At 72.1% G+C, this 114,593-nt stretch carries 103 protein-coding genes, 1 tRNA gene and 1 pseudogene (1 of these 105 running past the window's edge); 44 read left to right on the top strand and 61 right to left on the bottom strand.

Annotation, left to right across the window (positions count from 1 at the left end):
* Positions 1–134: 134 nt before the first annotated feature.
* Both ABIC52_RS07745 and ABIC52_RS07750 read right to left on the bottom strand, forming a co-directional pair.
* Positions 135–3,107 carry a rhamnosyltransferase WsaF family glycosyltransferase gene (locus ABIC52_RS07745; RefSeq protein WP_161972595.1) on the bottom strand — a complete coding sequence of 991 codons (2,973 nt, stop codon included), beginning with the start codon at positions 3,105–3,107 and terminating at the stop codon, positions 135–137.
* 101 nt (positions 3,108–3,208) lie between these two features.
* Complete coding sequence (locus ABIC52_RS07750) at positions 3,209–5,293, bottom strand: glycoside hydrolase family 99-like domain-containing protein (protein ID WP_354027051.1); 2,085 nt, start codon at positions 5,291–5,293, stop codon at positions 3,209–3,211.
* A gap of 100 nt (positions 5,294–5,393) precedes the next feature.
* Here ABIC52_RS07750 and ABIC52_RS07755 point away from each other — a divergent pair, with 100 nt between their 5' ends.
* From ABIC52_RS07755 to ABIC52_RS07765, 3 genes are read left to right on the top strand one after another with little or no spacing between them, the layout of a single operon-like run.
* Positions 5,394–6,305 carry an ABC transporter permease gene (locus ABIC52_RS07755; RefSeq protein WP_126890694.1) on the top strand — a complete coding sequence of 304 codons (912 nt, stop codon included), beginning with the start codon at positions 5,394–5,396 and terminating at the stop codon, positions 6,303–6,305.
* Between the two features lie 3 nt (positions 6,306–6,308).
* Complete coding sequence (locus ABIC52_RS07760; protein WP_126890693.1) at positions 6,309–7,523, top strand: ABC transporter ATP-binding protein; 1,215 nt, start codon at positions 6,309–6,311, stop codon at positions 7,521–7,523.
* A 5-nt stretch (positions 7,524–7,528) separates the two neighbouring features.
* Positions 7,529–8,470, top strand: coding sequence for a glycosyltransferase family 2 protein (locus ABIC52_RS07765; protein ID WP_202976522.1), 942 nt, complete (start codon positions 7,529–7,531; stop codon positions 8,468–8,470).
* A 95-nt stretch (positions 8,471–8,565) separates the two neighbouring features.
* Here the strand turns inward: ABIC52_RS07765 and ABIC52_RS07770 are convergent, their stop codons facing one another.
* Positions 8,566–9,957 (bottom strand): glycosyltransferase family 4 protein, encoded by a 1,392-nt coding sequence (locus ABIC52_RS07770; protein WP_209824128.1) that lies wholly within the window; start codon positions 9,955–9,957, stop codon positions 8,566–8,568.
* 76 nt (positions 9,958–10,033) lie between these two features.
* Here ABIC52_RS07770 and ABIC52_RS07775 point away from each other — a divergent pair, with 76 nt between their 5' ends.
* Positions 10,034–11,155 carry a glycosyltransferase family 4 protein gene (locus ABIC52_RS07775; protein WP_126890691.1) on the top strand — a complete coding sequence of 374 codons (1,122 nt, stop codon included), beginning with the start codon at positions 10,034–10,036 and terminating at the stop codon, positions 11,153–11,155.
* Positions 11,152–12,003, top strand: a complete 852-nt coding sequence (locus ABIC52_RS07780; protein WP_250367277.1) for a glycosyltransferase family 2 protein — start codon at positions 11,152–11,154, stop codon at positions 12,001–12,003. The genes ABIC52_RS07775 and ABIC52_RS07780 overlap by 4 nt, the downstream gene beginning before the upstream one ends.
* 121 nt (positions 12,004–12,124) lie before the next feature.
* Here the strand turns inward: ABIC52_RS07780 and rfbA are convergent, their stop codons facing one another.
* Together rfbA and ABIC52_RS07790 are read right to left on the bottom strand one after the other, a co-directional pair.
* On the bottom strand, positions 12,125–12,988 hold the full coding sequence (rfbA, locus tag ABIC52_RS07785; RefSeq protein WP_126890689.1) for a glucose-1-phosphate thymidylyltransferase RfbA: 864 nt from the start codon (positions 12,986–12,988) through the stop codon (positions 12,125–12,127).
* Complete coding sequence (locus tag ABIC52_RS07790; protein WP_126890688.1) at positions 12,985–13,602, bottom strand: dTDP-4-dehydrorhamnose 3,5-epimerase family protein; 618 nt, start codon at positions 13,600–13,602, stop codon at positions 12,985–12,987. Before ABIC52_RS07790 ends, rfbA begins: the two co-directional genes overlap by 4 nt.
* Before the next feature lie 117 nt (positions 13,603–13,719).
* Between ABIC52_RS07790 and ABIC52_RS07795 the strand changes: the two genes are divergently transcribed.
* The 8 genes from ABIC52_RS07795 to ABIC52_RS07830 all read left to right on the top strand — a co-directional run bounded on the left by ABIC52_RS07795 (position 13,720) and on the right by ABIC52_RS07830 (position 22,562).
* On the top strand, positions 13,720–14,661 hold the full coding sequence (locus ABIC52_RS07795; RefSeq protein ID WP_126890687.1) for a glycosyltransferase family 2 protein: 942 nt from the start codon (positions 13,720–13,722) through the stop codon (positions 14,659–14,661).
* A 4-nt stretch (positions 14,662–14,665) separates the two neighbouring features.
* Positions 14,666–16,195 (top strand): phospholipid carrier-dependent glycosyltransferase, encoded by a 1,530-nt coding sequence (locus tag ABIC52_RS07800; RefSeq protein WP_354027052.1) that lies wholly within the window; start codon positions 14,666–14,668, stop codon positions 16,193–16,195.
* Positions 16,192–17,790, top strand: a complete 1,599-nt coding sequence (locus ABIC52_RS07805) for a glycosyltransferase family 39 protein (protein ID WP_209678332.1) — start codon at positions 16,192–16,194, stop codon at positions 17,788–17,790. Before ABIC52_RS07800 ends, ABIC52_RS07805 begins: the two co-directional genes overlap by 4 nt.
* Positions 17,791–17,801: 11 nt before the next feature.
* Positions 17,802–18,788: a dTDP-glucose 4,6-dehydratase gene (rfbB, locus tag ABIC52_RS07810; protein WP_250367280.1), complete on the top strand. Its 987-nt coding sequence runs from the start codon at positions 17,802–17,804 to the stop codon at positions 18,786–18,788.
* The gene (gene rfbD / locus ABIC52_RS07815; protein WP_126890683.1) at positions 18,785–19,636 is read left to right on the top strand and encodes a dTDP-4-dehydrorhamnose reductase; all 852 of its coding nucleotides are present in this window, start codon (positions 18,785–18,787) and stop codon (positions 19,634–19,636) included. Before rfbB ends, rfbD begins: the two co-directional genes overlap by 4 nt.
* 49 nt (positions 19,637–19,685) lie before the next feature.
* Positions 19,686–20,624, top strand: coding sequence for a lysylphosphatidylglycerol synthase domain-containing protein (locus tag ABIC52_RS07820; RefSeq protein WP_354027053.1), 939 nt, complete (start codon positions 19,686–19,688; stop codon positions 20,622–20,624).
* A 55-nt stretch (positions 20,625–20,679) separates the two neighbouring features.
* On the top strand, positions 20,680–21,822 hold the full coding sequence (locus tag ABIC52_RS07825; RefSeq protein ID WP_354027054.1) for a glycosyltransferase family 4 protein: 1,143 nt from the start codon (positions 20,680–20,682) through the stop codon (positions 21,820–21,822).
* A 104-nt stretch (positions 21,823–21,926) separates the two neighbouring features.
* Positions 21,927–22,562: a hypothetical protein gene (locus ABIC52_RS07830; protein WP_126890680.1), complete on the top strand. Its 636-nt coding sequence runs from the start codon at positions 21,927–21,929 to the stop codon at positions 22,560–22,562.
* A 91-nt stretch (positions 22,563–22,653) separates the two neighbouring features.
* On the opposite strand, the gene purE is transcribed toward ABIC52_RS07830, so the two are convergent.
* Positions 22,654–23,163, bottom strand: coding sequence for a 5-(carboxyamino)imidazole ribonucleotide mutase (gene purE / locus ABIC52_RS07835; protein ID WP_354027055.1), 510 nt, complete (start codon positions 23,161–23,163; stop codon positions 22,654–22,656).
* 122 nt (positions 23,164–23,285) lie between these two features.
* Entirely contained in the window at positions 23,286–24,422 is a 1,137-nt protein-coding gene (locus ABIC52_RS07840; RefSeq protein WP_126890679.1) for a 5-(carboxyamino)imidazole ribonucleotide synthase, read from the bottom strand.
* Positions 24,423–24,555: 133 nt separating this feature from the next.
* Here ABIC52_RS07840 and ABIC52_RS07845 point away from each other — a divergent pair, with 133 nt between their 5' ends.
* Entirely contained in the window at positions 24,556–25,041 is a 486-nt protein-coding gene (locus tag ABIC52_RS07845; RefSeq protein ID WP_126890678.1) for a GtrA family protein, read from the top strand.
* Between the two features lie 51 nt (positions 25,042–25,092).
* Positions 25,093–26,346 (top strand): glycosyltransferase, encoded by a 1,254-nt coding sequence (locus ABIC52_RS07850; protein WP_354027056.1) that lies wholly within the window; start codon positions 25,093–25,095, stop codon positions 26,344–26,346.
* 36 nt (positions 26,347–26,382) lie between these two features.
* On the opposite strand, the gene ABIC52_RS07855 is transcribed toward ABIC52_RS07850, so the two are convergent.
* From ABIC52_RS07855 to ABIC52_RS07865, 3 genes are all read right to left on the bottom strand, one after another.
* Complete coding sequence (locus ABIC52_RS07855; RefSeq protein WP_126890676.1) at positions 26,383–27,690, bottom strand: UDP-glucose dehydrogenase family protein; 1,308 nt, start codon at positions 27,688–27,690, stop codon at positions 26,383–26,385.
* Positions 27,691–27,762: 72 nt separating this feature from the next.
* Positions 27,763–28,281 carry a PH domain-containing protein gene (locus ABIC52_RS07860; RefSeq protein ID WP_126890675.1) on the bottom strand — a complete coding sequence of 173 codons (519 nt, stop codon included), beginning with the start codon at positions 28,279–28,281 and terminating at the stop codon, positions 27,763–27,765.
* A gap of 4 nt (positions 28,282–28,285) precedes the next feature.
* On the bottom strand, positions 28,286–29,140 hold the full coding sequence (locus ABIC52_RS07865) for a biotin--[acetyl-CoA-carboxylase] ligase (RefSeq protein ID WP_126890674.1): 855 nt from the start codon (positions 29,138–29,140) through the stop codon (positions 28,286–28,288).
* A 74-nt stretch (positions 29,141–29,214) separates the two neighbouring features.
* Here ABIC52_RS07865 and ABIC52_RS07870 point away from each other — a divergent pair, with 74 nt between their 5' ends.
* Together ABIC52_RS07870 and ABIC52_RS07875 are read left to right on the top strand one after the other, a co-directional pair.
* Positions 29,215–30,810, top strand: coding sequence for an acyl-CoA carboxylase subunit beta (locus tag ABIC52_RS07870; RefSeq protein WP_126890673.1), 1,596 nt, complete (start codon positions 29,215–29,217; stop codon positions 30,808–30,810).
* Positions 30,810–31,085: an acyl-CoA carboxylase subunit epsilon gene (locus ABIC52_RS07875; protein ID WP_126890672.1), complete on the top strand. Its 276-nt coding sequence runs from the start codon at positions 30,810–30,812 to the stop codon at positions 31,083–31,085. The genes ABIC52_RS07870 and ABIC52_RS07875 overlap by 1 nt, the downstream gene beginning before the upstream one ends.
* Positions 31,086–31,580: 495 nt before the next feature.
* Here the strand turns inward: ABIC52_RS07875 and ABIC52_RS07880 are convergent, their stop codons facing one another.
* From ABIC52_RS07880 to ABIC52_RS07895, 4 genes are all read right to left on the bottom strand, one after another.
* Positions 31,581–32,627 (bottom strand): DUF8320 family protein, encoded by a 1,047-nt coding sequence (locus ABIC52_RS07880; RefSeq protein WP_354027057.1) that lies wholly within the window; start codon positions 32,625–32,627, stop codon positions 31,581–31,583.
* Positions 32,624–33,922, bottom strand: coding sequence for a sensor histidine kinase (locus ABIC52_RS07885; RefSeq protein WP_209824135.1), 1,299 nt, complete (start codon positions 33,920–33,922; stop codon positions 32,624–32,626). The genes ABIC52_RS07880 and ABIC52_RS07885 overlap by 4 nt, the downstream gene beginning before the upstream one ends.
* Before the next feature lie 5 nt (positions 33,923–33,927).
* On the bottom strand, positions 33,928–34,644 hold the full coding sequence (locus ABIC52_RS07890) for a response regulator transcription factor (protein ID WP_058728855.1): 717 nt from the start codon (positions 34,642–34,644) through the stop codon (positions 33,928–33,930).
* A gap of 122 nt (positions 34,645–34,766) precedes the next feature.
* Positions 34,767–36,026 (bottom strand): class I SAM-dependent RNA methyltransferase, encoded by a 1,260-nt coding sequence (locus ABIC52_RS07895; protein ID WP_126890669.1) that lies wholly within the window; start codon positions 36,024–36,026, stop codon positions 34,767–34,769.
* A gap of 14 nt (positions 36,027–36,040) precedes the next feature.
* On the opposite strand from ABIC52_RS07895, the gene ABIC52_RS07900 reads away from it, so the two are divergent.
* Positions 36,041–36,850, top strand: coding sequence for a Maf family protein (locus ABIC52_RS07900; RefSeq protein ID WP_354027058.1), 810 nt, complete (start codon positions 36,041–36,043; stop codon positions 36,848–36,850).
* A gap of 79 nt (positions 36,851–36,929) precedes the next feature.
* Positions 36,930–38,708 (top strand): acetyl/propionyl/methylcrotonyl-CoA carboxylase subunit alpha, encoded by a 1,779-nt coding sequence (locus ABIC52_RS07905; RefSeq protein WP_354027059.1) that lies wholly within the window; start codon positions 36,930–36,932, stop codon positions 38,706–38,708.
* A 75-nt stretch (positions 38,709–38,783) separates the two neighbouring features.
* Here ABIC52_RS07905 and ABIC52_RS07910 read toward each other — a convergent pair whose 3' ends face one another.
* The 17 genes from ABIC52_RS07910 to ABIC52_RS07990 form a co-directional block, all read right to left on the bottom strand.
* Complete coding sequence (locus ABIC52_RS07910; protein WP_126890994.1) at positions 38,784–39,716, bottom strand: hypothetical protein; 933 nt, start codon at positions 39,714–39,716, stop codon at positions 38,784–38,786.
* Between the two features lie 177 nt (positions 39,717–39,893).
* Positions 39,894–41,546 carry a phospho-sugar mutase gene (locus ABIC52_RS07915; RefSeq protein WP_354027119.1) on the bottom strand — a complete coding sequence of 551 codons (1,653 nt, stop codon included), beginning with the start codon at positions 41,544–41,546 and terminating at the stop codon, positions 39,894–39,896.
* 92 nt (positions 41,547–41,638) lie between these two features.
* Complete coding sequence (locus ABIC52_RS07920) at positions 41,639–42,466, bottom strand: purine-nucleoside phosphorylase (RefSeq protein WP_209678347.1); 828 nt, start codon at positions 42,464–42,466, stop codon at positions 41,639–41,641.
* Positions 42,467–42,498: 32 nt separating this feature from the next.
* Positions 42,499–42,777: a PTS sugar transporter subunit IIB gene (locus tag ABIC52_RS07925; protein WP_354027060.1), complete on the bottom strand. Its 279-nt coding sequence runs from the start codon at positions 42,775–42,777 to the stop codon at positions 42,499–42,501.
* The gene (locus tag ABIC52_RS07930; protein ID WP_126890997.1) at positions 42,774–43,220 is read right to left on the bottom strand and encodes a PTS sugar transporter subunit IIA; all 447 of its coding nucleotides are present in this window, start codon (positions 43,218–43,220) and stop codon (positions 42,774–42,776) included. Before ABIC52_RS07930 ends, ABIC52_RS07925 begins: the two co-directional genes overlap by 4 nt.
* A gap of 2 nt (positions 43,221–43,222) precedes the next feature.
* Positions 43,223–44,335 carry an adenosine deaminase gene (locus ABIC52_RS07935; RefSeq protein WP_126890998.1) on the bottom strand — a complete coding sequence of 371 codons (1,113 nt, stop codon included), beginning with the start codon at positions 44,333–44,335 and terminating at the stop codon, positions 43,223–43,225.
* A gap of 134 nt (positions 44,336–44,469) precedes the next feature.
* On the bottom strand, positions 44,470–45,759 hold the full coding sequence (locus ABIC52_RS07940; protein WP_209678353.1) for a thymidine phosphorylase: 1,290 nt from the start codon (positions 45,757–45,759) through the stop codon (positions 44,470–44,472).
* Positions 45,760–45,763: 4 nt separating this feature from the next.
* Positions 45,764–46,147, bottom strand: a complete 384-nt coding sequence (locus ABIC52_RS07945; RefSeq protein ID WP_126891024.1) for a cytidine deaminase — start codon at positions 46,145–46,147, stop codon at positions 45,764–45,766.
* Positions 46,148–46,310: 163 nt separating this feature from the next.
* Entirely contained in the window at positions 46,311–47,597 is a 1,287-nt protein-coding gene (locus tag ABIC52_RS07950; RefSeq protein ID WP_126891000.1) for an ABC transporter permease, read from the bottom strand.
* Positions 47,594–48,967: an ABC transporter permease gene (locus ABIC52_RS07955; RefSeq protein WP_435526072.1), complete on the bottom strand. Its 1,374-nt coding sequence runs from the start codon at positions 48,965–48,967 to the stop codon at positions 47,594–47,596. Before ABIC52_RS07955 ends, ABIC52_RS07950 begins: the two co-directional genes overlap by 4 nt.
* A complete protein-coding gene (locus tag ABIC52_RS07960; RefSeq protein WP_111227064.1) occupies positions 48,964–50,484 on the bottom strand; it encodes an ABC transporter ATP-binding protein in 1,521 nt (506 codons plus the stop codon). The genes ABIC52_RS07955 and ABIC52_RS07960 overlap by 4 nt, the downstream gene beginning before the upstream one ends.
* 95 nt (positions 50,485–50,579) lie before the next feature.
* A complete protein-coding gene (locus ABIC52_RS07965; protein ID WP_209824143.1) occupies positions 50,580–51,650 on the bottom strand; it encodes a BMP family lipoprotein in 1,071 nt (356 codons plus the stop codon).
* Positions 51,651–51,919: 269 nt separating this feature from the next.
* Entirely contained in the window at positions 51,920–52,450 is a 531-nt protein-coding gene (locus tag ABIC52_RS07970; RefSeq protein WP_209824144.1) for a hypothetical protein, read from the bottom strand.
* Between the two features lie 5 nt (positions 52,451–52,455).
* Entirely contained in the window at positions 52,456–52,935 is a 480-nt protein-coding gene (locus ABIC52_RS07975) for a hypothetical protein (RefSeq protein ID WP_209678361.1), read from the bottom strand.
* Between the two features lie 70 nt (positions 52,936–53,005).
* Positions 53,006–53,545, bottom strand: coding sequence for a hypothetical protein (locus ABIC52_RS07980; RefSeq protein WP_209678363.1), 540 nt, complete (start codon positions 53,543–53,545; stop codon positions 53,006–53,008).
* A 28-nt stretch (positions 53,546–53,573) separates the two neighbouring features.
* A complete protein-coding gene (locus tag ABIC52_RS07985) occupies positions 53,574–55,502 on the bottom strand; it encodes an alpha/beta hydrolase (RefSeq protein ID WP_354027062.1) in 1,929 nt (642 codons plus the stop codon).
* Positions 55,503–55,569: 67 nt separating this feature from the next.
* Positions 55,570–56,685 (bottom strand): mannose-1-phosphate guanylyltransferase, encoded by a 1,116-nt coding sequence (locus ABIC52_RS07990; protein WP_126891007.1) that lies wholly within the window; start codon positions 56,683–56,685, stop codon positions 55,570–55,572.
* 225 nt (positions 56,686–56,910) lie between these two features.
* On the opposite strand from ABIC52_RS07990, the gene ABIC52_RS07995 reads away from it, so the two are divergent.
* The 6 genes from ABIC52_RS07995 to ABIC52_RS08020 all read left to right on the top strand — a co-directional run bounded on the left by ABIC52_RS07995 (position 56,911) and on the right by ABIC52_RS08020 (position 62,523).
* Complete coding sequence (locus tag ABIC52_RS07995; RefSeq protein WP_354027063.1) at positions 56,911–58,149, top strand: glycosyltransferase family 4 protein; 1,239 nt, start codon at positions 56,911–56,913, stop codon at positions 58,147–58,149.
* Between the two features lie 78 nt (positions 58,150–58,227).
* Positions 58,228–58,677, top strand: a complete 450-nt coding sequence (gene sdhC / locus ABIC52_RS08000; protein WP_250367304.1) for a succinate dehydrogenase, cytochrome b556 subunit — start codon at positions 58,228–58,230, stop codon at positions 58,675–58,677.
* Positions 58,678–58,695: 18 nt separating this feature from the next.
* Complete coding sequence (gene sdhD, locus ABIC52_RS08005) at positions 58,696–59,142, top strand: succinate dehydrogenase, hydrophobic membrane anchor protein (RefSeq protein ID WP_126891009.1); 447 nt, start codon at positions 58,696–58,698, stop codon at positions 59,140–59,142.
* Positions 59,143–59,241: 99 nt separating this feature from the next.
* On the top strand, positions 59,242–61,035 hold the full coding sequence (gene sdhA / locus ABIC52_RS08010; protein WP_209824148.1) for a succinate dehydrogenase flavoprotein subunit: 1,794 nt from the start codon (positions 59,242–59,244) through the stop codon (positions 61,033–61,035).
* On the top strand, positions 61,035–61,808 hold the full coding sequence (locus ABIC52_RS08015) for a succinate dehydrogenase iron-sulfur subunit (RefSeq protein WP_066655113.1): 774 nt from the start codon (positions 61,035–61,037) through the stop codon (positions 61,806–61,808). Before sdhA ends, ABIC52_RS08015 begins: the two co-directional genes overlap by 1 nt.
* 70 nt (positions 61,809–61,878) lie before the next feature.
* Positions 61,879–62,523, top strand: coding sequence for a TNT domain-containing protein (locus ABIC52_RS08020; RefSeq protein ID WP_354027064.1), 645 nt, complete (start codon positions 61,879–61,881; stop codon positions 62,521–62,523).
* Positions 62,524–62,599: 76 nt separating this feature from the next.
* Here ABIC52_RS08020 and ABIC52_RS08025 read toward each other — a convergent pair whose 3' ends face one another.
* The 11 genes from ABIC52_RS08025 to ABIC52_RS08075 form a co-directional block, all read right to left on the bottom strand.
* Positions 62,600–63,268 (bottom strand): DUF805 domain-containing protein, encoded by a 669-nt coding sequence (locus ABIC52_RS08025; protein WP_209824150.1) that lies wholly within the window; start codon positions 63,266–63,268, stop codon positions 62,600–62,602.
* Positions 63,265–63,801: a DUF805 domain-containing protein gene (locus tag ABIC52_RS08030; RefSeq protein ID WP_354027065.1), complete on the bottom strand. Its 537-nt coding sequence runs from the start codon at positions 63,799–63,801 to the stop codon at positions 63,265–63,267. The genes ABIC52_RS08025 and ABIC52_RS08030 overlap by 4 nt, the downstream gene beginning before the upstream one ends.
* Positions 63,802–63,861: 60 nt before the next feature.
* Complete coding sequence (locus tag ABIC52_RS08035; protein WP_209824151.1) at positions 63,862–64,794, bottom strand: NADP-dependent oxidoreductase; 933 nt, start codon at positions 64,792–64,794, stop codon at positions 63,862–63,864.
* 19 nt (positions 64,795–64,813) lie between these two features.
* Positions 64,814–66,286 carry a hypothetical protein gene (locus ABIC52_RS08040; RefSeq protein ID WP_354027066.1) on the bottom strand — a complete coding sequence of 491 codons (1,473 nt, stop codon included), beginning with the start codon at positions 66,284–66,286 and terminating at the stop codon, positions 64,814–64,816.
* Positions 66,283–67,014, bottom strand: coding sequence for a hypothetical protein (locus ABIC52_RS08045; RefSeq protein WP_354027067.1), 732 nt, complete (start codon positions 67,012–67,014; stop codon positions 66,283–66,285). The genes ABIC52_RS08040 and ABIC52_RS08045 overlap by 4 nt, the downstream gene beginning before the upstream one ends.
* A 309-nt stretch (positions 67,015–67,323) precedes the next feature.
* Positions 67,324–67,869, bottom strand: a complete 546-nt coding sequence (locus tag ABIC52_RS08050; RefSeq protein ID WP_126891016.1) for a hypothetical protein — start codon at positions 67,867–67,869, stop codon at positions 67,324–67,326.
* Positions 67,870–68,033: 164 nt separating this feature from the next.
* Positions 68,034–68,759: a hypothetical protein gene (locus tag ABIC52_RS08055; RefSeq protein WP_354027068.1), complete on the bottom strand. Its 726-nt coding sequence runs from the start codon at positions 68,757–68,759 to the stop codon at positions 68,034–68,036.
* A 7-nt stretch (positions 68,760–68,766) separates the two neighbouring features.
* Entirely contained in the window at positions 68,767–70,926 is a 2,160-nt protein-coding gene (locus ABIC52_RS08060; RefSeq protein ID WP_354027069.1) for a Tox-REase-5 domain-containing protein, read from the bottom strand.
* A complete protein-coding gene (locus tag ABIC52_RS08065) occupies positions 70,923–71,306 on the bottom strand; it encodes a DUF6507 family protein (protein WP_111227081.1) in 384 nt (127 codons plus the stop codon). Before ABIC52_RS08065 ends, ABIC52_RS08060 begins: the two co-directional genes overlap by 4 nt.
* 1 nt (position 71,307) lies before the next feature.
* On the bottom strand, positions 71,308–71,625 hold the full coding sequence (locus ABIC52_RS08070) for a pore-forming ESAT-6 family protein (RefSeq protein ID WP_111227082.1): 318 nt from the start codon (positions 71,623–71,625) through the stop codon (positions 71,308–71,310).
* A gap of 28 nt (positions 71,626–71,653) precedes the next feature.
* On the bottom strand, positions 71,654–71,989 hold the full coding sequence (locus ABIC52_RS08075) for a WXG100 family type VII secretion target (protein ID WP_079236509.1): 336 nt from the start codon (positions 71,987–71,989) through the stop codon (positions 71,654–71,656).
* A 129-nt stretch (positions 71,990–72,118) separates the two neighbouring features.
* Here ABIC52_RS08075 and ABIC52_RS08080 point away from each other — a divergent pair, with 129 nt between their 5' ends.
* From ABIC52_RS08080 to ABIC52_RS08115, 8 genes are read left to right on the top strand one after another with little or no spacing between them, the layout of a single operon-like run.
* Positions 72,119–73,216 (top strand): FHA domain-containing protein, encoded by a 1,098-nt coding sequence (locus ABIC52_RS08080; protein WP_354027070.1) that lies wholly within the window; start codon positions 72,119–72,121, stop codon positions 73,214–73,216.
* On the top strand, positions 73,213–74,331 hold the full coding sequence (locus tag ABIC52_RS08085) for a DUF6177 family protein (RefSeq protein WP_126891021.1): 1,119 nt from the start codon (positions 73,213–73,215) through the stop codon (positions 74,329–74,331). Before ABIC52_RS08080 ends, ABIC52_RS08085 begins: the two co-directional genes overlap by 4 nt.
* Entirely contained in the window at positions 74,315–74,557 is a 243-nt protein-coding gene (locus ABIC52_RS08090; RefSeq protein ID WP_126891022.1) for a hypothetical protein, read from the top strand. Before ABIC52_RS08085 ends, ABIC52_RS08090 begins: the two co-directional genes overlap by 17 nt.
* Entirely contained in the window at positions 74,554–75,927 is a 1,374-nt protein-coding gene (locus ABIC52_RS08095) for an EsaB/YukD family protein (RefSeq protein WP_209824155.1), read from the top strand. Before ABIC52_RS08090 ends, ABIC52_RS08095 begins: the two co-directional genes overlap by 4 nt.
* A 2-nt stretch (positions 75,928–75,929) precedes the next feature.
* Positions 75,930–76,772, top strand: a complete 843-nt coding sequence (locus tag ABIC52_RS08100; protein WP_126892565.1) for a hypothetical protein — start codon at positions 75,930–75,932, stop codon at positions 76,770–76,772.
* Positions 76,769–80,815 carry a type VII secretion protein EccCa gene (gene eccCa, locus ABIC52_RS08105; RefSeq protein WP_126892566.1) on the top strand — a complete coding sequence of 1,349 codons (4,047 nt, stop codon included), beginning with the start codon at positions 76,769–76,771 and terminating at the stop codon, positions 80,813–80,815. The genes ABIC52_RS08100 and eccCa overlap by 4 nt, the downstream gene beginning before the upstream one ends.
* Positions 80,805–81,152: a hypothetical protein gene (locus tag ABIC52_RS08110; RefSeq protein ID WP_209678412.1), complete on the top strand. Its 348-nt coding sequence runs from the start codon at positions 80,805–80,807 to the stop codon at positions 81,150–81,152. Before eccCa ends, ABIC52_RS08110 begins: the two co-directional genes overlap by 11 nt.
* Positions 81,153–81,187: 35 nt before the next feature.
* Complete coding sequence (locus ABIC52_RS08115) at positions 81,188–81,757, top strand: hypothetical protein (protein ID WP_209678415.1); 570 nt, start codon at positions 81,188–81,190, stop codon at positions 81,755–81,757.
* A gap of 144 nt (positions 81,758–81,901) precedes the next feature.
* Here the strand turns inward: ABIC52_RS08115 and ABIC52_RS08120 are convergent, their stop codons facing one another.
* The 4 genes from ABIC52_RS08120 to ptsP all read right to left on the bottom strand — a co-directional run bounded on the left by ABIC52_RS08120 (position 81,902) and on the right by ptsP (position 86,872).
* Complete coding sequence (locus ABIC52_RS08120; protein WP_354027071.1) at positions 81,902–83,056, bottom strand: mannitol-1-phosphate 5-dehydrogenase; 1,155 nt, start codon at positions 83,054–83,056, stop codon at positions 81,902–81,904.
* On the bottom strand, positions 83,053–83,490 hold the full coding sequence (locus tag ABIC52_RS08125) for a PTS mannitol transporter subunit IIA (protein ID WP_022907882.1): 438 nt from the start codon (positions 83,488–83,490) through the stop codon (positions 83,053–83,055). Before ABIC52_RS08125 ends, ABIC52_RS08120 begins: the two co-directional genes overlap by 4 nt.
* A gap of 76 nt (positions 83,491–83,566) precedes the next feature.
* Positions 83,567–85,123 (bottom strand): PTS mannitol transporter subunit IIBC, encoded by a 1,557-nt coding sequence (locus ABIC52_RS08130; RefSeq protein ID WP_126891843.1) that lies wholly within the window; start codon positions 85,121–85,123, stop codon positions 83,567–83,569.
* Positions 85,124–85,216: 93 nt separating this feature from the next.
* The gene (gene ptsP, locus ABIC52_RS08135) at positions 85,217–86,872 is read right to left on the bottom strand and encodes a phosphoenolpyruvate--protein phosphotransferase (RefSeq protein WP_126891844.1); all 1,656 of its coding nucleotides are present in this window, start codon (positions 86,870–86,872) and stop codon (positions 85,217–85,219) included.
* 257 nt (positions 86,873–87,129) lie between these two features.
* Between ptsP and ABIC52_RS08140 the strand changes: the two genes are divergently transcribed.
* The 9 genes and pseudogenes from ABIC52_RS08140 (at position 87,130) to ABIC52_RS08180 (ending at position 96,546) form a co-directional block, all read left to right on the top strand.
* On the top strand, positions 87,130–87,900 hold the full coding sequence (locus ABIC52_RS08140; protein WP_058728882.1) for a DeoR/GlpR family DNA-binding transcription regulator: 771 nt from the start codon (positions 87,130–87,132) through the stop codon (positions 87,898–87,900).
* Between the two features lie 75 nt (positions 87,901–87,975).
* Positions 87,976–88,248 carry an HPr family phosphocarrier protein gene (locus tag ABIC52_RS08145; RefSeq protein ID WP_066655121.1) on the top strand — a complete coding sequence of 91 codons (273 nt, stop codon included), beginning with the start codon at positions 87,976–87,978 and terminating at the stop codon, positions 88,246–88,248.
* A gap of 206 nt (positions 88,249–88,454) precedes the next feature.
* Positions 88,455–89,297: an exodeoxyribonuclease III gene (locus ABIC52_RS08150; protein WP_126891845.1), complete on the top strand. Its 843-nt coding sequence runs from the start codon at positions 88,455–88,457 to the stop codon at positions 89,295–89,297.
* A 35-nt stretch (positions 89,298–89,332) separates the two neighbouring features.
* Positions 89,333–90,343: a tryptophan--tRNA ligase gene (gene trpS, locus ABIC52_RS08155; RefSeq protein ID WP_354027072.1), complete on the top strand. Its 1,011-nt coding sequence runs from the start codon at positions 89,333–89,335 to the stop codon at positions 90,341–90,343.
* 11 nt (positions 90,344–90,354) lie between these two features.
* Positions 90,355–90,951 carry a GNAT family N-acetyltransferase gene (locus tag ABIC52_RS08160; protein WP_209678428.1) on the top strand — a complete coding sequence of 199 codons (597 nt, stop codon included), beginning with the start codon at positions 90,355–90,357 and terminating at the stop codon, positions 90,949–90,951.
* A 12-nt stretch (positions 90,952–90,963) separates the two neighbouring features.
* Positions 90,964–92,091 carry a bifunctional diaminohydroxyphosphoribosylaminopyrimidine deaminase/5-amino-6-(5-phosphoribosylamino)uracil reductase RibD gene (gene ribD / locus ABIC52_RS08165; RefSeq protein WP_126891854.1) on the top strand — a complete coding sequence of 376 codons (1,128 nt, stop codon included), beginning with the start codon at positions 90,964–90,966 and terminating at the stop codon, positions 92,089–92,091.
* A gap of 11 nt (positions 92,092–92,102) precedes the next feature.
* Positions 92,103–92,744, top strand: a pseudogene (gene ribA, locus ABIC52_RS08170) (GTP cyclohydrolase II); the annotation flags it as partial.
* Positions 92,745–92,977: 233 nt separating this feature from the next.
* On the top strand, positions 92,978–94,399 hold the full coding sequence (locus ABIC52_RS08175; protein ID WP_126891849.1) for an MFS transporter: 1,422 nt from the start codon (positions 92,978–92,980) through the stop codon (positions 94,397–94,399).
* 281 nt (positions 94,400–94,680) lie between these two features.
* Positions 94,681–96,546, top strand: coding sequence for an ABC transporter ATP-binding protein (locus ABIC52_RS08180; protein WP_126891850.1), 1,866 nt, complete (start codon positions 94,681–94,683; stop codon positions 96,544–96,546).
* 52 nt (positions 96,547–96,598) lie between these two features.
* On the opposite strand, the gene ABIC52_RS08185 is transcribed toward ABIC52_RS08180, so the two are convergent.
* From ABIC52_RS08185 to ABIC52_RS08245, 13 genes are all read right to left on the bottom strand, one after another.
* Positions 96,599–98,107 (bottom strand): NAD-dependent succinate-semialdehyde dehydrogenase, encoded by a 1,509-nt coding sequence (locus ABIC52_RS08185; protein WP_435526073.1) that lies wholly within the window; start codon positions 98,105–98,107, stop codon positions 96,599–96,601.
* A complete protein-coding gene (locus ABIC52_RS08190; protein WP_354027073.1) occupies positions 98,104–98,724 on the bottom strand; it encodes an isochorismatase family protein in 621 nt (206 codons plus the stop codon). The genes ABIC52_RS08185 and ABIC52_RS08190 overlap by 4 nt, the downstream gene beginning before the upstream one ends.
* Positions 98,725–98,828: 104 nt before the next feature.
* Entirely contained in the window at positions 98,829–100,322 is a 1,494-nt protein-coding gene (gene dacB / locus ABIC52_RS08195; RefSeq protein WP_354027074.1) for a D-alanyl-D-alanine carboxypeptidase/D-alanyl-D-alanine endopeptidase, read from the bottom strand.
* An 11-nt stretch (positions 100,323–100,333) separates the two neighbouring features.
* Positions 100,334–101,359 carry a Gfo/Idh/MocA family protein gene (locus ABIC52_RS08200; RefSeq protein ID WP_126892482.1) on the bottom strand — a complete coding sequence of 342 codons (1,026 nt, stop codon included), beginning with the start codon at positions 101,357–101,359 and terminating at the stop codon, positions 100,334–100,336.
* A gap of 120 nt (positions 101,360–101,479) precedes the next feature.
* Positions 101,480–101,555, bottom strand: a tRNA-Thr gene (locus ABIC52_RS08205).
* Between the two features lie 44 nt (positions 101,556–101,599).
* Entirely contained in the window at positions 101,600–102,235 is a 636-nt protein-coding gene (locus ABIC52_RS08210; protein WP_209678444.1) for a TetR/AcrR family transcriptional regulator, read from the bottom strand.
* Positions 102,236–102,349: 114 nt separating this feature from the next.
* Positions 102,350–103,492, bottom strand: coding sequence for a DNA polymerase III subunit delta' (locus tag ABIC52_RS08215; protein WP_354027075.1), 1,143 nt, complete (start codon positions 103,490–103,492; stop codon positions 102,350–102,352).
* Between the two features lie 25 nt (positions 103,493–103,517).
* Positions 103,518–104,165: a dTMP kinase gene (tmk, locus tag ABIC52_RS08220; RefSeq protein ID WP_354027076.1), complete on the bottom strand. Its 648-nt coding sequence runs from the start codon at positions 104,163–104,165 to the stop codon at positions 103,518–103,520.
* Positions 104,162–106,969 (bottom strand): type I DNA topoisomerase, encoded by a 2,808-nt coding sequence (gene topA / locus ABIC52_RS08225; RefSeq protein ID WP_354027122.1) that lies wholly within the window; start codon positions 106,967–106,969, stop codon positions 104,162–104,164. Before topA ends, tmk begins: the two co-directional genes overlap by 4 nt.
* A 446-nt stretch (positions 106,970–107,415) precedes the next feature.
* Entirely contained in the window at positions 107,416–107,757 is a 342-nt protein-coding gene (locus ABIC52_RS08230) for a hypothetical protein (protein ID WP_209678448.1), read from the bottom strand.
* Positions 107,754–108,011 (bottom strand): DUF4244 domain-containing protein, encoded by a 258-nt coding sequence (locus tag ABIC52_RS08235; protein WP_274542780.1) that lies wholly within the window; start codon positions 108,009–108,011, stop codon positions 107,754–107,756. The genes ABIC52_RS08230 and ABIC52_RS08235 overlap by 4 nt, the downstream gene beginning before the upstream one ends.
* 82 nt (positions 108,012–108,093) lie before the next feature.
* Positions 108,094–108,897 (bottom strand): type II secretion system F family protein, encoded by an 804-nt coding sequence (locus ABIC52_RS08240; protein ID WP_354027077.1) that lies wholly within the window; start codon positions 108,895–108,897, stop codon positions 108,094–108,096.
* A gap of 77 nt (positions 108,898–108,974) precedes the next feature.
* Positions 108,975–110,033 carry a TadA family conjugal transfer-associated ATPase gene (locus ABIC52_RS08245; RefSeq protein ID WP_209678452.1) on the bottom strand — a complete coding sequence of 353 codons (1,059 nt, stop codon included), beginning with the start codon at positions 110,031–110,033 and terminating at the stop codon, positions 108,975–108,977.
* 542 nt (positions 110,034–110,575) lie between these two features.
* Between ABIC52_RS08245 and acs the strand changes: the two genes are divergently transcribed.
* Positions 110,576–112,528, top strand: a complete 1,953-nt coding sequence (acs, locus tag ABIC52_RS08250; protein ID WP_209824162.1) for an acetate--CoA ligase — start codon at positions 110,576–110,578, stop codon at positions 112,526–112,528.
* Between the two features lie 79 nt (positions 112,529–112,607).
* Here acs and ABIC52_RS08255 read toward each other — a convergent pair whose 3' ends face one another.
* Positions 112,608–113,069, bottom strand: coding sequence for a RidA family protein (locus ABIC52_RS08255; protein ID WP_126891666.1), 462 nt, complete (start codon positions 113,067–113,069; stop codon positions 112,608–112,610).
* Positions 113,066–113,224 (bottom strand): Sp36 family protein, encoded by a 159-nt coding sequence (sp36, locus tag ABIC52_RS08260; RefSeq protein WP_111227112.1) that lies wholly within the window; start codon positions 113,222–113,224, stop codon positions 113,066–113,068. The genes ABIC52_RS08255 and sp36 overlap by 4 nt, the downstream gene beginning before the upstream one ends.
* Positions 113,225–113,274: 50 nt before the next feature.
* On the opposite strand from sp36, the gene ABIC52_RS08265 reads away from it, so the two are divergent.
* A protein-coding gene (locus ABIC52_RS08265; RefSeq protein WP_126891665.1) for a transglycosylase domain-containing protein crosses the window boundary here: on the top strand, positions 113,275–114,593 show its 5' portion. It continues 1,243 nt past the right edge of the window; 1,319 of the gene's 2,562 nt are visible here — the first part of the coding sequence; its start codon is at positions 113,275–113,277; its stop codon lies off the right edge, out of view.

Genomic DNA, 114,593 nt, shown 5'->3' on the forward strand with positions numbered 1-114,593 from the left:
CGGCCACCCTACGCCCCCCCCCCCCTCACTTCCACCCTGGCCCGCCACCCCCCCCCCCGGCCCCCCCCGCCCGGGGGGGCGGGGGGGGGGCCCCCCCCCCCCCCCCCCCCCGCTGCGTGCGCTGGCGCCTGCCCTCAGTGCGCGGTGTCGGCCGCCTCGTCCGCGGTCTCCGGCTCGACCGTGGTCGCCGCAACGGCCGCCTCGGCGGCCGCGAGCGTGCCGGCCGGTGCCACGACCGGCTGCTGCCCGGCGAGCACCCCCTCCGGGTCGACGAGGAACGGGTAGATGTGCTCGAGCGCGTGGTCCCACGAGCTGTGGTTCGCGTCGATGGTCGCGAGCGCACCGGCGGACAGCTTCCGCCGCAGCTGCGCGTCGCGGATCAGCGAGTCGAGGTTCTCGACCATGTCGTCGAGCGATCGCATGGTGAGCTGCGAGTTCTCGTCGTCGCGGAACAGCCACGTGAACCACTCGCTGTCCGGCGCCACCATCGGGACACCGCTGGCCATGAGCTCGAGCGGCAGGTAGGACGGGTGCCGCGAGATCTGCATCGTCAGACCGATGTCCGTCTCGCGGTACATGCGCCCGGTCGCACGGTAGTCGAGCAGGCCCATGTCGATGAAGTCGGCGCTCTGTGGCAGGTACCGGGCGCCGGCGGCGAGGATCCGGACCCCGTCGCCGTGGCGACGCTTGATCTCGGTCAGGGCCTGGAAGACGAGCTCCCAGCAGTTCCGGAAGTGGTCGCGGGCGTACGCGAAGATCGTGACCGGCTCGTCCTCGCCCTTCTCGCGGCGACCGTCCGGGTGGTAGATGGACCGGTCGACGGCGGGCGTGAAGGGGATGGACTTGCCGCCGTACTCCCCCGAGTAGATGCGGTGCATGCTCTCGGTGTTGCAGATGCCGTACAGCCCGAGACGGTAGCTCTCCTCGGCCATCGCGAACATGCTCGACGCCGGGTAGAAGGCAGGCTCGTAGTCCTGCATCAGGTAGAACTTGCGCGGCGCGCTGTCCGAACGCGCGACGTGCATCGCGGTGAGCCAGAGCGTGGCGATGGCGGCGTCGGCCTTCGGGACGGCCGCGATCTGCTCGTCGGAGCCGTCGTAGAACATGACCTCCGACTCGGCCAGCGACGGGAACGCCGCGGCGATCGCCGACTTGATGTAGGCCTCGTTCGGCTGGGCGTAGGCGATGAACCGGTGGTGGACGCCGTGCTCACGGGTCAGCTTGTCCGCGAGGCGGAAGGCCGTGTTGAGACCGCCGAAGAACGGCATGTCGACGTCCGGGATGAACCAGTTGATGGTCCGGACCGGCCGGGGGCCGGTCGTCGCGGCGTGCACCGCGTGCACCCGCTCGACGGTCTCGTGGGTGATGGAGGCCACGCCGAGGAGCGACTTGGCCTCGTCGGAGATCGAGGAGCTCTGCGCGACCTTCGTGTAGGCGCGTCCGAGCACGGCGAACGCGAGCTGGACCGGCTTCGGGTCGCGCGTGCTCGCGAAGCGCGGGACGGCGGAGAGCCGGGACACGTTCGGCGACGAGTAGGGGTCGCCGTTCTGCAGCCACGGGTGGTACCGCCAGTAGCTGGCGTAGAAGTCCTCCATCGGGACCGAGGTCCCGCGGGTGATCGACTCGTAGTGGCGCACCATGTCGAAGGGGATGACGACGTTGCGACGGCCGGCGATGACCTGGTCGAGGCCGAGCACGACGTCGCTCCCGGTCAGGATGAACCGCTCGTCGAGGCCGCCCACCTCCTCGAAGTGCTTCCTGCTGATCGCGACGCACGCCCCGGTCACCGCGAGGGAGTCGCGGTACCAGCGGGTCGAGCCGAGCAGGGTCTCGGAACCGGGCTGCATCCCGGTGAACAGGTTGTCCGCGAAGCCGTTCGGGCCCACCATGACGCCACCGTGCTGGATCAGGCCGTCGCCCTGACGGTGCTGCATGCCCACCGTCGCGACGCCGTCCCGCTCGAGCATGCCGACCATGTCGCGCAGCCATGTCGGGTCGACGATCTCGGTGTCGTCGTTGAGCATCAGGACCACGTCGCCGTCGGTCGACCGGACGCCGACGTTGTTCACGCGCGAGTAGTTGAACGGGGTCTCGGTCCACCAGATGACCTTCGGCACGATGCCGTGCTCGCCCGAGGCGTACCAGGCGGCGCGCTCCTCGTCCTCGCCGCCGTTGTCGACGATCGTGACGTCGAACTCGGGGTAGTCCGTGCGGGCGAGGCTCGGGAGCAGGCGGTCGAGGTTCGACCGGTTGTGCCGGGTCGGGATGACGATCGACACCTTGGGCCAGGCCTCGGGCTCGAAGGACACCCGCACGACGCCGTCCTGGGGACGCGTCGTCACCGTGTGACCCTGGGCCTCGAGCACCTCGCGCACCATCGCCGCGTCGGCGGGGGTCGCCCGCCAGGCGGTCTCGTCGACGCGCTCCGAGAGCAGGACCCGGGAGACGTTGCCCACGGTCCGTTCCTCGAGGCGGGCGCTGAGCAGGAAGCGCCAGACACCGCGGTCGGACAGGTCGGCCTCGGGCACCCGGGACACGACGGCACGGCTCGCAGCGAAGGCCCGACCGATGTAGTTGGCCCCGAGGAGCATCTCCGGCGACCACATCGGACGGAAGCGCGGCGAGGTCCGACGCCCCCGACGGCCGATCCGGTCGGAGTCGAGGACGATCAGCCCGAGCGCCGGGTCGATGCGGTGCAGGCGCGCGATGTCGGTGAAGGCGTTCGACCGGAGGACGCTGCCGCCGCGGAGGAACAGGAAGAAGTCGGCGTCGACCTGCTCGGTGATCGCCGCGAAGGTCGTGCCGCGCGGCACGACGACCGCCTCGACCTCGCCGTCGCCGCGCTGGGCACGGACGCTGTCGAGCGTCACCTGGTCGGCCTGCGGGTCCGTCGACTCGACGACCACCGCGAAGCGGGTCTGGGAGACGCGGTCCAGCGGCGCGTGCGGGATGCGCCGCTGCTGCGCGAGGAAGTCGTGGTACGACTCGAAGCCGGCGGCGCGCTGCGGCACCTTGGCGAAGAGCTGCTTGGTGTCGGCGAGCCAGACCCGGGCGCCCTTGTAGGAGTGGAACCCCGCGATCGCGAGGCCCCGGCTCCTCGAGTTCATCGGGAGCGACTTCCGTGCGCTCGCGACGGCCCAGACCCTGAACTTGTGCAGCAAATTGCTCTCCCTGACGTGTCGATCGACTCGGGCAGTCTAGAGGGTGTTCACCGGCCGAGGACCGACGCGGTGGCGTCGAGGTACGTCGCCCCGAACCGCTCCGTCGGTTCCAGCACCGCCCCCTCGGCCCACTCGTTCCAGGCGTTGAGGAAGACGACCGGCGCATCCGGGGTGACCCGCTCCGCGGACCGGACGGCCTCCGCCAACCAGCGGCGGAACGTGAACGGGTTGGCGCCGTACCAGAGGTCCGGAGCGAGCTGTCGGCGCGCGGTGTTGTCGAAGCCGACCATCACCCCGGGAGCGACGTCGCCGAGCCCGCCGGGAGCACGGAGCCGGTCGATCGTCTCGTCCGCCATCGCACGGTACTCGAGGATGCGCCCGGCGAACGCCGGACGAACCTCGAGGGCGCCCTGTTCCTTCCACCGCCAGGGGTGGTTGTGCGGGGGGAACGCGAGCAACCCGTCGAGCCCGGAGTCCGCGAGCCCGTCCGCGCCCAGCCCGTCGAACACCGCTCCGACGTCGACGCCGAGCACGTGCAGCGGACCGACCCCGGCCTCCTCGGCCCGTCGACGCCACGCGGCGATGGTCGCGCGGTGGTCTGGCAGGTGCGCCGGCCGGTACACGGCGATGACCGCGGCACCGCGGATGCGGTACCAGCGCGGGTCCGCCAGGAGCGGGAGGAGGTGCTCGAGGAAGTCCTCGGCGGGGACGCGGTCGTAGTCCTGGGCGATCAGGACGGAGTCACCGCGTCCGTCCCAGGTCCGCGTCCAGTCCTCGTTCGCCCACATCACGCAGAACCGCTGGTCGAGGTCGCTCGCCGCGAGACGCTCGAGCGGCATGCTCATCAGCTGCTTGCCCGCGAACCAGTAGTGGTAGTACATGAAGACCCCGATGCCGGCGTCCTGCGCGAGTCGGGTCTGGGCCGCCCGGACCTCGTCCCGGTGCAGGTCGTAGAAGCCCAGCGTGCTCGGGAGCATCGGCTGCGCGTGCCCGAGGTGGTCCGGGACGGCGCGCGTGACGTTGGTCCACTCGGTGAAGCCGGTCCCCCACCAGGCGTCGTTCTCGGGGAAGGTGTGGAACTGCGGCAGGTAGAAGGGCACGACCTCGGCGGCCACCGGCGGTACCGGACGCCGCGGGGGCAGGGCGTCCACCGCCGAGACGGTCAGACCGCTCTCCACGGTGAGCACCCCGAGCAGCCGCTCGACGGCGTGCGCGGTCGTGCCGTCGATCTCGCCGCGTTCGTCCGGGAAGTCGTCGCGGTCCATCCGGAGGGCACGCAGCCCACGGAGCACGAACCCCTTCGTCCAGTAGACCGAGCCGCCCGGGAAGCGCAGGTCGATCGGCAGGTCCTCGAGCTCGATCCGGCGCAGCAGCGACCGGACACCGGGTTCGTCGGCGCCCCAGTGCTCGGCGCCCACGATCGAGGCGCCGGAGGTGACCATGCCGGCGTCGGAGTACCGGAGCGCGTCGAGCACCCGGGCGACCTGCTCCGGGCTGCCGAGCACCGCGTCGAGGAGCTCGTCACGCCACTCGGCGCCGCTGCCGGACAGCGTCGTGTGGCCGGCCCGCCAGGCCGACCGCTTGGTGTGCACCTTGAGGACCGCGTCGTACCCGTCGAGCAGGCCGGCGTTCACCACCGACACCAGCGGCAGCACGTCGCGCCCGCGGTTCTCGATCGGCAGGACGAGCACGCGGCGCACGAGGTCGAGGGCGCTCGTGTCGAGGTCGACCTCGACGCCGTCCGTCACGGTCACGACGAGGTCGAACGGCTCCGGGACGGCACGCAGGCGCTCGACCAGACCGGGGACGAGTTCCGGGTAGTGCACGTGCAGGACGACGGCGACCCGCGGTCGGTCCAGCGGCGTGGAGGTGGCCGGCACGGCGGCGTCCGCGGCGGCCACCAGCTCACGCCACTGCTCGGGGAACCCGACGAACCGACCACCGGAACGGCGTTCGACCCAGGTCCGGAAGTCGTGCGGCGGACGCGACCCGGCCTCGGCGACGGCAGCCTGGCGGATGAGGGCGCGTCCGAGACGGATGCGGTACCGACCGAGACGTCGCTTCGCCCCGGCGAGGGTCGGGATCCTGATGGTGGTGCCCCTTCCGGTCAGTCGGTGCGGGGTCTCGACCACCGCTCCAGCCGGTCTATCGTAGTATCTCCGCGGCGATCTCCCGGTCGCCGCCGGTCCTGCGCATCCGCGGGACCGAACCCTCGTGAGGAGACCGCACCCCATGCCTGACGCGAGTTCAATGGCCGTCCGACGGGCGGAACGGCTGGCGACCGAACCCTGGCAGCACGCAGGCGCCCGCGGCACCGGCCTGGCGGGGTTCGCCAACAGCGTGCGCGACATCTGGGCCCAGCGCGAGCTGCTCGGCATGCTCACGAAGCGCGAGCTCAAGGCCCGGTACAAGGACTCGTCGCTCGGCTTCCTGTGGAGCCTCGCACGGCCCCTCACCCAGCTCTTCATCTACTACGTCGTGCTCGGGACGTTCCTCGGCAACGCGAAGGCGATCGACAACTTCGCGATCTACATCTTCTCCGGGCTGACGATCTTCACGGTCTTCCAGGAGATCGTCGGCTCCGGCACCGCGTCGATCGTGGTGAACTCCGGCCTGGTGAAGAAGGTCTACCTGCCGCGTGAGATCTTCACGCTCTCGTCCGTCGGGTCGGCGCTGTTCAACTTCCTCATCCAGTTCGCCATCCTGCTCGTCGCCGCGCTCGCGCTCCAGACGATCGCGTTCGGCTGGGACCTGCTCTACGGCGTCGCCGCACTGGTGCTGACCATCGTCTACGCCGTCGCCCTGGCCCTCCTGCTCGGTGCCCTCAACGTGTACCTCCGCGACGTGCAGTACCTCGTCGAGGTCGTCCTCATGCTCGCGATGTGGGGCTCCCCCATCGTCTACTCGTGGACCCAGGTCGCCACGCGCGTCCCCGGGTGGCTCACCGAGCTGTACCTCAACAACCCGGTCACCCTCGCGGTGATCGGCTTCCAGCAGGCGATGTGGGGCGCGACCAGCCACGGCACGACGCCGGACCACCTCGCCACCCGCATGCTCGTCGCCCTCGTCGTGGGCTTCGTCCTGCTGTTCGTGTCACAGCGGGTCTTCGCCCGCCTGCAGGGCAACTTCGCCCAGGAGCTCTGATCGATGTCCACCGCCACCCCCATCGTCCGCGTCCAGGACGTCTCCAAGCGGTTCGTCCTGCACAAGGAGAAGAGCCTCAAGGAGCGCGTCCTCAGCGCCGGCCGCAACAACGCCTTCCGTGAGGACTTCTGGGCGCTCCGCAACATCGGCCTCGAGATCGACTCCGGTTCGACCGTCGGCCTCATCGGCCCGAACGGGTCCGGCAAGTCGACGCTGCTCAAGACCATCGGCGGCATCATCCAGCCGACGAGCGGATCCGTCGTCCGGCGTGGCCGGATGGCGGCGCTGCTCGAGCTCGGCGCCGGCTTCCACGCCGACCTCACGGGCCGCGAGAACGTCTACCTGAACGCGTCGATCCTCGGCCTCTCGCGGACGCAGACGGACCGCTACTTCGACGACATCGTCGAGTTCTCCGGCATCGCCGAGTTCATCGACACGCAGGTGAAGTTCTACTCGAGCGGCATGTACGTGCGACTCGCCTTCGCCGTCGCCGTGCACGTGGACCCGGACCTGCTGCTGGTCGACGAGGTCCTCGCCGTCGGTGACGAGGCCTTCCAGAAGAAGTGCCTCGACAAGATCGCCTCCTTCCAGAAGGAGGGCCGGACGATCGTGCTGGTCACGCACACGCTGAACCAGATCACCGACCTCTGCTCCCGCGCACTCGTGCTCGCCCGGGGCAGCGTCGTCTTCGACGGCGACCCGACCGACGCCGTGAGCGTCCTCCGCTCCGGGTTCCAGACCACGATCGCGGCCGACGAGGAGAGCGCGCGTCGCACCGAGCCGGAACCCGAGCCCGCCCCCTCGTTCGACATCGCCCGGGTCGAGTCGATCGTCGTCGCCGGTGACCGTGACGACAAGAGCGGCCAGGTCGTCGTCCAGCCCGACCGTCCCCTGACCATCGACGTGACCGTCGACGCGCGGACGCAGCTCGACGAGTGGGGCATCGGCGTGCACGTCGACAACCCGTTCGGCCAGGTCGTCGTGGGCACCCACAGCGACCTCGTGAAGACGCCGATCCCGTCCTTCGTCGGCAAGAAGACGGTCCGCTTCACGTTCTCGGACGTCCGCCTCGGCGGCGGGGAGTACCGGGTCACGAGCGCCGTCTTCGGCCGCAACAGCCAGGAGCTGCACCGCATCACGGACGGCGCGACCTTCACGGTCCGCCCGACCGCGACCTCCTACGGTCCGATCGGCGCCGCCGCCGCGATCCAGTTCTGACGCCGGTGCCCGGCCGGATCGAGGTCGTCGTCGTCAACTGGCGACGCGCCGACCTGACGATCGAGTGCGTCGAGTCGCTCCGGGGCCAGGCCGACGAGCTCGGCGCGGTCGTCACCGTCGTCGACAACGCCTCCGGTGACGGCTCGGCCGAGCGGCTCCGCGCTGCGCTCCCCGGCATCCGCGTGCTCGAGAGCCCGGACAACGGCGGGTTCGGCACCGGTGTGGACCTCGCGGCGGCGGCCTCGACGGCGGACGTCCTCGTGCTGCTCAACAACGACGCCGTCGCCGAGCCCGGGTTCCTGACCGCGCTCACCGCCCCGGTGCTCGACGGCTCGGTGACCGGTGCGACGACCGCGAGGATCCTGCTCCGGAGCGAACCGGGCGAGCGGGTGCTGACCAACTCGACCGGCAACGTCGTCGACCGCGCCGGGAACGGCGGCGACCGCGACTGGCTGGTCCCCCACCCCGCACCAGCGGAGCCGGCGGTGTTCGGCTTCTGCGGCGGTGCCTGCGCGATCGCGATGCCCGCGTTCCGGGCCGCCGGCGGCTTCGACGAGTCGCTCTTCATGTACTACGAGGACACCGATCTCAGCTGGCGACTCCGCCGGCTGGGCCACGACATCCGCTTCGTCGGCGACGCCGTCGCGGTGCACCGGCACGCCTCGTCGCTCGGCACCGAGTCCGAGGGGTTCGTGGTCGCGAACACGCGGAACCGCCTGGTCGTGGCGGTGAAGAACGCAGCGTGGCCGGTCGTCGCACGCGCGGCGGCACGTGCGGTCGTCCGGACCGTGCTCGACACCGTGGCCCGTGACCCGCGCAGTCGACGGCGCGCACGCTGGGAGCGGCGCGCGCTCGCCCAGGCCGCCACGCGCCTCCCGGCCGCCCTGCGGGAACGACGCACCATCGACCGGACGGCCACCGCACCGCGGCCGCGCACGACCACCTGAGCCGACGCCACCCGCGACCGCCAGGAGGCAGTCGCGGGCGGCCGTCGACCGCAGCCCTCAGCGTCGTCCGCAGCCCTCAGCGTCGTCCGGAGCCCTCAGCGGCGCCCGACGACCCGCAGGGCGTCGCGGCGCACCCGGTCCCGGATGCGCTCCGTCACGAGACGCGGGCCGCCCTCGCGGAGCAGCCTGGCGAACGTCACGAGGTCGTCGCGGCGGGTGCGGGCGGGGAGCGGCGGCGGGTCCTCGACCATGTTCCAGATCGGCACCTCGCTGCGGACCGGTGCGTCCAGGAACTCGAGGAACGGTGCGAGCACGCGGTCCCAGGTCATCTCCGCTGCGAGTTCCCGGGACGCCGCGGCCCACGCCTCGCGCCCGGACGAGTCGCGCGCGGCGCGCACGATCGCGGCGGCGAGGGCGTCGACGTCGCCCACGGGCACGGTCAGGCCGTTGCCACGACGTTCGACGAGGTCCGCGAACACGTCGCCCTCGCTCGTGATGATGGGCAGCCCCGCCCACAGGTAGTCGAGGTTGCGCGTGCGGAAGCTGAAGCGGGTCTCCAGACCGGCAGGGTGGGTGGTCACGCCGATGTCCGCCTCGGCGAGGTACCCGGCACGCTCGTCGTAGGGCACCCACTCCTCGTTGAACACGACGTGGGTGCCGAGGATCCCGAGCTCGCGCGCGAGGGCGACGGCCTGGTCGGGGACCGCGTGCCCGTCGAGCATCGCGTTCGGGTGCACCTTCGCCATGAAGAAGAGCCGGAGCTCGGGGACCTCGTGGCGGGCCACGTCGACCGCGCGGATCAGGGTCATCGGGTCGAACCAGTCGTAGATGCCGCCGCCCCAGACGAGCACGAAGTCGTCGGCGCCGATGCCCTCGACCTTGCCGCGGAGGGCACCGGGGGTCGGCTCGAAGGCCTGGCCGGTGACGCCGAACGGGGCGATCCGCACGAGGTCGTCGATGGTGCCGTCGTCCGTGCCGTTCTGCGGTCGGACACGACCGAGCGCGGCGAGCTGCCCGATCCACAGGTCACGCTGCCGGTCGTTGGCGCAGAGCACGAGGTCGGCGCGGGCGAGCTGCGCGTTGAGCTCCTTGGTGAGCTCGCTGACCACGCGCGTCTCCTGGTCGCGGTCGAACCCGTGCTGGCGGCCGAGGAACTCGAGGTGGAAGGGGTCGTAGAGGTCCATCACCTGGACCTGCGGACGGACCGCGAGCCACGGCACGGTGTTGTAGAACCCGCCCTGGAAGACGACGACGTCGCACTCGTCGACGAGCGCCTCCGCGTTGTCCGCGCGGAACTCGACGACCCGGAAGCCCTCGCCCTCCCGGGACACGGAGCGGGACGACGCGATCGTCACGTGGTGGTGGCGCGCGGTCAGGGCCCTGGCGATCTCCCACGCACGGATGGCCGGACCGGCGAGGCGTTCCGAGATGGGTTCGCCCACGATCAGGAGCACGCGCGCGCGAGCGGGGACACGGGTTGCAGTCACCCCAGCGAGCGTAGTGGCAACGGGGTTCCGTTATGCTTGACGCTGCCCTGCCGCCCGAGAGGAACCGCACAGCTCCATGACCGTTCCACTGCTCATCGACGGGACCGCGATCCCGGAACGGCTGGGCGGAGTGGGGCGCTACCTCGAGGGGCTGGTGTCCGGGCTCGACGAACTCGGCGCGTCGTTCGCACTCGTCCTGCGACGCGAGCACGTCGGCCACTTCCGGGCGCTCGCCCCGTCCGCGAAGATCACCGTCGCCCCGGACTGGATCCGCTCCCGGCCCCTGCGCTTCGTGTGGGAACAGGTCGGACTCCCGTGGCTCCGCCTCCGCGCCCGGGCGCGCGTGCTGCACTCGCCGCACTACACGTTCCCGCTGCTCGCGCACCGCAACGTCGTGACCCTGCACGATGCGACCTTCTTCAGCGACCCGCAAGCGCACAGCAGGATCAAGCGGACCTTCTTCCGCGCATGGATCCGGGCCGCACTCGTCGCCCGACGCGTCTGCATCGTGCCGAGCGCCGCCACCGCCGCCGCCCTGCGCGAGCACGTCGACGCGGTCCGCAGCGACGTCGTGGTCGCGCACCACGGCGTCGACCACACGGTCTTCCACGAACCGAGCGACGCCGAGGTGGACCGCGCCGCGGCGCACCTCGGACTCGACCGTGACCGCGGCTGGATCGCCTTCCTCGGCACCATCGAGCCCCGCAAGAACGTCGGACCGCTCGTCGAGGCGTTCCGGAGCCTGCGACGCTCGCGACCGGACGGGCCCGACCTGGTCGTGGCCGGTCAGCGCGGCTGGGACACGGTCGCCGCCGCCGCCCTGGACGCCGTCGGTCCGGCCGACGGCGTGCACGAGGCCGGGTACGTCCCGCTCGAGTCGCTCCCCGGTCTGCTCGGCGGCGCCACGGTGGTCGCCTACCCGAGCTCTGCCGAGGGCTTCGGCCTCCCCGTGCTCGAGGCGATGTCGACCGGGGCCTGCGTCCTCACCACGGACCGCACGGCCCTGCCGGAGGTCGGTGGTGACGCCGTCGCCTACACCGAGCCCGATGCGTCGAGCATCGCGGCCGCGCTCCTCGCCCTCGTGGACGCGCCGGAGCGCCGCGCCGGACTCGGGCGCGCCGCCGTGGACCGCGCGGCCACGTTCAGCTGGGCAGCCACCGCGAGCCGCCACCTCGAAGCGTTCCGGAGCGCGTCGTGAGTCGCGTCGCTGTCGTCACGGTCGCCTACGACTCCGCGGCTGCGCTCGAGGGGTTCCTCGGGAGCATCCGCGCCTCGGAGCACCACGGCGACGCCGACGTCGTCGTGGTCGACAACGCCTCGTCGGGGCAGGAGGCCGCCCGGACCGTCGCCGAGCGGCACGGCGCCCGGTTCCTCCCGCTGCCGGACAACCGCGGGTACGGCGGCGGGGTCGCGGCCGGGCTCGCACTGGTCCCCGACGACGCCGAGTACGTCCTGGTGTCGAACCCCGACGTCGAGGTCCGGCCCGACGCGATCGCCACGCTCGTGGCGGCCGCCGACCGCACGCCCCTCGGAGCCGTCTTCGGACCGCGCATCCTCGACGCGGACGGACAGGTGTACCCGTCCGCCAGGAACGTCCCGTCCCTCCGGACGGGGATCGGACACGCCGCCTTCGGTCGGATGTGGCCGAGCAACCCGTGGTCCCTCCGGTACAAGGCCGAGCGGGACACCGACCGGGAGCGCGACGCCGGATGGCTGTCCGGCGCGTGCCTGCTCGTCCGCCGTGACCGGTTCGTCGCCCTGGGCGGGTTCGACGAGAGCTACTTCATGTACTTCGAGGACGTCGACCTCGGTGCACGCGTGACCGCTGCCGGGTGGACCAACCGGTACGTCCCGGCCGCCGTCGTCACCCACACCGGTGCGCACTCGACCGCGCAGAACGTGCGGCGCATGGAGCAGGAGCACCACCGCAGCGCGTACCGGTTCCTGTCGCGCCGCTACCGCGCGTGGTGGCTCGCACCGCTGCGGCTGGTCCTCCGCGTGGGTCTGGCGGCGCGGGCGCGCTGGGTCACCCGCTCGCAGCGCTGACGCCGGACGCCCTGACGCCCTGACGCCGACGCGCTGACGTCGGACGCGCTGACATCGGACGCGCTGACATCGGACGCGACGACGCCCCGGTCTCGTCGAGACCGGGGCGTCGTCGTCCTGCCTACTTGCCGAGCAGGCGCCGCAGGTAGACGCCGTAGCCGCTCTTGACCAGCGGTCCGGCGAGCGCCTCCAGGGCCGTGTCGTCGATCCAGCCGTTCCGCCAGGCGATCTCCTCGATGCACCCGATCTTGCTGCCCTGTCGGTCCTCGATGACCTTGACGTACTCGGACGCCTGCATCATGGACTCGAACGTCCCGGTGTCGAGCCACGCGGTCCCCCGGTCGAGGACCTGCACGCTCAGGCTGCCGTCCTCGAGGTAGCGCTCGTTCACGGTGGAGATCTCGAGCTCACCGCGCGCACTCGGCTCGATGGTCTTCGCGATCTCGACGACGCGGTTGTCGTAGAAGTACAGACCCGGGACGGCGTAGTCCGACTTCGGGACCGCGGGCTTCTCCTCGATGGAGAGCGCCCGGAACTCGTCGTCGAACTCGACCACGCCGTACGCCTTGGGGTCGGCCACCTGGTAGGCGAAGATCGTCGCCCCGTCGACCGAGGTGTTCCGCTTCAGGCTCGAGCCGAGGCCGGTGCCGTGGAAGATGTTGTCGCCGAGGACCAGCGCGACGCTGTCGTCGCCGATGAAGTCCTCGCCGATCACGAAGGCCTGGGCAAGGCCGTCCGGACTCGGCTGCACGGCGTACTGGATGTCCATGCCGAGCGACGATCCGTCGCCGAGCAGCGCCCGGAACTGGTCGTTGTACTCGGGGGTCGTGATGACCAGGACCTCGCGGATGCCCGCCATCATCAGGGTCGACAGCGGGTAGTACACCATCGGCTTGTCGTAGATGGGCATGAGCTGCTTCGAGATGCCCTTGGTGATCGGCCAGAGGCGGGTACCGGACCCGCCGGCGAGGATGATGCCCTTCATCGTGCTCCCCCGTTCGTGCGCAGCGACTCCGTGTACGCGAGGCACTCGTCGAACGTCGGCAGCAGGCCGAGCTCGGCCGCCTGCTCGAGCGTCGGAGCGCTGGTGTCCTTCTCGGACAGCACCGGCTCACCGATGCCGTCCGGCAGCTCGAGACCGACGGTCGGGTCGAGGATGCTGATCCCCTTCTCCCGCTCGGGGTCGTAGTGGGCGCTCACCAGGTAGTTCACCGTGCTCTGGTCCTCGAGCGCGACGATCGCGTGACCCAGCCCCTCGGACAGGTACACGGCCCGACGGTCGACGTCGTCGATGCGGACCGAGTCCCACTGCCCGAACGTCGGCGACCCGACGCGGATGTCGACGATGTAGTCGATGAACGCCCCGCGGACCGCGGTGACGTACTTCGCCTGGCTCGGGGCGACGAGGGCGTAGTGGATGCCCCGCGCGACGCCGCGCGAGGAGATCGACATGTTCACCTGACGGAGGTCGAGCGGGTGCCCGACGGTCTCCTCGAGCACGTCGGCGCGGTACGCCTCGAGGAAGGCCCCCCGTGCGTCGCCGTGCTGGACGGGGGTGAACTCCCACGCGCCTTGGATCTTGAGTTCGCGGATCTGCACCGGGGAAGCCTAGCAAAGGGGTCCGCCGGACGGACCGGACCATGCTCCCACGTAGGCTGTGTCGGTCGTCCCGACCGTGCCCCTCGCCCTTCCGACCAGAGAGCGACCCCAGCCCGTATGAAGCTGTTCGTCCAGATCCCGTGTCTCAACGAGGAGACCACCCTGCCCGCGGTCCTCGAGTCGATCCCGACGTCCGTGCCCGGTGTCGACGAGATCGAGGTGCTCGTCATCGACGACGGCTCGACGGACCGGACCGTCGAGGTCGCCCGTGCCCACGGTGTGACCCACTTCGTGCGCCACACCACGAACATGGGCCTCGCGCGGTCCTTCCGTGACGGCGTCGACTACGCCCTGCTGCACGGGGCGGACATCGTCGTGAACACCGACGGCGACGACCAGTACCCGCAGGCCCGGATCGCGGACCTGGTGCAGCCCATCCTGCGCGGCGAGGCCGAGATCGTCATCGGTGACCGCCAGACGCGCACGATCGAGCACTTCTCGACCCTGAAGAAGGGCATGCAGCGACTCGGTTCGTGGGTCGCGAGCCGTGCCGCCGGGCTCGACCTGCCCGACGCCGCCAGCGGCTTCCGTGCGTACTCGAAGTACTCGCTGATCCGCCTGAACATCGTCACGCGGTTCAGCTACTGCATGGAGACGATCGTGCAGGCCGGCTACAAGCGGCTCGCGATCGCGAGCATCCCGATCACGACCAACCCGAAGACCCGCGAGTCCCGGCTGTTCCGCAACATGTGGCAGCACGTCTTCGCCTCGGGGTCCGCGATCGCCCGTGTGTACCTCATGTACCGCCCGATGGCGCTCTTCGCCTCTGTGAGCGCCGTGCTGCTCGTCGCCGGTCTGGTCCCGTTCGTGCGGTACCTGGTCCTGCTCACCAGCGGCTCCGGCGGCAACCACCTGCAGTCGCTCCTCATCGGCATCGTCCTCGTGATCACCGCGGTCCTGTCGATGACGATCGGTGTCGTGGCCGACCTGACCCGACTGAACCGGACCCTCGCCGAGGAGCAGCTCGACCTGCAGAAGCTCGCTCGGTACGGTGACTGACCCCGTGGCCGCGCCCAGCCGCGGCGAGCGCCTCGTCGTCCTCGTGGTCACCGCGACCTTCGGGGTGTTCCTCGTCCTCTGGGCGGCGCTCGTGCCGACGTTCGAGGCTCCCGACGAGCGGGCCCACTTCGACGCGGCGGTGCACGTCGCGATCGGCGACGGATGGCCCGACCCGGGTGACCTCCACCTGCTGCAGGCCGTCGACGGGGCCGGCGCCGGGACGACGGCGTCGATGGGGGCGCTGCTCGACGCCTCGGGTGCTGCCGAGGTCGACACCGTCGACCAGATGACGCAGCACCCGGCGACCTACTACGTGCTGGCCGCCGGGGTCCTGCACCTGATCGACTTCGAGGCGCACCGCCCGGCTGTCGACGTGCTCGCGCTGCGCCTGTTCAGCGCACTGTTCGTCCTCCCGCTGCCGGCACTGGCGTGGACCACGGTCCGACGGGTGACCCGGAGTCCGCGGGCGGCCGTGGTCGGCGCGTTCGCCGTGCTCGCGGTCCCCGAGCTCGCCTCGATCGGGGCGTCGGTGTCGAACGACCCGCCGGTGATGCTCTTCGGCGCCACCACGGTCTGGTTGGCCGCCCGGGTGCTGACCGGCGACGCCCGGACGAGGACCGCGGTCGCCCTCGCCCTGTCGCTCGGTGTCGCGATCCTCTGGAAGGGGACGGCACTGCCGCTGATCCCGTTCGTCGCGGTCGCCGCCGCCCTGTCCGTCGGAGCGGCGGGCCCGCGGGTCGTGCTCCGGCGACTGCTGCGGGCGCTCTGGGTCCTGGCCGTCGCCGCGGCGGTCGGCGCGTGGTGGTGGCTCCGGAACCTGCTCGTCTTCCACACGCTGCAGCCGGACGGCTTCGCGTCGCTGCGTCCGCCGCAGCCGTTCCCCGCCGGGACCGGTCCCGACCCCGTGACGTTCGTCAGCATCTCGTGGAGCACGATCGCCCGGACGTTCTGGGGCAGCTTCGGCGGTGGGGCGCAGTGGGTCGTCTCCCCCGTCGTCTACGAGACCGCCACCGTGCTCGGTCTGGGCGCGGTGCTCGTGTGGGGGTTCCGGCGGGGGCCCGGCCTCGGTCTCGCCGTCACGCTCGCCGTCCTGCCCCTGACCGTCTTCGTCTTCCAGACGGTGACGAACTGGAACAGCTACCTCGCCACGACCTTCGTCGGCGGGACGCAGGGGCGGTACTCCTTCCCCGCGATCACCGCGTTCGTCGCCCTGAGCGCGATCGCGTGGCGCCGTGCCCTCGGCACCCCCGCCGGCCGGCGCCGGTTCGCCACGGTCGTCAGCTGCATCGCCGCCGCGCTGGCCCTGTACGGCCCCGCGGTGGCCTACACGTCGTTCGCCGAGGTCGCCCGCGCGCGGGTCACGTCGGCCGGGCTCGCGACGCTCGCGGCGTCCACCCCGGTCCCGGTGGCGGCGGTCGTCGCCGCGTGGGTCCTCGCGCTCATGCTGGGCGTCGGTGCGGTCCTGCTGTCGCGCCGTGTGCCGAGCAGCTCCGCCACGCTCCCGTCGGTGACCGACCTCGGAGCCCGCCCGTGAGGGGCCGCCGCCGCGTGTGGCGAGCCTCGCACTCCGAGCTCCTGGCGGTCGCCGGGGTCAGCGCGACGTTCGTCCTGCTCCTCGCGACGTGGGCAGCCGTGAACCCTCCCCTGCAGGGTCCGGAGGAGGCCGCGAACGTCGACGCGGTCCTCCACCTGCTGGCGGGACAGCCGTGGCCGGCGACCGGTCACCTGCACTTCTTCCAGGGGCTGCTGGCCCAGGACGTCGCCGTCCGGTTGCCACCGGCGTCGGAGCGCGGCTCGATCGCCGCGATCGTCGGGGACGGCACCGAGAACGCGCTCCGGAACCCGATGTCGCAACACCCACCGACGTTCTTCGCGGTGCAGGCGGCCGTCGCGGTGGCGCTCGACGCCGGGTCCCGACGCTGGGACCACGTGGTGCTCGTGATGCGCCTGGTCGACGTCCTGGCGATGGCCCCGCTGCCGGCGCTCGTTTGGGCCTCGGTGCGTCGCGCCACCCGCTCGCCGCGACTCGCGGTCGCCGCCGCTGCGGTCCTGCTCGCCGTGCCGCAGATCGCGCAGGTCGGGACCTCCGTCTCGGTCTGGGTCCCGGTCATCGTCGCCGGCGCCCTCAGCACCTGGCTCGCGGTGCGCGTGCTCACCGGCGACCGGTCGTGGTGGACCCTGCTGGCGCTCGGTGGGTCGGTGGCGGTCGGGACCGCCGTGTCGGCCGCCGGGTTCCTGACGGTGCCGTTCGTCCTGGTCGCGGTGCTCGCCGGACGGCTCGGCAGCGCCGCGGCGCGGCGGCCCGGTCGCGACGTGCTCGTCCGCGACGTGCTCGTCCGCGTCGGCCGGTGCCTGGTGGTGCTCCTCGTCCCCGCGGTCACGACCGGGTGGTGGTACGCCCGGCAGTTCGTCCGGACCGGTTCTCCGCAGCCGGACCCGTACGCGCCGGTCCGGGACCCGTGGCCCGCGGGCCAGGGCCCGGACGTCGTGCAGTTCGTCGGGACGTTCTGGAACGGCATGTCGGACTCGTTCCTGGGGCTGCTCGGTCGGTACCAGTGGCCGCTCTCGCCCGTGATCGTCGACACCGCCACCGTGGTCGCGCTCGCCGCACTGGTGTGGGCCGCGGCGAGTCGCCGGGTCGACCGACGCTCGATGGCCGTCGTCGGCACGTTCCCGCTCACCGTCCTCGTCGTCGTCCTCGCCCGGGACTGGGCGACCTACGTCGGGCACGTCGGCATCACCGTGACCCAGGGCCGGTTCCTGTTCCCGGCGATCGCCGCCCTGCTGGTCGTGCAGGCGCTCGCCTGGCGAGGCCTGGTCGTACGGCGAGAGGTCCGGGTGCGGCTGGCCCGAGCCGTCCTGCTGGTCGCCCCGGTCGTGGCCGTCGCAGCGCTCGGCCTGCTCTACTCGGGGTCCTTCGAGGGTCTCCAGTTCCGGGTCTCCGCGGCGGGCCGACAGGCGCTCTGGACGTCGCTGCCGCCCGGCCGGGGTGCACTCGCGGCGCTCGTGGGCCTCCTGGCCGTCGTCGGGCTCGCCACCGCGGTCGCCCTGTGGCGCTGGTTCGGTCGCGACGACACCGCCGGGACCGCGCCCGCTAGACTGCCCGCCGACCGTCGAACCGATCACTGAAGGAACAACGCGTGAAGATCCTCGTCACCGGAGGAGCCGGCTTCATCGGCTCGAACTTCGTCCGCCGTACGCTGCAGGACGCCTACCCCGGTCTGGAGGGCGCCGACGTCGTGGTCTACGACGCGCTCACCTACTCGGGCAACCTCGAGAACCTCGCGCCCGTCGCGGACTCCCCCCGCTACTCCTTCGTGCAGGGCGACATCACCGACGCCGCGAAGCTCGACGAGGTCGTCCCCGGCGTCGACGCGATCGTGCACTTCGCCGCCGAGTCCCACGTCGACCGTTCGGTCCGCGACTCCGGCATCTTCGTCGAGACGAACGTCGTCGGGACGCAGCGCCTGCTGGACGCCGCGCTCCGCCACGGCACGGAGCGCTTCGTGCACGTGTCCACCGACGAGGTATACGGCTCCATCAGCGAGGGCTCGTGGGCCGAGGACCGCCCGCTCGAGCCGAACTCGCCGTACTCGGCGTCGAAGGCCGGCAGCGACCTGCTCGCGCGCAGCTACCACCGGACGCACGGGCTGAACCTCTCGATCACGCGCTGCTCGAACAACTACGGGCCGTACCACTTCCCCGAGAAGGTCATCCCGCTGTTCGTCACGAACCTGATCGACGACCGGCACGTCCCGCTGTACGGCGAGGGCAACAACATCCGCGACTGGCTGCACGTCGACGACCACACGCGCGGCATCGCGATGGTGCTCGTCGGGGGCCGCGCGGGCGAGATCTACAACATCGGCGGCGGCACCGAGCTCACGAATAAGGAGCTCACCGGCATGCTGCTCGAGGCCACCGGCAAGGACTGGTCGTACGTCGACCGCGTCCAGGACCGCCTCGGCCACGACCTGCGGTACTCCGTGGACATCTCGAAGATCCAGGCCGAGCTCGGCTACGAGCCGCAGGTCCCGTTCGAGCAGGGCCTGGCCGACGTCGTGCAGTGGTACCGCGACAACCGCGCCTGGTGGGAGCCCCTCAAGGAGCGCGCGGCCCTCGCATGACCCGCTACCTGATCACCGGCGCGGCCGGCATGCTCGGCCAGGACCTCCAGCAGGCCCTCGCCGGTCGTGACGTCACCGCGCTCTCCCGTGCCGAGCTGGACATCACCGACCCGGAGGCGGTCGCCGCGGCCGTCGCCGGTCACGACGTCGTCATCAACGCCGCCGCGTACACGAAGGTGGACGACGCCGAGTCCCACGAGGACGACGCGTACGCCGTGAACGCCCGCGGCCCCGAGGTGCTGGCCACCGCGGCCGTCGGCGCGGGCGCGAAGCTCGTGCACGTGTCGACCGACTACGTCTTCGACGGCAACGGCACCTCGCCGTACGCCGAGGACGAGCCGACCGACCCGATCGGGGCCTACGGTCGCACGAAGGCGGCCGGCGAGGACGCGGTCCGACGGATCGCGCCGGACTCGTCGTACATCGTGCGGGCCGCGTGGCTCTACGGCGCCGGTGGCCCCAACTTCGCGAAGACGATGATCCGGCTCGCCGGGTCGCACGACACCGTCAGCGTGGTCACGGACCAGGTCGGTCAGCCGACGTGGACGGGCGACCTCGCCCGACAGATCGTCGCGATGCTCGACGCCGACGCACCGGCCGGCACCTACCACGGCACGAACGCCGGGCAGGGGTCGTGGCTGGACTTCACGAAGGCGATCTACACCGAGGTCGGGCTCGACCCGGAGCGCGTCCTGCCGACGGACAGCTCGGCGTTCGTCCGTCCTGCTCCGCGTCCGGCGTACAGCGTGCTCGGGCATGACGCCTGGCTGCGCGCCGGCATCGCGCCGATGCGCGACTGGCGCGAAGCGCTCCACGCAGCGGCGGAGGCCGGTGTCCTCGACGCCTGACCCGACCGACGGTGGGACCCCCGGACGTCGCGGTCGGGTCCTCACGGCGGTGAAGTGGAGCGCGGCCGCACTCGCGGTCGCGCTCCTCGTCGTGGGGGTCGTGCAGCAGTGGGACGCGATCGTCCGTGACGTCGCCGCACTCTCGGCCGGGACCGTCGCGACCGGTCTCGTCGCGACCTTCGTCGCCCTGGTGGCGAACATGGCGTCGTGGCGGGCGATGACCGCGGCGACGGGGACACGTCTGCCCGTGTCGGCGGCGGCGTCGGTGTTCTTCGTCGGGCAGCTCGGCAAGTACCTGCCCGGCGGGGTGTGGTCGATCGCGGCGCAGGCGGAGCTGGGGCGCGCCCACGGCCTCCCCCGCGCCACGAGCGCGGTCGCCGCACTCGCGTCGATGCTCGTCAGCATGGTCACGGCCGCCCTGGTGGGCATCGGCGGTCTGCTCGTCGGGGCGCCGGACGGGCTCGCCACGTTCTGGTGGCTGGCACTCGTCGCGGCGGTCGGCCTCGTCACGGTGGCGCCGCCGGTGCTCGCGCGGCTGATCGTCCTCGCGATGCGCCTGCTCCGTCGTCCGCCGCAGGTCGTCGCACTCACCTGGAGCGGGACCCTCGCATCGGTGGGGTGGTCGGCGGCGATGTGGCTCGCCTACGGGGTGCAGGCGACGACTGTCCTGCGCGCGTTCGGGGCGCACGGACCGTCGGTGCCGCCGCTCGCGACCGGCGCCTACGCCGTCGCCTGGTTGGTCGGGTTCCTGGTCGTCGTCGCCCCGGCCGGCCTCGGGGCCCGGGAGGGCGTCCTCGTCCTGCTCCTCGGACCCGTCGCCGGCGTGCCCGGCGCCCTGGCCCTCGCGGTCGTCAGTCGCGCGATGATGACCCTCGGCGACGTCGTCCTCGCCGCCGTCGGAGCGGCGCTGGCGGTCCGACACCGTCGCCGCGGCGGTCGTCGCGGCGCACGCCGCGGCGCAGCGGGATCTCCCGAGCGCCCCTGGTAGTGTCGCGCCGGTACTGCGCGCAGTGCCGCCCCACCGACCCGAGGAGCCCCACCGCATGACCACTCTCCGCGTCGTCGTGGACCAGGTGATCGCGCCGGTCCCGGGTGGGATCGGCCGCTACGCGGAGGAGCTCACGCGGAAGCTCGTCGAGACGGCTCCCGCCGGCTGTGACGTCGAGGGCATCGTGTCCGCCGCCCCGCGCGCCGACGTCGACCGCCTGCGCACGCTCCTCCCGGGGCTCGCCGGCATCGAGCGGCTCGCCCTGCCCCGGCGCGAACTCGCCGTGGCCTGGCAGGGCGGCCTCGCCCACGGCGCCTCGCGCGGCATGGTGCACGCGCCGAGCGTGCTCGCGCCCCTCGTGAAGCACGACCGGTTCCAGGAGCCGGGCCGGCAGACGGTCGTCACGGTGCACGACACCGTCCCGTGGACCCACCCCGAGACCCTGACGCCGCGCGGCGTGCACTTCCACCGGGCGATGGTGAAGCGTGCGTGGAAGCACGCCGATGCCGTCGTCGTCCCCACGCACGCCGTCGCGGCGCAGCTCGACGAGATCCACCACTTCGGTGACCGGCTGCGGGTCATCGGCGGAGCCCCGACCGGACGTCTGCGCGTCCCCGTCGACGCCGACCTCCGTGCCGAGCGCCTGGGTCTCCCGACGCGCTACGTCCTCGCCGTCGGCACCCTCGAACCACGCAAGGGCCTCCGCCAGCTCATCGAGGCGATGGCGCACCCCGACGCGCCGCGTGACGTCCCGCTGGTCATCGCCGGGCCGGACGGCTGGGGGGACGTCGACGTCCACGCGATCGCTGAACGCGCCGGGCTCGCCGCCGACCGGGTCAAGGTGCTCGGTCGCGTCGACGACGCCGACCTCGCGGTCGTGTACGACCGGGCGACGGTGTTCGTCTTCCCGAGCCTCGCCGAGGGGTTCGGCCTGCCGGTGATCGAGGCGATGAGCTTCGGCACCCCCGTGATCCACTCGGACGACGCCGCGGTCAGCGAGGTCGCGGCGGACGCCGGTGTCGTCGTCGCCCGCGACCGACCGGAGTCGTACCCCGAGCGGCTCGCGCAGGCGATCTACCAGGTGACCGCGGACCCGCTGCTCGCGGGGCAGCTCGCCGTCGCCGGGCCCGACCGCGCCCGCATGTTCGACTGGCGCGACTCGGCGCTCGAGACCTGGCAGCTGCACGCCGACCTCTGAGCCACAGGAGCACCACCCACCCGGACGGTCACGGCTGGGCATCGATGCGCCGACCCACCGACGCGCGCGCGACGCGGCCCCGGCACGGCTGTCATCATCGAGCCATGTCTCGTCGTCCCGCTCCGGTCCTGACCGCCTCGATCGTCCTCGCCGTCGGCCTGGCGACCACCCTGGCGGCGTGCTCCGGCGACGATGCCGGCCCGGACTCCTCCCGTTCCCCGTCCGGAGCGTCGTCGAGCAGCAGCGCGAGCGGTGGCGACGGCGCCGCTCCGACGGACGACGGCACCGCGAGCGGCACCGGCAACGGCAGCGGCGTCGACCACCCGGACCACGTCGACTTCGACAAGGTCGCTGCGCAGGGCGTCGCGGCGGCCGGCGGTGGCACGGTCGTCTCGATCGCCGGGTCCGGCGACTCGTGGACCGTCGTCGTCGCCGGACCGGACGGCTCCCAGACGCAGTCCGTCGTCTCGGCGACACTCGACCGTGTGACCTCCGGCCCGTTCCCGAAGCAGGTGGACGCAGCGACCCAGGCCGCCACGACCGCGCGCGCTGCCGCGCTGCAGACCACCGCGGCGAGTGCCGTCGCCGCGGCGACGGCGGCGGTCGGCGGCGGGGAGCTCGCATCCCTCGTCCTCGACGGCACGGCCGCCGCACCGACGTGGGCCGCCACGGTCACGACCGCGGACGGCACGCGGTCCGTCTCGGTCGACGGGCTCACCGGCGTCGCGACCCCCGCCTGAGACGGACCGGGCCGGGCCCGACCCCCGGCCGACGCACGAGATTTCCCGAGCCTCGACCTCCGGCCCGGGCGCGCGGGCCCGGCGGTCGGCGTCAGACCTGCTCGCGGAGCGCCGCGGCCTTCCGCTCGACGACGCGCTCGAGTCCGGCGGCGTACTCCGCGAGGCGTGCGGCGACGTCCGGCTCCGACGAGCCGATGATCCGCGCCGCGAGCAGTCCTGCGTTCGCGGCCCCGTTGATCGCCATCGTCGCCACCGGGACACCCGCGGGCATCTGCACGATCGAGAGCAGCGAGTCGAGGCCGTCCAGTCGTGCGAGCTGCACGGGCACGCCGATGACGGGGAGGGTCGTCATCGAGGCGACCATGCCGGGCAGGTGTGCGGCTCCGCCGGCGCCGGCGATGACGACGCGGATCCCACGGCCGGCCGCACCGCGGGCGTAGCGCACCATCTTGTCCGGGGTGCGGTGCGCCGATACCACGTCGGCCTCGAACGGGACGGCGAGCTCGGCGAGGGTGTCCGCCGCTGCGCGCATGGTGGGCCAGTCGGAGTCCGACCCCATGATGATCGAGACGAGCGGGGAGGGCGCGGTGGTGTCGGTCACGACACGAGGCTAGCCGAGCCCAGCGGACGCGGTGCGTACGCACCGCGCGCCTCCGGACGGGAGGCTCGACCCGCTCCGACCGCGCAGGTCACCCCGCGCGGTCCCAGCGGTTCGTCCGGGCGTCAGTCGTCGAAGTGGGCGGCCGCTGCACGCGCCCGGTACACGACGTCGTCGACGTCGTCCCCGGTGACGGTCACGTGCCCGACCTTGCGACCGGGGCGTGGGGACTTGCCGTAGAAGTGCAGCTTCGCGTCGGGGAAGGCCGCGAGCGCACCGGGGTACCGGGCGGCGAGGTCGCCGTCGGCAGGTCCCCCGAGCACGTTCACCATCACCGCGACCGGGTCGTGCGACCCGGTCGCCCCGAGCGGCAGGTCGAGCACCGCCCGGAGGTGCTGCTCGAACTGGCTCGTCGTCGCGCCGTCGATCGTCCAGTGACCGGTGTTGTGCGGCCGCATCGCGAGCTCGTTCACGAGGATGCGCTCGTCGGCGGTCTGGAACAGCTCGACGGCGAGCACCCCGGTGACACCGAGCTCCTCCGCGATGCGCACCGCGAGCGACTCCGCCGCGTCGGCGAGCCGGCCGGCGCTCGCGGGCGCCGGCGCGATGACCTCGGCGCAGACGCCGTCGCGCTGGACGGTCTCGACGAGGGGCCAGGCGACGATCTCCCCGGAGGGGCGTCGCGCGACCGACTGGGCGAGCTCGCGGGTGAAGGGCACGAGCTCCTCGACGAGGAGCGCCTGGTCGGAGCCGGACTCGGCGATCGCCACGAACCAGTCGTCGACGTCCGAGGCGTCGGCGACCACTCGGACGCCCTTGCCGTCGTAGCCGCCGCGGGCGGTCTTGACGACGGCTCGCCCGCCGTGGTCGGTGAGGAAGGCGCGGAGTTCCTCCGCGTCGTGCACGGCGGCCCAGTCCGGCACCGGCAGGCCGAGGTCGCTGAGGCGCTGCCGCATGACGATCTTGTCCTGGGCGACCGCGAGCGCCTCGGGCCCCGGGTGCACGGCGATCCCGGCCTCGACGAGGCCCCGCAGGACGTCCTGCGGCACGTGCTCGTGGTCGAAGGTGACCGCATCCACCCCGCGGGCGAAGGCGAGGACCGTGTCGAGGTCGTGGTAGTCGCCCTCGGCGGTGGCGGCGATGGCCGCCGACATGCCCGGGCCCTCGGCGAGGACGCGGATGTCGAGACCGAGCTCGACAGCAGCGGGGACCATCATCCGGGCGAGCTGTCCGCCGCCGACGACTCCGACACGCAAGGCCATGCTGTGTGTTCCTTCCGCCGCTCCCACCGGTCGGTGAGAGCACGTTGTCTACAATGGAGGTTCTGCCGGTCGCCGACCGGCGCCTGCCGGGGTCCGCCCGGCCACCCACAACTCTACGGATCTTGGAGACGACGTGCGGCGACTCATCGCGCAGCTGGCCCGCTTCGGAGTCGTCGGAGCCGTCGGCTTCGTCGTCGACTTCAGCGTGTTCAACCTGCTGCGCGCCACCGTGCTGTCCCCCGACGAGGTGCACTCGGGGCCCTTCTGGGCGAAGGTGATCTCGACGGTGCTCGCCATCGCCGTGAACTGGTTGGGCAACCGGTACTGGACGTTCCGCCACCAGCGTCGGTCGGTCGCCGCGCGGGAGGGCGTGGAGTTCCTCGTCGTCTCGCTGGGTGGCATGGCCATCTCGCTCGGCTGCCTCGGGATCTCCCACTACGTGCTCGGCTTCACGTCGGCGTTCGCGGACAACGTGTCCGGCAACGTGATCGGGCTCCTGCTCGGCACCGCCTTCCGCTTCTGGCTCTACAAGGTGTGGGTGTACCACCCCGACCGGGTGCAGCAGGAGGCCGAGCGCACGGTCGTCACCGAGGACGCCCGGCTCCCGCACGAGGTCTGAACCGCCGCCGCGCAGGCCACCGGGGCACGATGTCGTCCGTAGGATGGCTCGATGCGCCTCCGACCGACCGCCGAGCCCGCTGAGGACCCCGCCGGAGGCGCCGCCCCCGGCCAGGACGGTGCGCCGCACCGGCGGTCGAGGCTCCTCGTCCTCGCATCGACCTTCCCCGCCCGGCCCGACGACGGCGTGCCCGCGTTCGTGCTCGACCTCGCGCGGCACGAAGCCGAGGAGTTCGACACCGTCGTCCTCACGCCCCGGGTGCCCGGTGCCGCCGCCGACGAGGTCGTCGACGGGGTCCGGGTGGTGCGCTACCCGTACTTCCCCCGACGGTTCGAGGACCTCGCCGACGGGGCGATCCTCGACAACCTCCGGGCCCGCCGCAGCCGCGTGCTGCAGGTCCCGGCCCTGCTCGTGGCGCAGTACCTGGCGGTCCGACGCGCGGTCCGGGCGGGTCGACCCGACGTCGTGCACGCCCACTGGGCCGTCCCGCAGGCCCTGGTCGCGACCCTCGCCGCGCCCCGGGTGCCGATGGTCGTCACCACGCACGGCGGCGACGTCTACGCCCTGCGCGCCGCACCCCTGGTACGCCTGAAGCGCTGGGTGCTGCGACGTGCGGCGCACGTGACGACGGTCAACGGCGAGATGCGCGAGCGGCTCACCCGGTGGGGTGTCCCCGAGGCCGGGACGAGCGTCGTGCCGATGGGCGTCGAGACCGGGCCGGCCGCAGCCGCCCGGGCACGGACCGCACGGGTGCCGGGACGGGTGGTGGCCGTCGGTCGGCTCGTCGAGAAGAAGGGCTTCGCGGTCCTCCTCGACGCGCTGCGACGCATCGACGACGTCGCGTGGGAGCTGGTCGTCGTCGGTGACGGCCCGCTCCGCGCCGGACTGGAGCGGCGGGCCGCAGGACTGCCGGTCACCTTCGTCGGTCAGCGCGGGAAGGACGAGGTCCTCGACGCGCTGGCGTCCGCCGAGGTGGTCGTGGTGCCGTCCGTCCCCGCGTCGAACGGCGACCAGGAGGGGCTCCCCGTGACGCTCCTCGAGGCCGCCGCCGTCGGGGCCGCCGTCGTCGCGAGCGACCTGCCGGGGATCCGTGACGTCGTGCAGGACGACGTCTCCGGTCTCCTCGTGCCGCCCGGCAACGTCGACGCGCTGGTCTCGGCGCTCCGGCGCGCCCTCACCGACCGGAACGGGCGGGAGCGGTGGCAGACCGGGGCCGGAGGGGTCGCGGGGTCCTACACCGGTGACCGCATCGGCGAACGGTACCGGGCGGTGCTGCGGGCCGCGGCTGGGCGGCGCACCGACTGACCGCGCGCGGGCACGGTCAGCGAGCGACCGCGCCGATCACCGCCCCATGCCGCGCACGGTGAACCCGGCGGCGGTCCACGCGTCGCGGTCGAGGCAGTTCCGGCCGTCGAGCACGACGGGTGCGGCGACGAGGTCGGCGACGACCCGCGGGTCGAGCTCGCGGAACTCGGCCCACTCGGTCAGCACGAGCACGAGGTCGGCGTCACGCAGCGCCTCGGCGGCGGAGTCGACGGTCTCGACCTCCGGGCGCACCCGGGCTGCGGTGTGGTTCGCGGCGGGGTCGTACGCCAGCACCGTCGCCCCGAGCTCGACGAGGCGTGCGGCGATGTCGAGCGCCGGCGAGTCGCGGACGTCGTCGGAGTTCGGCTTGAACGCGAGACCGAGCACGGCCACGCGGCGCCCCGCGACGGAGCCGCCGAGCAGCTCACCGGCGAGGGTCGCCACGTGGGCGCGACGCCGCAGGTTGATCGCGTCGACCTCGGCGAGGAACCCGAGCGACCGTCCGACGCCCAACTCGTCGGCACGCGCCTGGAACGCGCGGATGTCCTTGGGCAGGCACCCGCCGCCGAACCCGAGGCCGGCGTTCAGGAACTTCCGACCGATCCGGTCGTCGTACCCGATCGCGTCGGCGAGCGCCGTGACGTCCGCGCCGGCGACCTCGGCGATCTCCGCCATGGCGTTGATGAACGAGATCTTCGTCGCGAGGAACGCGTTCGCACTGATCTTGACGAGCTCGCTGGTCGGCAGGTCGACGACGAGCCGCGGGATGCCGGCGGCGAGGGCCTGCTCGTAGACCTCGTCGAGGACGGCGACGGCGCGCTCCCCGGCCGCGCCGTCGGGCACGCCGTAGACGAACCGGTCGGGCGAGACGGTGTCCTGCACGGCGAACCCCTCGCGCAGGAACTCGGGGTTCCAGACGAGGGTCGCCTCGGGCTGCGCCTCGCGCACGCGCTCGGCGAGCCGGGCGGCGGTGCCGACCGGGACGGTGGACTTGCCGACGACCAGGTCCCCCGGGGCCAGGTGCGGCAGCAGGTCCGTCACCGCGGTGTCGACGTAGGTCAGGTCGGCCGCTCCCGTCGGCCCCTGGGGCGTCCCGACGGCGAGGAAGTGCACTCGCGCTCCGGCGACCCGGGAGGAGTCGGTCGTGAACTCGATGCGCCCGGAGGCGAGCGCCTCGGCGAGGGTCTCGGGCAGTCCGGGCTCGAAGAACGGGGCCTCGCCCGCGGCGAGCCGCTCGATCTTGACCGGGTCGACGTCGACCGCGACGACCTCGTGTCCGAGCTTGGCCATGGAGGCGGCGTGCACGGCACCGAGGTACCCGCAGCCGATGACGGAGATGCGCACGGGACGACGCTACCCGACACCGTGGTCCGGCCCTGCCGGGACACGGTGATCATGAGGTGAACTCGGCTCCGGTCAGTACCCGCCGACGATCTCGTCCCAGTCCGGCTCCCGGTGCCGACGCCGGGCCTCGTGCGCCTCGACGAGGTCGTGGAGCACGGCCACCACGAGGTCCGCGTGCGGGACGTCCCCGAGCACGACGGGCGTCTCCTCGCCGGGGAAGACGAGCACGTCCCCGGACCGCCACACGCCCTGCAGCCCGCGCCGGCGCACCGTCACGTCGTACCCCCGCGAGTGCAGGAGCTCCCGGCGCGTGCGCGTCCCGAGACCGTGCACCACGACGAGCCGCCGGGTGGTCACGACGTACCGCTCCGACATCCAGCGCAGCAGCGGCACGAGCCCGCCGAGCACGACGAGCAGCACCGTCAGGCCGGCGACCACCGCGTTCAGCCAGGCGAGCTGCGCACGGAAGACACCGAAGCCGAACCCTCCGGCCAGGGCGACGAGCACCACGAAGACCGCGGGGCGGACGAGCCGGCGCGCGTGCGGTCGGAGCCGCGCGACGACGCGTTCGGGCGGCGGCTCGGCGGTCATGCCGTCATGCATACCGCAGGTGGGTGAGGTCCCCCACCGCGACGCCCCTAGATCGCCCGTCCCGATCCCGGATCGTGATCCGACCGTCGTCGTCGATGCCCGTGGCGTCGACGACGTCGACGGTGCCGTCGGGCAGCTCCAGACGGACGCGGCGACCGATCGTGCCGCAGGCCGCGCGGACGCGGGACCGGACCGCCCCGGCACCCGGACCTCCCGCGACCAACGCGCGCACCGCCTCCAGGACGGCCGCGGACCAGTCGGCCAGGACCGCGTCGGCCAGCGTGACGGCGTCGTCGCGTGCGCCCGCGACCGCGAGCGACGTGGACGTCGGCGTGGGCAGCGCGTCGGCCGGGATCGTCAGGTTGACGCCGGCGCCGACGACGACGCTGCCGTCCGCCGCCACCTGGCAGAGGATGCCGCACACCTTGCGCCCGTCGACCAGCACGTCGTTCGGCCACTTCACGAGGACGCGCGGCTCCGTCGGGGACGTCGCGTCGGCCTCCGGACGGGAGGCGCGACCCGGCTCGTCGACGTCCGCCAGCGCCGCGGACACCGCGTCGCGCATCGCGGTGCCGGCCACCAGGGGCAGCCACCCGCGGTCGCGGGCGTCCAGGTCGGCGCGCAGGAGCAGGCTCACCGCGAGGGTCTGCCCGGCGGGCGCGGTCCAGGACCGGTCGAGCCGCCCGCGCCCGGCCGTCTGGTCGAGCGTGGCCACGACGCTGCCGTGCGCCCGATCGGGCGCGGCGGCCAGCAGGTCGGCGTTCGTGGACCCGGTGCGCTCGACGTGGTCGAACAGCCCGCCCGCGGCCTCGACGACGGCACGGGCACGCGGCAGGACCGACGGGACGGGTGTGGACATGCACGCAAATCTACGGCCAGGAACCGTGGGGGTCCTCCAACCGGCCCCGTCCCGCCCGCCGGTAGGGTGAGCGGGTGACCACAGGAGACACCCCCGACCTCTCGACCACGGCCGGTCGCCTCGCGGACCTGCGCGACCGCTACCACGAGGCCGTGACCGCCGCGGGCGAGGCCGCCATCGCCAAGCAGCACGCGAAGGGCAAGGGCACCGCCCGCGAGCGCATCGAGCAGCTCCTCGACGAGAACTCCTTCGTCGAGTTCGACGAGTTCGTCCGCCACCGCACCACCTCGTTCGGCATGGACGCCAAGCGCCCCTACGGCGACGCCGTCGTGACCGGCGTCGGCACGATCCACGGCCGCAACGTCGCGGTCTACGCGCAGGACTTCACCGTCTTCGGCGGATCGCTCGGCGAGGTCGCCGGCGAGAAGATCGTCAAGGTCATGCAGCACGCGCTGAAGACCGGCGTCCCGATCATCGGCATCCTCGACTCCGGCGGCGCCCGCATCCAGGAGGGCGTCGTCGCCCTGGGCAAGTACGGCGAGATCTTCCGCCTCAACACGCAGGCGTCCGGGGTCATCCCGCAGATCTCCATCGTGATGGGTCCGGCTGCCGGCGGTGCGGTGTACTCCCCCGCCCTCACCGACTTCGTGATCATGGTCGACAAGACGAGCCACATGTTCGTCACCGGCCCGGACGTCATCAAGACCGTCACCGGCGAGGACGTCGGGTTCGAGGAGCTCGGCGGGGCCCAGACGCACAACGCCGTCTCGGGCGTGGCGCACTACCTGGCCGAGGACGAGACCGACGCGCTCGACTACGCACGATCGCTCGTCGGGTTCCTGCCGGACAACAACCTGTCCGACCCGCCCGCGTACGACGTCGCACCGGAGCTCGAGACGACCGACGCCGACCACGAGCTCGACGTCGTCATCCCCGACTCGACGAACCAGCCGTACGACGTCACCACGATCGTCGAGCACATCGTCGACGACGGCGAGTTCCTCGAGGTCCAGCCGCTCTTCGCGCCGAACATCATGATCGGCTTCGGCCGGGTCGAGGGCCGCACGGTCGGCATCATCGCGAACCAGCCGCAGGCGATGGCCGGGACGCTGAACATCGACGCCGGCGAGAAGGCCGCGCGCTTCGTCCGGTTCTGCGACGCGTTCGGCATCCCGATCCTGACGCTCGTGGACGTCCCCGGGTACCTGCCCGGCACCGACCAGGAGTGGACCGGCGTGATCCGCCGCGGTGCCAAGCTGCTGTACGCGTACGCCGAGGCGACCGTGCCGCTCGTCACCGTCATCACGCGGAAGGCCTACGGCGGCGCGTACATCGTGATGGGGTCGAAGCAGCTCGGCGCCGACATCAACCTGGCATGGCCGACCGCCGAGATCGCCGTCATGGGCGGTCAGGGTGCCGTCAACATCCTGTACCGCGCCGAGATCAAGCGCGCGGAGGAGGCGGGCGAGGACGTCGCTGCGGTCCGCACCCGGCTCGCGAACGAGTACACCTACAACGTGGCGTCGCCGTACCTGGCTGCCGAGCGCGGCGAGCTCGACGGCATCATCCAGCCGCACGCAACGCGCGTCTCCGTCATCAAGGCGCTGCGGGCGCTCCGGGGCAAGCGCGCCTCGCTGCCGCCGAAGAAGCACGGGAACATCCCGCTCTGATGGGCAGGCACGCAGCACACGTCCCCGCGGACGCCTCCGTCACCGAGGAGGCCACCGCCCCCGTCGCGGCCGACGTCCGCGTCGTCTCCGGCGACCCGTCGCCCGAGGAGCTCGCAGCCGTCGTCGCTGTCCTCCAGCGGCAGGCCGACGAGGCCGCCGCGCTCGGCCGGGCCGAGGTCACCGACTCGCCGCGTGCCGGGTGGGACACGTCCGCCCGCGGCCTCCGTCGTCCGCTCGACCACGGCCGTGGCGCCTGGAGCCGATCGCTGCGCTGACCACCCCGTGGTGTGCACGAACCGCACGCCGCACCCGAGACCCCCGCCGATCACCGGCGGGGGTCTCGTGCGTTCCGGGGAGTGGCGCGTTCTGGGTCTCGTGCGATCGGGGGTACCGCCGGCGCGATGTACCCCTGTCGCACCGCGCACCGCCGACCCTGCCGCCCGGTTGCGCGGTGCACTTCCCGGTCGGTCTCCCCTCCATCGGGGGACAAGGCCGGTGCGGAGCCGCCGGTCCTGCGTGATTTGTCCCCCATAATGACGACTGACACGGCTCCGCTCTGCGGGCATAGTTGTTCGTGTTCGGTGTCCTTCACAGAAGAACATCGTTGGTCGGTGGCCGACTAGGGTACGACGCCTCCGACCAGCTGCGAGCCAGGGCGACATTCGGGTTGTCGCTCAGGCTCGGGTCGTGAACGGGCCGGCCCCTCGGGACCGGCCCGTTCCCCGTTTCCGGACCGTCCGGTCTGGTGTGGCCTCGTCTCGCGAGCGTCCTCAGACCGCCGCGCGGCGCGGGATCTCGGTCCAGAGCACCACGGAGTCGTCCTCGTCGTCATCGTCGTCGGCACCGGCACCGAGTGCCGCGGACTCGCTCGCCGCGGTGTCCAGTCGCAGCCCGACGATCGTGACCGCCGCCTCCGACCCCTCGCCGACCGTGCGCACGATGACGTTGTCGGCACCCCGGGCACGGCGCAGCGCGTCCGCGACCTCGGCGTGCACGCGGCGGAGGTCGTCCATCTCGAGGTCGTCGAGACCGCCGTCGTCGTGCAGCTGCACCGTGGCGCCACGACGGCGCAGGCGCATGACCTCGTCGCGGACGTCGTCCGACAGCAGCGCCCGACCGCGGATCTCGTCGCGGATCGCCTGCTCGAGGTGCAGGCACTCCGCGCGCTCGGCGTCGGTCAGGTCCCCGTCCTGCTCGATCACCCGCTGCAGCATCGGCAGCGCCATCCTCGTGGTCTGGCTGAGGCGGAACTGCCGCTCGAACACGTGCGCGTCCTGGGCAGCCTGCCAGTCCGCGGTCTCCTGCTCGGCGCGGAGGAACTCCTGGGTGGTCCGGGTCGCCCGGGCCATCGCCACGGCGAACCCGGTGGCGACCGCGACCCACGTCAGGTTGCCGACGAGGCCGAGCTCCCCGAACGCCCCGGGTCCGCCCCAGGCCACGCCGAAGAGCGTGACGAAGACGACGCCGACCCATGCGAAGGCCCGGCGTCCGCGGACGACGAGCACGACCATGAGCGTGCCGATCGCGGCGATCCACCAGGTGGTCGAGTCGTTCTTGTCCGCGAGGTCGACCACGGGTGCGGCGATGACCGGCATGACGAGCGCGGTGGCGAGGCAGAAGCAGGCCGCCCAGACCGGCAGCGTGCGGCCGGGCAGGAAGATCGCCACGGCGCTGGCCGCTGCGTAGAGCGCCATGCACGTGAGCACGGGGCCGACCTCGCGGACCACCCCGAACGACGCCACGCCGAGCACGAGGTGGAAGAGCGAGAACAGCGCGGCGAGCCCGATCGCGATGCCGGCCGGCAGCGAGACCCTCATGCGCGCTCCTCCGGGTGCCACTCGAGCCGGATCCGCGTCCCCGCCCCCGGGTTGCTCGCGACCACCGCCGTCCCGCCCACGGCCTGCACGCGCTCGATGATCGACCGACGGACGCCGAGCCGTGCGGCCGGGACGGCGCCGAGGTCGAAACCGGCGCCGTCGTCGCCGACCTCGACGTGCACGGCGCCACCGCGCTGCTCGACCCGGACCCACCGGTCGACCTCCGGCCCTCCGGCGTGCTGCACGCTGTTGACCGAGGCCTGCAGCGCCGCCGAGGCCAGCGCGTCCGCCACCGTCGCGGGGAGCCGCATGCCCCCGACCGGCGCATCACGGAGGTGCACCGGGGCCGCGAGCGCGCCGACCGCCGCGGTGATCCGACCACGGAGGTCGTGCACCGTCACCGGCGGGGCCTCCCCCGGCAGGTCGGCCGCGGCGGCACCGAGGTGGTCGATGGCGTTGCGGGCCATGCGTGCGGCGAGGGCCTTCGCCTCGGGTGTCTCCGCCCGCGCGGCCGAGAGCAGCGTCGTCAGGACGCTGTCGTGCACGATCGCGTCCACCTGCACCCGCTCGACCTCGGTCGCGTGCTCACGGATCGCGAGCGAGTAGCGCCGGACCGCGGTGGCCTGTGCCGTGTCCACGGACGCGGCCGCCCGGCGGAGGAGCACCGCGATGACGAGGACCGCACCGCTGAGGATCGCCGTGTAGACGCCCTGGAGCACCGCGCTGGCCCCGGCGTCGCCACCGGCCGGGGTGAGTCGCACGACGGCGTACACGGCGGGCACGAGTGCGGTGTAGACGGTCGCGCGCCACGGGGCGAACCCCATCGCCGCCGCCGTCGACCCCACGGTGAGGAACCACCACGGCCAGGGGTACTGGTCGTCCGGGATGTCCTCGCGGACGGTGAGCGGCCAGGTGACGAGCACGACGAGGAGCAGCAACGCGCACACGATCTGGGCGACCTGCGCCCAGCGCTGCGCGAACGCGGACACCCCGACCGCGACGAACGAGGCGCCGAGGGCCACCGCCGCGACCGGTCCCCACACCGGGTCGAGGTACGGCAGCTGTCCGACGACCTGCGGTGCGTAGACGGCACCGTAGGCGACCGCGGCGATCGCGATGAGGATCGCGAACAGCCGCTCGACCGACGCCTGCGTGATCGTCGGACGCACCCCGCGCAGGGGGTCGGCGCCGAACGGTGCCGGCTCGGCCGGGATCGCGCCGTCCGCCGGTCGCGCCGCTCCGGCTGCTCCCGCCGGGGCCCCTGCCGACCGCGCCGGCCCGGCCGTGGTGGCCATACGGGTCAGCGGCCGTCGGTGTCGGGGTCGATGCCCGAGTCGAGCCCGGGCAGGATGCCGTCCTCGACCGCGCGGCGGAGCAGGTCGACCTTGGTCGGCGCGGGACGGCCCACCTCGACGTACTTCACGCGGATGCGGTCGAGGTACTCGCGCGCCGTCGAGTACCCGATGCCGAGCTGCTGGGCCGCGAGCTTGAGCGGCAGTCCCGAGGCGTACAGGTGCAGGATCTCGCGCTCACGGCGACCGAGCTGCGCCTTGGCGAAGTCCCGGTCGGCGTCGATCGCGCTCGCCCACTCGAGGTTGTTGAGGACGTCTCCGCGGGCGACGGTCGCGACGGCGGCCATGACGGTCTTCGTCGCCGACGACTTCGGGATGACCCCGGCCGCCCCTGCGGCCAGGGCCTCGCGCACGCTCGCGACGCGGTCGGCGATCGAGTGGACGAGCACCGCGGAACCGGTGCCCTGCACACCCTTCACGTTCGCGGTCACGGTCGAGCCGTCGCCGAGCGACAGGTCGAGCACGACGACGTCGACCTCACGCCCGCCGAGCTGCGCGACGTACTCGGGCACGCTCGCGGCGGTGAGCACCACCTCGAACCCCTCGTTCTGGCACGCCGCCTGGATGCCGAGCCGCACGGACTCGTGGTCGTCGACGATCGCGACGCGGACGGGCCTGGTGGCCAGTCCGGTCGCTCCGCTGCTGGTGTTCGTGTCTGCTGCCACGGTGGCCTCTCGTTCCGATGCACGCCCGGCCCCTGTCGCCGGGAGCGATCACCGACCAAGGATACCCAGGTCGGACCCAGACTCGGAGTTGTGGGACACCGCGTCACACTGCGGCCTCGGGGTCAGGCGATCGGCACCAGGCGCGCGACCGCCTCGAGGTGGTGGGTGTGCGGGAAGAGGTCGAACGCCCGCAGTGCCTCGAGCCGGTACCCGAGGTCGGCGAAGGTCGCCACGTCGCGCGCCAGGGCGACCGGGTCACACGCGACGTACACGACCTGGGCGGGCTGGAGCGCCGCGACCTGCACGACGACCTCGCGCCCGGCACCCGAGCGCGGCGGGTCGAGCACGATCGTTCCGGCGCGGAAGCGCTGCAGCTCGGGTCGCGACGCGTCCGCGGCCGTCCGCGCGAGCCAGCGGTCCACCCGGCCGGTCTCGGCGCGCGCGCCGATCCACTCCGCCAGGTTCTCCTGCGCGTGCTCGGTGGCCCGGGGCGCGCTCTCGACGCTGGTGATGCGGGCCTTCGGGCCGACGACGTCCCCGAGCGCGGCAGCAAGCAGTCCGACGCCGCCGTACAGGTCGAGGTGCTGCCCCTCCGGGTCGAGGCGGTCACGGTCGACCAGGTCCTGCACCGCCGCGGTGAGCACGGCCGGGGCCTGGCGGTGCACCTGCCAGAAGCCGTTGTCGTCGACGGTGAACGAGCGCTCCCCCACGAGCTCGGTCACGACGGTGGGCTTCTGCTCGTCGATCACGAGCCGGGCCCCTTCGGCGCCGCTCGGTGCGAGGACGTCGACGACCGACGCGCCGGGCATCGCACCGCGTCCGAGCGGCGCGCTCTCCTGCACGCGCGCGGCGGCGAGCGGGAGCGAGGTCACCGGCACGACCGTGTGGGAGCGCGAGGCGAACGGGCCCGCCGTGCCGTCCTCGTCGACGTGCAGCCGGACACGCGTGCGCCAACCGAGGCCGTTCGCCTCGTCGTCGCCGGGAGCGGCCTCGACCACGACGTCGTGCCCGAGGACCTCGGTCAGGTCGGTGCGGGCGAAGCGCGAGAACGCGTCGACCAGGACGTCGTGCTTGAGCGTGCGCTGGTGCGGCAGGGCGATGTGCCCGAACTCCGCCCCGCCGGCGCGCACCGCGGGGTCGCGGTCGAGGGCGGCCTCCGGCCAGACGTGGTCGACGCGGTGCTCGCTCGGGGTCACGACGGACACCGTGTCGGCGCGCCAGAACGACTTCTTCCGGTCCTCGGTCACGCGCGCCACGACGCGCTCGCCCGGCACCGCGTCCGAGACGAAGACCACGCGCCCCTCGTGCCGTGCCACCGAGATGCCGCCGTGGGCGATCCCGGTGACGTCGAGTTCGAGCAGCGTTCCGACGGATTCACCCATGGTTCGATGTTCCCATGCGTCTGTACCTCGCGAGTACCTCCCCCGCCCGCCGCGCCCTCCTCGCGCAGACCGGCATCGAGCCGGTGCTCGTCGCACCGGGGGTGGACGAGGACGCCGCGGTCGCGGCCGCGCGGGCCGAGCTCGGTCGCGACCTCACCGGCCCGGAGCTGGTCGGGCTCCTCGCGGTCGCCAAGGCGCACGCGGTCGCCGACGCCCGGGTCGCCGGCTCCGCCGTCGACGGCTTCGTGTTCGGCGGCGACTCCGCCTTCGAGGTCGACGGGGTCCTGCACGGCAAGCCGCACGACCCGGAGGTCGCGAAGGAGCGGTGGCGGCGGATGCTCGCCGCGGGCGGCGGCACCCTGTGGAGCGGCCACTGCGTCGTGGACCGGCGGCTGGACCGCGGACCGGCCGACGCCGTCGACGCGGGTGGGGACCGGCCGGGAGGCGCGGGGCGGACCGGCACCGTGCCTCCCGTCCGGCGGGTGGCCGCGTCGGGCGGTGGGCCGCTCGGCACCGCCGGCCACCTGGGCGACGTCGCGCCCGGCGGGTCCACGCTGGTCGCCGCCGGCGACCACGTCGTGGCGGTGGACAGCGCGGTGCTGACCTTCGCCGAGGACGTGTCCGCCGACGAGATCGACGCCTACGTGGCGACGGGCGAGCCGCTCGAGGTCGCCGGGGCCTTCACGATCGACGGGCGGGCCGCCGCCTACATCACCCGGATCGACGGCGCGCCGTCGGCCGTGGTCGGGCTGTCACTCCCGGTGCTGCGGTCGATGCTGCTCCGCGGCTTCGGTGTCGCCTGGCACGACCTGTGGGAACTGTAGACATCCACACTGCTCGGCGTGCTTTCTTTGTACGTGCCGGTCAAAACCGGCCGCCGCTGCACGAATACGCTGACGTACCATGCCCCGTATCAGCAAGGTCCTCATCGCGAACCGCGGCGAGATCGCCGTCCGCATCATCCGCGCGGCCCGCGACGCTGGCAAGGCCTCGGTCGCGGTGTACGCCGACCAGGACCGCGACGCCCTCCACGCCCGCCTCGCTGACGAGGCCTACGCGCTGAACGGCACCACGAGCGCCGACACCTACCTCGTGATCGACAAGATCATCTCGGTCGCCCGTCGCTCCGGCGCGGACGCCGTGCACCCCGGCTACGGGTTCCTCGCCGAGAACGCGGACTTCGCCCGTGCCGTCATCGACGCCGGGCTCACCTGGATCGGCCCCTCGCCGGAGTCGATCGAGCAGCTCGGGGACAAGGTCTCGGCGCGGCACGTGGCCGAGAAGGTCGGCGCGCCGCTCGCGCCGGGCACCATCGAGCCCGTCGCGGACGCCGCCGAGGTCATCGGGTTCGCGGACGAGGTCGGTCTGCCGGTCGCAATCAAGGCGGCCTTCGGCGGCGGCGGCCGTGGCCTGAAGGTCGCACGCACGCGCGACGAGGTCGCCTCGCAGTTCGAGTCGGCGACGCGCGAGGCGATCGCCGCGTTCGGTCGCGGTGAGTGCTTCGTCGAGAAGTACCTCGACAAGCCGCGCCACGTCGAGACCCAGTGCCTGGCCGACGAGCACGGCAACGTCGTCATCGTCTCCACCCGCGACTGCTCGCTGCAGCGTCGCCACCAGAAGCTCGTCGAGGAGGCCCCGGCGCCGTACCTGACGCCCGAGCAGCAGACGCGCCTGTACGAGTCGTCGAAGGCGATCCTCCGCGAGGTCGGCTACGTCGGCGCCGGCACGTGCGAGTTCCTCATCGGCGCGGACGGCACGGTCTCGTTCCTCGAGGTGAACACCCGCCTGCAGGTCGAGCACTGCGTCTCGGAAGAGGTGACGGGCATCGACCTCGTCCGCGAGCAGTTCCGGGTCGCCGAGGGCGGCACGCTCGACTACGAGGACCCCACCCCGCGCGGCCACTCGTTCGAGTTCCGCATCAACGGCGAGGACCCGGGCCGCAACTTCTTCCCGGCGCCCGGTCCGGTCCACGCCTTCACCGCTCCCTCGGGCCCCGGCGTCCGCGTCGACTCCGGTGTGGTCTCGGGCGACGTCGTCTCCGGCTCGTTCGACTCGATGCTCGCCAAGCTCGTCGTCACCGGTGCCACCCGCGAAGAGGCGCTCGAGCGTTCCCGTCGTGCCCTCGCCGAGTTCGAGGTCACCGGTCTGCCGACCGTGCTGCCCTTCCACCGCGCGGTCGTGTCGGACCCCGCGTTCGCGACGGACGACGAGACGCCGTTCAGCGTGTACACGCAGTGGATCGAGACCGACTTCCAGAACGACATCCCCGCCTGGAGCGGCTCTCCCGAGGAGCTCCCCGCACCGGCGGCGCGCGACAGCGTCGTCGTCGAGGTCCAGGGCAAGCGCATCGAGGTCACCATGCCCTCGATCGTCGGCGGTGGCGCCGCGGGTGCCGCGGGTCGTCGTCCGGCCGGCCCGTCCGCTCCCCCGAAGCGTCGTTCGTCGGGCGTCCGCGGTGGCCTGGCCTCGTCCGGCTCGGTGACCTCGCCGATGCAGGCCACGGTCGTGAAGCTCGCGGTCGCCGAGGGTGACACCGTGGTGAAGGGCGACCTGCTCGTCGTCCTCGAGGCCATGAAGATGGAGCAGCCCGTGCAGGCCCCGCGCGACGGTGTCGTGACCGGCCTGAACGCCCCCGTCGGCCAGACGATCTCGTCCGGCCACGTGCTGCTCGAGCTCGCGTAGCGCGGGGCCGCGCGGCGCGCACGACCGCGCCCCCTCACGAACATCGCACCCCGGTCCTCCGGGGTGCGATGTTCGTCAGAGGGCGCGTCGCGCAGCCAGCCGCCATGCGCTCGCCCAGTTCCACCCGAGCGGCAGACCCGCCTCGGAGAGCAGTCGAGGCAGCTGGCCGGCGGGCAGCGCATCCGTCCAGGTGACTCGAGCGAAGCCTTGGACCTCGTCGAGCCGACGGATCCGATCCTCGCGCCGCTTCTCGTCCCAGAGGGTCTCGCGTCCCGTCATGGTGTACTTCTGGCGACCGTCGAACTCGACCACGACACCGTGCTCCGGGTACCAGAGGTCGACGCGGTCACGGAGCACTCCCTGGTGACGGAACTCGTGCTGCAGGACGGGCGACGGTGCACCGAGTACGATGCCGCCCCACCGCGTGATGCTCTCACCCGGCGACTCGGCACTGCCGTCGGCCGCCTCGACGAGGGTCCTTGCCCGGCAGTGGTTCCTGGCCGACCGCGCGTCGAGGGCCGCACGCAGGTCGGCCTTCGAACAACCTCGTCGGAGGACGGCGTCGAGCACGACCACGGCGCGCCACGGATGTTCCGACAGCGCGACGTCGACCCCGGTCTCGGCGAGCGTCCCGACGAGCACACCATCGATCCGGACAGCATCGGGTCGCCGGCCGGCCCCACCCACCCGTTGGATCCGCGGCTTCACCTGCCCGCGGTCGCGGTCCGGATCGGTCACGACGACCCGGTCCCCGAAGGATCCCACCCACGGTAACCCGTGCATCGCGACCGCGGACCGGTGGCTCACGATCACCGCCGGTGCGTGCACCTCGACGAAACTCCTGACCAGGATGCGGTGCTGCTCTTGCGCGGAGGCCTCCGTCCAAGCAGCCCGCGGGACGTACGAGCCGCGGTGCAACCGTACGAGCTCGCCGTCCTCGGCAGCCCGTCGGACACCCGCTGCGACGCTGTCGGGGAGACCGGAAGTGTGGATCGGCTCGATGGTCATGCCGGCAGCGTGCACGACACGAGGTACCGGGAGCGCTCGGAACCCGCTCCCTGTGGAGAGCGCCATGCGATCGCGCCCCCGTACGAACGTCGCACCCGTGTGCTCAGGGATGCAACGTCTGTACGGGGGCGCGATCCCCGACCGGCGGCACGGCCACGGGCCGCCGCAGCCGCGCCGCTACGACACGAGGGGGCGCACGTCGGCGGCGAGGGCCTCGACGAGCGCCTGCGCCTCGGCAGGGGTGTCGGCCACGGTGTCGATGTAGACCTTCACCTTGGGCTCGGTGCCGCTCGGGCGGACGATGACCCGTGCGCCGCCGTCGAGGTCGTAGCGCAGGATGTCGGACGGCGGGAAGCCCGAGGCTCCGTCCGAGTAGTCCGTCACCGAGACCACGGCACGACCACCGAGCGACGAGGGCGCCGACGACCGCAGGGACGCCATGACCTCCCCGATGCGCGACAGGTCGTCCACGCGGGTCGACACCTGCCCGGAGGCGAACGCCCCGAACTCGGCAGCGAACGCGTCGAGCTGGTCAGCGACCGTCTTCCCGGAAGCGGCCAGCGAGACGGCGAGGTCGAGCAGTGCGAGCGCGGCCGAGATGCCGTCCTTGTCCCGGACGACCGTCGGGTCGACCAGGTAGCCGAGCGCCTCCTCGTAGCCGAACACCAGGTCGGGCACGCGGGAGACCCACTTGAAGCCGGTCAGCGTGTCCCGGTACTCGAGCCCGTACCGCTCGGCGACCCGGGCGAGCGCGGGCGAGGACACGATCGACGCCGCCAGCGCACCCGTCACGCCAGCACTCTGCGCGCGAGCAGCTGCCCGCCAACCGAGCAGCCAGCCGACCTCGTTGCCGGAGAGACGGCGGAACGACCCGGCGCCGTCGGGGATCGCGAGCGCGAGGCGGTCCGCGTCGGGGTCGTTGGCGATCACCAGGTCGGCGCCGACGGCGACACCGCGCGCGACCGACAGGTCCATCGCGCCCGGCTCCTCCGGGTTCGGGAAGGACACGGTGGGGAAGGCACCGTCCGGCTCGATCTGCTCGGGCACCACGGCGGGCTCCGCGAACCCCGCGGCGGCGAACACGGCGCGAGCGGTCTCCCACCCGACCCCGTGCATGGCCGTGTAGACGACCTTCGGCTGGGCGGCGACCGGGAGGGCCGGGGCCGGCACCGTCGCGGCCGTCGCCTCGACGTACGCCCGCGTCAGCTCCGGGCCAGCCACCGTGTAGTCCGTCGCGCGGACGAGGTCGCGCACGTCGCCCGCGGCGACCGCGTCGATCGCCGAGGCGATCTCGCCGTCGACCGGCGGGACGATCTGGGAGCCGTCGTCCTCGCCCCCGAGGTACACCTTGTAGCCGTTGTCCCGCGGCGGGTTGTGGCTCGCGGTCACCATCACGCCCGCCCCGACACCGAGGTGGCGCACCGCGAACGCGAGCACCGGCGTGGGCAGCGCCGACGGCAGCAAGGTGACCTCGAGCCCGAGGCCGCGCATGACCTCGGCCGAGTCGCGGGCGAAGACGTCCGAGTTGACCCGGCCGTCGTACCCGATCACGACGCTGCGGTCGCGTCCGGTGTCGATCAGGAAGCGCGCGAGACCGGCGGCGGCCTGTGTCACGACGACGCGGTTCATGCGCTGCGGGCCGGCGCCGAGCTCGGCGCGCAGCCCTGCCGTGCCGAAGGCGAGGCGTCCGGAGAAGCGTTCGCGCAGCGAGTCCGCCGCGGCGGCGTCCCCGGACGATGCGGACGCGACGAGCGCGTCCAGCTCGGCACGGGTCTCGTCGTCCGGGTCCTGCTCCGACCAGGACCTGGCGGCGGTGAGCACGGCCTCCAGACCGTCAGCAGCAGCGCGGTCCCGGACGGGCTCGGTCCCCTCGCCCAGGTCGCCGTCCGCGATCGCGCCGTCCGAGGCGCCGTCGTGCCGGGTCACAGCGCCGCCACCACGCGGGCGAGGAGGTCGGCGATGACCGGCTCGGCCTCGCGCCCGGCCTCGAGGACCTCCGCGTGCGAGAGCGGGGTCTTCTGGATGCCGGCGGCGAGGTTCGTGATGAGCGAGAAGCCGAGGACCTCCATGCCCGCCTGACGGGCGGCGATCGCCTCGAGCGCGGTCGACATGCCGACGATGTGACCGCCGATGGTCTTCGCCATCTGCACCTCGGCCGGGGTCTCGTAGTGCGGGCCGCGGAACTGCGTGTAGACGCCCTCGTCGAGGGTCGGGTCGATCGACTTCGCGACCTCGCGCAGCCGCGACGAGTACAGGTCGGTCAGGTCGACGAACGTGGCGCCCTCGAGCGGGCTGTCCGCCGTCAGGTTGATGTGGTCGCTGATCAGGACCGGCGTGCCCGGCTTCCAGTGCTCCTTGATGCCACCGGCACCGTTCGTGAGCACCATGACCGTCGCACCCGTGGCCGCAGCGGTGCGGACGCTGTGCACCACGCGACGGACGCCGTGGTTCTCGTAGTAGTGCGTCCGCGCACCGATGACGAGTGCGTGCCGACCGTCCTGCAGGCGGATCGACCGAACCGTGCCGGAGTGGCCGGGCACCGCCGAGGCACTGAAGCCGGGGACCTCGGCCGCGGGGATCTCGGACACCGTCTCGCCGATGATGTCGGCTGCCCTGCCCCAGCCCGAGCCCAGGGTCAGGGCGATGTCGTGCCGCTCGATGCCGGACCGGTCGGCGATGACGGCGGCGGCGTCGCGGGCGACCTCGAACGGGTCGGCGGCGGGGTCGTTCAGCGGGTTCTCCGTGCTCATGCCCCAACTCTAGAGGCAGCGTCGGGAGCCGCTCAGTGCTCCCCGAGCGCCCGGTCGACCGCGGCGGTGATCTCGCCCTGGTCGAAGTGGTTGCGGATCACGATGACCTCGGCGTAGGTGTCCCCGATCGCCTCGACGAACTCCTGGCTCGTCAGGATCACGTTGGCGTCCTCGGCCACCGCGCGCACGGAGACGACGTCCGCGGCCACGACCGACGCGGACAGCCCGAGCGTGCCGAGGGCCTTCTCGGCGTTCACCTTGAGGATGCCGCTGGAGCCGATCCCCGCACCGCAGATCGTCACGATCTTCACGCCGACACCCCCATGATCGCCCGGACCTCGTCGGCCGACGTCGCCGCCGCGAGCCGGGCGGTCACGGTGTCGTCGTTGAACGTGTTCGCGATGTCGCCGATCGACTCGAGGTGCGTGCCGACCTCGGCCACCGCGAGCCCGAGCACGACCGACACCGGATCGTTGTGCGGGTGGCCGAACGACACGGGTTCGCGCAGCGTCACGACGGCCAGTCCGTCCCGCAGCACCGCGGGCCCCGGCCGGGCGTGCGCGAACGCGAGCCCTGGCGAGATGACGATGTACGGCCCGTGCTCGTCGACCAGGTCGATCATGGCGTCGGTGTACGGCGGCGTCGCGGCGCCCGAGTCGACGAGCGCACCACCGGCGATCCGGAGCGCGTCGCGCCACGAGGACGCGGTCGCCCCGAGCACGACGGCGCCGTCCGGCAGCGGCGGGAGGGACATCGCTAGGCCTCCTGGTGTCCGGCCGTGATGGTCGCGATGATCTCCTCGCGGTCCTCGAGCGGCAGGAACGAGCCGAGGGCGGCGTTGATCTGGAACGCGGCGAGGTCGTCGAGGTCGTACCCGAAGGTGCCCGCCAGGAGCGCGAGTTCCTTCGACAGCGACGTGTCGCTCATCAGGCGGTTGTCGGTGTTCACCGTCACGCGGAAGCCGAGCTGGTACAGCACGTCGAAGGGGTGGTCGGCGAGGTCGTCGCCCCACGCGGCGATCGCGCCGGTCTGCAGGTTCGACTGCGGCGCGACCTCGAGCGGGATCTCGCGGTCGCGGACCCACGACGCGACCTCGCCGAGCGACGCGAGCGTCGAGCCGTCACCGGCGTCCGACAGCGTGATGTCCTCGAAGATCCGGACGCCGTGCCCGAGGCGCAGCGCACGGCCGTCCACGAGCGCCGAGCGGATCGACGCGAGCCCGTCGGCCTCGCCCGCGTGCACGGTCACCGGGAACAGCTCCGACGCCAGGTACTCGAACGCCGCACGGTGGTTCGCCGGCGGGAACCCGGCCTCGGCCCCGGCGATGTCGAAGCCGACCACACCGCGGTCACGGTGCCGGACCGCCAGCTCGGCGATCTCGAGGGACCGGTCGGCGTGGCGCATCGCGGTGACGAGCTGACCGATCCGGATCGCACCGCCGGCGGCGTCGACGGCCTCCTCGATGCCGGCCTGCACCGCCTCGACGGTCTGGTCGAGCGTCAGCCCGCCCCGCAGGTGCTGCTCCGGCGCCCAGCGGATCTCGCCGTAGACCACGCCGTCGGCCACGAGGTCCTCGACGAACTCCTTCGCGACGCGGTGCAGCTGCGGTGCGGTCTGCATGACCGAGGTCGTGACGTCGAAGGTCTTCAGGTACTCGACGAGCGAGCCGCTGTTCGACTGCTCGGCGAACCACGCCCCCAGGGCCGCGGGGTCCGTCACCGGCAGCTCGATGCCCGCCTGGTCCGCCAGGTCCACGATCGTCGCCGGGCGCAGTCCGCCGTCGAGGTGGTCGTGCAGCGAGACCTTGGGCAGGTCGTCGATGACCGCTCCGGCGTCGGGCAGGCGGTAGGTGGGGGCGTCGGCGCTCATGACTCCAGGCTATCGGTGGTCGCCGACGCCACGTCCGTCCCTGTGCACAACGGACGGCCGGACGGACTGGAGGCTCCCCACAGCCGTGTGGGGAGCCTCCGGTCGTCGGCGTGGCCGGGTCGCGGCCGTGGCGCTCAGCCCGTGATGCGCTCGCGCACGATCGGTCCGCGCTCGGGCGCGGAGGTCCCCACGGACCACGCGCCCTCGAGCGACTCCAGCGCCCGGTCGAACCGCGCCGGCTCGTCGGTGTGGAGCGTCCAGAGCGGCTGCCCGGCCGTGACGGTGTCGCCCGGCTTCACGTGCAGCTCGATGCCGGCGCCGGCCTGCACGGGGTCCTGGGCACGCGCACGCCCGGCACCGAGTCGCCACGCGGCGATGCCGAACGGCAGGGCGTCCTGCTGGACGAGCACGCCGGACTCGCTCGCCGTCACCACGTGCTGCTCGCGGGCGACCGGCAGGTCGGCGGCGGGATCGCCGCCCTGGGCCGAGATCATCCGGCGCCAGGTGTCCATCGCCCGGCCGTCCGCCAGCGCCGCCGCCGGGTCGGCGTCCGGCAGACCGGCGAGCCGGAGCATCTCCTCGGCGAGCGACACGGTCAGCGACACGACGTCGGCCGGTCCACCACCGGCGAGGACCTCGACCGACTCGCGGACCTCGAGCGCGTTGCCGATCGTCAGCCCGAGCGGGACCTCCATGTCGGTGAGCAGCGCCGACGTGGCGACGCCGGCGTCGTTCCCGAGGTCGACCATCGTCTGCGCGAGCTCCTTCGACGCCTCGTAGGTCGGCATGAAGGCGCCGGACCCGAACTTCACGTCGAGCACGAGCGCACCCGTGCCCTCGGCGATCTTCTTCGACATGATGCTCGACGCGATGAGCGGGATGCACTCGACGGTGCCGGTGATGTCACGGAGCGCGTAGAGCTTCTTGTCCGCCGGGGCCAGCCCGGAGCCGGCTGCGCAGATGACCGCACCGACGTCGGACAGCACCTGCATCATGCGGTCGTTCGAGATCGACGCCTGCCAGCCGGCGATCGACTCGAGCTTGTCGAGCGTGCCACCGGTGTGCCCGAGCCCGCGCCCGGACAGCTGCGGGACCGCCACGCCGAACGACGCCACGAGCGGCGCGAGCGGCAGCGTGATCTTGTCCCCGACGCCACCGGTCGAGTGCTTGTCCACGGTGGTCTTGCCGAGGGCGTCGAAGGACATCCGCTCCCCCGACGCGATCATCGCGAGCGTCAGGTCCTTGATCTCCCGACGCTCCATGCCGTTCAGGAAGATCGCCATCGCCAGCGCCGCCATCTGCGGGTCCTCGACGTACCCGCGGGTGTAGGCGTCGACCAGCCAGTCGATCTCGGCGGTGGCCAGGGCGTCGCCCGAGCGCTTGGTACGGATGAGGTCGACGGTGTCGAAGGGCTCGACGGCCATGCGATCAGTGCTCCTGCTGGTAGGTGGCGAGGGTCCGCGGCCCGAACGCGTCCGGGAGGACCTCGTCGATGGTGCGGATCCCGGAGACGGTCTCGAGGAGCATGCCCTCGGTCGAGTGCTCGAACAGCAGCTGCCGGCAGCGGCCGCACGGCATGAGCGTCGCGCCGTCGCCGTCCACGCAGGTGAACGCGACGAGCTTGCCGCCGCCGGTCATGTGCAGCTGCGACACGAGCGAGCACTCGGCGCACAGGGTCACCCCGTACGACGCGTTCTCGACGTTGCAGCCGGAGACGATCCGTCCGTCGTCGGTGAGCGCCGCGGCACCCACCGGGAACGACGAGTACGGCGCGTACGCCCGCCGCATCGCGGCGGTCGCAGCGTCCCGCAGGGCGCTCCAGTCGACGTCGACACTCGCGTCGAGGTCGGCTCCGGAGCCGGCCTGGAGGCTCGTGGCCGGGTCCGTCCAGGACGGGTCGCCGGTCGCGGGGTCGGTGGCGACCGCGTCGCCGTCCGCAGGATCGATGTGGGTCATGTGCCGCGCCTCCAGGCCGTCAGCTCTTGGTGTACGGCTTGCCGGCGGCCGCGGGTCCACGCGACTGCCCGACCAGGCCGGCGACCGCGAAGATCGTGACCACGTAGGGCAGCATGAGCAGGAACTCGCTCGGCACCGGCGAGTCGATCGCGCCGAGGATGTTCTGCAGGTTCGACGCGAAGCCGAACAGCAGCGCCGCGAGCGTCGCCCGGATCGGGTCCCAGCGTCCGAAGATGACGGCGGCCAGGGCGATGTAGCCCGCGCCGGCGGTCATGTCCTTCGTGAACGGGCCGACCGCGTCGAGCGTGAAGTACGCACCGCCCAGACCGGCGATCGCACCCGCGAGCGACACGTTCCAGAAGCGCGTCCGCGCGACGTTGATGCCGACGGTGTCCGCCGCCTGCGGGTGCTCGCCGACGGCGCGGAGGCGCAGACCCCAGCGGGTCTTGAACAGCGCGAAGGTGACCACCGCGACCGCGACGTAGGCGAGGTAGACGACGACCGTCTGCTCGAAGAACACCGGGCCGATCACCGGGATCTGGTGCAGGACCGGGATCTCGAGCTTCGGGAAGCGCACGCCGACGTTGAGCGTCTGCTCGTTCGGCGAGAGCACCTGCGAGTAGAGGAAGCCCGTCAGGCCGGAGATGAACGCGTTGATGACGACACCGACGATGACCTGGTCGACGAGGTACTTGATGCTGAACGCCGCGAGGACGAACGACACCAGCACGCCGGCGATCAGTGCGCCGACCAGGCCGACCCACGCCGAACCGGTGAGCGAGGCGATCATCGCCGAGGTGAACGCACCGGCGAGGAACTGGCCCTCGATCGCGATGTTCACGACACCGACGCGCTCGGAGATCACGCCGCCGAGGGCACCGAACACGAGCGGGACGCTCAGGCCGAGGGCACCGACGAGCAGGCCGGGGACGGGGATCGTGTCGCCCGCGGCCGACCACGTGAGGAAGCCGACGACGAAGACGACCGCGAACACCGCGGTGAGCCAGAGCGGGATCCGGCGGGACGCGCGGACCTCGACGACGGCGTACACGGTGGCCAGGGCCAGCAGGACGATGACGACGATGCCGGTGCCGGTCGCGGGGAGCGGGACGTTCGGCAGCGCGAAGAAGTCGCCGCCGTTCGCCAGCCGGAACGTGGTGTCGCCGGCGCGGTGCAGCACGCCGAAGAACAGCAGCGCGAGCAGGGTGAACACACCGAACCCGATCGGGGCCTTCCAGCTCCGGGTCGTCTCGATCGGGCGGTCGGACAGCGCCGGTGCGGGCGCCGCGGTGGTGGTGGTGCTCATGCGGCGACCGCCTTCCGGGAGTTCTTCGCGGCACGACCGCGACGACGCGCACCCGGCTGCGGGATGCGGAAGATCGCGCGGACGAGCGGCGGTGCGGCGATGAACAGGACGATGAGCGCCTGGATCACGCCGACGATGTCGATCGGGATGTCGTTCGCGGCTTGCATGGCGTAGCCGCCGTTCTTCAGCACGCCGAACAGGATCGCGGCCCAGAAGACGCCCCACGGCTTCGAGCGACCGAGGAGGGCGACCGTGATCGCGTCGAAGCCGATGCCGGCGTCGATGCCCGAGGTGAAGCCCGACGTCACGGCGCCCTGCACCTGGTAGGCGCCGGCGATGCCGACGAGCGCACCCGAGATGACCATCACCCAGATGGTGAGCGCCGGGACGCTCATGCCGGCGACGCGGGCGGCGCGGGGGTTCTCACCGATCGTGCGGAAGCGGAAGCCGAGCGACGACTTGTTGACGAGCCACCACACCACGACCACGGCGACGAGCGCGACGACGAAGCCGAGGTCGATGCCGTACCGGGGACCGAACAGCGCGGGGAAGACCGCGCTCTCCTTCGTGGCGGGCGAGATCGGGTTCGAGCTGCCCGGTGCCTGCAGCAGCCCCGGCGTGCGGAGCAGGTAGCTGACGAGGTAGAGCGCGACGTAGTTGAGCATGATCGTCAGGACGACCTCGTTGGCGCCGGTGCGGGCCTTGAGGAGCCCGACCAGGCCACCCCAGACCGCACCGCCGACGATGCCGGCGACGACGGTGAGCGGGATGTGGATCGCGGCGGGGCCGTCGAAGGAGAAACCGACCCACCCCGCGGCCGCGGCGCCGACGAGGATCTGGCCCTGGCCGCCGATGTTGAACAGGCCGGCGCGGAAGGACAGGGCGATGCCGAGGCCGGCGGCGATCAGCGGCACGGCGTAGTCGACCGAGCGGGTGATCGGGGCGATGGCCTGCGCGAACGAGCTCGCGCCGAAGTTGACGACGGACCCCTGGAAGAGCGACTTGTAGGCACCACCGACCGCGGTCCCGACGGCCTGGAAGGTGTCGGTGGGGCGGGCGAAGAAGTAGCCCGCTGCTGCGCGCACGTTCTCGTCGGTGACGGCGATCAGGATGCCGCAGGCGACGAGGGCGAGGACGACGGCGAGGACCGTGACGAGCACGGAGCCGTTGACGATGCTCTGCAGCGCGGTGCTCCAGCGGTCACCGCCGGCGGCCCGGCGCTCGGTGTCGTCCGCCGAGTCCGTCATCAGGTGCGGGGTGCCCTCGACGTCCTGCAGGCGGTCGTCGGTGGGTGCCTCGGTCGGGGTCGCCGACGTGCGGTCGTGCTCGGCCGGGGTGGCCGGCTGCGTGTTGTCTGGCGTGTTGCTCACGCTGCCAGCTCCGTTCCTTCAGGGAGTTCCCCCGCCATCATGAGGCCGAGGACGTCGCGCGGGGTGTCCGCGGGGACGATGCCGACGATGCCGCCGCGGTACATGACCGCGATCCGGTCGGCGAGCGCCACGACCTCGTCGAGCTCCGTGGAGACGACGATGACCGGGACACCGGTGTCGCGGGTCGCGACGATGCGCTTGTGCACGAACTCGATCGAGCCGACGTCGATGCCGCGCGTGGGCTGCGCGGCGACGAACAGCCGCAGCTCGCGGCTCAGCTCGCGGGCGAGGACGATCTTCTGCTGGTTGCCGCCCGACAGCCGACCGGCCGCGGTGGTGCGCGACGGCGTGCGGATGTCGAACTCGGCGATCTTCTCGTCGGCGAACGCGTCGCGCTCGGCGGAGCGGATCGTGCCGGCCCGCACGAACTCGTCGTGGTCGGCACGGTCGAGCATGAGGTTCTCCGCGATCGTGAACTCGCCGACCAGGCCGTCCTCCTTGCGGTCCTCGGGCACGAAGCCCACCCCCGCGTCGAGGACCTGCTTCACCGTGCGGCCGGTGAGTTCCTTGCCGTCGAGCGTGATCCGGCCCGCGTGCACGGGCTCGAGGCCGATGATCGCCTCGGTCAGCTCGGTCTGTCCGTTGCCCTGCACGCCGGCGATCGCGAGGACCTCGCCCCGCCGGACGGTGAACGAGACGTCGTCGACGAGCACGACGCCCGACGGGTCGGTGACGGTGACGCCCTCGACGACGAGGGCGTCCTCGCCGCCGGACGCGGGCGTCTTGTCGACGACGAGCGAGACGGCGCGGCCGACCATGAGGGCGGCCAGCTCGTTGTTCGTCGCGGTCGGCGAGGCCTCGCCGACGACCTTGCCGAGGCGGATGACCGTGATCCGGTCGGCGACCTCGCGCACCTCGCGCAGCTTGTGCGTGATGAAGACGATCGCGGTGCCGGCCTCGCGGAGCTGACGCATGATGCCCATCAGCTCGTCGGTCTCCTGCGGCGTCAGGACGGCGGTCGGCTCGTCGAACACGAGCACCTTCGCGTCCCGGGACAGCGCCTTGATGATCTCGACGCGCTGCTGCACGCCGACGGGCAGGTCCTCGATGCGGGCGTCCGGGTCGACGTCGAACCCGAAGCGGTCGCTGATCTCGCGGACGCGCTTGCGGGCGCCGGCCAGGTCGAGTCGTCCGCCGAAGGTCGTCTGCTCCTGACCGAGCATGACGTTCTCGGCGACGGTGAACACCGGCACGAGCATGAAGTGCTGGTGCACCATGCCGATGCCGGAGCGCATCGCGTCGCCGGGGCCGTCGAAGTCCTGGACGACGTCGTCCAGGAGGATCTCGCCCTCGTCGGCCTGGTACAGGCCGTAGAGCACGTTCATCAGGGTGGACTTGCCCGCACCGTTCTCGCCCAGGAGGCAGTGCACCTCACCGGGTTCGACCGTGAGGGAGATGTGGTCGTTCGCGACCAGGGGGCCGAACCGCTTCGTGATCCCGCGGAGCTCGAGCTTCATGTTGTCTACTGCGTTCCTGTTGGTCAGCACGCCACCCGTCGGTGGACGCGCGGAAACGCGGGCGGAGGATCGATCCCCCGCCCGCGTTCACCCGACTACTTGTCCGACTGCGTCTCGACCTTGATCGAGCCGTCGATGATGCCCGACTTGATCTTGTCGAGCTCGCCCTGCAGACCCGAGTCGACCTTCGACTCGTAGTCGTGGAACGGCGCGATGCCGACGCCGTCGTTCTTCAGGGTGCCGACGTACGGCTCCTTCGAGAACTTGTCGTCAGCCGCCTGCTCGACGACGTCCTTGACCGCCGGGCGCATGCCCTTCATCACCGAGGTGAAGGCGATGTCCTTGTAGCGGGGGTCGGCCTCGTACAGGTCGCTGTCCGCACCGATGAGGACGGAGCCGTTGTTCGCGTCCTTGATCGCCTCGGCCGCCGACTGGTAGATCGGGCCACCGACGGGCAGGATCACGTCGGCGTCCTGGTCGAGCAGGGTCTGCGCGACCGACTTGGCCTGCGTGCCCGCCTCGAAGCCGCCGGTGAAGGAGCCCTTGCCGGTCTCGACGTTCCAGCCGACGACCTTGACGTCCTTCTTCTTCTGCTCGTTGTAGTACTTCACGCCGTCCGCGAAGCCGTCCATGAAGATGGTGACGGTCGGGATCTGCATGCCACCGAAGGTGCCGACGACGCCGGTCTTCGAGTACGACGCGGCCGCGTAGCCGGCCAGGAAGGCAGCCTGCGAGGTGTCGAACGTGATCGGCTTGACGTTCTTCGCGTCGATCGAGTTGTCGTCGATGATCGCGAACTCGGTGTCGGGGTTCGCAGCGGCCTGCTTCTTGGTGGCGTCTGCCAGGTTGAAGCCGACCGTGATGATCATGTTGCAGTTCTGGTTGACGAGCTGCTCGATGTTCGAGTCGTAGACCGTGGCGTCCTTGGACTCGGCCTTGTTCGTCTCGGCGCCGAGGTCCTTCGCCGCGTCGAGCATGCCCTCGTAGCCGAGCTGGTTGAACGACTTGTCGTCGAAGCCACCGGCGTCGGAGACCATGCAGGGGCGGAAGTCGGTCTTCTTCGCCGAGGCGCTGTCGGACGGGGCTGCCGAGCAGCCGGCCAGGACGGCCATGGTGCCGACGAGCGCGAGGCCGCTGAGCACGACCTGACGGGTACGAGATGTCACGGGTTGGTTCCTCCGGGGGGCGGTGCCCGGACCACGTGCGTTCCGGGCGATCGTGGCGACAGTACACGACCGTCGGGTCGGTACAGAACGCCCTTGAGGGACTCCTGGTATCAGTTACCCGATCGCGACCCCGACGAAACGCGCCCGTAACGCCGACGTCCCCCGTCGCCGCCCGTCCGGGGGACGATGCGGGGATTTCGTGGTGGAGCGCTACAGCGGGCGACACCTGCCGTCGATCGTGCACGGAAGCACCAGTCGACGGTCGCGCATCACTCGTCGGCCTGCTGCTCCGCGATGCGGTCGGCGTCGCCGGGGAAGCACAGCGAGACAGCCTGGACCGTGTAGTTGCCGGAGACCGCGGAGAAGCTGCTGGACGCGATGTCCCCGCCTCCCCCGCCGAAGACCACCGGACCGGTGCTCGTGTCGCGCGCGGTCACGCGCATGCCCCGCGCACGCCAGTGGTCGGTCAGCGCCGTGCCGTCTCCCGCCGGCCGTCCCTCGATCGCGCTCCCCGTCAGGTACCGCCAGTGCGCTCCGCGTTCCCCGTCGGGCAGCCTGCACCGCTCCGCTGCATCCGGTCCGGTCCGCGCTGTCCACTCTCCACCGAGGAGCCCGGTGACGTCGTCCACAGCAGCGATCATCTGTTGCTTCGCGGTTCCGGCGTCAGCAGCGGGATCTGTCGGTCGGTCCGTGTCCGTGTCGACCGCGTGGGACGCGCAACCGGTGAGCAGTGCCGTCAGCGGGACGATGACGCCCGAGCGCGCGACCTTCCGCCCCGTGATCTGCCGTGGGGAGAACATGACGGTCATCCGTCGGCCTGCTGCTCCTCGATCTCGTCTGCGTCGCCAGCGATGCACAACGAGAGCGCCTGGATGCTGTCGTTGCCGGGAAAGGCGAAGAAACGGATCGTGTCGACGCGATCGCCGCCGCGAGCGACCATCGCTGGCCCCTTGGCGTCAACAAGTCGGTCGACCCTCATGCCGTCGGACCTCCAGATGCCGGAGGCAGCAACAGCATCGGCCTCCGCGTCACCCGACTCTGATCGCGCAACTCGGTACACCCACCGGGCTCCTTCTCCGTTGCTCGACAGCTGACAGCTCTCGACGTAGTCGGGAGACGTCCGCGTTTCCCATTCGCCGCCGAGCGCAGCGGTCGCCTGATCGACGACGTCGATCATGGTGCGCTGAGCCGTGTCCGCGTCCACAGGCGTGGTCCTCTCGGTCGATGGGGCTGCACCGCGCTGACCGGCACAGCCGACGGTCGTGACCGCAGACAGCAGCAGCATCGTCGTGACCGTGGTGATGCGACAGGCAGGACGTCTCGCGGGCATGTGCCTCAGCATCCGTCGGGCCAGCTCAGGACCCGCTGCCCTGCTCCTCTTCGATCTCATCGGCACTCCCCGGGAAGCAGAGCGATTCGGCCTCCAAGGTGTACTTGCCGGGGAACGCGTACAGATCGATCAACGCGGTCGACGCTCCACCTCGTCCGACGACGACCGGGCCGTCAGGATCCGCGACTCGTTCGACGGTCATGCCCGCGGACTGCCAGGTACTCGTGACCGTCGCAGCGTCGTCGTCCGGACTGCCACCTGCGTCCGTCCTGGTGATCAGGTAGACCCAGTTGGCTCCTTCTCCACCGTCGGGGAGCGTGCAGCTGTCGACGTAATCCGGACCCTGCGTGGTGACCCACTCGCCCCCGAGCTGCGACGCGGTCCTGTCGACGAGCTCGGTCATCTTCCGCTGAGCAGTCTCGGGGTCCATCTGGGCCGTCCTTCCCTCTTCGGATGGCGTCTCGCCTACCGAAGGGTGTCGAGTGCAACCGCTGATGAAGATCAGCAGTGCAAGGGGTGTGAGGGCAACGCTCGTCAGGCGCCGCACGGTCAGCTGGGCAGACATTCGTCTCCTCTCGAGGCTCTCCGGCCTCTCATCCTGATGACGCCGGTGTGAGCTCGGCATCGCGGCCCGTGGTCGCGAGTCCCACGTTGCGCAGGCTCTCGGTACCACGGTCGAGGTACCCCCGAAGGTCACTCCTCAAGGGATCGTGATGGAGAACCGGTTCGAGGTCCGTCCCGTCCGCAGCCGTCGCGCCGTCCACTCCGAACACGTTCACGCCGAAGATGTCGCGTGTCGGGTCCACGTGGTGCGCGTAACTCTGTTCACGGCCGAACTCGGCCCATTCGTCCCCCAGACCTTCCTTGCCGGTCGGCGCGTCCTTCGCCCGTGCTGCGTACACGTGGTCCGCGTGGATGTCGGTGATCGAGCGCATGTGATCCGGAAGCCCGGCCGAGCCCAGAGCGACGAAGCGATCGACGTGGACACCCTGCTCTGCGAGGGCGACGGCCGCGGTCGTCGTACCGTACGAGTGCGCCACGACGTTCGTCTCAGGCATCTGACCCGCACGGACCGCGTCGAGTCCCCGGAGCGCGTCAGCCAACTGTCTGCCGCCCTTCTTCGCCTTGCCCATGAACAGCACGTCCTTCTCGTCGGGGGTCTCGTAGCCGATCCACGCGACGACCGCGTGCGACGGAGATCCCGGGCGACGGGCTTGCTCCTGGTAGATGTTCTGAGCGCCTCTCGACCACATCGTCATGTCCGCGGACGTCGTGTTCATGCCCGGGACAGCCCAGGTCACCGAATCCGCACGATCGAGATCGCCGATCGAGACAGCAGCGAGCGGCGGTCGATCGTCGGTGAGTGCGATGAGGAAGCGCTTGCCGTCGGAACCCTTCTTCGTCAACGCAGCATTGACGTTCCGGAGGGCCTTGCGGTCCGCGTACAGCGCCGTGAGTTCCCGCGCCAACACCCGTGAGCCGTCACCCGCCGATGCGACCGTCCGCTCCAGCTGCTGGATCTGGCGCTCCACGTCGACCAGTCGCTGGTTCAGCACGAGGGCGTTCGCCGTACTCCGCGCCCAGTACGGGACACCCTCGAGGTTCCCGAGTCGCGCGAGCACGTCCGTCGGGAAACCGTCGAACACGCTGGCGTCGGCCGTCGTCAGCCCGAGCGCAGCCCAGCGCTCCGCGACCTCCGTCGGCGTCAGGTGCTCCGCGAACAGCCGTTGGAGGGCAGGCGCCGCCTGTCCGGTCGCCGCGATGTCGAGAGCCGCGTTCGACAGCGACCCACTGCCGCCGGCGGCCTCGAAGGCGTCGGCGATCCTGCCGATCCAGCTCCGGTCCTCGTCGTTCTCGCGCACGTAACGCGCGAAGCCCGCCGGCATGCTCGCGCGGTCGACCGTGACCCAGGCGCAGGAGGCCCGGAAGGAGGACCACGCCGATCGCACGCGCTCGGATTCGGCCGACGCGGTCGTGTCCAGTCCCGAGGTCGTCGTGACGAACGCCCGGAGCGCGCTCGGATCGGCAGAACTCCTGCCACGGCTCGCCCCGTCGCCGTAGCGCGCACGCTCCCGACCGCGGAACTCGGCGTCGACCTCCGGCCTCGGCTCGGGTTCGGTCGCCGGCTCGGGATCGGTGAAGCGCTCCAGTGCGTCGACGACCGATCGTCCTGCGGATCCGGCGAAGGCCTCGGCCACGGACGCCGCCCGCTTCCGGTCGGCGTCACGTGCCTTCCACTCGGCGTGGTCACGCTGGCGCTTCCGTTCGCGCTCCGCAGCAGCGACCGCGGCGTCGATCTGGTCGGCGAGGTCGACCAGCACGCCCGCCAGCCGCGCACGGTCCTCGGCCTCGACCACGGCCGCCTCACGGAACCGCTCAGCGTACGAGCCAGCAGCGTCGTCGAGCGCGGATGCGACGACGTTCGCCCGCTGACCGGCCTGCCCCCGCAACGTCTCAGCTGTTCGTCGCGCGACGCGTGCGAGCGCACGTGCATCAGCAGCGTCGAACTGGATGTCCCCCATCAGCACTCCCCCGAGTCAGCCCGGTCCCCGCGACCGGAACATCACCGTACACCAGGGCGGCAGGACCTCAGAGCACGTCCCCGCGCCCGCTGACCTTGAGCGCGTCCACCACGCCCTTGACCCGCTGCGCGTTCGCGCTCGTGGTGACGAGCAGGGCGTCCGGGGTGTCGACGACGACGATGTCCTCGACCCCGATGAGCGAGATGAGCCGCTGGCTGTGCGCCACGACGATGCCGCTCGACGAGTCGGCGAGGATGCGCGCCCCGTCGCCGAGCACGGCGAGGTTGTTCGCCCGGCCGCCGGACTGCAGCTTCGCGAGCGAGGCGAAGTCGCCCACGTCGTCCCAGTCGAAGTCACCGGGCACGACGGCCATCCGACCGGCGGCGGCGGCGGGCTCGGCGACGGTGTAGTCGATCGCGATCTTCTCGAGCCCGGGCCACACGGCGTCCACGACGGCGCCGCGCGACGAGGTGTCCCACGCCGCGGCGAGCTCCTCGATGCCGGCGAGCAGCTCGGGCTTGGTCCGGCCGATCTCGGCGAGCAGCACGTCGGCCCGGGCGATGAACATGCCGGCGTTCCAGAGGTACGAACCGTCCTCCAGGTAGCCCCGCGCGGTGTCCAGGTCGGGCTTCTCGACGAAGGACTTCACCGCGTGCACGGTCGAGGCGCCCTCGACGTCGAGCGCCGCGGCGTCGGCGTGGATGTACCCGAAGCCGATCGCCGGCTCGGTCGGGGTGATGCCGATGGTCGTCACGTAGCCCGCGCGGGCGGCGGCGACGGCCTCCCGCACCGAGCGGCGGAACCCGCGCGCGTCACCGATGACGTGGTCGGCGGCGAACGAGCCGATCACCACGTCGGGTTCGCGACGACGGAGGATCGCCGCGGCGAGGCCGATCGCGGCCGTGGAGTCCTTCGGCTCGCTCTCGAGCACGACGTTGTGGTCGGCGACGCCGGGCAGCTGCGACTCGACGGCGGCCCGGTGCGCGCGACCCGTCACGACCATGATCCGCTGGTCCCCGGCGAGCGGTGCGAGCCGGTCCCACGTCTGCCGCAGGAGCGAGGCGCCGGAACCGGTCAGGTCGTGCAGGAACTTGGGCGCGTCGGCGCGCGAGAGCGGCCAGAGCCGGGAGCCGATGCCGCCGGCCGGGATGATCGCGTAGAAGTCCTCGAGTGCGTCTGCCACCCGCTCACCGTACCGGTGCGCCCGCACGTGACCTGGACGCCACCCGCACGGTCCCCGCACGCGACCTGCCGGGGCCGGCGGACGCTCCGGCGCGCTCCTTGGCGGACCGCACGCGACCGCGGGGGCCGCACCGTGCCTCCCGGCCGCCTGTTCACCGCCTGCGCGCCGCCCGTTCACCCGGAGCGCCCCGAGCGGTCACGACCCGCGCGGAGCATGGGACGCACCATGAGCGCACGCAGCGTGGAGCGCGGCACGTCCCAGCGGACCGTCGCCGTCGTGACCGAGAGCTTCCTGCCCACCCTCAACGGCGTGACCACCAGCGTCCTGGCGGTCCTCGACCACCTGGAGCGCCGTGGCCACCGCGCGGTCGTCATCGCGCCGGACACCCCGGGGCTCGCGCAGTTCCGCTCGCGGACGCAGGTCGAGCGGTACCGGTCCTTCGACGTGCACCGGGTGCCCGCGGTGGCGTACCGCCGGTTCCCGGTCGCGCTCCCCCACCCGGTGCTCGACACGATCCTGGCCGCCTCCGGCGCCGACGTCCTGCACGCGGCGAGCCCGTTCCTGCTCGGCGGGCGCGCGATCACCGCGGCCGGGAGGCTCGGCATCCCCTCCGTCGCCGTCTTCCAGACCGACGTGGCCGGGTTCGCCCGCCGCAACGGCCTGACCGCGACCGTCCCGCTGGTACGGCGGATCCTCGGGCGCATCCACGCGGGGGCGTCGCTGACGCTCGCCCCGTCGTCCGCGACCGCCGCGATGCTCGCCGAGGAGGGCGTGCCCCGGGTGGTCCGGTGGGGTCGCGGCGTCGACACCGCGCTCTTCCACCCGGACCGCCGGCGTTCCGCACACGTCCGCGCGGCCCGCCGTCGGATCGCACCGGGTGGCGAGACGATCGTCGGCTACGTCGGACGGCTGGCGCCCGAGAAGGAGGTCGAGCGGCTCGCCGAGCTCGGCGGCGTGCCGGGGATCCGGGTGGCCGTCGCCGGCGGCGGTCCGTCGCGGGCGGTGCTCGAGCGCCGGCTGCGGCACCTCGACGTCACGTTTACCGGTCCCCTGCGCGGCGATGCCCTGGCCGACGCCTACGCGATGCTCGACGTCTTCGTGCACACGGGACCCGCGGAGACCTTCGGGCAGACGCTGCAGGAGGCCCACGCGAGCGGCCTGCCGGTGGTCGCCCCGGCGTCCGGTGGTCCGATCGACCTGGTCGCGCCCGGCCTGGACGGCGAGCTGTACGACCCGGACGCCCCGCAGGCGCTCCGTCGCGCCGTCCTCGGCCTGGTGACCGACCCGGCAGCTGCCGCTCGCATGGGGTCGGCCGGCCGGCTCCGCGTCGAGGGCACCACGTGGGAGGCCGTCGGCGACCAGCTCCTCGCGCACCACGACACGGCCCGGACGATCGGCGCACCGCCGGCCTCGTCGCGCGCGCTGCGTGTCGGGTGGGACGAGAGTGTCAGCGCACGCGCATAGGATGGGTCGTGTTCCACACGAACACGAACGGCAAGGGCTCGCCGATCGGGCGAGCCCGTCCTACGGGAGGACTCGCTCATGGCCGAGCAGACCGCAGGCGGGACGACACTGGTCGAACCGCGCGCGACGATCGATGCGCCGCGCACATCGCGCAGGCTCGAGGGGACGCTGTACCGCGGCTCCACGGGCATGTGGTCGTGGGTGTTGCACCGCATCACCGGTGTCGCGATCTACTTCTTCCTGCTCGTGCACATCCTCGACACCGCGCTCGTCCGGCTGTCGCCCGAGGCGTACAACGCCGTGATCGGCACCTACAAGACACCGATCATGAACATCGGTGAGATCGCGCTCGTGATGGCGATCGTCTTCCACGCACTCAACGGGCTGCGCATCATCCTGGTCGACTTCTGGTCGAAGGGCCCGAAGTACCAGCGCGCCATGTTCTGGGTCGTCCTGGTCGTGTGGGCCGTCCTGATCGCGGGCTTCCTGCCCCGGCAGCTGATGAACCTCGTCGCGGACTTCCAGTAGGCGAAGGGACCCACGGACATGACCACGCAGATCGTCGAGCCGCCTCGTTCGGCCGCAGCCGCCCGCCGCACCACCAACTGGGAGAAGTGGGGGTGGATCTACATGCGCGCCTCGGGCGTCCTGCTCGTCGTGCTGATCTTCGGCCACCTCTTCGTCAACATGGTCGCCGGTGAGGGTGTGAAGCAGATCGACTTCGCCTTCGTCGCCGGCAAGTGGGCCAACCCCTTCTGGCAGGTCTGGGACTCCCTGATGCTCGTCCTCGCCCTCGTGCACGGCTCGAACGGCATGCGGACGATCATCAACGACTACGTCGCGAAGCCCGGCGTCCGGAAGACCCTGCTGCTCGCGGTGCTCATCGCCTGCGTCGCGCTGATCGTGCTCGGTCTGCTCGTCTGCTGGACGTTCGACCCGTGCCCGGCCGGCGCCGCCGCAGCCGACCTGCCGTCGTTCTGCCCCGCGCAGTAGCAGCCGGCACGGCCCGGGCGCCACGAGCCCCGCGCATCGAGACCCACGCGCACGCCGCGACCACCCCGTCGGCGCGCTGACCCACCCTGAAAGGCCCCAGTGAGCGAGACCACCGTCCACCACCACCAGCACGACATCGTCATCATCGGCGCAGGCGGTGCCGGCATGCGTGCCGCCATCGAAGCCGGCCCGAAGGCGAAGACGGCCGTCATCTCGAAGCTCTACCCGACGCGCTCCCACACCGGTGCGGCCCAGGGCGGCATGGCCGCCGCCCTGGCGAACGTGGAGGAGGACTCGTGGGAGTGGCACACCTTCGACACGATCAAGGGCGGTGACTACCTGGTCGACCAGGACGCCGCCGAGATCCTGGCGAAGGAGGCGATCGACGCCGTCATCGACCTCGAGAACATGGGGCTGCCGTTCAACCGCACGCCCGAGGGCAAGATCGACCAGCGCCGCTTCGGCGGGCACACGCGCGACCACGGCAAGGCGCCCGTCCGCCGGGCCTGCTACGCGGCGGACCGCACGGGCCACATGATCCTGCAGACGCTGTTCCAGAACTGCGTGAAGCTCGGCGTCGAGTTCCACAACGAGTTCTACGCGCTCGACCTCGTCATGGTGGACGTCGTCGGTGACGACGGCGTCACCCGCCAGCAGCCCGCCGGTGTCGTCGCCTTCGAGCTCGCGACCGGTGAGTTGCACGTCTTCCACGCGAAGGCCGTGATCTTCGCGACCGGCGGCTTCGGCAAGATGTACAAGACGACGTCGAACGCCCACACCCTGACCGGTGACGGTGTCGGCATCGTGTGGCGCCAGGGCCTGCCGCTCGAGGACATGGAGTTCTTCCAGTTCCACCCGACCGGTCTCGCCGGCCTCGGCATCCTGCTCACCGAGGGTGCCCGCGGCGAGGGCGCGATCCTCCGCAACGCCTCGGGTGAGCGCTTCATGGAGCGGTACGCACCGACCATCAAGGACCTCGCCCCGCGCGACATCGTCGCCCGCTGCATGGTGCAGGAAGTGGCCGAGGGCCGTGGTGCCGGTCCGAACAAGGACTACGTGCTCCTCGACTGCACGCACCTCGGTGCCGAGGTCCTCGAGACGAAGCTCCCGGACATCACCGAGTTCGCCCGCACCTACCTCGGTGTCGACCCGGTCGTCGAGCCGGTGCCCGTGATGCCGACCGCGCACTACGCGATGGGCGGCATCCCGACCAACACCAACGCCGAGGTCCTGTACGACAACACCACGGTGGTGCCCGGCCTGTACGCCGCCGGCGAGTGCGCCTGCGTCTCCGTGCACGGCTCGAACCGCCTCGGCACGAACTCGCTGCTCGACATCAACGTCTTCGGCAAGCGCTCCGGCAACAACGCCGCCGAGTGGGTGCAGACCGCCGAGTTCCTCCCCCTGCCCGAGGACCCGGCCGCCGGGGTCCGCGGCATGCTCGAGCAGCTCCGCGCCTCGACCGGCACCGAGCGCATCGCGGTGCTCCGCAAGGAGCTGCAGGACGAGATGGACAAGAACGCGCAGGTGTTCCGCACCGACGAGTCGCTCGCGAAGATGACCGAGACGATCCACCAGCTGCGCGACCGGTACCTGAACATCGCCGTGCAGGACAAGGGCAAGCGCTTCAACACCGACCTGCTCGAGGCGGTCGAGCTCGGGTTCCTCCTCGACCTGGCCGAGGTGGTCGTGTTCTCCGCGCGGAACCGCAAGGAGAGCCGCGGCGGCCACATGCGCGACGACTACCCGAAGCGCGACGACGAGAACTACATGCAGCACACCATGGCGTACCTGACGGGCGACCCGCACTCGTCACTCGCCGACGACCACATCACGCTCGACTGGAAGCCCGTCGTCGTGACGCGGTACGAGCCGATGGAGAGGAAGTACTGATGACCGACACCCTGGTCTCCGACAGCCCGCGCACCGACACCGTGCAGAGCGCTCCTCCCGGATCGTTCCCCGTCACGATCATCGTCCGCCGGTTCGACCCGGACGTCGACGACGAGCCGCGCTGGCAGGACTTCGACGTGATGATGCTCCCGACCGACCGCATCCTCGACGCCCTGCACCAGATCAAGTGGGAGCAGGACGGCTCGCTGACGTTCCGCCGCTCCTGCGCGCACGGCGTCTGCGGCTCGGACGCGATGCGCATCAACGGCCGCAACCGGCTCGCCTGCAAGACCCTGATCAAGGACCTCGACGTGTCGAAGCCGATCTACGTCGAGGCGATCAAGGGCCTGCCGCTCGAGAAGGACCTGGTCGTGGACATGGAGCCGTTCTTCCAGTCCTACCGCGAGGTCCAGCCGTTCCTGCAGGCGTCGAGCAAGCCGGAGAAGGGCAAGGAGCGCGTGCAGTCCGTCGCCGACCGCGCCCGCTTCGACGACACCACCAAGTGCATCCTGTGCGCCGCGTGCACCTCGTCGTGCCCGGTGTTCTGGACGGACGGGCAGTACTTCGGCCCGGCGGCGATCGTCAACGCGCACCGCTTCATCTTCGACTCGCGCGACGACTCGGCGAACGTGCGCCTCGACATCCTCAACGACAAGGAGGGCGTGTGGCGCTGCCGCACGACCTTCAACTGCACCGACGCCTGCCCGCGCGGCATCCAGGTGACGAAGGCGATCTCCGAGGTCAAGCAGGCGATCATGCGCGGCGGCGTGTGACGCATCGTCGCACCGGTGGCACGGCGGTGTCTCGGCGAACGGCATGCATGCGGCCGGTAGGCTCGCGCGCATGACGTTCGCGGAGACCCGCCCCATCCTCGACCAGCTCGGCTACACGATCCGGTACGTGCAGCTCCCCGGAGAGTCGCTCACCGAGCCCCCTGTCGAGGGCGCACTGCGTGTCGTCCCGACCGAGACGCACGACGACCTCGCGCTCGAGGTCGTCGACTACGGCACCGCGCGCCGACTCGCCACCGCCCGTGGCGAGCAGGACGCGGTCGAGATGCTGCGCCGCTTCCTGAACCGCGCCTTCCCCGCGCCACGGGACATCCCCCGCCACGAGCTCGACGGGCTCCGCGACCGCGCGGCGTCGACGTACCCCCAGCTCGCCCAGCAGGTCCGCCAGGCCGGCCCGCAGGGGCTCACCATCCAGGTGCCTGCCGGTGTCCCCGTCGACCGCGTCGGCGGCCCCGACGGCTACCTGCTCCACCCGCTCGACACACCGCTCCCCCAGCGGTCGCTGCCGCCGCACGTCGCGGCGGCCCCCGAGGTGCACCGCTACGTCGTCGACCGGCCCTTCATGGTGACGGTCACGTTCGTGCAGCCCTGGTTCGACCAGCCGGGAGGCGCGCTCCGGTTCGCGACGGCCGACCCGTCGGTCACGGTGCGCGACCTCGTCGTGGACGGTTCGCTGGTCCGCCTCCGGGTGGTCTGAGCCTCCACCCGGTCCCCTGGGACGACGAAGCGGCCCACCCCTGACGGGGTGGGCCGCTTCGTCGTGACGGGGCCGATCAGGCCTGCGGGCGGGGTGCGTCCGGCTGGTCGTACTGCGCGCCGTTGGGGTTCGACTCCAGGCACCCGAAGACGATCCCGGCGACCCCTGCCAAGAAGGAGATCAGCCAGAAGGGACCGGCGAGCCCGGCGTCGTGCACACGACGCCACCCGAGTGCGAGCGAGGGGATGAACGTCGCGAGTCCCCAGAGGCCGAGCAGGCCGACGAACAGGAGCGCGCCCCCGGGGAAGCCGCCGGTCGTGGTCGTCGTGCCGTACTCGTCCGTCGTGGTCGCACCGGCTGCCCAGACGAGGATCGCGGCGATGTAGCCGCCGAACAGGATCGTCACGACGATCGCGTTCGCCAGGTACCACCACCAGAACTCGCTGCGGCTCGCGCGTCCGTCGAAGCGGGCGTACTTCTTCCAGAACCGGACGAAGGCGTCGAGGAACCCGGCGCCGTACCAGGGTGCCCAGAGCGGCGGGGCGCCACTGGCGTCCGTCGGGATTGGCGCCTGCTGCCGGTACTGCGGGTACGGCTGGCCGTACGGCTGCTGCGGCTGCTGCCCGTACGGCTGCTGCGGCTGCTGGCCGTAGGGCTGCTGCGGCTGCTGCTGTCCGTACGGCTGCTGCGGTTGCTGCGGCTGCTGGCCGTACGGCTGCTGTCCGTGCTGCTGGTCGTCGCTCATCGAGTGCCCTCCGGTCGGTCGTAGCGTGCGCCCTGCGGGTTCGACGGCAGGAGCCCGAAGACGATGCCGGCGATGCCGACGAACACCGCGATGATCCACAGTGCCCCGGGCAGGTTCGCGTCGTGCAGCCGGCGCCACCCGAGCGCCAGCGACGGGACGATCGTCGCGAGCCACCAGATCGCCGGCAGCACCAGCAGCGCCCAGAACAGCGGCGACGGCGGGTTCGTCACCCGGTACTCGACGCCGCTCAGGTCGACGGTCGTGTACTCGATCGTGGCGAAGCGGTACACGAAGGGGATGGTGGCGAGCGCCAGTCCCACGACGGTGACGACGAGGTAGGCCCACCAGAACTCACTGCGGCTCGCCCTCCCGGAGAAGGTCGCGTACTTCGCGAAGAAGCGGCCGAGCGCCTGCCCGAAGGAGGCGCCGTAGCGCGGGGCCCACCGCGGCGGTTCTCCGCCCGCTGTCGGGTACGGCTGCTGCGGCGGCGGCGCGCTCGGGTACGGCTGGTCGGACGTCATGTGGTCGCTCACGTGTTCCCCCTCGTGGTGTCGGTCGTGCGACGTACCCCACGAGTCAACCAGAAGTGGCCGTCACGGCACGAGCGCGAGCTTCCCACCGGGGTGCTGCGACTCGAGCAGCTCCGCCGCGGCCTTCGCCTCGGCCAGGGGGAACGTCCGGGCCACCGGCACCTCGAGCTCGCCCGCCGCCGCGAGGTCGACCAGCCGCTGCCGGACGGATTCGCGGAACGCCTGGCTCTCGGGCTGGCTGCCACCGACGGCGGGGAAGCCGTCCTGCTGCGCGCGGCCGAAGGCCGCGATGGTCACGATACGCGACCGGTCGGCCACGAGTGCCAGCGAGACGTCGACCGCCTCGTCCGTCCCGACGCAGTCCAGTGCCACGTCGATGCCGGAGGGTGCGAGGTCACGGATGCGCGCCTCCAGGCCGTCGCCGTACGCGACCCACTCGCCACCGAAGCGGCGGACGGTGTCGGCGTTCCGCTCGGAGGCGGTGCCGATCACGCGGGTGCCGAGCGGGCGGAGCAGCTGCAGGACAGCCACACCCACCGCGCCGGACGCACCGTGCACCAGCACGGTGTCGCGTCCCTCGGCGCGGGTGACGCGGATCATGTCGGCCGCGGTCGTCCCGGCCAGCAGCAGGTTCGCCGCCTGGGGGTGGTCGAGGGACGCGGGCTTGGCGAAGACGTCGGCGGCTGGGACGGTGATGCGTTCTGCCCAGCCGCCAGCCACGCGGAAGGCGAGGACCTCGTCGCCGACCGCTCCCCCACCGGAGGCGATCTCGGTGTCGGGGCCGATCGCGCTGATCACCCCGGAGACCTCGTAGCCGACCGGGATCGGCAGGTCGGACGGGTCCCCCTGCCGGGTGTGCTTCGTGTCGGCGGGGTTCATGCCCGCCGCGCGGACGTCGATGGTGACCTCGCCGGTGCCGGGGGCGGCCACCTCGGTGTCGACGTACTCGAGGACCTCGCTGCCGCCGAACTCGGGGGCGACCCAGTGCTTCGTCATGGAGTGGACGGTACGCCGCTCAGTCGAGGTCGCTCCAGGAGTGCACGCCGGCGAACCGGACGGCCTCGCTGCGGGTCATCTGGTGGCCGAACTCGGCACCCGGGCGGACGCTCCAGCCAGCTCCGTCCCACACCTCCGTCACCACGTCGTTCTCCACGGGGAAGCGGCGGGCGACGCGAGGGCCTGCGGGCACCACGGTCAGGCCGTACTCGACAGCAGCCAGGGCGACCTCGACGTCGACGGAGGCGACCGTCTCGTCGGACAGTCTCGGGGCCGGTCCTTCGAAGAGCGGCCAGAGGGCCTCGTACCGGTTGTCGACGCGCAGCCCGGACGACCAGCTGTCCATGTGCGTCCCGTACACGGCACTCCGGACCGGCTCCCAGCACGCCTCGGGCAGGTCGCCCTGCCGGACCAGTCGACGGAACTCGGAGCAGACGACGGCGCTCTGGGCGTCGTCTCGGAAGCCCCCGCGGCCGCGAGAGAAGGCGCGGATCAACGCCGCCGTCCCCAGCGTCACGCCGACCGATCCTCCGACGGCGAACGCTCCGTCGCGCCCGCGAAGCGTGTCGGCGAGGACGTTCACCGGGACGTCGCGCAACCAGGTGAGTCGGACGAGGGAGGAGAAGTCGGAAGATCGACCTGGTGCGCGAGCGACAGAACGCACGGAGTGAGAGGCTCCGTCCGCATCGGACCGCCACTCGAACTCGGTGACGAGACCTCGAGAGCGATCCAGTACGCCTCGTGGCAGGGGGACGGCGGACAGCTGGTGCGGCCCGGGGATCCTGATGCCGGACGAGCGCTCGAGGACGACGACGAGCCGCTCCGCATCCTCGACGTGCGACGTGGAAGCGATCAGGTGCTCGGAGGCGCGTTGACGGCAGATGACACCGAACGAGTCGCCCCGCTGGACGATCCGGCTGGCGGTCTCGTGGTCGCCGTACTCGAACAGTGTTCCGTGGGCCCTGCGGATGCCGTCGAGGGTGGCCGGCGCATCGGGCCGGTTGCCGACGAGCCGCCCGAGCGCGACGGCGTGCGGCACATCGTCCTCCGCGGATCCGACGTCCCCTGCAGCCAGGTCGAGCGCTTGCACGGGGTCTGGCTGCAGCGAACACCAGGGGATGGCGTCGAGTTCGACTCGTGCCGCCCTCGCGAAGGCCAGGGAGCGCCGAGCGTCATCGACTCGAGGGAGACCTGCCTGGGTGCGGATCTCGAACGCGAGCTGCAGGGCCACCCAGCGCGCCGCGTCCTCCGGATCGTCGAAGGTCGTGCCCGTGAAGCTGACCTCACCTCGAGAGAACCGTCGTTCGCTGACTCCCTGCGGCGAGACGTCGTACCGGAAGCGGATCTCGAGGTCCCCGTACTCGAAGCGGTCGGATCGTGCTGTCGTGTCGGAGTACCCAGCGCGTTCAGCAAGGCGTCGAAGGACGACGAGGCTGCGCTGATCGAAACCGGGGCGGGGGCAGATGCCGTCCTCGGACACCGGGGTGTTCACGCTGTTCGACCCTCGCTCGGCAGATCGGGGACGCTGACTCCTGCGAGGACCGCCCGAACCTCGGCCACTGCGGTCGAAGCATCGAGCGCGTCATCCGCCGCGAGCAACGTGCCACGATGCAGCGACGACCTGGTCACTCCCGAGTTCGTCGCGGGCACGACTCCGAGCCGCTCCGAGACCCAGGTCCGCTGCCCGAGCACGGCACCGAACCGGCCCGCGTCCTCCACCGCCCGTGCAGCAGCTCGATCGAAGGCTCCAGCGGAGTCCGGGTCCCACGCACGCACGATCGTCGCCAGCACCTCCTCGACGAGTTCGACGTCCGGCGCTCTCCGCTCGCCCCCCGCGACGGGCCCGACGACGCTCACCGACACGGCGTTCACCGGTCGGCGACGCCGCGGGACGGATGCTCCGACCTTCAGGCGCAGCGAGACGAAGCCGCGCTCCGCTCGGCGGTTCATGATCACGTTGTAACCGTGGTCCGGCCACGCGGTTCCGTCGTCCCCGCGTTCGACACCCTGCTCGAGCAGTTCCTGCACGACGGCCGGGTCGTACTCGCGGATCGTGCCGACGCCGTCCACCTCCCAGGGCTCCCCAGCGCCGAGGACAGCGTCGACTCCCCGCAGCTGGGCCAGCAGCGAGTTGCTCAGATCGTCCGAGGACGAGGGTCGGCCGTCCCACTCTGCGCGGAGCAGTACGCGCTCTCCACAGACCCACTTCGGATACCGCATCGACTCGACCCCACTCCGGTGCTCTCCAGTACACAACTCGGAGGATCACGACGTTGCACACTCGGACAGCAGCATCGCACAGGTGTTCGCGCAGCGGGGGTGGCGGCGACACGCGTCGGTTGGGTGTGCGGATCCCCACACCCCTGGACCGTCCCGTTCCCGGCCCGATGGAGATGGCTCAGCCCGAGGTGGACGCGATCCGATCCGGGCTCGCTCCGTACTGCCCGGAACTGGCTGAAGCTGACCGCCATCGCCGATCCCCCGGGCACACGCCGAAGGCATCTCGGGTTGCACGAACGCCGAACCGGTTCAGCTCGCCTCTCCCCGAACGGAGTCGAGCCACGCACTGCTCACCCGCCGTCCCGGATCGACGGAGTCGACCACCGCCAGGACTTCAGGCAGGGAACGACTCCGCACCCATGCAAGCTGACAGACGAGCGTTGAGCTCTCGTCGGAGAGCGCCCGGGCAACGTGATCTTCGCCCCCGGCGTCCCAGCGCAGCACCTTCCCGGGGTGGTCCTCGAGGACGACCACCCCATCGGGAACAGTCGGCAGACCGCCGGACCACGGGGCGGGATCACGCCGTGCCCCTTCCCACAGCAGTACGAATCGCTCCGCATCGTCGAGCCGACTGAACTCGGCAAGCGCCCAGGAGCTGCCCTTGTCGCGGGTTTCGAAGGCAAATCCCGAACCGGTGACTGCAATACGAAAGGTCGTCTCCAGCGTGCCGTACTCGAAGAGGATGGAGTTCCCTCGTCTCACACCCGGAGCGGAGGACAAGTCGGGCGGTTCGTTGCCCACGAACCCGCCGAGGAGGTCGGCATCCTCTTGGGCAAGGTCGTCGTGATCAGTCAAGAGTGATCGCCGCTCTCTGCACCTTCGGCAAGACACCGGCCCGATGGTTGCCCATGAGCCTCGAGTCGGCCCCGAGCCCGGTGATCAGAGCCATCGCGCGCTCGTCACACGGTCGGGGATCCCTCCGAACCGTACCGGCAAGGGTTCCGAACGAGTGTGTCCGATCACGCAGCGCGGACGATCTCGGTGACCTCGTTGGCCTGGAGAGTCGCCCACACCTCACGCACAGCTGACTCGGAGTCCAGGGCGTCGTCCGCTGTCAGGTAGCTGCCTCCGTCCGCCCGCTCGACGTGCACTCCAGACGTGGACGTCTCGACCACACCGAGCCGATCCGAGACCCAGGTGCGCTGCCCGATCACCGGTGCGAACTTGCCTCGTCCTTCGGCGGCGATCGCTCCAGCATCGTCGTACACCGCTGCGGAGTCGGGGTTCCAAGCTCGAACGAGTCCACGGAGGACACCCTCGGCCAGATCAGCGTCGATCGACAGGCGGTTCGCTTCTCTCAGCGGCCCAGCGATGGTGACCTGGACCCCGTTCGCCGGCATGCGACGGACGATCTTCGCGGCCCCGACCCGGAAGCGGATCGAGATGAACCCCGCGCTCCCTTCTCGCGCGAGACCGAGCACGTAGCCGCGCGGTGGGAACTCGATTCCCTCGGCGTCCCGGAAGACGTGCGCGGACACGATGGGCGTGAGTGCCGAAGGGTCGGTGGACACGACGCGGTCGTCTTCCTCGACGAGCGCCCACTGGGCACCCGCTCCGAGCAGTTCGTCGTAGGCAGCGAGCTGGACAGCGATGCGCTCTGCCAGCGCTTCGGGCTCCTCTCCACGCGCATCCCACGCGGCTCGAGCCGTCACCTGCGTCGTCCGTAACCAAGTCGGGAAGGGCATGGACCGGCTACTCCGTTCTCATCGGCGTGAAGATGACCGTCAGATCATCCCCGTCGATTCCGCCTCCGCGAAGCAGGCGACGGACTGCGTCCGCGGCGTACGGATCAGACACGTGCCATTCTAGACGAGCACCGTCCGGAAGCGCAGCGAGCTGGTCTTCAGCCTGCTCGATCATCTTCGGGATGCGCTTGCTCCAGTAGGGACCGGCCGGGTCCGCGAACGCGATCCCTCGGCTGAAGGCCTTGGCATCGAGAAAGACCTCCTGCGGCGGGTGACCTCGCTCGGTCATGCCGTCGAAGTCCACCGTCGTGCCGTCTTCGGCGAACAGACGGTACTCCGGCAGTTTGCCGTCCACCGTCCGCTCGACGCCCGCGATCTGCGCCTGGTAGTCGGCCCAGGGACGGTCCGCTCGCCCGAAGTACTTCCATCCGGATTGGTGCGTCGCTTGGTCGTACGTCTCGCGCGGGACGTGAGGGGTCGGTTCACCGGGCCGCAGCGGATCGCCCGAGGCGTACTGGTCACCTCGGGTCGGATCGAAGGTGTCCGGCCGTGGAACCGGTCGGGTCTCGGGCGGAGGATTGTCACCGCCGCCGGCAGGCGGAGCGGGTCGGTCGCCTCCGTGAGAACCGTCGTGCTGCCCCTCGCTCCCGTCGCCACCGGTCGTCGGACCGTCTCCACCGCGGTGCCCCGGGTCGCCTTCCACACCGGCGCCGTGCCCGGAGCCACCGCTCGACCCCGCGTCGGAGCCACCCCCGTGCACCGTGGCGCTCTCCCCGTGCCCGCCACCGACCAACGCCGGCTCACGCTCGGGCGTCGGCACGTTCGACTCCGCGTCCTCCGAGTGCGCGTGGGCGTTCGCGTTCGCCTGCGCGTGCGTGTCGGCCGCCGCGTCCGCCGCCGCCTCGCTCCTCGCCGCCGGCCCGTCGACCGCACCGTCCGCATCGGCGTGCGTCCCGTGCCGCCACTCGTCCAGGTCGACCCTGAACTCGGCGATCCTCGTCCTGAAGCCGTCGGGCACGTGCTCGAACCCGTCCGTCAGCACACCCTTGAGGTCGCCGAGCTTCGGCAGGACCTTGGTCAGGCCCCTCGACGCCCAGGCTCCGGCGTCCACGAGGTCCAGGACCTTCCCCGCCTTGCTGATCGCCGACGCGACCTCGCCGGCCCGTCCGACCGCACCCACCTTGCTCGCGACGCCGACGAACGGGATGACGAGCGACGCGATGTTCCAGGCGCTCTCACCGAACGCCGTTCCGGGGTCGTCGGCCCACTTGTCCCACGCCACGGTGCCCTTGAGCAGCCCGCCCCACCCGGCCTTCGCAGCGTCACCGTCGAACCACTCGTTCGATTCCTTGTCGTACCCGATCAGGGAGCCGAGACTCTTCCAGGTGTCGACGAAGTTGTCGCCGCTCCACTTCCAGCCGCGGAAGCCGACGAGCTCGCCGAGGCCCCCGATGGTCCCGACGATGACGCCGTCCCAGACGACACCCTTCACCATCTTCGGCACGAACCACGTCGTATTCTCCGCGCAGGACTCGTTGCGCGACTCGGCAGTGCCCCACGGCAGCTTGGTCCCCATCGGGAGTTCGTCGTACCCGTAGCCGAGGGCGTCGTCGCCGGACCCGCTGATGGCGTGCAGCGCCGGCAGGCCGCTCAGGGAACGGATCGCGTTCGCGCACTTCCGTTCGGCGGCCTGGTACTCGACGACGCGGTTCGCGACGCCGTTGATGATGTCGTTGTTCTCGCCGTTGAGCGTCTCGTCCTGGTCCCAGCTCTCGGTCTGCGTGACCGGGCCGTCCATCGTCTGGATGGTCTGCGGCTGGAACGCGGCGACGTCCCGCTGCAGCTGCTCGGCCCGCGTGACGTAGGCCTTGAGGGCAGCGACGATCGGGGTGGCTTCCTCGACGAAGGCGTCGAGTGCCTTCGCGGCGGAGTCGAGGTCGTCGCCGAACGTCGTGCCCTGCGGCCCGATCGGCGTCATGACGTCGAAGAGCTCCTGGTCGCTCGGCCCCTCGTACGAGCCGGAGATCGCGCTCCACGCGGTGACGATGTCAGCGGTGCCGTCCCGGACCGCGGACGCGACCGACCGCAGCGAGGTCGCACCGGCGGTGATCCCCTCGAGCTGCACGTCGGTGTACGGGATCTCCCCGCTCTTGACGACGGCGTTCACCGGTCGAACATCCCGTCGAACGCGGTGAAGTTCCCGTCCTTCGACGCGGCGATCGCGTTCGCCTGAGCGGTCGAAGCCCCCATCTCGTCATCCCCCTCGACGATGGCGCGGGTCGCGCCCGCGGCGCCGTACAGCGACGCCTGGATCCGGTCCTGGATCCCCGTCAGCATGTCCTGCCGGTGTTCGAAGAACCCGGCGAGCGCCTCACCGATGACCTGGGACTGCGCAGCGGTCGCCGCGTCCTGCACGACGGTGGCGACGCCCTGGACGGACCCGTCCTCGGATCCGCCCAGGGCGTCGTTCATCGTCGTGGTCCGGGACGCGACGTCCTGCAGCACGGCCTCGACCCCCGCGGGATCGACCCGCCAGCCGTCGACCACGTCAGCCGATGTTGCCGACGGCCGACTTCGCCTTGCTGATCGCTGCCTGCGCCGACTCGTCGTTCGACTGCAGCGAGGAGCGCAGCGTGGCGATGATCTGCTTGACCTCGCCCGCGACGGTGTTCCACCGCTGCTCCTTGGCGTGGTACTCGTCCGAGACGCCGTCGGCCTGGTAGTCGGCCATCGCTGCCTTGACGTCGGAGTCACGCTGCGCGATGAGCGCCTCGAGCTGCGCCGCAACGGCGTTGAAGTTGTCCTGCGCGTTCTGCGATGCCGCGACGTCGTAGTCGCGACGGTCTGCCTGGTTGCCACCGCTCATGTGTGTGCTCCCTCTCCCCGGAGTTCCGTCAGGCGCGGCCGCTGAAGCGGGCCGCGTCGAAGTTCGAGCTGCCCTCGAGCGAGCTCGTGGACTGCGCCATGTCCTGGTCGCCCTCCTGGAACGAGCGGTCCATGCCCGAGATGCCCTGGAGCACGCTGGCGAGCGCGCCGTTCAGCTCGTTGGCGATGGTGTCCGTCTCGGACTTGAAGCGGTCGAACGCGGCACGTCCGGCACCGTTGAACCGTCCCTGGAGCGGCTCGGCCGAGTCGGCCAGCTTGCGGACCAGGGTCCCCAGGTCACCGGAAGCGCCGGACGTCTGCTTGGTCAGGTTGGTGAGGACCTGTGCCCCCATTGCGAACTTCATCGCTCATCCTCTCTGTCCTTCCCCCCACCCCTGTACGGGTGACAGCGAACGTGTGCAGCCTAGACCACCGCGCGCGACCCGTCACGTCCCCTGTCTGACATGATCGGTGGTGCCGACGGGAGGTGAGGCATGTCGTCGATCGTGGTCGAGACCGTGGTCCCCGTGATGACCTGTGGTCGCTGCGGGGCGCCGTCGACGCAGGGGCAGCGGTTCTGCACGGACTGCGGCACGCTGCTCGGCCGTACCGTCGCCGCGTCGGAGTACGACGCCCTGCGCGACGTCGCCGTCGCCCGTGCGGGCACCGTCGCGGTCGCACGTCTGGTCGACGTCGTCGTCTGCATGCTCGGTGGTGCCGCGGGCGGCGCCCTCCTCTTCCTCGCCCACACAGCGGTCCCGTCGTCCGACGCGGTCGGCACCACGATCGCCGGAACGCTGCTCGGCGTCGTCGTGACGGCCGCGATCGTGGTGGTCCGCGCCTCCAGGACGGGTCGTGGTCCCGGCGGCGTCCTCCTCGCCACCCGCGTCGTCGACGTGGACGACGCGCTGCCCGCCGGGCCGTTCCGCCAGCTGACCCGCATCGGTCGCGGCGCACGCCGCGCGTCCGGCTCCGGCCCCTGGGCCGCCGCGACCGGCACGCTCACCGCCGCCCTCCGGCTCGGCCGCGAGCCGCTCTCGCCGGCACTGCCGCCCCTCGGGACGGCGTTCGGCCCGGCAGCGTCCGCGGGCGTGCGTCCGGGCTCCGCACCGGCGCGCGACCAGCCTGGAGGCCCGGTGCCGGTCGGCCTCGACGCCACCCGACGGTCGGTGGGCGCGTCCACCGCCCTCGCCGGCTTCGACGCGGTGCCCGCACCGGCTGCACCGGCCGCGCTGCCCCTCGACGAGTCGATCCCGGCGGACGCCGTCGTGCTCCGCTCCGAGCAGGGCGCCGTCCACTGGTTCCACGGGACCTGCGTCGTCGGCCGCAACCCCGAGGCGGAACCCGGCGTCGCGACCGTCGCGGTACCCGACCTGTCCCGGACGCTGTCGAAGACCCACGTCGCGCTCGTGCAGGCCGGCGGCGCGGTCGTGCTCCGCGACCTCGGTTCGACGAACGGCACCACCGTGGTGCGTCCCGACGGCTCGTTCGAGGTCCTCGTCGCCGGCGTGGACGTCGTGGTGGACGGCGGCTCGACCGTCCGCATCGGCGACCACGCCTTCTCGGTCGTCCGCACCGGAGCGGCGTCGTGAGCCCGTTCGGTGCGGGCCGGCGGACGGACCAGACGGATGACCGCCCGCCGGCACGGCACCCGCTCCTCGACTCCGTCGGTGACGGCAGCGTGCGCATCGAGAGCCGGGCCGCCGTCGTGCGGCTCGGGCGGGCGCAGGCCGACCTGCTCGGACGCGCCGCGGACGTCGGAGCGCGGCCGATCCTCGTGACCGACGGCCTGTCCGTCGTGACCGAGGCCTTCCGGCAGGCGCTGCTCGACGCGGGCGGCGCGTGGGTCGTCCGCGGTGACGACGGCCTGCGGAACGGGCTCGACGGCCGTCGACTCGACGCGTTCCCGGACGCCGTGCGGACCGGGCCACCGCGATCGGTCGACGAGGTCGCGGTCAGCTTCCTCCGCCCGGTCGCGCCGACCGCCGACCAGCTCGTGGTCTCGGTGTCGGTGCGGCACCGTGCCGCCGCCGAGACCGTGCTCGGCACGACGTCCGAGCTGCTCGCGACCGAGCTCGCCGGCGCCGCGCCCACGGGCTGGGGCACGCACGAACCCGCCGGACGCCCGTGGGACCGTCGCACGCTGACCGAGGCCGCGCGGGACCGCATGCCGGACCCGACCCGGTTCGTCGTCGTGGGATCGGCGGCGGCTCCCGTCGCGTTCACCGTGACCGCCCAGCGCACCGACCAGGGGGTCGAGGAACTCACCACGGGTCTGCTCTCGGCGGGCGCGCCGGGGGACGCGGCCGCCACCGCCCGGGTCGAGGCCGTCCCGCAGGTGCTCGGACGGCTCGCCGCCACCCAGCTCCCGCTCTTCGCGCTCGTCCTGCGTCGCCCGGGTCGCGCCGACCTCGCGCAGGCGCCGCGCATGCCGTTCCCGCCGGTCCCGGTGGCCGTGCTCCTCGGGGCGCCCGCCGTCCGGCAGCTCGGGCTGGACCCCGCGGTGATGCGCGACCGCTTCGGCGCCGTCGTCGCGGGGAAGCCACGGATCCCGGCGCTCGTGCTGCCGTTCGGTCGACACCGCGACCGCAGCCCGGTCGAGGAGCTCCGCGACCTGGTCGAGCACGTCGGGCAGGACCGGGTGGCGGAAGCGGCGGGCATGGACGAGTCGACGAGGGAACAGGTGCGACGTGCCACGGAACAGTGACTCGGTCCTGCTCGAGAGCGTCGCGACGCACCGTCGACGGCTCCGACAGGCGTTCGTCCTCGGGCGCCTGGCCGACCGGCGGCTCGTGAACGACAACGTCAAGCGCCTCATCGGCAGCGTCGTGCTCGCGGCGGTCGTCGGGGTGGGCTGCCTCGGGTACTCGTTCGTCACGAACGCCCTCGCCCAGCAGGCCGCGCAGCAACAGCAGCAACAGGAGACGAAGTGACCGACTTCACCCGTGTGACGGTGGTCGGCGCCGGCCGTCGCGCCGACGTCGTCGTGGCGTCCGACGAGCCGTTCGCCGGGCTCCTCCCCCGGTTCGTCGACATCCTCGACGAGCCGATCGCCGACTCCGCGCACCCGATCGCCCTCGTGCGGGTCACCGGAGAAGCGGTCTCGCTGGCGGACGACGCAGCGACGCAGGAGATCGGCGACGGCGAGGTCCTGCACCTCGTCCGACGCGCGGACGCTCCGCCGCCGCCCGAGGTCTCCGACGTGACCGACGCCGTGGCCGACACCCTCGGCAGGCGGCACGACGGCTGGGGCACGGCCGCGCGCCAGGCCGTCGCCGCCGCGGCCGTCGGGACGACCGCGGCCGTCACGGGGACGCTCGTGGTGGCGGCGTCCGCCGTGGCCTCGGTCCGCGCTGCCTTCACGGGCGACGTCGGGACGCTCCACCCTGCCCTCGTGCCGGCCGTGCTGGTCGGCACCGGGGTCGTCCTCGCCGTGGCCGCGCTCGTCGCCGGTCGCGCCGGTGCCCGGTGGACCGGCATCGTCCTCACGGCAGCGGCGACCGGACTCGCCCTGCCGATCGGTCTCGCGCTCGGGCCCCTCCTCGCCGCCGGGGGTCCCGCTGCCGCCGTGACCGCCGCGGTGGTGCTCGTCTGGGCGTGGATCGCACTCGGCCTCGGGCTCGGCGTCGGCGGGCGGACTCGGACGGTCGGCGTGGCCGCCGTCGTCGGCGTCGTGCTGCCCCTGCTCGGCATGGTGACGTGGGCCACCCCCGCGCCGACCGCCGCCGGGTGGGGCGTGGTGGCGGTGGCCTCGATCGCCGTGTGCGGTCTCCTGCCGTCCGTCGCGATGTCGACCGCGGGCCTCACCGGCCTGGACGACCAGGTCAGCGGCGGCGAGCCCGTCGCGCGCGGACGAGTCCTCACCGCTCTCGACGACGCGTACCGGGCACTCGACTGGACGACCGCGGCGGTCGCGGCCCCGATCGCCCTCGCCGGGGCCGCCCTCGTCGCCGACGACGACCCCTGGGCGATCGGCCTCGGTGCCGCGACGGTCGTGGTCGCGGCGCTCCGCACCCGCGCCTTCCCGCTGGCGGTGCAGGGCGTCCTGCTCTGGTCGGCCGTGGTGGTCGCCGCGGTGCTCGGTCTGGTCGGACACGCCGCCACGGCTCCCGCCACGGTGCTCGGCGCGACGGCGGGCACGGGCGTCCTCGCGGCCCTGCTGGCCGGGGTGCGTCCGGCGGCACACGGGCGTGCCCGCCTCCGCTCGCTCGGCAACGTGCTCGAGACCGTCTCGGTGGTCGTGATGCTCCCGCTGCTGCTCGGTACCTTCGGCCTCTTCGCCGCGCTCCTGGAGACCTTCTGACCATGCGACTCCTCGACGACGTGGTCCCCGCGATCGGACGGGCGTTCTTCGGCAGCGTGGTGAGCGGTGCCCGCGAGCTCGACGACGCGCACCGGGCGATCCGGCAGGGCGTCCCGACGAGTCGGCGGATCGCGTTCGCGTCGCTCCGGGGCGGGACCGGCTGCTCGACCACGGCCGCCGCGGTCGCCACGGTCCTCGCCAGACGGCGGAGCGGACGGGTCCTCGGGGTCGACGGTGCCGCCGGTCCCCGGTCGTTCGCCGCGCTGGCGGGGGCCGGGCTCGGCGGTCCGACGGCTCCGTCCGACCGCCGTGCGGCCTCCCGGACCTCGTGGGACGCCACGGACGGGCTGGCCGAGGCCGCGTCGGGCCTGCACGTGCTCAGGATCGGGGACCCTCGATTCCCCTCGCGTCAGGCCGCGCCCGACGAGTGGACCGCAGCGGTCGACCCGATCGCCCGGTTCTTCGACGTCGTCGTCGGCGACTGGGGCGCCCGCAGCCCCTTCGTCGACCTCGGCGCCGTCGGCGCGGACGCACACGTCGTCGCCCTCGTCACCGGGGCCGACCGACCCGGGGTGGAGGAGGGCATCGCGCATGCCGACGCCCTCCGTCGCCACGCGCCCGACACGCGGGTCGTCGTCGTCCCGGTCGACACCGTCGGCGTCGGGCTGCGCGCCGCCCGGGCCGCCGCGGACTGGCCGGACCACGTCGTCCTCCCGGTGCCGCACGACCCGACGACGACGGTGCCCGGGGTCCGCCCGACCGCGTCCCGCACCGCCCTCGTCCACCTGACCGCCGCACTGGTCGACGCCGCCGTCGGCCGACGATCGACGGAGGCCACTCGGTGAACCGCATCGTGCACCGTCCCGCGCGGGTCTCCACCCCGCTCGTCCGTCCGGACGCCGAACAGCTCGCACCGCCGCCGCAGCTCCCCGAGGGCCCGAGCGGCGGGATCCCGCTGCAGTCGCTCCTGCCGGTGATCGGGGCGGTGTCGTCGGTCGTGATGATGGTCGTGCTGCGCGGGAACAACCCGGTGCTCATGGTCGTCGCGGCCCTGGTGTTCGTGGTCGCCCTGGTCGGCGGGCTCGGCATGGCGTTCACGCAGCGGGGCAACGCCGTCCGCAACCGCCGGACCCAGCGGGAGCGGTACCTCGACTACCTCGAGGAACTCCGCGGCGAGCTGCGTGCCCGGACGACCGCGATCCGTGAGCGGGCCGAGCACGTCGACCCGTCCCCGGACACGCTCCCCCGGCTGGTCGGCGATCCCGCACGGCTCTGGGAGCGCCGCCGGTCGCACGGGGACTTCCTCCGGGTGCGCGTCGGTGCGGGCGACGTGGACTGGCTCGACCTCACCGTGCCGCCGGACCAGAACCCGGTCCAGCCGCTCGACCCCCTGATGCTCGCCGAGCTCGAGCAGGTCGCGGAGCACTACGGCACGGTCGACGCGATGCCGATCTCGATCCGGCTCGACGACGCCGGCGACGTCTCGGTCGTCGGGGACCGCGACGCCGTGCTCGCGGTCGCCCGGGCGCTCGTCGCCCAGCTCGCCGCGCTCCACGCCCCCGAGGACCTGCAGCTCGCGGCGGCGTTCCCCGCCGACCGGGCCGCCGACTGGGAGTGGTTCGACCTGCTGCCCCACGTGCGGATGGACCGGACCTTCGACGGCCCGCTCCGGGCACGCCGCGTCGCCGAGGACGTCCCGACGCTGGCCCGGACCCTCGCCGCCGAGCTCGGCGAGCGTGCCCGGACCGCTGCGACCTGGCGACGCTCCGGCGACTCCGGGAGGCGGAGCGACCTCGCTCGACTGGTCGTCCTCGCCGACGAGCACGGCGGTGTCGCGGTCCCGCTCGCGCTGCCCGAGGGCGAGACCCGCCCGGAGGACCTCCGCGTCACGGTCGTGCACCTGGTGGCGGACCGTCTGCACGAGCCGTCCGACGTGCGGGTCCGCGTCACGGCACGGACCGTGACGACCGACGACCCCGGGGTGCCCCCGAGGACCGCGCTCGAGATCGTCGATGCCCGCGACGTCGAGGAGGGCGAGCCCGCACCCGTGCAGACGGCGGTGTGCGACCCGGTCGCGCCGACGCTCGTCACGGCGGTCGCCCGGGCGCTCGCGCCGCTCCGGCTGTCCGCGGACGCCGAGGAGCGCACCGAGTCGTCGACCGCGATCGGCGTCACCGACCTCCTCGGGGTCGACGACGTCACGACGATCGATCCGGACCGGACGTGGCGACCGCGGGCGCCCCGGGACTTCCTCCGCGTGCCGATCGGGGTCGACGACTTCGGCGCTCCCCTGTTGCTCGACCTCAAGGAGTCCGCGCAGCTCGGCATGGGTCCGCACGGCATCTGCATCGGTGCGACCGGTTCCGGCAAGAGCGAGATGCTGCGCACGCTCGTCCTCGGGCTCGCGGTCTCGCACCCGCCCGAGGACCTCGCGATGATCCTCGTCGACTACAAGGGCGGTGCGGCGTTCGCCCCGTTCGCGCGCCTGCCGCACGTCGCCGGGCTCATCGACAACCTCGCGGACGACCCGCAGCTCACCCGACGTGCCCGTGCCTCCATCGCCGGTGAGGTCCGTCGCCGACAGGAGATGCTCCGCGACGCCGGGGCGGCACCGTCGATCACGCACTACCGCGAGCTGCGGACGCACCGACCGGAACTACCGCCGATGCCGCACCTCGTGCTGGTCATCGACGAGTTCGGCGAGCTCCTGACGGCCGAACCCGAGTTCGTCGACCTGCTCCTCATGATCGGCCGGATCGGACGGTCGATCGGCGTGCACCTGCTGCTCTCCAGCCAGCGCATCGAGGCCGGCAAGCTCCGCGGTCTGGACACCTACCTGTCGTACCGGCTCGGCCTCCGCACCTTCTCGGAGGCCGAGAGCCAGGTCGTCCTCGACACCGGCGATGCGTTCCACCTGCCGGCGGTCCCGGGCTACGGGTACCTCAAGGTCGACACGAGCGTGTACACCCGGTTCCGTTCCGGCTACGTGTCGGGCCCGGTGGAGGACGCCACCCCGGCGGCCGTCGCCGCCACTGCGAGCACGGACACGGCGCCGGAGCCGTTCGAGCTCCCGGTGTACAACACGCTCGCGACCGAGGACGACGACCCGGGCGAGGCCCAGCTCGCGACGCCCGACGTCGGGCGGAGCGTCGTCGACGAGGCCGTCGAACGGCTCGGCCGTGGCGACCGGGCGACCACGCCGGTCTGGCTGCCGCCGCTCCCGACGCGTCTGGCGCTCGGCGCGGTGCTCGACCCCGACCGGACGCCGGACCCCGCGGGCATCACCGTGCCGATCGGGCTGCTCGACGACCCGGCCCGCCAGCGCCAGCGCCCCTGGTCGCTCGACCTCACGCAGGGCGGTGGACACGTGGCCGTCATCGGCGCCCCCGGGTCCGGCCGCACGACGTTCCTGCGCACCGTCGCCGCATCGATCGCGCTCACGACGACCCCGCGGCAGGTCAGCGTCTACGGCATGGACCTCGCCGGCGGTGGCCTCGGCCGGATCGAGGGCTTCCCGCACGTCGGCGGCGTCGCGACCCGCGCCGACCGGAACCGCCTGCTGCGCCTCGTCGAGGAGCTCCAGGCGATGATCCGGCTGCGCGAGCGGGTGTTCCGCGACCACGGCATCGACTCGCTCGCGATGCTCCGCAGCCGTCACTCCGCGGGGCGCGTCCCGGAGCTCGGCTCGGCGGACGTCGTGCTGCTCGTGGACGGCTTCGGCGTCATGCGCACCGAGTTCGAGGAGCTCGAGGAGGCCTTCGGCGACCTGCTCCAGCGCGGCGGCAGCTTCGGCATCCACGTGGTGGTGGCGCTGACCCGGTGGAACGAGCTCCGCCTCGCGAACCAGCCGCTCATCGGCCAGCGCTTCGAGCTGCGCCTCAACGACCCGGCCGACTCGACCATCGCCCGTGCGGCGGCGGCGACGCTGAAGTCCGGGGAGCCCGGCCGCGTCCTGACCGGGGACGAACTGTTCGGCCAGGTCGCGCTGCCCGTCCTCGACGACGTGGACGACGGCGCCGTCGGCGACGAGCTGGCCGCGCTCGCACAGCGGGTCGCGGACAGCTGGGGCGGTCCCGCCGCGGCGCCGATCCGGTTGCTGCCCGAGTCGTTCGACCCGGCCGAACTGCCGGACGCGCTCGCGATGCCCACCACCGTGCCCTTCGCACTCCGCCAGGACACGATGGACTTCGTGGCGTTCGACCCCGCCGTCGACCAGCACCTGCTCGTGTTCGGCGACACGGCGAGCGGGAAGACCGCGCTGCTGCGCGGCCTGGCGGCCGGGTTCGTGGAGCGCTCGACGCCCGACGAACTCGTCCTGGCCTTCATGGACGTCCGCGGTGGTGCGGCGGCCGGCACCCCGGACGAGTTCCTCGGCGGGCACGCCGCGAACGGCCGCGACGCCCGTGGCCTGGCGGCGGCGATCGCGGCCGAGCTCGAGCAGCGCGCGTCCGGCACCTCGACCGGCCCCCGCCCGCGCATCGTCGTGCTCGTCGACGACTACGACATCGTCGCCTCGGCGGGGACGGACCCGCTCGCTCCGCTCGTGCCGTACCTGCCGTCGGCCCGCGACCTCGGCCTCCACGTGGTCCTCACCCGACCCGTCGCCGGTGCCGCGCGGGCGATGTACGACACCGTGGTCCAGTCCGTCCGCGACTCGGGCGCGACCGGACTGGTGCTGAGCGGTGAACGATCCGAGGGCCAGGTCTTCCCGAAGGTGTACGCCGAGCAGTTCCCGCCCGGACGCGGCCGTCTGGTGCGCCGCGGCAGTCCGCCGCGCATCGTGCAGGTCGCCCACTTCCCGGCCGCGCACGTCCCCGCTCCGGCGCAGGCGGACCCCGCCGGCCAGACGACCGTCCTCGACCCGAAGGGAGCCGTCGATGCCCCGTGAACTGGTGATCCTCTCGCGGACCGCCCCGGAGCTCGCTGTCTTCGTCGGGGCCGGTGCCGACGTCGCCCCCGACCTGCGGGTGCGGACGCTCGACGGCGGCGCGGTGACCGAGATCGTGGACCGCCGCGGCCTGGCGGTCCTCAGCGTCCAGGTCCCGGAACTCGTCGAGAACCCCGCCGAGGTCGCACGACTCGCGCCCTGGGCGTCCCTGTCGGCGCCCGTGTGGTGGACCGACGCGTGGGCTCCGTGGGGCGAGCAGGGTGACGTCGGGGTCGCCGTCGCACGGGCCTGGGCCTCGGCCGGCGGAGCCGAGATCCGTGTGGAGGACGGCTCGTGAGCTCCCTCCCACCGAGCTCCGCACCCCTCCCCCCGATGCCGGGCCCGCGTCGGTCCGCGGCGCAGCGCGCGCGGACCGTCCTCGTCGCCGGGGTCGCCGGTGGCACCGGGACGACCACGGTCGCGGCGCTGCTCGCCGATGCGGTCGGCGGTCGGCTCGGCGTCGTGGTGCAGGCGACGGACCACTCCGGCGGCGAGCTCGCCGCCCGGCTGCCGTCGCTCGGGCCGGCCACCTCGCGCGTGACGGTGCACGACGCCGGGGCGCACGTGCGTCCGGCCGCTGTGCTCGCGGCGACGCCGGAGAACTCCCTGGTGGTCGTCGGACGTGCCACCCCGGACGGCGTGGCCGACGTCCGGTCGGCACTCGCGGCGATGTCGGACGAGCCGGACCCGACGCTGCTCGGACGCTCGGTGGTGGTGCTCGTCGACCGGGCTCCGAGGCCCGCGACGATCGACGTGGGACCGGTGCGCGACACGGGGGTCGCCGCGGTGCTCGTGCTCCGCGCAGACCGCGCGCTCGCCCGACCGGGCCGCATCGACACCACCCGACTGGGCCGACCCACCGTCGCGACGGTGTCGGAGCTCCTGTCCGCCCTCCGCTGGTAGCGACCGGTCGCGCCGTCCCGCAGCCGCGACGGGCGACCGCGACCCCGGCGGCAGGGCGCGACCCCGGCGGGAGACCGCGACCCCGGACGGACGGGAGGCGCGGTGCCAGCCGGCACCGCGCCTCCAGGACGTCGTGTGGTCGCGTCAGCCGCGCGCGGACCGCACCCGGTCGACGAACGCCGCGTGCAGCGGGTGCTCGGCCTCGAGCCCGGTGATCTCGGTCGCCACGTCGGCGTCCGACCGGTCCGAGCGCAGCAGCTGCTGCAGCTCGACGCTCTGCTCGTCGTCGGCGACGTCGAACCGGAGGGCGGCACCCATCGCGTCGAGCAGCGCGGTCGGCTCGGTGCCGTCCTCGGCGAGGGCGGCGGCGGGCGACACGAAGCGCTCGTCCCGCGACAGCTTGCGGAGCGGCTGTCGGCCGACGCGGGTGACCGTGTCGGGCAGGTGCGGGTTCTCGAAGCGACCGATGATCGCCTGCACGTAGGAGCGGTGCACCTCGGGGTCGAGCTCGTGACGACGCACCAGCAGGTCGCTGGTCTCGGCGAGCACCGACTCGAGTTCGGAGCGCACGGCCGGGATCGCGATGGCGTCCGAGATCTTGTCGGCGCCGGCGAGGAACCCGTGGTACGCGACGGTGGCGTGCCCCGTGTTCACCGTGAAGAGCTTGCGCTCGATCGAGGCAGCGAGCCCGTCGACGTAGTGCGCGCCGGGGATCTCCGGCTCGTTCCCGCCGAACGGGGTGCGGTCGATGGCCCACTCGTAGTAGGTCTCCACCGTCACGTCGAGGCCCGCGCCCTCGGGCTGGGCCGGGACGATCCGGTCGACCGCGGTGTTCGCGAACACCGCCTTCGCCAGGGCCTCGTCGCGCGACTCGGCCGGGAGCGCCTCGACGATGAACTCCCGAAGACGGTCGGTCGCGTTGATCGCGTTCTCGCACGCCATCACCGCGAGCGGCGCGGCGTCGGCGGCGCGCTGCTGGAGCGCCTTCGCGATGACCGGGGCGATGAACTTCAGGACGGTCGGTCCGACCGCACAGGTGACGACGTCGGCGGCGGCGACCTCTGCGATCGCACCGGCCTCGTCCTGCGCGCTGTTCACGGCACGGAAGCCGGTGACCTCGTGGTCCTGCGCGCCCTGCCCGACCTCGTGCACGGTGTACGAGTCGGCGGCGGCGAGTGCGTCGATGAGCGGCGCGGCGACGTCGGCGAAGACGACCTCGTAGCCGGCTTCGTGGAGCAGGAGCCCCACGAAGCCGCGGCCGATGTTGCCGGCGCCGAAGTGGACGGCGGTCCCGGTCACTCGTTGACCTCGCCGAGGATCGACAGGATCGCGGCGGTGTCCGGCGCGTCGGTGAGCTTCTGGACCTCGTCCTCGTCGGAGAACACGATCGCGATCTTCGACAGGATGTCGAGGTGCTCGTTGTTCACACCGGCGATGCCGACGACGAAGCGCACGGGGTTGCCGTCCCAGTCGATCGGGGTGGCGTAGCGGATGAACGACAGCGCGGACGACTTGATGGCGTCCTTCGCATCGTTGGTGCCGTGCGGGATGGCGAGGAAGTTCCCCATGTAGGTCGAGACGCTCTTCTCGCGCTCGAGCATGGCCGGGTAGTAGTCCGCCGTGACCGCGCCTGCAGCCTCGAGGATCTCGGCCGCCTCCTTCATCGCCTCCGACTTGGTCGGGGCGGTGTCCTCGGTGTGGATGCGGATCTGGCTCTCCTGCAGGACGGGCATCGGGGGTTCTCCTTGCTGATCGAGGACGTGGTGGAGGGGGCGGACCGTGGTCCGCCCCCTCCGATACTGCACTTCGTTACTGGTTCTTGAGCTGGTCGACGACCTGGTCGTACTGCGGCGCGTTCATGAAGTTGCCGACCGACACGTGCTGCGCGTTCGGGTTCTTCTGCTTGGCGCGGTCCGTCAGCTCCTCCTGCGTGATGATCAGGTCCTCGGTGCCGTCGAGGTTCGCGATCGCCTTGTTGACGACCGTGACGCCCTCGATGCCCGCCTTCTTGACCTTGTTGCGCAGGACGCTGGCACCCATGGCGCTCGAGCCCATGCCAGCGTCGCAGGCGAACACGACGCTCTCGACGCGGGTGGCCGTCGCGGTGGACGCCGATCCGACACCACCGAGCGAGGCCTCGGCCTCCTCCTCGTTGGCCGGGGAGTTGTTGCCGAGCAGGCCCGAGGTCGCGGCGTTGACGTCGCGGCCCTTGTTGGCCTGGAGCTTCGCCATCGCGGCGCTCATGTCGCCGCCGCCGTTCGCCAGGTCACGCTTGCGGCTGGCGAGCAGGAAGAAGGACGCCACCGCGAACGAGACCGCTGCGGACAGGACGACCGACAGGATGACGCCGACGTAGCTGTCCTTCGCCGTGGCGGTGAGGACGGCGATGATCGACCCCGGCGAGGCCGGGGCGACGAGGCCGGACTGGAAGGCGACGTTGGTCGCGACCCCGGTCGCGCCACCGAGGATGACGGCGAGGAAGAGCACCGGCTTCTGCAGCACGTACGGGAAGTAGATCTCGTGGATGCCGCCGAAGAACTGGATGAGGATCGCGCCGGGAGCGGTCGAACGGGCGATGCCGACACCGAAGAAGGTGAAGGCGAGCAGGATGCCGAGACCGGGGCCGGGGTTCGCCTCGAGCAGGAACAGGATGCTCTTGCCGGACTCCTGGACCTGCTGCGCGCCGAGCTGGTCGAGCACGCCGTGGTTGATCGCGTTGTTGAGGAAGAAGACCTTGGCGGGCTCGATGATGACGCTCGCGAGCGGCAGGAGCGAGCTGTCGACGAGGAACTTCACCGCGGCTCCGAGGCCCTCGGCGATGAGCTTGAACAGCGGCGCCAGCCAGAAGAAGCCGACGAGCGCGAGCACGAAGCCGAGGATGCCGGCCGCGTAGTTGTTCACGAGCATCTCGAAGCCGGGCTTGATCTTGCCGTCCCAGATCTTGTCGATCTGCTTGATGAGCCAGGCGCCGAGCGGGCCGCAGATCATCGCGCCCAGGATCATGATCGTGCCGTTGGCGCCGATGATGACGCCCATCGCCATGATCGAGCCGACGACCGCGCCGCGGGTCTCGTAGATCATCCGGCCGCCCTGGAAGGCGATCGCGAGCGGGATGAGGTAGGTCAGGATCGGGCCGACGAGACCGATGTTGGCCACGCCGTCGGTCTCACCGAAGCCGCCGAGGACGCCCACGGGCGTCCAGCCGGTCTCGATGAAGAACGCGGTGATGAGGCCCCATGCGATGAAGATCGCGATGTTCGGCATCACCATGCCGGAGAGGAACGTGCCGAACTTCTGGACGGCGACGCGTGCGCCGCCCCGCGACTTCGCGGGTGCGTCGGGCGCTGCAACGGACGACGTTGTCATGTGCCTGGCTTTCTGTGATGGGTGCTGCTGCGGTGTGAAGGGGTACTGCGGTGGTGCGGGTACTGCGGTGCTGCGTGGGTGGAGCTGGTCGGGTCAGACGGCGTGCGCGGCAGCCGCGGCGGACCTGGCAGCCGCCGCGGTGCTCGCGGCGAGTGCCGCCGTCGCCATCTCGCGGGCCTGCTCGAGCGAGTGCTTGCCGAGTTCGGCGCGCACGTCGGCCAGGGCCGCGGGGGTCATGGACAGGGTGGTGGCGCCGAGGCCGACGAGCACGACGGCGAGCAGCGGGTCGGCTGCGGCCTCACCGCAGATGCCGACGGCCTTGCCCGCGTCGGCACCGGCCGCGCCGAGCTGTGCGACGAGGCGCAGCACGGCGGGGTGCCACGGGTCCTGGTAGGACGCGACGGTGCCGAGCATGCGGTCGGCGGCCATCGTGTACTGCGTCAGGTCGTTCGTGCCGATCGACACGAAGTCGGCGTTCGCGAAGACCTGCTCGGCCATGAGCGCGAGCGAGGGCACCTCGGCCATGACGCCGGCGGTGCGGATACCGAGCTCGCGTGCCAGGTCGACGAAGTACTCGGTCTCCTCGGCGTCGGCGACCATCGGGGCCATCACCCAGAGGTCGGCCTCGGTCGCGGCGTCGGCCTGTGCGAGGGCGGTGAGCTGGTCGCGGAGGACCTCCTCGTGGTTCCGCAGCGCACGCAGACCACGGCGGCCGAGCGCCGGGTTCTCCTCGTCCTTGTCGGTGAGGAACGGCAGGGGCTTGTCGGCGCCGGCGTCGAGCGCGCGGACGACGACCTTCTTGCCGGGGAACGCCTCGAGCAGCTGGCGGTACGACTCGGTCTGCTGCTCCACGGTCGGCGCCTTCGGCGAGTCGAGGAAGAGGAACTCGGTGCGGAAGAGCCCCACGCCCTCCGCACCGAGAGCAACGGCGCCCGCGGCGTCGGCGGGGCTGCCGAGGTTCGCGAGCAGCGGGACGGTGTGGCCGTCGGCGAGCGCACCGGCGGTGAGCGGTGCGGCGGCGGCGGCGAGGCGGTCCGCGATGCGCTGGTCGACCTCGGCCACGAGCTCCGCCGACGGGTCGGTGACGACGGTGCCGGCCGCGGCGTCGACGACGACGTGGGTGCCGTCGACCAGGTCGTCGGCGCCGGTGACGCCGACGATCGCGGTGATGCCCTTGGCGCGGGCGAGGATCGCGGTGTGCGAGGTCGGACCGCCGTCACGGGTGACGAGGGCGAGCACCTTGTCGAGGTCGAGGAGCGCGGTGTCGGCGGGCGCGAGGTCACGGGCGACGAGCACGAAGGGGGTGTCGGACTCGGGGACGCCCGGTGCGGAGACGCCGCGGAGCTTCGCGATGATGCGCTGCGCCACGTCGTCGAGGTCGGCTGCGCGCTCCCCCATGTAGCCACCCATGCCGACGAGCAGGTCGCGGAACTGGCCGAACGCCTCGAACACCGCGCGCTCGGCGTTGGTGCCGCCGTCGATCCGGGCGTGCACGTCGTCGAGGAGCGTCGGGTCCTGCGCCATGAGCGCCTGCGCCTCGAGCACGGCCTGGGCGTCGCCGCCGGCGAGCTGTCCGCGCTTGTTGAGGTCCTCGGCCACGGCGGCGAGCGCCTCGGCGACGGCGTGCTTCGCGTCGTCCGCGGTGCCGGCCAGCGCGTCCTTCGAGGGTTCGCCGAGCGGGTCCGCCATGCGGAGCACGGGGCCGTGGGCGACGCCGCGGCCGACGCCGGTGCCGAGCAGTTCGGACATTCGAGACTCCTTCATCTCCACGCGCTCACGGTGGGGGTGGTTCGTTCGGTGCGCAGCGACACGAACGGACCACGCCCGTGCGGCTTGGCAGCACACTACCCCGATCCGCGTTGACAAACAAACACATCCGGGGATAAAAATGCAGAAACAGATGCCCGTTTGCGTCTGGCGGACGAAGCAATCCGGAAGGATCCGGCGCTGATCTGCCCGAGCATGCCCGTTCTGTTCCGAGCAGGCCGACCGAGACGACGAGGTCCATGTACGCACCAGAGCGCCACCAGCGCATCGTCGAGCGCGCCCGGTCGCAGGGACGGGTCGACGTGAAGGACCTCGCCGAGCTGCTCGAGGTCACCCCGGAGACCATCCGCCGCGACCTGACGAGCCTCGAGCGCCGCGGTCTGGTCCGGCGGGCGCACGGCGGGGCGATCCCCGTCGAGCGCATCACGCTGCACCCGGGCGTCGGCGACCGCGGCGGGATCAACCAGGCGGAGAAGATGGTGATCGCCGAGGCCGCCCTCGCCGAGCTCCCGGAGAACGGCTCGGTGATGATCGACGCCGGCACCTCGACGATCTGCCTGGCCGAGATGCTCCCCACCGACCGCGGCCTCACCGTGGTCACGCACTCGCTGCCCGTCGCCATGGCGGTCGCGAACCGGTCGGGCATCGACCTGCACCTGCTCGGCGGCAACATCCGCAGCGACTCGCTCGCCGGCGTCGGCACGTGGACGCACCAGCTCATCGGCATGGTCAGCGTCGACGTCGCCTTCATCAGCATCAACGGCATCACGCCCGAGCGCGGGCTGACGACCCACAACATGGCCGAGGCCGCCGTGAAGAGCGCGATGATCAAGTCCGCTCGCCGGAGCATCCTGCTCGCCGACCACACGAAGTTCGGCCGCGAGGAGTTCGGCCGCGTCGCCCCCCTCGCCGCGATCGACACGATCATCACCGACCCCGGCGTGAACGCCGACCTCGTGCGCGAGGTCGAGGCCGCCGGCACCGAGGTCCTCTGGCCCGGTCGCGACTGACCGGCGCCGGTCCCCGGGACCGCCCACCACGTGCTCGCTAGCATGAGCGCACCACCCGTCGACAGGAGTCCATCGATGTCCGAAGCCACCCGCACCGTCACCGTCGCCAGCGCGTCCGGCCTGCACGCCCGCCCCGCCTCCCTCTTCGTCCAGACCGTCACCGCGTCCGGTCACCAGGTGACGATCGCCAAGGGCGACAAGTCCGGCAACGCGGGCAGCATCCTCGCGCTCCTCGGCCTGGGCATCGAGAACGGCGACGAGGTCACCCTCACGGTGACCGGTGACGACGCCGAGACGACGGCCGACAGCCTGGTCGAGTTCCTGCAGACGGACCACGACGCGGCCTGAGCAGGTCGGTCGCGCACGCGACAACACGACGGACGGGAGGCCCGTGGCTGCGCAGCCACGGGCCTCCCGTCCGTCCGTGCGCGCGGTCACGGCCGTCGTGGAGCAGAAGACGTCGCGTCGCCGGTCCGCACTCGACAGTTGCTGCTCCACCGACGCAGGAACGGCGGCGCGCGGGGCCGTCGGCGCGCCTCGGTAGGGTGGTCGGCATGACACGCCTGCGCCTCGCATCCGTCAACGTGAACGGCGTCCGCGCCGCCTTCCGCAAGGGCATGGGCGACTGGCTCGACACGCGCGACGTCGACGTGCTGGCCCTGCAGGAGGTCCGCGCCTCGAGCGACGACCTCGCCGGGCTGCTCGGCGACGAGTGGGACATCGTGCACGACCCGGCCACGGCGAAGGGCCGCGCGGGGGTCGCCATCGCCTCGCGGCACCGCGCGCACATCCACCGCGTCGAGCTCGGCCCGTCGGACTTCGACTCCGCCGGCCGCTGGATCGAGGCCGACTACGAGCTCGACGGCACCACGGTCACGGTCGTCTCCTGCTACGTGCACTCGGGCGAGGTCGACACCCCCAAGCAGGACGAGAAGTGGAAGTTCCTCGACGCGATGACCGAGCGACTGCCCGCCCTGCGCGCGCACAACCCGCTCGCGGTCGTCGTCGGCGACCTCAACGTCGGGCACGACCAGCGCGACATCAAGAACTGGAAGGGCAACGTCAAGCGCGCCGGCTTCCTGCCCCGCGAGCGCGCCTACTTCTCGCGGTTCTTCGGGGCCGAGGGCGAGCAGGTCGAGGGTGCCGACGGGTCCACGGGGCCGGGCCTCGGCTGGGTCGACGTCGGGCGCGAGCAGGCCGGCGACGTCGACGGGCCCTACACGTGGTGGTCGTGGCGCGGACAGGCCTTCGACAACGACTCGGGCTGGCGCATCGACTACCAGGTGGCCACCCCCGACCTCGCGGCGAAGGTCACGAGCTACACGGTCGACCGTGCTGCGGCCTACGACCAGCGGTGGTCCGACCACGCTCCTGTGGTCGTCGACTACGAACTCTGACCTCCTCCCACTCCACGCAGTACAGGAACACCTCCATGACGAAGACGCGCATCTTCTCGGGCATCCAGCCGTCGGCCGGGTCCCTCCACCTCGGCAACTACGTCGGGGCGCTCATGCAGTGGCGCGACCTGCAGGACGACCACGACGCCATCTACTGCGTGGTCGACATGCACGCGATCACCTCCCCGCAGGACCCGGCCGAGCTCCGCGCGAGCACCCGGGCGACCGCGGCGCAGTACATCGCCTCCGGCATCGACCCGACGAAGTCGACCCTCTTCGTGCAGTCGCACGTGCCGGCGCACGCCGAGCTGGCGTGGGTCCTCAACACGCTGACGGGCTTCGGCGAGGCGAGTCGGATGACCCAGTTCAAGGACAAGTCGGCGCGGCAGGGCACCGAGGCCGCGTCGGTCGGGCTCTTCACGTACCCGATCCTGATGGCCGCGGACATCCTGCTCTACGACACCGCCGTGGTGCCGGTCGGCGACGACCAGCGGCAGCACGTCGAGCTCACCCGCGACCTCGCGACCCGCTTCAACTCGCGCTTCGGCGACACCTTCGTGGTGCCGAAGGCGCAGATCGGCACCGAGACCGCGCGGATCTACGACCTGCAGGACCCGACCAGCAAGATGAGCAAGTCCGCCGCGTCGGACAACGGGCTGATCCGCCTGCTCGACGAGCCGAAGCGCACGGCGAAGAAGATCCGGTCGGCGGTCACCGACACCGAGCGCGAGATCCGGGCGGACCGCCAGGAGAAGCCCGGTGTGACGAACCTGCTCGCGATCCTGTCGGCGTTCACGCGGACCCCGGTGGCGTCGCTCGAGGAGCAGTTCGTCGGCAAGGGGTACGGCGACCTCAAGGGCGCCGTGGCCGACGCAGTCGTCGCCGAGCTCGAGCCGGTGCGCGCCCGCACGCTCGAACTGCTCGACGACCCGGCCGAGCTCGACCGCCTGCTCGCGGTCGGTGCCGAGCGCGCCGAGTCCATCGCGCAGGCGACCCTCGCCCGGGTGTACGACCACATCGGCTTCGTGCCCCGCTCGCGCGGCTGACGATGCTCCCCGTGACACTGTCGTCGGACCGGGTCCACCTGACGGTGCCGACACGGTCCGACACGGCGGCCGTCACGCAGGGCTGCCAGGACCCGGCAGTCGTGCGCTGGACCACGGTCCCGACGCCGTACACCGCCCGCGACGCCCAGACCTTCGTCGACGCCCTGGTCGGTCCGGGATGGGCGTCCGACCGCGAGTACACGTGGGGCATCCGGCGACCGGGGTCGACGTGGCTCGAGGGCGTGGTGTCGTTCCGCACCGAACACCGCGACCTCGGCTTCTGGCTCGCACCGACGGCCCGGGGCGAGGGGCTGATGCACGCGGCCGTCGAACTCGTCGTCGAGTGGGCGTTCTCCCAGGGGGCGCCCGACGTGTACTGGGAGTGCTACGAGGGCAACGTCGGCTCCGCCTCGGTGGCCCGTGCGACCGGCTTCTCGTTCACGGGCACCGGGACCGCCCGGATCCCCGACCGCGACGGCGGGCCCACGACCGCCTGGACCGGTCTCCGTCGCGCCGACGGCGTCCCGGCGTCCGACCTGCCCTGGCCGGCGGCGTCGTTCGCTGACAGGGGACAGCAGGGTGACACGTCACCGACGCCTCGTCGGTAGTGTCGGAGCGTGATGTCACCGTCCGACCCGCGCGCCCGCCCCGAGGAACTCCGGGCGATGCGTCGTGCGCTCGAACTCGCCGCGCGCGGACCCGTCGTCGGTGACCACGCGCGGGTCGGTGCCGTGCTGCTCTCCCCCGCCGGGGACGTCCTCGCCGAGGGCTGGCACAAGGGCGCCGGGACCCCGCACGCGGAGGTCGACGCGATGGCGAAGGTGCCCGCCGAACAGCTGCGGGGCGCCACGGCCGTCGTCACCCTCGAGCCGTGCAACCACGTCGGCCGTACCGGCCCCTGCGCACTCGCGCTGATCGAGGCCGGCGTCGGCCGGGTCGTCCACGCGGTCGACGACCCGGGCGAGCAGGCGGGCGGCGGTGCCGAACGCCTCCGTGCGGCCGGTGTCGACGTCGTCAGCGGCGTCCTGGAGGACGAGGCCGAGGCGTTCCTCGAGCGCTGGCTCCTGTCCGTCCGCACCGGGCGCCCGTGGGTGACCGTCAAGTGGGCCGCCAGCCTGGACGGTCGCGCCGCCGCTGCGGACGGCACGAGCAAGTGGATCACCGGCGCCGCCGCGCGACAGCACGTGCACGAGCAGCGGGCCGCACACGACGCGATCCTGGTCGGCACCGGCACCGTGCTCGCCGACGACCCGAGCCTCACCGCGCGCGGCGACGCCGGCGAACTGCTCGCCGACCAGCCGCTCCCCGTCGTCGTCGGCGACCGACCGGTACCCGACGACGCCGCCGTCCGACGCCACCCCCGAGGCCTGGTGGCCCTGCCGGGACACGACCTGGCAGCCTCGCTGCGCACCCTGCGCGACCACGGGGTGCACAGCGTCCTCGTCGAGGGCGGCCCCACCGTCGCCTCCGCACTGATCGCCGCCGGCCTCGTCGACGAGCTGCTCGTGTACCTCGCGCCCGTGCTGCTCGGTGGCCCGCGCGTCGCGATCGGGGACGTCGGCGTGGGAAGCATCGGCGACCGCCACCCGTTGGACATCACATCGACCACCAGCCTGGGACCCGACCTCCTGGTCCGCGCTCGACCCCACCGCGCCCGGACCGGCACCGCCCGGCCCGGCGACGCGACGTCGACGGCCGCCACGACCGGGACCCCCGACCAGGCACAGAACGACCGGAGCTCCCCATGACCGACGCCCTCACCTCCCCCACCCCGGGCAGCCCGGTGCAGTTCGAGGTCGCGACCACCGTCCCGACCACCCACGGCACGTTCGAGATGCGCGCCTACCGCGACCTCGTCACGAGCGCCGAGCACGTCGCGATCATCGCCGCACTGCCGGACGGATCAGCTCCCGGCGACGACGCCCTCGTGCGCGTGCACTCGGAGTGCCTGACCGGCGAGGCGTTCGGGTCGTTGAAGTGCGAGTGCGGTCCGCAGCTCGACGCCGCGCTCGACACCATCGCCACCGAGGGCGGTGTCGTCGTCTACCTCCGCGGGCAGGAAGGACGCGGCATCGGCCTGATCAACAAGCTCAAGGCCTACCGCCTGCAGGAGGACGGCCTCGACACGCTCGACGCGAACCTCGCGCTCGGGCTGCCGGCGGACTCGCGCGAGTACGGCGGAGCCGCCGGCATCCTCGCCGACCTCGGCATCTCGCGCGTGCGCCTGCTGTCGAACAACCCCGAGAAGCGGCGGCAGCTCGAGGAGCACGGCATCGAGGTCTCCTCGCTCGTCCCGCTCGTCGTGGGCGTCGTCGCGCAGAACGCCGGGTACCTCGACACCAAGCGGGACCGGATGGGGCACCAGCTGCCCGCGCACCTCGAGGCCGGCGCGGCCAACTGACCAACCCGGCCAGCTGACCGACGCTCCGCGACGCGCGGACGCGGCCACGGTCCTCCCGGCCGATTTCCAGCTGCGCGACGGGTGTCGTAAGGTGAGGGTCCCGTCACGAGCGGTCCCACCACCCACCGAACGCACCCGGTCCGAGCACGCGCCACCAAGCGCGACCGACCGGTGTCCGCAGCTTCGGCACACCGCCGCGCTCCCCCTGAGCGCTCCCCTCGGAGTCCCCGTACATGACCGCCGCCCCGGCACCCGCCGCCACGACCGACACGAAGCCCACCGGCAACCCGCGCTCCCGCGTGATCATCGCCAGCCTCGTCGGGACCTCGATCGAGTTCTACGACTTCTACGTCTACGCGACCGCTGCCGTCCTCGTCTTCCCGACCCTGTTCTTCCCGAACGAGGACCCGACGGCCTCGCAGCTGTCGTCCTTCGTCACGTTCGCCCTGGCGTTCTTCGCCCGTCCCGTGGGGTCGATCGTCTTCGGCCACTTCGGCGACCGCGTCGGCCGCAAGGCCACCCTCGTCGCCTCGCTGCTCGTGATGGGGACGGCGACGTTCCTGATCGGGTGCCTGCCGACCTTCGCGTCGATCGGCATCTGGGCGCCGGTCCTGCTCGCCGTGATGCGCTTCGCCCAGGGCGTCGGCCTCGGTGGCGAGTGGTCCGGCGCGGCGCTGCTCGCGACCGAGAACGCCCCGAAGGGCAAGCGTGGCGTGTTCGGGTCGATGCCGCAGCTCGGCGCCCCGATCGGCTTCCTGCTCGCGAACGGCCTGTTCATCGCGATCAACGCCGCGATGCCCGCCGGTGCGGACGGCACCCCGAACGCCGACTTCCAGGCGTGGGGCTGGCGCATCCCGTTCCTGCTCTCGGCCGTGCTCGTGATCGTCGGCCTGTACGTCCGGTTCAAGCTCGTCGAGTCGACGGTGTTCCGCGGCGTGCAGGAGTCCGGCTCGGTCGCCAAGGTGCCGCTCGGTCGCGTGTTCCGCACCTCGTGGAAGGCCCTGATCATCGGGACCTTCGGCATGGTCGCCACCTACGTGCTCTTCTACTTCATGACGACGTTCACGCTGTCCTACGGCACCACCGCGGCCGAGGCCGGCCCGCTCGTGCCGAAGGTCGGCCTGGGCTACAGCCGCGGCGAGTTCCTCACCCTGCTCATGATCGGTGTGGTGTTCTTCGGCATCTTCACGCCGATCGCCGGGTGGCTCGCCGACAAGTACGGCCGTCGTCGCACGCTCATCCCCACCACGATCGGCATCGCCCTGTTCGGCCTGACGTTCCAGGTCTGGTTCGCGGCGTCGACCGGACCGATCACCGTCGTGACCTTCCTGATCGTGGGGCTGTCGCTGATGGGCCTGACGTTCGGGCCGATGGGCGCGCTGCTGCCCGAGCTCTTCCCGACCAACGTCCGCTACACCGGGTCCGCGATCGCGTACAACGTGGCGTCGATCCTCGGGGCGTCGCTCGCGCCGACGATCGCCCTGGCGCTGTGGCAGCCGGACGGCACGATCGTGTGGGTCGGGCTCTACCTGACGCTCGCCGCCGTCGTGACCGTGGTCGCGCTGTTCTTCGTCCGCGAGACGAAGGGTGCCGGGCTCGACGAGGCCGACGCGGCCGGCTCGCCGGACGCGGCCCCGGCAGACCTGCGGGCATGACCGGCGGGTCCTGACGCGACCACCCGACGGACGGGAGGCGCGGTGCCGGTCCGGCGCCGCGCCTCCCGTCCGTCGTGTGCGGGGCGGTGTGGGCGCGCTCGCGTGTGTCGGCGCGTCGTGCCGCTGCGGAACGACATGCCCGCTGTCGCACGACGACGCGGGTGTCGTACGACAGCGGGCCGCACCACGCACCGCTCCCACGCACCCCGCTCCCACGGGACGGTGCGAAGATGGACGACGGCCGCCAGCACACCCCGCACGGGCGGCAGGAACCAGGAACGATGAGCCTCTTCTCCGCACGCCGCAAGCCGTCCGAGGGACCCCGCGCGAGCTTCGGTCGCCTGCTGACCTACCTGTTCGAGAACAAGCCCGCGATGGCCGTGATCATCGTGCTGAGCGTCCTCGGAGCCGGCGCCTCGCTCGCGCAGCCGCTGCTCGTGAACCAGGTCGTCACCGCCGTGCAGCGCGGCCAGACGCTCTCGATCCTGGTGTGGGCGCTCGTCGCCCTCGTGCTCGTGTCCGGTGTGCTCAACGGCGTGCAGCACTTCCTGCTCCAGCGCGCCGGCGAGGGCGTGGTGCTCTCCACCCGCCGCAAGCTCATCGCCCGCATCCTGAACCTGCCGATCTCGGAGTTCGACACCCGCCGCACCGGCGACCTGGTGTCCCGCGTCGGCAGCGACACCACGCTGCTGCGCGCGGTGCTCACGCAGGGGTTGATCGAGTCGATCGGCGGCGCGCTCACCTTCGTCGGCGCGATCGTCGCGATGGCCGTCATCGACCCCCTGCTGCTCGGCATCACCGTCGTCATCGTGCTCGTCGCGATCGTCGTCGTCGGTGGGCTCAGCCGACGCATCCGCATCGCGTCGAAGCGTGCGCAGGAGAAGGTCGGCGACCTGACCGCCGCGGTCGAGCGGGGCATCGGCGCCGTCCGGACCATCCGTGCCGCCGGGGCCACCGACCGCGAGGTCGCCGAGGTCGACGGCCACGCGACCGAGGCCTACCGCCGCGGCCTCGACATCGCGAAGATGTCCGCGTTCGTCGTCCCCGTCGCGAGCATCGTGATGCAGGTCGCGTTCATCGCCGTGCTCGGCGTCGGCGGGGCGCAGGTCGCCGCCGGGCAGATCACCATCGCCACGCTCATCACCTTCATCCTGCTGCTCTTCATGATGGTCATGCCGCTCGGTCAGGCCCTCGGCGCGGCCGTCGCCGTCGCCCAGGCGCTCGGTGCCCTCGGCCGGATCGAGGAGATCCTGCACCTGCCGACCGAGGACCAGGACGACGCGGCCGTCCGGGTCGCCGCGGCGACCGAGAGCGACGACGCGATCGCCTTCGAGCACGTCACGTTCCGCTACGCGCGGGCCGCGGATGCGTCCGGCGCGGACGGTGCGGCGGGTGCGCCGGCTCCGTCTGCTCCGTCTGCTCGGTCTGGAGGCGCGGCGGACGCCGACGACACTGGCCCGGCCGACGACGTGGTGCTGGACGACGTGTCGTTCCGTGTGCCCCGCGGCTCGCGTGTCGCACTGGTCGGCCCCTCCGGCGCCGGCAAGTCCACGACCCTCGCGCTCATCGAGCGCTTCTACGACCCGACCTCGGGCGTGATCCGGCTCGGCGGCGTCGACGTCCGCGGGCTCGACCGCGCCGAGCTCCGTGCGCAGATCGGGTACGTCGAGCAGGACGCTCCCGTGCTGGCCGGCACCATCCGGGCGAACCTGCTGCTCGGCTCCCCCGACGCGTCCGAGGCCGAGTGCGTCCGCGTGCTCGAGGCCGTGAACCTGGGCGACGTGCTGCACCGTGACCCGCGCGGGCTCGACGCCCAGGTCGGCGAGGACGGCGTCATGCTCTCCGGTGGTGAACGGCAGCGGCTGGCGATCGCCCGGGCACTGCTCGCCGCTCCCCCGATCCTGCTGCTCGACGAGTCGACCTCGTCGCTCGACGGGGTGAACGAGCAGAAGATGCGCCTGGCGATCGACGCCGTCGCGGCGGACCGCACGCTGCTCGTCATCGCGCACCGGCTGTCCACGGTCGTCGACTCGGACGTCATCGTCGTGCTCGAGCACGGTCGGGTCGTCGGCACGGGCACGCACTCCGAGCTCGTGCAGTCCACCCCGCTCTACCGCGACCTGGCGAAGCACCAGCTGCTGGTCTGACGTCGATCCCGCGCACGTCCGTCGCGTCGATCCCGCGGGTCGTGCGGAGGGGTCAGGCGGCGAAGGGGTCCGGGGTCAGGACGTAGACCGACTCCAGGTACTCCTCGAGGCCCTCGTGCGAGCCCTCGCGACCGAGCCCCGAGGACTTCACCCCGCCGAAGGGGAACGCCGCGTTCGACACGACGCCCGTGTTCAGGCCGAGCATGCCGGTCTCCAGGCGCTCGGCGAGCCGCTGCCCCCGGCGGAAGTCCGTCGTGAACGCGTACGCGACCAGCCCGTACTCGGTGTCGTTCGCGAGGCGGATGCCCTCCTCCTCGGTCACGAAGCGCGTGATCGACACGACCGGGCCGAAGATCTCGGTGGTGAGGATGTCCGACCCCGGCCGGACCTCGTCGAGCACCGTGGGCGCGTAGAAGGTGCCCGGGCGGTCGATCCGTTCCCCACCGGTCACGAGTCGAGCACCCCGCTGCACGGCGTCGTCGACGAGTCCGGCGGCCTTGTCCACGGCACGGTCGTCGATGAGCGGGCCGATGGTGGTGCCGTCCTCGGTGCCGCGGCCGATGCGCAGTTCCTCGACCTTCGCGGTGAGGGCCGCGGTGAAGGCCTCTGCGATGCCCTCCTGCACGAAGAAGCGGTTCGCGGCGGTGCAGGCCTCGCCGACGTTGCGGAACTTGGCCTGCATCGCCGCGGCGACGGCCTCGTCGAGGTCGGCGTCGTCGAAGACGAGGAGCGGTGCGTTGCCGCCGAGCTCCATGCTCGTCTTGAGCACGTTGTCGGCGGCCTGCTTGAGCAGCGCCGACCCGACCGGGGTCGAGCCCGTGAAGGTGAGCTTGCGCAGGCGGCGGTCGGCGATGATCGGCTCGGACAGCACCTTCGCGTCACGGGAGGGGACCACGTTGAGCACCCCGTCGGGCAGGCCGGCTCGACGGAACAGCTCGACCAGGAACAGCGTCGTCAGCGGGGTCAGGTCGGCCGGCTTCAGCACGACCGTGCAGCCCGCGGCGAGCGCCGGACCGATCTTGCGGGTCGCCATCGCGAGCGGGAAGTTCCAGGGCGTGATCGCGTAGACCGGGCCGACCGGGCGCCGGAGCACGATGCCGCGACCGGTGCCCTCCGGGTTCGTGCGGTAGTCACCCGAGATGCGGACGGCCTCCTCCGAGAACCACCGCAGGAACTCGCCGCCGTAGGCGACCTCGCCGCGGGACTCCGCGAGCGGCTTGCCCATCTCGAGCGTCATCAGGGCCGCGAGGTCGTCCTCGTGCTCGTGCACCAGGTCGAACGCCCGGCGCAGGACGTCCGAGCGCGTGCGCGGTGCCGTCGCCGCCCACCCCTCCTGCGCTGCCACGGCGGCGTCGAGCGCGGCGATGCCGTCCTCGGGTGTGGCGTCGGCGACCTCGGCGAGGACCTCGCCCGTGCTCGGGTCGCGGACGGGGAAGGTCGCGCCGCCGCTCGCGGGACGCCATGCGCCACCGATGAACAGCCCGGTGGGGACGTCGGCGACGGAGACGTGCTCGTCGGCGACGGTGGTGGTCGGGCCGGTGGTCGTTCGGGTGGTGGTCACAGTACTGCTCCTCCGGGGTTCGCGAGCCCCTCGTCCATGTCGCTGTGGTCGACGTGCCCGCCGACCGCGCTGATCTCGTCCAGGGCGTGTGCGCTGCGCTCCGCGTCCACACCGGCCACGAGGTCGTCGTAGACGGCGACGTCGTACCCGGCGGCCCGCGCGTCGAGCGCCGTGGCGCGCACGCAGTGGTCGGTGGCGATCCCGACGATGTCGACCGTCGTCACCCGACGCTCCGCGAGCAGGCCCGGCAGCGCGGTGCCGTCGTCGGTGCTCGCCTGGAAGGCCGAGTAGTCCGGACGCCCCCGACCCTTGTACACGTGCACGTCGATCACGCTCGCGTCGAGGTCCGGGTGGTACTCCGCGCCCGGGGTACCGGCGACGCAGTGCACCGGCCACGTGTCGACGAAGTCCGGCCCCTCGGGACCGGCGAAGTGTCCGCCGTTGTCGTCGTCGCCGTGGTGCCAGTCACGCGATCCGACGATGAGGTCGTACTCGTCCCCGTGGCGGCCGGTGAAGGCGCTGATCCGCTTCGCGAGGGCTGCGCCACCGGTCACACCGAGCGCACCGCCCTCCGTGAAGTCGTTCTGGACGTCGACGACGAGCAGTGCCCTGGCCATGCGTCCATCCTGCACCTCGCGCCTCCGGACGCGGTGAGGCGCGACCCGCGCTCCGGGCGGCGCGCGCACGGCACGGCGGGGCCGGTGTCAGGACACCGCGCGCATCACGACGAGGTCAGGTTCCCGCCGCACCGGAACGTCGCCGCGGTCACCGCGTCGAGCGCCGGCAGCGCGGCGGCACGCGAGGACCCGATGGCGTAGAACGCGAAGGTCAGGCGTCGGCCGTCCGCCGCGTCGATGTACCCGCCGAGCGTGTTCGCGCTGTCGATCCACCCGGTCTTCGCGTGCACCTTGCCGCGCGCCACCGCGTTGTCGCCGGTGAACCGGCTCGCCAGGGTTCCGGACACCCCGGCGACCGGCAGCGACTCGGACAGGACGCCGAGGCCCTTCTCGCCCGCGGCGACCGCGACCATCAGGTGGGCGACGAACGACGGCGACACCGCGTTCGCCGCGCTCTCCCCCGAGCCGTCCTTGATCGTGATGCCCGTGGGGTCCACGCCGTACCCGGCGAGGGCCTTCTGGTAGACACCGGTCAGCGAGGCCGCCGAGCCGCCTGCACCGGACTCCTTCGACGAGACGCGGGCGAGCATCTCGGCCAGGGTGTTGTCGGAGTTCGGGATCATCTGCCCGATCAGCGTCGAGACCGGCTGCGAGGAGACCGATGCGATCTGGTCCGTGCTCGTGGTGGCACGCTGCACCACCTGCGCGCTCCCGGCACCGACGACGCCCGCGTTCGCGAGCGCCGTGCGGAAGGCTGCCCCGGCGCGCCCGACCGGGTCGGTCGAACGGGGCGACGTCGCTGCCGCCGGGTTCGCCCGGTCGCCGTCGACCATGAGCGCGGTGACCCGCGGCTGGTACCCGATCGTCCGCTCGCTCTCCGGCCAGGTCGGGTCCCACGCATCGGCGTCGTCCCAGTAGCTGTCGTCGGCGACGATGGTCGTCACCGGGGCATCACCGAGCGCCGCCTTCACCTGCTGTGCGAGCTGCGCGAGGGTCGGCGCCCCCGGGTACACCGTGCCGTTGCCGGCCGAGAGCGTCGCGTCGCCGTGCCCGACGAGCGCGACGGTGCCGTCGCCCTCCCGCGTCACCGTGGTGGGGATCCGGTGGTCGCCGCCGAGGACCGCGAGGGCCGTGGCGCTCGTCAGCGTCTTCATCACGCTGCCGGTCTGCGCGGCCTCTTCCCCGTTCCGCGAGAACAGCGTCTCACCCGACGCCGCGTCCATGACGAAGCCCTCGAACGAGCCGAGTCCGGCGGCCGAGGCCGCGGCGTCGATGGTGCAGGTGCGCAGGGCCGTCGGCCCTGCGGGGGCCTCGGGCACGGCGCGCGCGTCGGCGGTCGGCGTCGCAGTCGGCGTCGCGGATGCCCGTGGCGTGCCCGACTGGGCGGCGGTGGTCGCGGACGCCGTGGCTGCGGACGGGTGCGACGGCATCGTCGCAGCGGCCACCGCGAACGACGCGCCCGAACCGAGCACGAGCACACCGACGAGACCACCGGCGATCCACGGGACCGGTCGGCGCGCCACCGAGCGGCGCAGGGACGAGGCGGCGCCGCGGAGGCGTGCCGGGACGGACTTCGACGAGGGCTGCTGGTCGGACATCGCGACCGATCCTACGGAACCGCGGGAGGAGCCTCCAGACCGGATCGGTCCGGTCCCTCGTCGTCTGCCGCGTAGCGGACGCCCACCTGCCGGCGGGCCTCGTCCATGACCGCCATGACGGCCACCGTCTCCTCGGGGTCCATCGGGCCGCCCTCGTGGGTGCCGGCAGTGACCATCGCCTCGAAGGCACGCGCCTCGTGGGCGTAGCCGGCGAGCTCCTCGCGCGAGTCGAACTCCTCGAGCACCGTGCCGTCGCGGTCGCGGAGCCGCCACGTCGTCGGCGTGTACCAGGTGTCGTCGAGGTCGATGCGGCCGTCCTCGCCGATGATCGACGCCGTGTTCGGACTCCGCAGGTCCAGCGCGAAGTGGAGCACCGACTGGGCCCCGCCCTCGTGCGTGAGCACCACGCCCATCTGCGTGTCGACACCCTGCTCGCTCACCGTGCCCGCTGCTGTGACCCTGGTCGGCACGCCGAGGACGTCGACGGCGAAGGAGATCGGGTAGATGCCGAGGTCCAGCATCGCTCCGCCCCCGAGCGCCGGGTCGTTCAGCCGGTGGTGGGGGTCGGTCGGCAGGGCCTGGTGGTGGCTGGCCTCGACGAGCCGCGGGCGTCCGATGCGCCCCTCGGCGACGAGCTCCCGGATCATCCGCATCTGCGGCAGGAAGCGGGTCCACATCGCCTCCGTCACGGCCACGTCGGCGCGGCGGGCGGCGTCGACCACGCGGCGTGCCTCGGCCGCCGTGATGGTGAAGGCCTTCTCGACCAGGACGTGCTTGCCCGCCGCGATCGCGAGCAGGGCGTCGTCCGCGTGGCGGGAGTGGGGCGTGGCGACGTAGACGGCTTCCACGTCCGGGTCGGCGACCAGGTCGGCGTAGGAGCCGTGGGCCCGGGCGATGCCGTACTCGGCGGCGAACGCTTCGGCGGACCCGCGCGTGCGGCTGCCGACCGCGACGAACTCGATGCCGGCGGCGGTGCAGTCCGCCACGAACGAGTGGGCGATGCCGCCCGTGCCGATGACTCCCCAGCGAACCGTCATGGGACCTGTCTACCAGGGGGCTGCCGCGCGGCGACCGGGCTCGGTCCGTGGCCGAGCAGCGACTGGCAGCCAGAACGAGGGAACCCCCGGTCGGACATCGTCCGACCGGGGGTTCCGGCGTGGAGCCGCCTGTCGGAATCGAACCGACGACCTATTCATTACGAGTGAATCGCTCTGCCGACTGAGCTAAGGCGGCGGACGCTCCGTTCCCGGAGCGGCACGAGCAATGACTATACAGGTTCAGACGAGGGAACGCGAAACGAGCGCCCCGAGCTCGTCGAACGAGCGCTGCAGCTCCTCGAAGAGCTCCGACTCCGAGGCCCCGTCGGACCACTCCCACCAGGCGTGCCGCAGCGCCGCGAGCGCCACCACCGAGGCGAGTCGGGCCCGTCGACGCAGCGCGTCCGGGTCCGCCGCGACGTCCGGCTCGGTCGCTGCGAGCCGCGCCGACACGGCCTCCTCGATCTCGGCCTGGAACTCCTTCATCGACGCCATGCGCCGGGTGAACAGCTCGGGCGCGGCGCGGAGCACCCGCTGCCGTTCCGCGAGCAGGCCGCGCTCCTCGACCAGCTCGCTCGTCGTGTGCACGAGCAGGGTGCCGAGGTCGGCCAGGAGCTCACCGCTCGGGCCCCCGGCGCGGAACGTGTCGAGCGCCGGGCCGGTCGGCAGGGTCGGGTCGTCGCCGAGGAGGGCCTGCTCCTTGCTCGGGAAGTAGTTGAAGAACGTGCGCGGGGACACGTCGGCGCGTCGGGCGATCTCGTCGACCGTGACGGCGGGCCAGCCGGAGTCGAGCGCGATCCGCAGGGCGGCCTGCTGGATCGCGAGACGGGTGGCGCGGCGCTTGCGCTCACGCAGTCCGGGTGCGGCTTCGGGCATGTCGCGATCTTCTCACGACGGTCGGGGCGCTCGGCTGCGGGGTTGCGCAGGGTCCGGTGGGTGGTCGCTGACCCGGCCGGGAGGCTCGACGCGCGTCCGCCTCGCCGGCTCCGGTCAGCGGGTCGCGCGGGCGATGGTCACGAGCAGCGCCTCGAGGGCGAGGAGCGCCGCGACGTTCGCCGCGATCCGCTGCCGCGCCAGGGCGATCGCGTCCAGGACCTCGAGCGCCGATGCCGGTGGCACCGTCTCGAGCGCCCGGTCGAGCTGGTCACGCATCGCCAGGTTGACCGGCTCGGCCGGTGCACCGAGACCGAGCAGCAGGAGGTCCCGGTACAACGACGAGACGTCGACCAGGATGCGGTCCAGGCCGTCGCGCAGACTCCGCGTCGCCCGGCGCTTCTGGTCCTCTTCGAGGGCCCGCAGCTGCGACCGCAGCGCCGGCGGGACCGTGCCGCCCGGCTCCACGCCGAGCGACCGCAGCGCGGCGTCCCGTTCCTCGCCGTCGCGCTGCTGGGTGATCGCCTTGGCGTCCTCGTCCGCGACCGACAGGAGTTCGGCCGCGGCCATGACGGCGTCGCCGACCGAGCGCACGCCGAGCACGGTCTCGAGCGTCCGGCGTCGACGGGCACGGGCGTCCTCGCTCGTCGCCAGCCGCTGGGCCATGCCGATGTGGCTCTGCGCCTGCCGCGCCGCATCGGTGGCGAGCGCGCGGTCGCCCCCGGTACGGGCGACGATGAGCTCGGCAACGGACGCGACGTCGGGCACGCGCAGCCGCACGGAACGGACGCGAGAGCGGATCGTCGGGAGCAGGTCCGCCTCGCTCGGCGCGCACAGGATCCACACCGTCCGCTCCGGCGGCTCCTCGAGCGCCTTGAGCAGCAGGTTCGAGGTGCGCTCCGTCATGCGGTCCGCGTCCTCGATGATGACGATGCGGTACCGCCCCACCGACGGTGAGTAGTACGACGACGTGACCAGCTGCCGGATCTCGTCGATCGTGATGATGACGCGCTGCGTGGTCAGCACCGAGACGTCGGGATGGGTGCGGGCGGTGATCTGCTGCAGGGCGTGGTCGTCGTCCGCGCCGTCGCCGACCAGTGCCGCGGCGAAGGCGGCGGCGACGTTCGACCGCCCGGACCCGGGCGGCCCGGTGATGAGCCACGAGTGGGTCATGCCGCCGGTGCCGTCCGGGGCCTCGGCCGCGCTGCGCAGGGCGGCGACCGCGTCGTCCTGTCCGGTCAGGCCGTCCCACACGCTCACGGAGCCATCCTGTCAGCAGCCACCGTCACACCCGGCCGTCCTCGTCCGTGATCCCGACGAGGGCACCGACGGCCGAGCGGACCGTGCGCTGCACGGCGTCTGCGGACTGGCCGGCGTCCACGACGAGGAAGCGCTCCGGCTCGGCGTCGGCGGCGTCGAGGAAGGCTCGTCGCACCGTCTCGTGGAACGCCGCAGCCTCGGACTCGAGGCGGTCGAAGACGTCACCCCGCGCGGCCGCGACCCGGCTGCGCCCCACCGTCACGTCGAGGTCGAGCAACACCGTCAGGTCGGGCACGAGTCCGTCGGCGGCCCAGTCCGAGACGGAGCGGATCCGGTCGGCACCGAGCCCGCGTGCGACTCCCTGGTACGCCACCGACGAGTCGATGTAGCGGTCCTGCAGGACGACCTCGCCACGGGCGAGGGCGGGCCGGACGACCGTCTCGACGTGGTGGGCGCGGTCGGCCGCGTAGAGGAGTGCCTCGGCGCGCGGTGCGACGTGACCCCGCTCGTGCAGGACCATCTCGCGGATGCGCTGCCCGAGCTCGGTGCCGCCCGGCTCCCGGGTGCGCACGACCGTGCGACCGTGCTCCTCGAGCCAGGCGGTGAGGAGCTCGGCCTGGGTGGTCTTGCCCGCGCCGTCGCCACCCTCGAGGGTGATGAACCGCCCGGTCACTTCTTCTTGGCCGCCGTCTTCCGCGCCGGCGCCTTCTTCTTCACCGGTCCCTTGGCACGCTTGTCCGCGAGCAGCTGCACGGCACGGGCGTGGTCGACGGTCTCGACGTCCTCGCCCCGCGGGATGGTCGCGTTCGTCTCGCCGTCCGTGACGTAGGGGCCGAAGCGGCCGTCCTTCACCTTGATCGGCTTGCCGGACACGGGGTCGGCCTCGAACTCCTTGAGCGCCGCGGTGGCAGCACGTCGACCGCCGTACTTGGGCTGCGCGAACAGCTCCAGCGCGCCGGGCAGGTCGACCTCGAAGATCGCGTCCTCGCTCGGCAGGGTGCGGGTGTCCGTCCCCTTCTTGACGTACGGGCCGTAGCGACCGTTCTGCGCCGTGATGTCGTCGCCCGACTCCGGGTCCTTGCCGACGACCCGGGGCAGGTCGAGGAGCTTGAGGGCGGTCTCGAGGTCCACCGTCTGCGGGTCCATCGACTTGAAGAGCGACGCGGTGCGTTCCTTCGGCGCGGCGGCCTTCTTCGTCGTCTTCTTCGCAGGGGCCTTGGCGCCCTTCGCGGTGGTCGTCGCCTTCCCCGTCGTCGCCTTCTCCGCCGGCGCAGACGCGGTCGCGGACGCACTCGCCTCGGCCGCGGCCGGCTCCGTGACCTCGCCCGTGGACGGGTCGACGGTGGGTTCCGGTTCGGGCGTGCGCTCGGTGACGTACGGGCCGAACCGGCCGTCCTTCGCCAGGACCTCCTTGCCCGTCTCGGGGTTGATGCCCACGACGCGGTCCCCGACGACCGGGGCCTCGACGAGCTCGCGCGCCTTCTCGGTGGTCAGCTCGTCGGGCGCGAGGTCCTCGGGCACGTTCACCCGCCGCGGCTTCTCCGGGTCGTCGCTCGGCACCTCGATGTAGGGCCCGTAGCGCCCGATGCGCAGGGTCAGGCCCGGCGCGAGCTCGACCGAGTTGATGTCTCGCGCGTCGATCTCACCCAGGTTGTCGATGACGGTGCGGAGTCCGCGGTGGTCGTCGCCGCCGAAGTAGAAGCCCTTGAGCCAGTCGATGCGGTCGGCTTCGCCGCTCGCGATGCGGTCGAGGTCCTCTTCCATGCCGGCGGTGAAGTCGTACTGCACCAGGTCGCCGAAGTGGTCCTCGAGGAGCCGGACCACGCTGAACGCGATCCAGTTCGGCACGAGGGCACTCCCGCGCTGCGTGACGTACCCGCGGTCCATGATCGTCGAGATGATCGCGGCGTATGTCGACGGACGACCGATGCCGAGTTCCTCGAGCGTCTTCACCAGGCTGGCCTCGGTGTAGCGCGGCGGAGCGGAGGTGTCGTGCCCCTTGGCCTCGACCTCGCTGACGCCGAGGTGGTCGCCCTCGGCCATCTGCGGGAGCTTCGCGTCGCCGTTCTCGCCGCCGTGCCGCTCCTCGTCTCGGCCTTCCTCGTAGGCGTTGAGGAAGCCACGGAAGGTGATGACGGTGCCCGACGCGGTGAACTCGGCGTCCGTGCCGTTCGCCGTCGACGCGACCCCTGCGACGCTGTCGCTCGACGTGATGCCGAGGACGACCGACGCGGTCGAGCCCTTGGCGTCCGCCATCTGCGACGCGACCGTGCGCTTCCAGATGAGGTCGTAGAGCTTCCAGTCGTTGCCCCGCAGCACACCGTTCATCTCGGAGGGCGTGCGGAAGGTGTCGCCGGCCGGGCGGATGGCCTCGTGGGCCTCCTGGGCGTTCTTGCTCTTGCCCGCGTAGCTGCGCGGCTTGTCGGGGATCGTCTCCGGCCCGTACAGCGCCGACGCCTGCTTGCGTGCCGCGGTGACCGCCTGCTGCGACAGCGACGACGAGTCCGTTCGCATGTAGGTGATGTGGCCGTTCTCGTACAGCCCCTGCGCGACGCTCATCGTCTGCCGGGCGGAGAAGCGCAGCTTGCGCGCTGCCTCCTGCTGCAGGGTCGACGTCGTGAACGGTGCGGCCGGCCGACGCGTGTACGGCTTCGACTCGACGCTGCGCACGACCGCGTCACCGGCGCTCTGGAGCACCGTGGTGAGCGACGCGGCCGATGCCTCGTCGAGGCGGACGGCATCGCCCTTCAGCGCACCGCGGTCGTCGAAGTCGCGGCCCGAGGCGACTCGCGTCCCCTGCAGTCGGGCGAGGCGGGCCGTGAAGGCTGCGTCGCCGACCTTCTCGAAGCGGGCCGTCAGGTCCCAGTAGTTGGCGGACACGAACGCCAGGCGCTCGCGCTCCCGGTCGACGACGAGTCGCGTCGCGGCCGACTGCACACGACCGGCGGACAGCCCGGGGCCGACCTTGCGCCAGAGCACCGGCGAGACCTCGTACCCGTAGAGCCGGTCGAGGATGCGGCGGGTCTCCTGCGCGTCGACCAGGGCGGTGTCGAGTTCGCGGGTGGCCTCCTGCGCGCGCTGGATGGCCTCCTTGGTGATCTCGTGGAAGACCATGCGCTTGACCGGCACCTTCGGCTTGAGGACCTGCAGCAGGTGCCACGCGATGGCCTCGCCCTCGCGGTCCTCATCAGTTGCGAGGTAGAGCTCGTCGGCGTCCTTCAGGGCGCGCTTGAGCTCGGAGACGGTCTTCTTCTTCGCGTCGGAGACGACGTAGTAGGGCTCGAAGCCGTTGTCGACGTCGACCGAGAACTTCCCCAGGGAGCCCTTCTTGAGCTCCGCCGGCAGGTTCTTGGGCTCGACGAGGTCGCGGATGTGTCCGACTGACGCCTGGACCTCGTATCCGTCGCCGAGGTATTGCGCGATCGTCTTCGCCTTCGCAGGGCTCTCGACGATCACGAGCTTCTTCGTGCCTGGCACGTGACTCCTTGATCGATGGTGCGCGCCGGCCCAGGACCGCAACGGTGTCCGGGTCGACCGGGACAACGGTGACCGGGGGCCGACGTGCACACCATACACACACTGTTCGGGCAGGCCGCACGCGGGACCGGCGACGGCGACGGCGTTCACGGCGAACGCTCCGGAGCCGGCCACCGTCCGGACGCGGGCCGTGGCGGCGACCGTGGCGCAGGCGTCCAGGGCGACCCCGTTGGCCACGGCGACGCGAGCGGCGACGGCGCACGGGGTGCCGGGGACACGGTGCACGAGCGCGGCTGCGGCGGCGAGAGCGGCGGCGTCGGCGGCGGTCCGCGTCCGTTCGATGAGCACCCGCGACCGAGCCCCGGCGAGCGCCGCCGTGACGACGAGCAGGACGAGCGCCAGCACGGCGACCAGCGCGACGGTCGCCGAGCCCCGGTCCGTCCGCATCAGCGACCGCCTGCCGCCGCGCAGCCGGTCGCACGGAGCGGCAGGACCGAGAACGGGCCGCCCGAGGTCGCCTGCACGTCCACGCACACCAGACCGTGCTCCTGCCGCACCCGGGACGAGACACCGGCAGCGGCAGCGAGCGCGGCATCCGCGCCCCGGTCGTCGCCGCGCCCCAGCGCCCGCGACGCCGTCCCGGCGACCGACTGGAGCCGCCCGACCCGGTCGACGACCACCACTCCCGCGACCAGCGAGACCAGGACGAGGGCGACCAGCGGGAGCCCGACGGCGAACTCGACCGTGACACTGCCGCGGTCGCGAACGACGGGAGCCGACGCGGTCACGGGACGAGTGCCCCGCGGACGAGGTCGGTCAGGATCTGGTGGACCTCACCCGAGCGCATCACGGCGACGAGCACGCCGGCGAAGGCGACCGCGGCCAGGATGACGACGGCGTACTCGGCGGTGGCCGAGCCTCGGTCGTCGGCGATCCGCTCCCGGAGTCGCCGCGTGCGCGGTCGGTGCGCGCCGGCCCGCCCGGCCGGAGGTGCCGGCTCGGTCCGAGGTGCCGAGTCCGTCCGAGGTGTCGAGTCGATCATGGGTTCCCCTTCCTCTGTGGTGCATCCACAGTCGTGCACCGGCGGCGGCCTCCGGCGCTCGGACGGCCGGTCTGTGGACGGTTCAGCGGAGACCGCCCACGGTGGAGGAGAGGACCCCGACCACGACCGGGACGACCCCGACCAGGACGAAGGCCGGCAGGACGCAGACGCCCAGCGGCAGCACGAGCCGGACCGCCAGCCGCTCCGCCGCTGCCAGCCCGGCGGCCGCGGCGTCGTCCCGGACGTCCTCGGCGGCGGCCCGGAGCAGCCCCACGGCGGGCACCCCGGCGCGTCGGCTCAGGACCAGCACCTCGTGCAGGCACCGTCGCGCGGTCGGGTCCGCCGCCGCCCGGTGGTCGAGCCCCAGGAGCGTCTCCTGCACGGCACGCTCCGCCGAGCGCCACGGGACACCGCCGCCCAGTCCCACCGCCCAGGCGTCGAGCAGGATGCCCGGCACGTGTCCGTCGGGTGTTGCTGCGTCGATCATCCGACGACTCCAGCGCTGCCCGACGAACACCAGTGCGGCCGCCGCCGCGCAGCACACCCACCCGATCGGCCGGGCGAGGAGCACCCCGAGCGCGTCGGCGCCCCAGACCGAACCCATCCCGAGACCGAGGAGGGGCAGCGCCAGGACGACCCGAGCGCTCGTCCGGGGTCCGGCGAGGGCGACCCGGACGGCGCGATCGGCGGCGGCGCTCCGACGCATCGCCGCGGCGAGCGAACGGAGGGCTCCGGCGGACGGGGCTCCCGTCCGTTCCGCCACACGCAGGACGAGGTGGACGTCCTGCCACGCGGGGTCGTCCGCTTCCGGCACGCCGCCCACCAGGGCCCAGGCCCGCGGCACCGGCACGCCAGCGGCGACGAGCACCGCCACGCGGTCCAGCACCCGCGCGGCCCCGGCCGCATCCGGCAGGGCGGTACCCGGCGTGGCCGTGCCCGTCGGCGCTCGGCTCCGACGACGACTCACCGGCCGCCGGGATCGACGGGGCGGACCTCGAGCCGCCCGTCGCGGTCGAGCACGCAGGTCCCGACCGCCGCGACCCCGCGCCACGACTGTCGGCGTTCGAGGTGCACGACGAGGTCGACGGCGCTGACGACCTGTCGCGCGAGCACCTGCGGCCCGAGGCCGGCGAGCGCGCCGAGCGCCTCGAGCCGCGCCCCCACGTCGGCGAGTCCGTTGGCGTGCAGGGTGCCGGCTCCGCCGTCGTGTCCGGTGTTCAGGGCTCCGAGGAGCTCGCGGACCTCGGCACCGCGGCACTCCCCCACGACCAACCGGTCCGGGCGCATCCGCAGGGCCTCGCGCACGAGCCGGTCGAGTCCGATCGCTCCCGTCCCCTCGGCGGACGCCTGCCGCGCCTCGAGCCCGACCACGTGCGGGTGCTCGATCCGGAGCTCCGCGGTGTCCTCGACCGTGACGATCCGCTCGTCGTGGGGCACCGCGCCGAGCATCGCTGCGAGCACGGTCGTCTTCCCGCTGCCGGTCGCACCCGTGACGAGCACGTTGCGCCGTCCGGCGACCGCGTCCTCGAGGACGGCGCGTCGAACAGCGCGGAACGTCCCGAGCCGCTCGAGCTCGGCGAGCGTCGGGCGTTCGGGTCGTGGCAGCCGGATGGACAACGCGGTCCCGCCCACCGACACCGGCGCGAGGACGACGTGCACGCGCACGCCGTCGCCGTGCCGCACGTCCGCGCACGGTGTCGTCTCGTCGACGTGCCGCCCGCCGAGGGCGACGAGCTCCGCGGCGAGCGCGCGGGCCCGCCGCTCCGGGAGCTCGGGACGAGCGGGTTCGAGCCCTCGTCCGCGGTCGATCCACGTGCCGTGTCCGCCGACGACGAGCACGTCCGTCGTCGTCGCGTCGGACACGAGGGCCGCGAGTTCCTCGAACACCGACGGATCGAGGTTCCTCCGTCGTCGAGCCCGCTCGGCTCCCGGCAGGAACGGCACAGCACCGGGCCCTCCGGAGCCGGCCCTCGGAGCGGCGTGGTGGTCGGCCCGGGCGGTGTCGGCTCGGTGGCGGTGCATGCGACGACGCTAGGTCGGCGGACTGCGCACAGCGCAGGGATCGGTATGTCCTGTGGAGACCGTCGGCTCGACACCCCAGGAGCACCGTGTTGTACCCCGTCACGCAAAGCCGTACCCCGTTCGGTGTCCGGTCTCCGGCCGCGGGGCGACGAGGGAACGACGCGGACGGCCGACCGAGCTGACGCGCACAGCCGGAGCCGTCCCTCGGTCGGCCCTGCACCGACGACGTGGACAGCTCTGTCCACTCTTCGGCACCAGCACGCGGATCGACACCTGCAGCCTCGGGTCGCTGCACGACAGGCGTCGGACAAAAAGAAGAGGCGGCACCTGTTGGGGGGAACTGGTGCCGCCTTGGCATCGGTGGATTGGGGGGAATCCGGCCCGGTGCCACCGGAAACGAGTCCGGCAGGAACCACTGTACCCCATGACAGCCCATGCTCGGCAACTCGGTGGCCGGAATGTCCGCTCGGCCCCGCAGGGTGGTCCCGCACCGGGGGTAGTCTCCGACTGCACCCCAGCCGCACCGATGCGAGAGGACACCGATGTCCACACCGACCCAGGCCGACGAACGTCACGAGGACGGCCCGACCTTCGCTCCCACGGCGGACTTCGTCGCCGACGCAGTCGCGCGGGAGGACCTCCACGAGGCCGCCGCCGCCGACCGCGAGGCGTTCTGGGCGGACCAGGCCCGGACGCTGCTCGACTGGCGCACGCCGTTCACCCGCACGCTGGACTGGTCCGGCGCGCCGTTCGCGAAGTGGTTCGACGACGGCACGCTCAACGTCGCCGAGAACTGCCTCGACCGGCACGTCCGCGCGGGCAACGGCGACCGCGTGGCCATCCACTTCGAGGGCGCCCCCGGCGACACACGCCGCATCACCTACGCCGAGCTCACCGCCGACGTGCAGCGCGCCGCCAACATGCTCACCGACCTCGGCGTCGTGCAGGGCGACCGCGTCGTCGTCTACATGCCCCTCATCCCCGAGGCCGTCGTCACCATGCTCGCGGTCGCCCGGATCGGCGCCGTACACTCGGTCGTCTTCGGCGGGTTCAGTGCCGAGAGCCTCCGCGCCCGCATCGAGGACGCCGGCGCGAAGCTCGTCGTCACCGCGGACGGCGGCTGGCGACGCGGCGCGGTCTCGCCGCTCAAGCCCGCGGTCGACGAGGCCCTGACCGGCGAGGGCACGGACACCGTCGAGCACGTCCTCGTCGTCAAGCGCGGCGGCAACGAGATCGCCTGGACCGACCGCGACCTGTGGTGGCACGACGAACTGGCGAAGGCCGCCCCCGAGCACGAGGCACAGGCGTTCCCGGCCGAGACGCCCCTGTTCATCCTCTACACCTCGGGCACGACCGGGAAGCCGAAGGGCATCGTGCACACCTCGGGCGGCTACCTGACGCAGGCCGCCTACACGCACCGGAACGTCTTCGACATGCACCCGGAGAAGGACGTCTACTGGTGCACCGCCGACATCGGCTGGATCACGGGGCACTCCTACGTCGTCTACGGCCCGCTCGCGAACGGCGTCACGCAGGTGCTGTACGAGGGCACGCCCGACGAGCCGAAGCCCGGCCGCTGGTGGGACATCGTCGACAGCTACGGCGTCACCGTCCTCTACACCGCCCCGACCGCGGTCCGCGCGGCGATGAAGGCCGGCAGGCAGATCCCCGAGGCACGGAGTCTCGAGACGCTCCGCCTGCTCGGCAGCGTCGGCGAACCCATCAACCCCGAGGCGTGGCAGTGGTACCGGCAAGTCATCGGACACGACCGCACGCCGATCGTCGACACCTGGTGGCAGACCGAGACCGGCGCGATCATGATCTCGGCACTGCCCGGTGTCACGAAGTTGAAGCCCGGCGCCGCGCAGACCCCGCTGCCGGGCATCGTCGCCGAGATCGTCGACGAGGAGGGGCACCGCGCCGACCCCGGCGAGAGCGGCTACCTCACGATCACCGAGCCGTGGCCCTCGATGGCCCGCGGCATCTGGAACGACCCCGACCGCTTCGTCGAGACCTACTGGTCGCGCTTCCCCGGCCGCTACTTCGCCGGTGACGGCGCACGGCTCGACGGGCAGGGCGACATCTGGGTGCAGGGTCGCGTCGATGACGTGATGAACGTCTCCGGCCACCGGCTCTCCACCGCGGAGATCGAGTCCGCCCTCGTCGGGCACGAGGGCGTCGCGGAGGCCGCCGTCGTCGGCGCCGCCGACGAGACGACCGGTCAGGCGGTCGTCGCGTTCGTCATCCTGACCGCCGAGGCGGCCGAGGGCGTCGACCGCGAGGCCGTCTCGAAGGAGCTCCGCGACTGGGTCGGCACGCGCATCGGCGCGATCGCGAAGCCGCGGCAGGTCGTCGTGGTGCCGGAACTGCCGAAGACGCGCTCGGGCAAGATCATGCGCCGCCTGCTCCGCGACGCGGCCGAGGGCCGCCGCATCGGCGACACGACCACGCTGGCCGACCCGACGATCATGGCGACCATCGCGGAACTGATGTAGACCACGGAACGTGCGTGGGGCCTCCCGTCCGACCCGGACTGGAGGCCCCACCTGCGTTGCGCACGAGACTGACGGTCCGTCAGTCGGTCAGCTCCACGACCAGCTCGACCTCGACCGGTGCGTCCAGCGGGAGCACGGCCACGCCCACCGCGCTGCGCGCGTGGACGCCGGCGTCCCCGAAGACCTCGCCGACCAAGGTGGAAGCGCCGTTGGCGACCCCGGGCTGGCCCGTGAAGGACGGTTCCGACGCGACGAACACGGTGACCTTGACGACCCGGGCGACGCGGTCGAGCGAGCCGGCGACCGACTCGACGGCCGCAAGCGCGTTGAGCGCGGCCACGCGGGCTTGCGCGGTGGCGGTCTCGGCGTCGACCGACGCCCCGACCTTGCCGGTGACGGGCAGTGCGCCGTCGACGAACGGCAGCTGGCCGGCCGTGTGGACGTACTGGCCGGAGACGACCGCGGGGACGTAGGCGGCGACCGGTGCGGCGACCGGCGGGAGCGTCAGCCCCAGATCGGCGAGGCGGTCCGCGACGCTCACGCGTCGGCCTTCGGGCGCTTCAGGTAGGCGACGAGTCCGCCCTCGGGACCGGTGACGACCTGGACCAGCTCCCAGCCCTCGTCGCCGTGGGCGTTGAGGATGGCAGCGGTGTTGTGGATCATCAACGGCGTGGTGAAGTACTCCCAGCGAGTCATGCGGTTCCTTGCCAGCCTTTCAGTCGTGGGCGTCGTTTAGGCTGCATCCTATGTCTGCCCAGAAGTCTGCCTCGCGGACCAAGCCCGTCTCCGCGATCGGCGCCTTCGTCGGTTTCGTCGGGTTCAGCGCGCTCGCCGGTCTGCTGGTGACGATCGGGGTCACCCCGGCGATCGCCGTCGCCGGTGTCACCACGACCTCGACCATCGGCGTGTTCGAGTCCCTGCCGGAGTACATCGAGATCGGTGACCTCCCGCAGCGCAACGAGATCTACGCCTACAGCAACGGGCAGCCGGTCCAGCTCGCGACGGTCTACGACCAAAACCGCGAGGAGCTCCAGTACGACCAGATCAGCGACCAGCTGAAGAACGCCGCGATCGACGGCGAGGACAAGCGCTTCTGGGACCACGGTGGCGTCGACATGACGTCGCTCGTGCGCGCCGGCGTCGGCAGCATCGCCGGCGGGCTCGGCGAGTCGGGCGGTGGCTCGACCCTGACGATGCAGCTCGTCCGCAACATCAAGATGCAGCAGGCCCTCGAGCTCCCGACCGAGGAAGAGCGCCAGAAGGCGTACAACGACGCCGTCGAGCAGACCATCCCCCGCAAGCTCGAGGAGATGAAGCTCGCCATCGGCCTGGCGAAGAAGTACTCGCACAAGGAGATCCTGACCGGGTACCTCAACATCGCCTACTTCGGCGACCAGACCTACGGTGTACAGGCCGCCGCGCAGCACTACTTCAACAAGTCGGCCACCGACCTCACCCCGGCCGAGGCCGCCTCGATCCTGGCGATCGTGCAGTCGCCGAACACGCGCAACCTGGCGAAGCCGGAGAACTACGAGGCCAACAAGGCCCGCCGCGACGTCATCCTCAAGTCGATGTACGCGCAGAAGCACCTGACCAAGGAGGAGTTCGACCAGGCGATCGCGTCGAACCCCGCCGACTACGTGCACCTGACCGAGCCGAGCCAGGGCTGCAAGTCGGCTGCCGGCAACGGCGCGCAGTTCTTCTGCGACTACGCGGTGAAGGTCGTCAAGCAGATGTCGCAGCTCGGCGGCACGCAGAAGGAGCGCGACCAGGCCTGGCGCAACGGCGGGTACAAGATCCAGACCACGCTGGACATCGACCTGACCGCGCAGCAGAAGACCCTGCTGAACACCTTCGACCCGAACACCGAGTCGCGCCTGCAGCTCGGCAGTGCGCTCAACTCCGTCGAGGCATCGACCGGACGAATCCTGACGATGGCGCAGAACAAGGACTACGACCAGTCCCTGCAGTCGCCCCCGACCGCGACGTCCATCAACTACAGCGTCGACAAGGAGTACGGCGGCTCCATCGGCTTCCAGGTCGGGTCGACGTACAAGGTCTTCAC

Origin of the sequence: Curtobacterium oceanosedimentum (assembly GCF_040545555.1) — a bacterium.
GTDB lineage: Bacteria > Actinomycetota > Actinomycetes > Actinomycetales > Microbacteriaceae > Curtobacterium.

What these genes read in the sequence shown, in the direction of transcription:
- ABIC52_RS07745 (WP_161972595.1), bottom strand. Translation starts at nt 3,107, where the DNA reads ATGAACTCGAGGAGCCGGGGCCTCGCGATCGCGGGGTTCCACTCCTAC.
- ABIC52_RS07755 (WP_126890694.1), top strand. Translation starts at nt 5,394, where the DNA reads ATGCCTGACGCGAGTTCAATGGCCGTCCGACGGGCGGAACGGCTGGCG.
- ABIC52_RS07760 (WP_126890693.1), top strand. Translation starts at nt 6,309, where the DNA reads ATGTCCACCGCCACCCCCATCGTCCGCGTCCAGGACGTCTCCAAGCGG.
- ABIC52_RS07775 (WP_126890691.1), top strand. Translation starts at nt 10,034, where the DNA reads ATGACCGTTCCACTGCTCATCGACGGGACCGCGATCCCGGAACGGCTG.
- rfbA (WP_126890689.1), bottom strand. Translation starts at nt 12,988, where the DNA reads ATGAAGGGCATCATCCTCGCCGGCGGGTCCGGTACCCGCCTCTGGCCG.
- ABIC52_RS07795 (WP_126890687.1), top strand. Translation starts at nt 13,720, where the DNA reads ATGAAGCTGTTCGTCCAGATCCCGTGTCTCAACGAGGAGACCACCCTG.
- rfbD (WP_126890683.1), top strand. Translation starts at nt 18,785, where the DNA reads ATGACCCGCTACCTGATCACCGGCGCGGCCGGCATGCTCGGCCAGGAC.
- ABIC52_RS07825 (WP_354027054.1), top strand. Translation starts at nt 20,680, where the DNA reads ATGACCACTCTCCGCGTCGTCGTGGACCAGGTGATCGCGCCGGTCCCG.
- ABIC52_RS07830 (WP_126890680.1), top strand. Translation starts at nt 21,927, where the DNA reads ATGTCTCGTCGTCCCGCTCCGGTCCTGACCGCCTCGATCGTCCTCGCC.
- ABIC52_RS07840 (WP_126890679.1), bottom strand. Translation starts at nt 24,422, where the DNA reads ATGGCCTTGCGTGTCGGAGTCGTCGGCGGCGGACAGCTCGCCCGGATG.
- ABIC52_RS07850 (WP_354027056.1), top strand. Translation starts at nt 25,093, where the DNA reads ATGCGCCTCCGACCGACCGCCGAGCCCGCTGAGGACCCCGCCGGAGGC.
- ABIC52_RS07860 (WP_126890675.1), bottom strand. Translation starts at nt 28,281, where the DNA reads ATGACCGCCGAGCCGCCGCCCGAACGCGTCGTCGCGCGGCTCCGACCG.
- ABIC52_RS07865 (WP_126890674.1), bottom strand. Translation starts at nt 29,140, where the DNA reads ATGTCCACACCCGTCCCGTCGGTCCTGCCGCGTGCCCGTGCCGTCGTC.
- ABIC52_RS07875 (WP_126890672.1), top strand. Translation starts at nt 30,810, where the DNA reads ATGGGCAGGCACGCAGCACACGTCCCCGCGGACGCCTCCGTCACCGAG.
- ABIC52_RS07880 (WP_354027057.1), bottom strand. Translation starts at nt 32,627, where the DNA reads ATGAGGGTCTCGCTGCCGGCCGGCATCGCGATCGGGCTCGCCGCGCTG.
- ABIC52_RS07885 (WP_209824135.1), bottom strand. Translation starts at nt 33,922, where the DNA reads ATGGCCACCACGGCCGGGCCGGCGCGGTCGGCAGGGGCCCCGGCGGGA.
- ABIC52_RS07895 (WP_126890669.1), bottom strand. Translation starts at nt 36,026, where the DNA reads ATGGGTGAATCCGTCGGAACGCTGCTCGAACTCGACGTCACCGGGATC.
- ABIC52_RS07900 (WP_354027058.1), top strand. Translation starts at nt 36,041, where the DNA reads ATGCGTCTGTACCTCGCGAGTACCTCCCCCGCCCGCCGCGCCCTCCTC.
- ABIC52_RS07905 (WP_354027059.1), top strand. Translation starts at nt 36,930, where the DNA reads ATGCCCCGTATCAGCAAGGTCCTCATCGCGAACCGCGGCGAGATCGCC.
- ABIC52_RS07910 (WP_126890994.1), bottom strand. Translation starts at nt 39,716, where the DNA reads ATGACCATCGAGCCGATCCACACTTCCGGTCTCCCCGACAGCGTCGCA.
- ABIC52_RS07920 (WP_209678347.1), bottom strand. Translation starts at nt 42,466, where the DNA reads ATGAGCACGGAGAACCCGCTGAACGACCCCGCCGCCGACCCGTTCGAG.
- ABIC52_RS07930 (WP_126890997.1), bottom strand. Translation starts at nt 43,220, where the DNA reads ATGTCCCTCCCGCCGCTGCCGGACGGCGCCGTCGTGCTCGGGGCGACC.
- ABIC52_RS07935 (WP_126890998.1), bottom strand. Translation starts at nt 44,335, where the DNA reads ATGAGCGCCGACGCCCCCACCTACCGCCTGCCCGACGCCGGAGCGGTC.
- ABIC52_RS07940 (WP_209678353.1), bottom strand. Translation starts at nt 45,759, where the DNA reads ATGGCCGTCGAGCCCTTCGACACCGTCGACCTCATCCGTACCAAGCGC.
- ABIC52_RS07950 (WP_126891000.1), bottom strand. Translation starts at nt 47,597, where the DNA reads ATGAGCACCACCACCACCGCGGCGCCCGCACCGGCGCTGTCCGACCGC.
- ABIC52_RS07960 (WP_111227064.1), bottom strand. Translation starts at nt 50,484, where the DNA reads ATGAAGCTCGAGCTCCGCGGGATCACGAAGCGGTTCGGCCCCCTGGTC.
- ABIC52_RS07970 (WP_209824144.1), bottom strand. Translation starts at nt 52,450, where the DNA reads ATGTTCTCCCCACGGCAGATCACGGGGCGGAAGGTCGCGCGCTCGGGC.
- ABIC52_RS07975 (WP_209678361.1), bottom strand. Translation starts at nt 52,935, where the DNA reads ATGCTGCTGCTGTCTGCGGTCACGACCGTCGGCTGTGCCGGTCAGCGC.
- ABIC52_RS07980 (WP_209678363.1), bottom strand. Translation starts at nt 53,545, where the DNA reads ATGTCTGCCCAGCTGACCGTGCGGCGCCTGACGAGCGTTGCCCTCACA.
- ABIC52_RS07985 (WP_354027062.1), bottom strand. Translation starts at nt 55,502, where the DNA reads ATGGGGGACATCCAGTTCGACGCTGCTGATGCACGTGCGCTCGCACGC.
- ABIC52_RS07995 (WP_354027063.1), top strand. Translation starts at nt 56,911, where the DNA reads ATGAGCGCACGCAGCGTGGAGCGCGGCACGTCCCAGCGGACCGTCGCC.
- sdhC (WP_250367304.1), top strand. Translation starts at nt 58,228, where the DNA reads ATGGCCGAGCAGACCGCAGGCGGGACGACACTGGTCGAACCGCGCGCG.
- sdhD (WP_126891009.1), top strand. Translation starts at nt 58,696, where the DNA reads ATGACCACGCAGATCGTCGAGCCGCCTCGTTCGGCCGCAGCCGCCCGC.
- ABIC52_RS08015 (WP_066655113.1), top strand. Translation starts at nt 61,035, where the DNA reads ATGACCGACACCCTGGTCTCCGACAGCCCGCGCACCGACACCGTGCAG.
- ABIC52_RS08020 (WP_354027064.1), top strand. Translation starts at nt 61,879, where the DNA reads ATGACGTTCGCGGAGACCCGCCCCATCCTCGACCAGCTCGGCTACACG.
- ABIC52_RS08025 (WP_209824150.1), bottom strand. Translation starts at nt 63,268, where the DNA reads ATGAGCGACGACCAGCAGCACGGACAGCAGCCGTACGGCCAGCAGCCG.
- ABIC52_RS08035 (WP_209824151.1), bottom strand. Translation starts at nt 64,794, where the DNA reads ATGACGAAGCACTGGGTCGCCCCCGAGTTCGGCGGCAGCGAGGTCCTC.
- ABIC52_RS08045 (WP_354027067.1), bottom strand. Translation starts at nt 67,014, where the DNA reads ATGCGGTATCCGAAGTGGGTCTGTGGAGAGCGCGTACTGCTCCGCGCA.
- ABIC52_RS08055 (WP_354027068.1), bottom strand. Translation starts at nt 68,759, where the DNA reads ATGCCCTTCCCGACTTGGTTACGGACGACGCAGGTGACGGCTCGAGCC.
- ABIC52_RS08070 (WP_111227082.1), bottom strand. Translation starts at nt 71,625, where the DNA reads ATGAGCGGTGGCAACCAGGCAGACCGTCGCGACTACGACGTCGCGGCA.
- ABIC52_RS08075 (WP_079236509.1), bottom strand. Translation starts at nt 71,989, where the DNA reads ATGAAGTTCGCAATGGGGGCACAGGTCCTCACCAACCTGACCAAGCAG.
- ABIC52_RS08080 (WP_354027070.1), top strand. Translation starts at nt 72,119, where the DNA reads ATGTCGTCGATCGTGGTCGAGACCGTGGTCCCCGTGATGACCTGTGGT.
- ABIC52_RS08100 (WP_126892565.1), top strand. Translation starts at nt 75,930, where the DNA reads ATGCGACTCCTCGACGACGTGGTCCCCGCGATCGGACGGGCGTTCTTC.
- ABIC52_RS08110 (WP_209678412.1), top strand. Translation starts at nt 80,805, where the DNA reads ATGCCCCGTGAACTGGTGATCCTCTCGCGGACCGCCCCGGAGCTCGCT.
- ABIC52_RS08115 (WP_209678415.1), top strand. Translation starts at nt 81,188, where the DNA reads ATGCCGGGCCCGCGTCGGTCCGCGGCGCAGCGCGCGCGGACCGTCCTC.
- ABIC52_RS08125 (WP_022907882.1), bottom strand. Translation starts at nt 83,490, where the DNA reads ATGCCCGTCCTGCAGGAGAGCCAGATCCGCATCCACACCGAGGACACC.
- ABIC52_RS08130 (WP_126891843.1), bottom strand. Translation starts at nt 85,123, where the DNA reads ATGACAACGTCGTCCGTTGCAGCGCCCGACGCACCCGCGAAGTCGCGG.
- ptsP (WP_126891844.1), bottom strand. Translation starts at nt 86,872, where the DNA reads ATGTCCGAACTGCTCGGCACCGGCGTCGGCCGCGGCGTCGCCCACGGC.
- ABIC52_RS08140 (WP_058728882.1), top strand. Translation starts at nt 87,130, where the DNA reads ATGTACGCACCAGAGCGCCACCAGCGCATCGTCGAGCGCGCCCGGTCG.
- ABIC52_RS08145 (WP_066655121.1), top strand. Translation starts at nt 87,976, where the DNA reads ATGTCCGAAGCCACCCGCACCGTCACCGTCGCCAGCGCGTCCGGCCTG.
- ABIC52_RS08150 (WP_126891845.1), top strand. Translation starts at nt 88,455, where the DNA reads ATGACACGCCTGCGCCTCGCATCCGTCAACGTGAACGGCGTCCGCGCC.
- trpS (WP_354027072.1), top strand. Translation starts at nt 89,333, where the DNA reads ATGACGAAGACGCGCATCTTCTCGGGCATCCAGCCGTCGGCCGGGTCC.
- ribD (WP_126891854.1), top strand. Translation starts at nt 90,964, where the DNA reads ATGTCACCGTCCGACCCGCGCGCCCGCCCCGAGGAACTCCGGGCGATG.
- ABIC52_RS08175 (WP_126891849.1), top strand. Translation starts at nt 92,978, where the DNA reads ATGACCGCCGCCCCGGCACCCGCCGCCACGACCGACACGAAGCCCACC.
- ABIC52_RS08180 (WP_126891850.1), top strand. Translation starts at nt 94,681, where the DNA reads ATGAGCCTCTTCTCCGCACGCCGCAAGCCGTCCGAGGGACCCCGCGCG.
- ABIC52_RS08190 (WP_354027073.1), bottom strand. Translation starts at nt 98,724, where the DNA reads ATGGCCAGGGCACTGCTCGTCGTCGACGTCCAGAACGACTTCACGGAG.
- dacB (WP_354027074.1), bottom strand. Translation starts at nt 100,322, where the DNA reads ATGTCCGACCAGCAGCCCTCGTCGAAGTCCGTCCCGGCACGCCTCCGC.
- ABIC52_RS08200 (WP_126892482.1), bottom strand. Translation starts at nt 101,359, where the DNA reads ATGACGGTTCGCTGGGGAGTCATCGGCACGGGCGGCATCGCCCACTCG.
- ABIC52_RS08210 (WP_209678444.1), bottom strand. Translation starts at nt 102,235, where the DNA reads ATGCCCGAAGCCGCACCCGGACTGCGTGAGCGCAAGCGCCGCGCCACC.
- ABIC52_RS08235 (WP_274542780.1), bottom strand. Translation starts at nt 108,011, where the DNA reads ATGATCGACTCGACACCTCGGACGGACTCGGCACCTCGGACCGAGCCG.
- ABIC52_RS08245 (WP_209678452.1), bottom strand. Translation starts at nt 110,033, where the DNA reads ATGCACCGCCACCGAGCCGACACCGCCCGGGCCGACCACCACGCCGCT.
- acs (WP_209824162.1), top strand. Translation starts at nt 110,576, where the DNA reads ATGTCCACACCGACCCAGGCCGACGAACGTCACGAGGACGGCCCGACC.
- sp36 (WP_111227112.1), bottom strand. Translation starts at nt 113,224, where the DNA reads ATGACTCGCTGGGAGTACTTCACCACGCCGTTGATGATCCACAACACC.